The 113,028-nt window shown below is 68.4% G+C and carries 99 protein-coding genes, 1 tRNA gene and 3 pseudogenes (2 of these 103 running past the window's edge); 50 read left to right on the top strand and 53 right to left on the bottom strand.

Features of this window, described 5'->3' with window-relative positions; all coding sequences use genetic code 11:
* From ACZ5PO_RS03735 to obgE, 4 genes are all read right to left on the bottom strand, one after another.
* Positions 1–449, bottom strand: the 5' portion of a protein-coding gene (locus ACZ5PO_RS03735; RefSeq protein WP_464190401.1) for an SIMPL domain-containing protein. The gene continues 271 nt to the left of window position 1, outside the view; 449 of the gene's 720 nt are visible here — the first part of the coding sequence; its start codon is at positions 447–449; its stop codon lies off the left edge, out of view.
* Positions 446–1,687 carry a bifunctional glutamate N-acetyltransferase/amino-acid acetyltransferase ArgJ gene (gene argJ, locus ACZ5PO_RS03730; protein ID WP_464190399.1) on the bottom strand — a complete coding sequence of 414 codons (1,242 nt, stop codon included), beginning with the start codon at positions 1,685–1,687 and terminating at the stop codon, positions 446–448. Before argJ ends, ACZ5PO_RS03735 begins: the two co-directional genes overlap by 4 nt.
* Before the next feature lie 108 nt (positions 1,688–1,795).
* Positions 1,796–2,818 (bottom strand): peptidylprolyl isomerase, encoded by a 1,023-nt coding sequence (locus ACZ5PO_RS03725; protein ID WP_464190397.1) that lies wholly within the window; start codon positions 2,816–2,818, stop codon positions 1,796–1,798.
* Positions 2,819–2,996: 178 nt separating this feature from the next.
* Positions 2,997–4,031, bottom strand: coding sequence for a GTPase ObgE (gene obgE, locus ACZ5PO_RS03720; protein WP_464190395.1), 1,035 nt, complete (start codon positions 4,029–4,031; stop codon positions 2,997–2,999).
* A gap of 243 nt (positions 4,032–4,274) precedes the next feature.
* Here obgE and ACZ5PO_RS03715 point away from each other — a divergent pair, with 243 nt between their 5' ends.
* Positions 4,275–5,204: a DMT family transporter gene (locus ACZ5PO_RS03715; RefSeq protein ID WP_464190393.1), complete on the top strand. Its 930-nt coding sequence runs from the start codon at positions 4,275–4,277 to the stop codon at positions 5,202–5,204.
* A gap of 43 nt (positions 5,205–5,247) precedes the next feature.
* Here the strand turns inward: ACZ5PO_RS03715 and ACZ5PO_RS03710 are convergent, their stop codons facing one another.
* From ACZ5PO_RS03710 to phaR, 5 genes are all read right to left on the bottom strand, one after another.
* A complete protein-coding gene (locus ACZ5PO_RS03710; protein WP_464190391.1) occupies positions 5,248–5,904 on the bottom strand; it encodes a GNAT family N-acetyltransferase in 657 nt (218 codons plus the stop codon).
* Between the two features lie 188 nt (positions 5,905–6,092).
* On the bottom strand, positions 6,093–6,377 hold the full coding sequence (gene rpmA, locus ACZ5PO_RS03705) for a 50S ribosomal protein L27 (RefSeq protein ID WP_464190389.1): 285 nt from the start codon (positions 6,375–6,377) through the stop codon (positions 6,093–6,095).
* 33 nt (positions 6,378–6,410) lie between these two features.
* Positions 6,411–6,719, bottom strand: coding sequence for a 50S ribosomal protein L21 (rplU, locus tag ACZ5PO_RS03700; protein ID WP_464190387.1), 309 nt, complete (start codon positions 6,717–6,719; stop codon positions 6,411–6,413).
* 210 nt (positions 6,720–6,929) lie between these two features.
* Positions 6,930–7,424: a class I SAM-dependent methyltransferase gene (locus ACZ5PO_RS03695; protein WP_464190385.1), complete on the bottom strand. Its 495-nt coding sequence runs from the start codon at positions 7,422–7,424 to the stop codon at positions 6,930–6,932.
* Positions 7,425–7,450: 26 nt separating this feature from the next.
* Positions 7,451–8,017, bottom strand: a complete 567-nt coding sequence (gene phaR / locus ACZ5PO_RS03690) for a polyhydroxyalkanoate synthesis repressor PhaR (protein WP_464190383.1) — start codon at positions 8,015–8,017, stop codon at positions 7,451–7,453.
* Positions 8,018–8,290: 273 nt separating this feature from the next.
* Between phaR and ACZ5PO_RS03685 the strand changes: the two genes are divergently transcribed.
* The 3 genes from ACZ5PO_RS03685 (at position 8,291) to yddG (ending at position 11,521) form a co-directional block, all read left to right on the top strand.
* Entirely contained in the window at positions 8,291–9,469 is a 1,179-nt protein-coding gene (locus tag ACZ5PO_RS03685; RefSeq protein WP_464190381.1) for an acetyl-CoA C-acetyltransferase, read from the top strand.
* A 338-nt stretch (positions 9,470–9,807) separates the two neighbouring features.
* Positions 9,808–10,536 (top strand): acetoacetyl-CoA reductase, encoded by a 729-nt coding sequence (phbB, locus tag ACZ5PO_RS03680; protein WP_464190379.1) that lies wholly within the window; start codon positions 9,808–9,810, stop codon positions 10,534–10,536.
* Between the two features lie 109 nt (positions 10,537–10,645).
* The gene (gene yddG / locus ACZ5PO_RS03675) at positions 10,646–11,521 is read left to right on the top strand and encodes an aromatic amino acid exporter YddG (protein WP_464190377.1); all 876 of its coding nucleotides are present in this window, start codon (positions 10,646–10,648) and stop codon (positions 11,519–11,521) included.
* Here yddG and ACZ5PO_RS03670 read toward each other — a convergent pair.
* Positions 11,510–11,977 carry a cupin domain-containing protein gene (locus tag ACZ5PO_RS03670; RefSeq protein ID WP_464190375.1) on the bottom strand — a complete coding sequence of 156 codons (468 nt, stop codon included), beginning with the start codon at positions 11,975–11,977 and terminating at the stop codon, positions 11,510–11,512. The genes yddG and ACZ5PO_RS03670 overlap by 12 nt on opposite strands.
* Positions 11,978–12,051: 74 nt before the next feature.
* Positions 12,052–12,819: a hydroxyacylglutathione hydrolase gene (gloB, locus tag ACZ5PO_RS03665; RefSeq protein WP_464190373.1), complete on the bottom strand. Its 768-nt coding sequence runs from the start codon at positions 12,817–12,819 to the stop codon at positions 12,052–12,054.
* Between the two features lie 358 nt (positions 12,820–13,177).
* On the opposite strand from gloB, the gene ACZ5PO_RS03660 reads away from it, so the two are divergent.
* On the top strand, positions 13,178–13,921 hold the full coding sequence (locus ACZ5PO_RS03660; RefSeq protein WP_464190370.1) for a class I SAM-dependent methyltransferase: 744 nt from the start codon (positions 13,178–13,180) through the stop codon (positions 13,919–13,921).
* 38 nt (positions 13,922–13,959) lie between these two features.
* On the opposite strand, the gene ACZ5PO_RS03655 is transcribed toward ACZ5PO_RS03660, so the two are convergent.
* Positions 13,960–15,540 (bottom strand): acyltransferase family protein, encoded by a 1,581-nt coding sequence (locus ACZ5PO_RS03655; protein ID WP_464190368.1) that lies wholly within the window; start codon positions 15,538–15,540, stop codon positions 13,960–13,962.
* 207 nt (positions 15,541–15,747) lie between these two features.
* Between ACZ5PO_RS03655 and ACZ5PO_RS03650 the strand changes: the two genes are divergently transcribed.
* Positions 15,748–16,698: an acetyl-CoA carboxylase carboxyltransferase subunit alpha gene (locus tag ACZ5PO_RS03650; RefSeq protein WP_464190366.1), complete on the top strand. Its 951-nt coding sequence runs from the start codon at positions 15,748–15,750 to the stop codon at positions 16,696–16,698.
* A gap of 111 nt (positions 16,699–16,809) precedes the next feature.
* The gene (locus ACZ5PO_RS03645; RefSeq protein ID WP_464190364.1) at positions 16,810–18,282 is read left to right on the top strand and encodes a L,D-transpeptidase family protein; all 1,473 of its coding nucleotides are present in this window, start codon (positions 16,810–16,812) and stop codon (positions 18,280–18,282) included.
* An 80-nt stretch (positions 18,283–18,362) separates the two neighbouring features.
* Here the strand turns inward: ACZ5PO_RS03645 and ACZ5PO_RS03640 are convergent, their stop codons facing one another.
* The gene (locus ACZ5PO_RS03640; protein ID WP_464190362.1) at positions 18,363–19,466 is read right to left on the bottom strand and encodes an AI-2E family transporter; all 1,104 of its coding nucleotides are present in this window, start codon (positions 19,464–19,466) and stop codon (positions 18,363–18,365) included.
* A gap of 278 nt (positions 19,467–19,744) precedes the next feature.
* Between ACZ5PO_RS03640 and ACZ5PO_RS03635 the strand changes: the two genes are divergently transcribed.
* Entirely contained in the window at positions 19,745–20,866 is a 1,122-nt protein-coding gene (locus ACZ5PO_RS03635) for a transglycosylase SLT domain-containing protein (protein ID WP_464190359.1), read from the top strand.
* A 577-nt stretch (positions 20,867–21,443) separates the two neighbouring features.
* Positions 21,444–22,415 carry a TorF family putative porin gene (locus ACZ5PO_RS03630; RefSeq protein ID WP_464190357.1) on the top strand — a complete coding sequence of 324 codons (972 nt, stop codon included), beginning with the start codon at positions 21,444–21,446 and terminating at the stop codon, positions 22,413–22,415.
* 95 nt (positions 22,416–22,510) lie between these two features.
* On the opposite strand, the gene ACZ5PO_RS03625 is transcribed toward ACZ5PO_RS03630, so the two are convergent.
* From ACZ5PO_RS03625 to argH, 14 genes are all read right to left on the bottom strand, one after another.
* A complete protein-coding gene (locus tag ACZ5PO_RS03625) occupies positions 22,511–24,061 on the bottom strand; it encodes an FAD-binding oxidoreductase (RefSeq protein ID WP_464190354.1) in 1,551 nt (516 codons plus the stop codon).
* Positions 24,062–24,430: 369 nt separating this feature from the next.
* A complete protein-coding gene (gene secA / locus ACZ5PO_RS03620; RefSeq protein ID WP_464190352.1) occupies positions 24,431–27,247 on the bottom strand; it encodes a preprotein translocase subunit SecA in 2,817 nt (938 codons plus the stop codon).
* A 420-nt stretch (positions 27,248–27,667) separates the two neighbouring features.
* Positions 27,668–28,618, bottom strand: coding sequence for a ring-cleaving dioxygenase (locus ACZ5PO_RS03615; RefSeq protein WP_464190350.1), 951 nt, complete (start codon positions 28,616–28,618; stop codon positions 27,668–27,670).
* A gap of 173 nt (positions 28,619–28,791) precedes the next feature.
* Positions 28,792–29,361 carry an HNH endonuclease gene (locus ACZ5PO_RS03610; protein WP_464190348.1) on the bottom strand — a complete coding sequence of 190 codons (570 nt, stop codon included), beginning with the start codon at positions 29,359–29,361 and terminating at the stop codon, positions 28,792–28,794.
* Between the two features lie 348 nt (positions 29,362–29,709).
* The gene (locus tag ACZ5PO_RS03605; RefSeq protein WP_464190346.1) at positions 29,710–30,591 is read right to left on the bottom strand and encodes a 3-hydroxybutyryl-CoA dehydrogenase; all 882 of its coding nucleotides are present in this window, start codon (positions 30,589–30,591) and stop codon (positions 29,710–29,712) included.
* Positions 30,592–30,893: 302 nt separating this feature from the next.
* Positions 30,894–31,829, bottom strand: a complete 936-nt coding sequence (locus tag ACZ5PO_RS03600) for an electron transfer flavoprotein subunit alpha/FixB family protein (protein WP_464190344.1) — start codon at positions 31,827–31,829, stop codon at positions 30,894–30,896.
* A 1-nt stretch (position 31,830) separates the two neighbouring features.
* Positions 31,831–32,580, bottom strand: coding sequence for an electron transfer flavoprotein subunit beta/FixA family protein (locus ACZ5PO_RS03595; protein WP_464190342.1), 750 nt, complete (start codon positions 32,578–32,580; stop codon positions 31,831–31,833).
* 324 nt (positions 32,581–32,904) lie between these two features.
* Positions 32,905–33,480: a cob(I)yrinic acid a,c-diamide adenosyltransferase gene (locus ACZ5PO_RS03590; RefSeq protein ID WP_464190340.1), complete on the bottom strand. Its 576-nt coding sequence runs from the start codon at positions 33,478–33,480 to the stop codon at positions 32,905–32,907.
* Positions 33,481–33,618: 138 nt separating this feature from the next.
* Positions 33,619–34,164, bottom strand: coding sequence for an acyloxyacyl hydrolase (locus ACZ5PO_RS03585; RefSeq protein ID WP_464190338.1), 546 nt, complete (start codon positions 34,162–34,164; stop codon positions 33,619–33,621).
* A gap of 149 nt (positions 34,165–34,313) precedes the next feature.
* Positions 34,314–34,502: a twin transmembrane helix small protein gene (locus ACZ5PO_RS03580; RefSeq protein ID WP_188607247.1), complete on the bottom strand. Its 189-nt coding sequence runs from the start codon at positions 34,500–34,502 to the stop codon at positions 34,314–34,316.
* A 398-nt stretch (positions 34,503–34,900) separates the two neighbouring features.
* On the bottom strand, positions 34,901–37,498 hold the full coding sequence (locus ACZ5PO_RS03575) for a TIGR02302 family protein (protein WP_464190335.1): 2,598 nt from the start codon (positions 37,496–37,498) through the stop codon (positions 34,901–34,903).
* A 164-nt stretch (positions 37,499–37,662) separates the two neighbouring features.
* Positions 37,663–38,931 carry a diaminopimelate decarboxylase gene (gene lysA, locus ACZ5PO_RS03570; RefSeq protein WP_464196648.1) on the bottom strand — a complete coding sequence of 423 codons (1,269 nt, stop codon included), beginning with the start codon at positions 38,929–38,931 and terminating at the stop codon, positions 37,663–37,665.
* A 127-nt stretch (positions 38,932–39,058) separates the two neighbouring features.
* A complete protein-coding gene (gene lptM, locus ACZ5PO_RS03565) occupies positions 39,059–39,328 on the bottom strand; it encodes an LPS translocon maturation chaperone LptM (protein ID WP_464190332.1) in 270 nt (89 codons plus the stop codon).
* Between the two features lie 65 nt (positions 39,329–39,393).
* Entirely contained in the window at positions 39,394–40,818 is a 1,425-nt protein-coding gene (argH, locus tag ACZ5PO_RS03560; protein ID WP_464190330.1) for an argininosuccinate lyase, read from the bottom strand.
* A 21-nt stretch (positions 40,819–40,839) separates the two neighbouring features.
* On the opposite strand from argH, the gene tlpA reads away from it, so the two are divergent.
* Positions 40,840–41,475 (top strand): thiol:disulfide interchange protein TlpA, encoded by a 636-nt coding sequence (gene tlpA / locus ACZ5PO_RS03555; protein ID WP_464190328.1) that lies wholly within the window; start codon positions 40,840–40,842, stop codon positions 41,473–41,475.
* A gap of 57 nt (positions 41,476–41,532) precedes the next feature.
* Here the strand turns inward: tlpA and grxD are convergent, their stop codons facing one another.
* The 10 genes and pseudogenes from grxD to purC all read right to left on the bottom strand — a co-directional run bounded on the left by grxD (position 41,533) and on the right by purC (position 50,041).
* Entirely contained in the window at positions 41,533–41,868 is a 336-nt protein-coding gene (grxD, locus tag ACZ5PO_RS03550; RefSeq protein WP_464196646.1) for a Grx4 family monothiol glutaredoxin, read from the bottom strand.
* A gap of 63 nt (positions 41,869–41,931) precedes the next feature.
* Positions 41,932–42,117 (bottom strand): annotated as a pseudogene (locus ACZ5PO_RS03545) (BolA/IbaG family iron-sulfur metabolism protein); the annotation flags it as partial.
* Between the two features lie 126 nt (positions 42,118–42,243).
* Positions 42,244–44,469 (bottom strand): phosphoribosylformylglycinamidine synthase subunit PurL, encoded by a 2,226-nt coding sequence (purL, locus tag ACZ5PO_RS03540; RefSeq protein ID WP_464190325.1) that lies wholly within the window; start codon positions 44,467–44,469, stop codon positions 42,244–42,246.
* Positions 44,470–44,504: 35 nt separating this feature from the next.
* The gene (gene purQ / locus ACZ5PO_RS03535; protein ID WP_464190323.1) at positions 44,505–45,203 is read right to left on the bottom strand and encodes a phosphoribosylformylglycinamidine synthase subunit PurQ; all 699 of its coding nucleotides are present in this window, start codon (positions 45,201–45,203) and stop codon (positions 44,505–44,507) included.
* 18 nt (positions 45,204–45,221) lie between these two features.
* Positions 45,222–46,166: an alpha/beta hydrolase gene (locus ACZ5PO_RS03530; protein WP_464190321.1), complete on the bottom strand. Its 945-nt coding sequence runs from the start codon at positions 46,164–46,166 to the stop codon at positions 45,222–45,224.
* Positions 46,167–46,244: 78 nt separating this feature from the next.
* Positions 46,245–46,487 carry a phosphoribosylformylglycinamidine synthase subunit PurS gene (purS, locus tag ACZ5PO_RS03525; RefSeq protein ID WP_464190318.1) on the bottom strand — a complete coding sequence of 81 codons (243 nt, stop codon included), beginning with the start codon at positions 46,485–46,487 and terminating at the stop codon, positions 46,245–46,247.
* Positions 46,488–46,586: 99 nt separating this feature from the next.
* The gene (locus ACZ5PO_RS03520) at positions 46,587–47,891 is read right to left on the bottom strand and encodes a multidrug effflux MFS transporter (protein ID WP_464190316.1); all 1,305 of its coding nucleotides are present in this window, start codon (positions 47,889–47,891) and stop codon (positions 46,587–46,589) included.
* Between the two features lie 35 nt (positions 47,892–47,926).
* Positions 47,927–48,442 carry a disulfide bond formation protein B gene (locus tag ACZ5PO_RS03515; protein ID WP_464190314.1) on the bottom strand — a complete coding sequence of 172 codons (516 nt, stop codon included), beginning with the start codon at positions 48,440–48,442 and terminating at the stop codon, positions 47,927–47,929.
* Between the two features lie 13 nt (positions 48,443–48,455).
* Entirely contained in the window at positions 48,456–49,037 is a 582-nt protein-coding gene (locus ACZ5PO_RS03510) for a YqaA family protein (protein WP_464190311.1), read from the bottom strand.
* Positions 49,038–49,243: 206 nt separating this feature from the next.
* Positions 49,244–50,041, bottom strand: coding sequence for a phosphoribosylaminoimidazolesuccinocarboxamide synthase (gene purC / locus ACZ5PO_RS03505; protein WP_464190309.1), 798 nt, complete (start codon positions 50,039–50,041; stop codon positions 49,244–49,246).
* A 274-nt stretch (positions 50,042–50,315) separates the two neighbouring features.
* Here purC and ACZ5PO_RS03500 point away from each other — a divergent pair, with 274 nt between their 5' ends.
* Positions 50,316–50,636: a DUF1476 domain-containing protein gene (locus ACZ5PO_RS03500; protein ID WP_464190306.1), complete on the top strand. Its 321-nt coding sequence runs from the start codon at positions 50,316–50,318 to the stop codon at positions 50,634–50,636.
* 384 nt (positions 50,637–51,020) lie between these two features.
* On the opposite strand, the gene ACZ5PO_RS03495 is transcribed toward ACZ5PO_RS03500, so the two are convergent.
* Positions 51,021–51,617, bottom strand: a complete 597-nt coding sequence (locus ACZ5PO_RS03495) for a helix-turn-helix domain-containing protein (protein WP_464190304.1) — start codon at positions 51,615–51,617, stop codon at positions 51,021–51,023.
* Positions 51,618–51,747: 130 nt separating this feature from the next.
* On the opposite strand from ACZ5PO_RS03495, the gene ACZ5PO_RS03490 reads away from it, so the two are divergent.
* From ACZ5PO_RS03490 to ACZ5PO_RS03450, 9 genes are all read left to right on the top strand, one after another.
* Positions 51,748–53,766, top strand: coding sequence for a hydantoinase/oxoprolinase family protein (locus ACZ5PO_RS03490; RefSeq protein WP_464190302.1), 2,019 nt, complete (start codon positions 51,748–51,750; stop codon positions 53,764–53,766).
* Positions 53,767–53,789: 23 nt separating this feature from the next.
* Positions 53,790–55,460, top strand: coding sequence for a hydantoinase B/oxoprolinase family protein (locus ACZ5PO_RS03485; RefSeq protein ID WP_464190300.1), 1,671 nt, complete (start codon positions 53,790–53,792; stop codon positions 55,458–55,460).
* Positions 55,461–55,466: 6 nt separating this feature from the next.
* Positions 55,467–56,759: an NAD(P)/FAD-dependent oxidoreductase gene (locus ACZ5PO_RS03480; protein WP_464190298.1), complete on the top strand. Its 1,293-nt coding sequence runs from the start codon at positions 55,467–55,469 to the stop codon at positions 56,757–56,759.
* Positions 56,756–57,907 (top strand): NADH:flavin oxidoreductase/NADH oxidase, encoded by a 1,152-nt coding sequence (locus ACZ5PO_RS03475; protein ID WP_464190296.1) that lies wholly within the window; start codon positions 56,756–56,758, stop codon positions 57,905–57,907. Before ACZ5PO_RS03480 ends, ACZ5PO_RS03475 begins: the two co-directional genes overlap by 4 nt.
* 50 nt (positions 57,908–57,957) lie before the next feature.
* Positions 57,958–59,163 carry an ABC transporter substrate-binding protein gene (locus tag ACZ5PO_RS03470; protein ID WP_464190294.1) on the top strand — a complete coding sequence of 402 codons (1,206 nt, stop codon included), beginning with the start codon at positions 57,958–57,960 and terminating at the stop codon, positions 59,161–59,163.
* Between the two features lie 229 nt (positions 59,164–59,392).
* A complete protein-coding gene (locus ACZ5PO_RS03465) occupies positions 59,393–60,256 on the top strand; it encodes a branched-chain amino acid ABC transporter permease (protein ID WP_464190291.1) in 864 nt (287 codons plus the stop codon).
* Between the two features lie 2 nt (positions 60,257–60,258).
* A complete protein-coding gene (locus ACZ5PO_RS03460; RefSeq protein WP_464190289.1) occupies positions 60,259–61,206 on the top strand; it encodes a branched-chain amino acid ABC transporter permease in 948 nt (315 codons plus the stop codon).
* Positions 61,199–61,948 (top strand): ABC transporter ATP-binding protein, encoded by a 750-nt coding sequence (locus ACZ5PO_RS03455; RefSeq protein WP_464190287.1) that lies wholly within the window; start codon positions 61,199–61,201, stop codon positions 61,946–61,948. Before ACZ5PO_RS03460 ends, ACZ5PO_RS03455 begins: the two co-directional genes overlap by 8 nt.
* Positions 61,945–62,658 carry an ABC transporter ATP-binding protein gene (locus ACZ5PO_RS03450; protein WP_464190285.1) on the top strand — a complete coding sequence of 238 codons (714 nt, stop codon included), beginning with the start codon at positions 61,945–61,947 and terminating at the stop codon, positions 62,656–62,658. The genes ACZ5PO_RS03455 and ACZ5PO_RS03450 overlap by 4 nt, the downstream gene beginning before the upstream one ends.
* A 1-nt stretch (position 62,659) precedes the next feature.
* Here ACZ5PO_RS03450 and ACZ5PO_RS03445 read toward each other — a convergent pair whose 3' ends face one another.
* A complete protein-coding gene (locus ACZ5PO_RS03445) occupies positions 62,660–63,118 on the bottom strand; it encodes an Lrp/AsnC family transcriptional regulator (protein WP_464190283.1) in 459 nt (152 codons plus the stop codon).
* 152 nt (positions 63,119–63,270) lie between these two features.
* Here ACZ5PO_RS03445 and ACZ5PO_RS03440 point away from each other — a divergent pair, with 152 nt between their 5' ends.
* From ACZ5PO_RS03440 to ACZ5PO_RS03430, 3 genes are all read left to right on the top strand, one after another.
* Positions 63,271–66,792, top strand: a complete 3,522-nt coding sequence (locus ACZ5PO_RS03440) for an indolepyruvate ferredoxin oxidoreductase family protein (RefSeq protein WP_464190281.1) — start codon at positions 63,271–63,273, stop codon at positions 66,790–66,792.
* A gap of 922 nt (positions 66,793–67,714) precedes the next feature.
* Positions 67,715–68,914, top strand: a complete 1,200-nt coding sequence (locus ACZ5PO_RS03435; RefSeq protein ID WP_464190278.1) for an efflux RND transporter periplasmic adaptor subunit — start codon at positions 67,715–67,717, stop codon at positions 68,912–68,914.
* 11 nt (positions 68,915–68,925) lie between these two features.
* On the top strand, positions 68,926–72,105 hold the full coding sequence (locus ACZ5PO_RS03430; protein ID WP_464190276.1) for an efflux RND transporter permease subunit: 3,180 nt from the start codon (positions 68,926–68,928) through the stop codon (positions 72,103–72,105).
* Positions 72,106–72,147: 42 nt separating this feature from the next.
* Here the strand turns inward: ACZ5PO_RS03430 and ACZ5PO_RS03425 are convergent, their stop codons facing one another.
* Entirely contained in the window at positions 72,148–73,620 is a 1,473-nt protein-coding gene (locus tag ACZ5PO_RS03425; RefSeq protein ID WP_464190274.1) for an arylsulfatase B, read from the bottom strand.
* A gap of 92 nt (positions 73,621–73,712) precedes the next feature.
* Positions 73,713–74,765, bottom strand: a complete 1,053-nt coding sequence (locus ACZ5PO_RS03420; protein ID WP_464190272.1) for an AraC family transcriptional regulator — start codon at positions 74,763–74,765, stop codon at positions 73,713–73,715.
* Positions 74,766–74,999: 234 nt separating this feature from the next.
* On the opposite strand from ACZ5PO_RS03420, the gene ACZ5PO_RS03415 reads away from it, so the two are divergent.
* A tRNA-Leu gene (locus tag ACZ5PO_RS03415) sits at positions 75,000–75,084 on the top strand.
* Between the two features lie 136 nt (positions 75,085–75,220).
* Here the strand turns inward: ACZ5PO_RS03415 and ACZ5PO_RS03410 are convergent.
* Positions 75,221–76,204, bottom strand: coding sequence for an alpha/beta fold hydrolase (locus ACZ5PO_RS03410; RefSeq protein ID WP_464190270.1), 984 nt, complete (start codon positions 76,202–76,204; stop codon positions 75,221–75,223).
* 254 nt (positions 76,205–76,458) lie between these two features.
* Positions 76,459–77,376, bottom strand: a complete 918-nt coding sequence (locus tag ACZ5PO_RS03405) for an MBL fold metallo-hydrolase (RefSeq protein ID WP_464190268.1) — start codon at positions 77,374–77,376, stop codon at positions 76,459–76,461.
* A 306-nt stretch (positions 77,377–77,682) separates the two neighbouring features.
* Between ACZ5PO_RS03405 and ACZ5PO_RS03400 the strand changes: the two genes are divergently transcribed.
* The 6 genes and pseudogenes from ACZ5PO_RS03400 to ACZ5PO_RS03375 all read left to right on the top strand — a co-directional run bounded on the left by ACZ5PO_RS03400 (position 77,683) and on the right by ACZ5PO_RS03375 (position 84,880).
* On the top strand, positions 77,683–80,676 hold the full coding sequence (locus tag ACZ5PO_RS03400) for a PAS domain-containing protein (protein ID WP_464190265.1): 2,994 nt from the start codon (positions 77,683–77,685) through the stop codon (positions 80,674–80,676).
* Complete coding sequence (locus tag ACZ5PO_RS03395; protein WP_464190263.1) at positions 80,673–81,314, top strand: response regulator transcription factor; 642 nt, start codon at positions 80,673–80,675, stop codon at positions 81,312–81,314. Before ACZ5PO_RS03400 ends, ACZ5PO_RS03395 begins: the two co-directional genes overlap by 4 nt.
* 2 nt (positions 81,315–81,316) lie before the next feature.
* Complete coding sequence (locus ACZ5PO_RS03390) at positions 81,317–81,706, top strand: response regulator (RefSeq protein WP_464196644.1); 390 nt, start codon at positions 81,317–81,319, stop codon at positions 81,704–81,706.
* Entirely contained in the window at positions 81,696–82,400 is a 705-nt protein-coding gene (locus ACZ5PO_RS03385) for a response regulator transcription factor (protein ID WP_464196642.1), read from the top strand. The genes ACZ5PO_RS03390 and ACZ5PO_RS03385 overlap by 11 nt, the downstream gene beginning before the upstream one ends.
* 290 nt (positions 82,401–82,690) lie before the next feature.
* Positions 82,691–83,901: pseudogene (locus ACZ5PO_RS03380) on the top strand (NAD(P)/FAD-dependent oxidoreductase).
* Between the two features lie 232 nt (positions 83,902–84,133).
* Positions 84,134–84,880: an SDR family NAD(P)-dependent oxidoreductase gene (locus ACZ5PO_RS03375; protein WP_464190260.1), complete on the top strand. Its 747-nt coding sequence runs from the start codon at positions 84,134–84,136 to the stop codon at positions 84,878–84,880.
* A 218-nt stretch (positions 84,881–85,098) separates the two neighbouring features.
* On the opposite strand, the gene ACZ5PO_RS03370 is transcribed toward ACZ5PO_RS03375, so the two are convergent.
* Both ACZ5PO_RS03370 and aptA read right to left on the bottom strand, forming a co-directional pair.
* The gene (locus tag ACZ5PO_RS03370; RefSeq protein WP_464190258.1) at positions 85,099–86,346 is read right to left on the bottom strand and encodes a hypothetical protein; all 1,248 of its coding nucleotides are present in this window, start codon (positions 86,344–86,346) and stop codon (positions 85,099–85,101) included.
* 568 nt (positions 86,347–86,914) lie between these two features.
* Positions 86,915–88,243 carry an omega-aminotransferase AptA gene (aptA, locus tag ACZ5PO_RS03365; protein ID WP_464190256.1) on the bottom strand — a complete coding sequence of 443 codons (1,329 nt, stop codon included), beginning with the start codon at positions 88,241–88,243 and terminating at the stop codon, positions 86,915–86,917.
* Positions 88,244–88,386: 143 nt separating this feature from the next.
* Here aptA and ACZ5PO_RS03360 point away from each other — a divergent pair, with 143 nt between their 5' ends.
* Entirely contained in the window at positions 88,387–88,938 is a 552-nt protein-coding gene (locus ACZ5PO_RS03360) for a cupin domain-containing protein (RefSeq protein ID WP_464196640.1), read from the top strand.
* A gap of 84 nt (positions 88,939–89,022) precedes the next feature.
* Here the strand turns inward: ACZ5PO_RS03360 and ACZ5PO_RS03355 are convergent, their stop codons facing one another.
* A complete protein-coding gene (locus tag ACZ5PO_RS03355; RefSeq protein WP_464190253.1) occupies positions 89,023–90,354 on the bottom strand; it encodes a GGDEF domain-containing protein in 1,332 nt (443 codons plus the stop codon).
* Between the two features lie 413 nt (positions 90,355–90,767).
* Between ACZ5PO_RS03355 and ACZ5PO_RS03350 the strand changes: the two genes are divergently transcribed.
* Positions 90,768–92,243 carry an amidohydrolase gene (locus ACZ5PO_RS03350; RefSeq protein ID WP_464190251.1) on the top strand — a complete coding sequence of 492 codons (1,476 nt, stop codon included), beginning with the start codon at positions 90,768–90,770 and terminating at the stop codon, positions 92,241–92,243.
* Between the two features lie 72 nt (positions 92,244–92,315).
* The gene (locus tag ACZ5PO_RS03345; RefSeq protein WP_464190249.1) at positions 92,316–92,705 is read left to right on the top strand and encodes a potassium channel family protein; all 390 of its coding nucleotides are present in this window, start codon (positions 92,316–92,318) and stop codon (positions 92,703–92,705) included.
* Between the two features lie 156 nt (positions 92,706–92,861).
* On the opposite strand, the gene ACZ5PO_RS03340 is transcribed toward ACZ5PO_RS03345, so the two are convergent.
* On the bottom strand, positions 92,862–93,833 hold the full coding sequence (locus ACZ5PO_RS03340) for a LysR substrate-binding domain-containing protein (RefSeq protein WP_464190247.1): 972 nt from the start codon (positions 93,831–93,833) through the stop codon (positions 92,862–92,864).
* Between the two features lie 120 nt (positions 93,834–93,953).
* On the opposite strand from ACZ5PO_RS03340, the gene ACZ5PO_RS03335 reads away from it, so the two are divergent.
* From ACZ5PO_RS03335 to ACZ5PO_RS03305, 7 genes and pseudogenes are all read left to right on the top strand, one after another.
* A complete protein-coding gene (locus ACZ5PO_RS03335) occupies positions 93,954–94,781 on the top strand; it encodes an ABC transporter ATP-binding protein (protein WP_464190245.1) in 828 nt (275 codons plus the stop codon).
* Positions 94,778–95,077: pseudogene (locus ACZ5PO_RS03330) on the top strand (ATP-binding cassette domain-containing protein); the annotation flags it as partial. The gene ACZ5PO_RS03335 and the pseudogene ACZ5PO_RS03330, both read left to right, overlap by 4 nt.
* A 70-nt stretch (positions 95,078–95,147) precedes the next feature.
* Complete coding sequence (locus tag ACZ5PO_RS03325) at positions 95,148–95,507, top strand: ATP-binding cassette domain-containing protein (protein WP_464190243.1); 360 nt, start codon at positions 95,148–95,150, stop codon at positions 95,505–95,507.
* Between the two features lies 1 nt (position 95,508).
* Entirely contained in the window at positions 95,509–96,372 is an 864-nt protein-coding gene (locus ACZ5PO_RS03320) for a branched-chain amino acid ABC transporter permease (RefSeq protein ID WP_464190241.1), read from the top strand.
* A complete protein-coding gene (locus tag ACZ5PO_RS03315; protein WP_464190239.1) occupies positions 96,369–97,289 on the top strand; it encodes a branched-chain amino acid ABC transporter permease in 921 nt (306 codons plus the stop codon). Before ACZ5PO_RS03320 ends, ACZ5PO_RS03315 begins: the two co-directional genes overlap by 4 nt.
* 59 nt (positions 97,290–97,348) lie before the next feature.
* Positions 97,349–98,578, top strand: coding sequence for an ABC transporter substrate-binding protein (locus ACZ5PO_RS03310; RefSeq protein ID WP_464190238.1), 1,230 nt, complete (start codon positions 97,349–97,351; stop codon positions 98,576–98,578).
* A gap of 217 nt (positions 98,579–98,795) precedes the next feature.
* On the top strand, positions 98,796–100,127 hold the full coding sequence (locus tag ACZ5PO_RS03305) for an LLM class flavin-dependent oxidoreductase (RefSeq protein WP_464190236.1): 1,332 nt from the start codon (positions 98,796–98,798) through the stop codon (positions 100,125–100,127).
* Between the two features lie 109 nt (positions 100,128–100,236).
* On the opposite strand, the gene ACZ5PO_RS03300 is transcribed toward ACZ5PO_RS03305, so the two are convergent.
* From ACZ5PO_RS03300 to ACZ5PO_RS03290, 3 genes are all read right to left on the bottom strand, one after another.
* Positions 100,237–100,680 carry a PIN domain-containing protein gene (locus tag ACZ5PO_RS03300; protein ID WP_464190234.1) on the bottom strand — a complete coding sequence of 148 codons (444 nt, stop codon included), beginning with the start codon at positions 100,678–100,680 and terminating at the stop codon, positions 100,237–100,239.
* Entirely contained in the window at positions 100,677–100,928 is a 252-nt protein-coding gene (locus ACZ5PO_RS03295; RefSeq protein ID WP_464190232.1) for a type II toxin-antitoxin system Phd/YefM family antitoxin, read from the bottom strand. Before ACZ5PO_RS03295 ends, ACZ5PO_RS03300 begins: the two co-directional genes overlap by 4 nt.
* Positions 100,929–101,180: 252 nt before the next feature.
* Positions 101,181–101,498, bottom strand: coding sequence for a hypothetical protein (locus ACZ5PO_RS03290; protein ID WP_464190230.1), 318 nt, complete (start codon positions 101,496–101,498; stop codon positions 101,181–101,183).
* 40 nt (positions 101,499–101,538) lie between these two features.
* Between ACZ5PO_RS03290 and ACZ5PO_RS03285 the strand changes: the two genes are divergently transcribed.
* The 5 genes from ACZ5PO_RS03285 to ACZ5PO_RS03265 all read left to right on the top strand — a co-directional run bounded on the left by ACZ5PO_RS03285 (position 101,539) and on the right by ACZ5PO_RS03265 (position 105,317).
* Positions 101,539–101,856 (top strand): hypothetical protein, encoded by a 318-nt coding sequence (locus ACZ5PO_RS03285; RefSeq protein ID WP_464190228.1) that lies wholly within the window; start codon positions 101,539–101,541, stop codon positions 101,854–101,856.
* An 89-nt stretch (positions 101,857–101,945) separates the two neighbouring features.
* Positions 101,946–102,593: a nitroreductase family protein gene (locus ACZ5PO_RS03280; RefSeq protein WP_464190226.1), complete on the top strand. Its 648-nt coding sequence runs from the start codon at positions 101,946–101,948 to the stop codon at positions 102,591–102,593.
* A 279-nt stretch (positions 102,594–102,872) separates the two neighbouring features.
* On the top strand, positions 102,873–103,934 hold the full coding sequence (locus ACZ5PO_RS03275; protein WP_464190223.1) for a catalase family peroxidase: 1,062 nt from the start codon (positions 102,873–102,875) through the stop codon (positions 103,932–103,934).
* Complete coding sequence (locus tag ACZ5PO_RS03270; protein ID WP_464190221.1) at positions 103,931–104,494, top strand: cytochrome b; 564 nt, start codon at positions 103,931–103,933, stop codon at positions 104,492–104,494. Before ACZ5PO_RS03275 ends, ACZ5PO_RS03270 begins: the two co-directional genes overlap by 4 nt.
* A 130-nt stretch (positions 104,495–104,624) precedes the next feature.
* A complete protein-coding gene (locus tag ACZ5PO_RS03265) occupies positions 104,625–105,317 on the top strand; it encodes a DedA family protein (protein ID WP_464190219.1) in 693 nt (230 codons plus the stop codon).
* 55 nt (positions 105,318–105,372) lie between these two features.
* Here ACZ5PO_RS03265 and ACZ5PO_RS03260 read toward each other — a convergent pair whose 3' ends face one another.
* The 3 genes from ACZ5PO_RS03260 to ACZ5PO_RS03250 are packed head-to-tail and all read right to left on the bottom strand — an operon-like array spanning position 105,373 to position 107,973.
* Complete coding sequence (locus tag ACZ5PO_RS03260; protein WP_464190216.1) at positions 105,373–106,185, bottom strand: ABC transporter permease; 813 nt, start codon at positions 106,183–106,185, stop codon at positions 105,373–105,375.
* Positions 106,175–106,984 (bottom strand): ABC transporter ATP-binding protein, encoded by an 810-nt coding sequence (locus tag ACZ5PO_RS03255; protein WP_464190214.1) that lies wholly within the window; start codon positions 106,982–106,984, stop codon positions 106,175–106,177. Before ACZ5PO_RS03255 ends, ACZ5PO_RS03260 begins: the two co-directional genes overlap by 11 nt.
* A gap of 47 nt (positions 106,985–107,031) precedes the next feature.
* Positions 107,032–107,973 carry a helix-turn-helix transcriptional regulator gene (locus ACZ5PO_RS03250; protein WP_464190212.1) on the bottom strand — a complete coding sequence of 314 codons (942 nt, stop codon included), beginning with the start codon at positions 107,971–107,973 and terminating at the stop codon, positions 107,032–107,034.
* Between the two features lie 396 nt (positions 107,974–108,369).
* Between ACZ5PO_RS03250 and lpdA the strand changes: the two genes are divergently transcribed.
* The 5 genes from lpdA to ACZ5PO_RS03225 form a co-directional block, all read left to right on the top strand.
* The gene (lpdA, locus tag ACZ5PO_RS03245; RefSeq protein ID WP_464190209.1) at positions 108,370–109,770 is read left to right on the top strand and encodes a dihydrolipoyl dehydrogenase; all 1,401 of its coding nucleotides are present in this window, start codon (positions 108,370–108,372) and stop codon (positions 109,768–109,770) included.
* A 476-nt stretch (positions 109,771–110,246) separates the two neighbouring features.
* Complete coding sequence (locus tag ACZ5PO_RS03240; RefSeq protein WP_464190207.1) at positions 110,247–110,579, top strand: BufA1 family periplasmic bufferin-type metallophore; 333 nt, start codon at positions 110,247–110,249, stop codon at positions 110,577–110,579.
* A 74-nt stretch (positions 110,580–110,653) separates the two neighbouring features.
* Entirely contained in the window at positions 110,654–111,604 is a 951-nt protein-coding gene (gene bufB, locus ACZ5PO_RS03235; RefSeq protein ID WP_464190205.1) for an MNIO family bufferin maturase, read from the top strand.
* Positions 111,604–112,581, top strand: coding sequence for a hypothetical protein (locus ACZ5PO_RS03230; protein ID WP_464190203.1), 978 nt, complete (start codon positions 111,604–111,606; stop codon positions 112,579–112,581). The genes bufB and ACZ5PO_RS03230 overlap by 1 nt, the downstream gene beginning before the upstream one ends.
* Positions 112,553–113,028, top strand: partial view of an HvfC/BufC N-terminal domain-containing protein gene (locus ACZ5PO_RS03225; protein WP_464190201.1) — the 5' portion only. 439 nt of this gene lie beyond the right edge of the window; the window shows 476 of its 915 coding nt (coding positions 1–476); its start codon is at positions 112,553–112,555; its stop codon lies beyond the right edge, outside the window. The genes ACZ5PO_RS03230 and ACZ5PO_RS03225 overlap by 29 nt, the downstream gene beginning before the upstream one ends.

Raw genomic sequence — 113,028 nt, 5'->3', positions numbered from 1 at the left:
ATCCGGTTCGCCCCGTCGCCGACGACGTCGCTCAGCAGGCTGCCGAGCTTGCCGAGGTCGCGCACGCGCACGGTCACGGTGTTGGTGGCGATGAAGCCGTCGGGCTCCTGCGACACCATCCCCGAAGGATCCCGCTTGTTGCGCATGTTCTCGGAGAGATTGACGGTGCTGGTCTGGATGTCCTTGGGCTCGATGCCGGCGCGCTTGGCCACGTCGATGATCTTCTGCGCGTCGGCGGCGTTGGCTGCCAGCGCATCGCCCGCCTTGGGCGCCCGCGACGTCACGCCGAGCGACAGGCTCGCCACGTCGGGCACGACCTCGCGCGCGGCGTGGCCCTGGACGCGAATGACGCGATGCTCGCGCCGCGCCGGCTCCTGCGCGAGGGCCACGCCGGCTGCCGACAGCAAGCCGGCGAGCGCCAGCGTCGGCGCGAGAACGGACCTGATCATGAGCGGTAGTCTCCGTTGATGGTGACGTACTCTTTGGTCAGGTCGCATGTCCAAACCGTGGCCGAAGCGCGGCCGAGGCCGAGCTCGACGGTGATCGCGATCTCATCGCCGCGCATGTAGGCCGTCGTCTGCTCCTCGCTGTAGTCGGGGTCCCGCGCCCCCTGGCTGGCGACGCGAATGTCGCCGAAATAGATGGCCAGCTTGTCGCGGTCGGCCGGCTCGCCGGCCTTGCCGACGGCCATGACGACACGGCCCCAGTTGGCGTCCTCGCCGGCCACGGCGGTCTTCACCAGGGGCGAGTTGGCGATGGAGAAGGCGATGCGACGCGCCGAGCGCTCGGTGCCGGCGCCCTTGACGGTGACGGCGATGAACTTGCGGGCGCCTTCGCCGTCACGGGCGACCTGCTGGGCGAGGTCCAGCAGCAGGTCGTCCAGGGCAGCCCGGAACGGCGCCAGGCGCCGGTCGCCGGCGGTGCCGATGAGCGGTGCGCCCTGCGCCGCGGCGGCGCCGGTCGCAAACAGCAGCAGCGTGTCCGAGGTCGAGGTGTCGCCGTCGACGGTGACGCAATTGAACGACCGGTCCGTCCCCTTCTTCAGCAGCGACTGGAGCACGGGGGAGCTGATCGGCGCATCGGTGGCCACGAAGGACAGCATCGTCGCCATGTCGGGGGCGATCATGCCGGCGCCCTTGGCCATGCCGTTGATGACGACGTCGACGCCGCCCAGCGAGACCGTGCGGGTCGCCACCTTGGGAAAGGTGTCCGTGGTCATGATCGCCTTGGCCGCGTCGGTCCAGTGGTCGCCCGTCGCCCGTTGCGCGCAGGTGTCGAGCACGCCCTCGAACTTGTCCGCGTCCAGCGGCTCGCCGATGACGCCGGTGGACGCCAGGAACACCTGGCCTGGCCGGCAGGCGGCGGCCTTGGCCGCGAGCTTGGCCGTCAGCTCCACGGCCTTGCGCCCTTTCAGCCCGGTGAAGGCGTTGGCGTTGCCGGAATTGACCACGAGCGCCCGCGCCTCGCCGCCCGGCAGCTTGGCCCGGCACCAATCGACCGCCGCCGACGGGCATTTGGAGCGCGTCAACACGCCGGCGACGCTGGTGCCCCGGTCGAACAGCGCCAGCAGAACGTCGGTGCGCCCGGCATAGCGGATGCCGGCCGCCGCGGTGGCGAAGCGCACGCCTGCCACCGGCGGCATGGCGGGAATGGTCTTGGGGGCCAGGGGGGACACGCTTGGCGGCATGAGGCACTCCTTCGCCGCTGCGGCGGACGCCGCGACGGTCCTCTATGTGCTTGACGAATGTCGACCGTGAGCCCGGGGTGCGATCGGCCCGCAGCTCCGCGGGAGATGTTACTTTGGTGCGGGCGCGGGCGGGGCGGGCTCCGGTCCGTCCGCCTTGCCGCCGCGCTTGGCGGGGTCGGGCTTGACGGAGTCGGGCTTGGCGGAGTCGGCCTTGGGCAGCGCATCGAGGCGCTCGATCGTCGCCTTGGCGCGCAAGGTCAGGATCAGATCCTGCTGCGCCTTGCGCGAGACGTAGGCTTCCACTTCGTTCTTGACGTCGTCGAAGGTCGGCACCGGCTTGGTGCGGCGCTCCTCCACCTCGATGACGTGCCAGCCGAACGGGCTCTTGACCGGTTCGGAGACATCCCCCGGCTTCAGCTTGAAGGCCACCTCGGCAAACTCAGGCACCATCTGGTCTTTGGTGAACCAGCCGAGCTCGCCGCCGTCCTTGGCCGACCCCGGGTCCTTGGACAGCTCGGCGGCGACCTTCTTGAAGTCCTCGCCCGCCTTGATCTTGGCATAGGCCTGCTTGGCCAGGTCCTCGCTGTCCACCAGGATGTGGCGGGCTCGCACCTCTTCCTGCGGCTTCACGTCCTTGACGGTCTGCTCGTACATCTTGCGGGCCGCTTCCGGCGTCGCCGCCTTCTTGGCCTCCTGCGCCAGGTAGTCGTCGAGCAGCAGCTTGTTCCTGTTGTAGGCGAGCTTGCGGGCGAAGTCGGGGGTGTCGCCGACCTTGGCCGCGGCCGCGGCTTGAGAGCCGATGGTGAGGTCGATCAGATAGCTCAGCAGATAGTCGCGCTTCTGCTCCTCGGGGACGCGGGGCAGCCGGTCCGCCATATCCTCGGCGGCGATGTCGAGATCGCGCTGGGTGATCGGCGCGCCATTGACGCGCGCCAGCACCTTGTCCGGGTCAGCGGCCGCCTTGGTCTGAGGCGGCTGGCCGGCCTGAGGGGCCGCTGCCGCCTTGTCCGGCGTCGCCGCGGCAGGGGGCTTGGCGGGGGGCTGCTGAGCGGCCGGGCGGTGCGCCAGGCCCATAACCGCGGCCAGCGCCAGACACGAGAGCAAGGCTGCGCGGTAGCCGGGGTTCATCATGCAACATCTCGTCGATCAGGCGAGCCCACGGGCGCTCGCCGGGGCATGAGTGGCCGAACGCGCAGCGCTTGGCAAGCGCCACGATCGCCCGCCGAGCATCTCCGCCAACCGCAGTGGCTCCCTGCCACACGGGCTTGCCGCCCGCCCGGCCGCCGGATGCGCCGGTCGGCGGTGATCGTCACGGCTTCCAGGCGTCCGCCGGCTCGGTCTCGTCGGCGTCCCGGCGCGCGTCGCCGATGACCTGCAGCAGGCGCCGCAGCGCGGCGTCGACCCCCTCGCGCGAGGCCGACGACAGCAGCAGCGGCGGCTGGCCGGCGGCGGCCTCGAGCTGTGCGCAGCGCTCGTCCCTGGCCGCCTGGTCGAGGGCGTCGATCTTGGACAGGGCGACGATCTCGGGCTTCTCGGCCAGGCCGGCGCCGTAGGCGACGAGCTCGGCGCGGACGGTCTCGTAGGCGGATGCCACATCCTCGGCCGTACCATCGACGAGGTGCAGCAGCACGCGGCAGCGTTCGATGTGGCCGAGAAAGCGATCGCCCAACCCGAGGCCCTCGTGGGCTCCCTCGATCAGGCCGGGGATGTCGGCCAACACGAATTCGCGACCGGCGACGGCGACGACACCGAGCCCGGGGTGCAGCGTCGTGAACGGATAATCGGCGATCTTCGGCTTCGCCGCCGTGACGGTGGCGAGGAAGGTGGACTTGCCTGCGTTCGGCAGGCCGACCAGGCCGGCATCGGCGATGAGCTTCAGCCTGAGCCAGATCCACATGTCCTGGCCGGCGAGACCCGGATTGGCGCGGCGCGGCGCCTGGTTGGTCGAGGTCTTGAAGTGCGCGTTGCCGAAGCCGCCGTTGCCGCCCGCGGCCAGGCGCACACGCTCCCCCACGGACGTGAGGTCGGCGAGCAGGGTCTCGCCATCCTCGGCCAGCACCTCGGTCCCCGCCGGAACCTTGAGGACGACGTCGTCGCCCTTGCCGCCGGCGCGGTTGCGGCCCATGCCGTGCGTGCCGGGCCGGGCCTTGAAGTGCTGCTGGTAGCGGTAGTCGATCAGCGTGTTGAGCCCCTCCACGCACTCGACCCACACATCGCCGCCACGGCCACCGTCGCCGCCGTCCGGGCCGCCGAACTCGATGAACTTTTCCCGGCGGAACGAGACGCAGCCGGCGCCGCCGTCGCCGGAGCGGACATAGATCTTGGCCTGATCGAGGAATTTCATGACATTTCGTAAGTCTGCGGCAAAGCGCGTGCAAAGTGCCCCGCAGCGGCGAAGGGCGGCGAGGCTGGGATATTGTCCACAATCGTGCGGCTTGCTAGAGCGCTTCCTGGGCTGGTGGGCGACACCGGCCCGGGAAGAAGCGTCCCAAGCTCGAACCTGGACCTTGGTCCGATCGGATGTGCCATCCGGCCGGCACATGTGCCCAGTCTCGCGATCCTGCAAGCCTCATAATCCAGAAAAGCCATGGCAGTCCAATCGCCCGCGTCGACGTCCACTGCCGCCTCGCGGCGCTCAGGCCACGGCACCGGCATCCTGTTCATGCTGGCCGGCGTGTTCCTGTTCGCCATCAACGACGTGGCGGCGAAATGGCTGCTGGGCAGCTATGGCATCGGCCAGGTGATCCTGATCCGGACCTTCGTGGCCATGGCCATCCTTGCGCCGCCGCTCGTCCGCGGCGGCCTGGCGCCATGGCGGTCGGCGCCGAAGCCCGGCCTGCAGGTCGTGCGGGCGCTGTTCTCCACGCTCGAGATCGTCCTGTTCTACGCCGCCGTGATCTATCTGCCGGTGGCGGACGCAGTGACCTTCTATCTGGCGAGCCCGATCTACGTCACCATCCTGGCCGCCCTGCTGCTGGGCGAGAGAGGCGATCTCCTGCGCTGGCTCGCCGTCGCGGCGGGCTTCGTCGGCGTCGTGATCGCCATGGAGCCATCCCGCGCCAGCATCAGCTGGCCCGCGATCATCGTCATCCTGGGCAGCCTGATCTTCTCCGGCGTGATGATCCTGACCCGCTACCTGCGCGGTACGCCCGACCTGGTGCTGGTCACCGGCACGAACATCGGCCTGCTCCTCGCCGGCGCGCTGGCGCTGCCGTTCGGCGGCTGGGTCACGCCGCCGCCGGGCGACCTCCTGCTGCTCGGCGGCGTCGGCATCATCGCGCTCGCCGCGCACATGAGCGTCAACCGCTCGCTCAAGATCGCGCCGGCGTCCACGGTGGTGCCGTACCAGTACCTCCTCATCGTCTGGGCGGTGATCTTCGGCTACCTGGTGTTCGGCGATCCGCCGCGCCTGGCGACGCTGGCCGGCGCCGTCCTGATCATTGCCGCCGGGCTCGTGATCTTCGTGCGTGAGCAGCAGATCGACGGCCGCGAGGAGGCCCTGCCGCCGCCTCCGTGAGCGGCTCCAGGACCAGCGTCCACTTTTGGGCCCGATGCTCTAGCTAGCTGGTCACCAGGGCATGGGGGCGGAGGGCGTCCTCTGGCGTTTCATCCGCCCGCCCGTCCCGCGTGGCATGCCAGGCGCTGCGGGTGAGCCGCATGCGGTGCACCGGGAACAGGCCGCCGCGCGCGGGAAACAGCGACAGCGCCGTTCCGTAGGCCCGAAAACCCACCTTCTCGAGGACGCGGCGCGAGGCGCCGTTGGACGAGCGCGCCTCGGCGGTCACCGCGTGGGCGTCGGCGTGCGCGAAGGCCGTGTCGACCACGGCGCGCGCGGCCTCGGTCGCCAGGCCCCGGCCCCAATAGTCGCTCCCCAGCCAAAAGCCCAGAAAAGGCTCCACCGGCCCGTCGGTCGCGGCCGGCATGCCCGATTGCGAGCCGTGCAGGGCGATGGCGCCGAGCAGCTCGCGCGGCTTGCGCCGGCTGACGATGGCCAGGGTCAATCCAGTGCCGCCGGCGTTGGCGAGCCGGGACGCCAGGATGAACGCCGCAGCCGCGCCGGAGGGATAGGGATGGGGGATGAGGGCCGTCATCTCGGCGACGGCGCGATCGCCGGCCAGCCGCTCGATCGCCGGCCCGTCCGACAGACGCGGCCAGCGCAGCAGCAGCCGCTCGGTCGCGACGACGAAGCCGTCGTCGATGGTCTCGCGCGTGAACATGGGGTCCGCTCCAGGCGACGTGCAGGGTGCATCTAGCAACCCCCATGCCGCAAAATGACGAAAGGGAGATGGCACCCCATCTCCCTCGTCACGGACCGGTCCAAATCACTCACGACATGATCTGGGACGCTTCATCCGCCGGGCGCTGGGATGCCGGCGGACGCTTGCCTTTGTGCGAGCGCGCGCCGTTATTCGGCTGCCGTTTTGGCGACTGCGGCCGCCTCGGCCGATTCGATCGATACGATCGATCGGCCGAGCCTGGTGCCGAATCGGACCCGGCCTTCGGTCAGGGCGAACAGCGTATGGTCCTTGCCGATGCCGACGTTGACGCCGGGATGCACCTTGGTGCCGCGCTGGCGCACGATGATGTTGCCGGCAATGACGGCTTCGCCGCCGAACTTCTTGACGCCGAGTCGGCGGCCATCGGAATCGCGGCCGTTACGCGACGAGCCGCCTGCCTTTTTATGAGCCATCGAATGTCTCCGTTATGTGCTGGGGGCCGCGGCTCAGGCGCTGATGCCGGTGATGCGCACGACCGTGTGGTCCTGGCGGTGGCCGCGCTTGCGCTTGGAGTTCTGGCGGCGGCGCTTCTTGAAGGCGATCACCTTCTCGTCGCGCCCGTGCCGGACGATCTCGCCGGCGACCTTGGCGCCCGCGGCTGCCTGCGCGCCGACGGCGACGCTCTCGTCGCCCGCGAGCAACAGCACGTCGAAGGAGACCGCGTCGCCCGCCTCGCCGGCGAGCTTGGCGATGGTAATGGTGTCGTTGGCGGCAACGCGATACTGCTTGCCGCCGGTCTTGATGACTGCGAACATCGTTCTGGTCCGTGTTCTTCCCGGCCTCGAGCACACCTGATCAGGCGCTTGGCTCCGGCCGGCTTCTTGGCAGCCCGTTTCCGGTCTGGGATACCTGCATACGTTGACGCAGGCGCGAAAAACAACGGGCGCGGGTCTCCCCGCGCCTGAAGCGTGCCTTGTAGCCGCAGATGCCCGTGGCTGTCAATGATCGCCGTGCTCTGAGCGCTTCTAGGCGCCCACCCGGCGATAGAGATAATAGCGCCCGTTGTCCGCCTCGTTGGGCGTCGGCGCCGGCGCCAGGCCCTCGGCCGTGAGGTGCTGGTCGCTGATCACGACGCCGTCCGCCGCCAGCATCGGCACGATCAGCGGGCCGAGCCGGGCGGCCAGGCGGGCGTTGGCCTGCTCGTCGCCGGATCCCACGTCCGCGTGCACGAGGGCGGCCGGCGCTCCCAGGCGCGCCACGGCGCCGGGCATGGTCTCGGCGAAGTCGCCGATGATCAGGAACTCGGGCGCGGGCATGCACTGGGGATGGGCGGCAGGCGCGCGCTCGAACACGTAGATGGGCCGTTCGGGCAGGATCTGGCGCAAATGGTCGTAGCTGCGCCCATTGCCGAGCCCCAGCTCGACGGCGGGGCCGGGCACGGCGGCGATGAGGGCTGCCGCGCGCTCGAGGCAGGCCCGCTGCGCCACCAGCCGGCGGATGAAGCTGTCGAGACGGGACACGGGCGCTCGCGTGTGGTGGGTGGGGCTCAGGGCTTGTTGGCGAGCTTGTCCAGGCGTGCCTGCATGTCCGTCACCTGCCGCTTGAGCTCCGTCAGCTCGGCGTCGCCGGGCGGCGTGCTCGGCGGCTCGGCTCCGGGCGTGAACGGCACGAACATGCGCAGGGCCTCCTGAAACACCGTCATGTTGGCGCGGGCCTGATCCTGCAGCGCCTGGAAGGCGGCCGCCGGACCGAACGTCTTGGACAGTTGCTCGCGGAACTTCGCCTGGTCCTTGGCCAGGTTCTCGATCGAGAATTCGAGATAGCTCGGCACCAGCGCCTGCAGGCTGTCACCGTAGAAGCGGATGAGCTGCCGCAAAAAGGTGACCGGCAGCAGGTTCTGCTGCCCGACCTTGCTCTCTTCCTCGAAAATGATCTGTGTCAGCACGGAGCGGGTGATATCTTCGCCGGTCTTGGCATCGTAGACGAGGAAGTCGTCACCGGCGCGCACCATCTTGGCGAGGTCCTCGAGCGTGACGTATGTGCTCGTACCCGTATGATAAAGTCGCCGATTGGCGTACTTCTTGATCGTCGTCGGCTGCTTCTCGTTGGCCATGGCGCTCCTGCTGGGGAAGGCGGCACCGTGTGGGTTGCCTCGGATCGCGGATGGGACCCGCTGCCGAACGATAGGGCTTCTGCTGCTGTTTGGAAAATATTATTGTTCAATGGAGAGGCATTTCGTGCGGCCAGCCGCACCGCCTTGCGCTAGATCATTGATTAGGCCTTCGGCCCGCGGCAACTTCGGCTGGACAGATGCTCCGTCGTTTTGCAAAGGGGCGGAGGCATAACCAACTCTGGTCCGGGACCAGGGATCGAGAGGAATGCACCCATGGCTGCTTCGGACATTGTGATCGTCAGCGCCGCGCGCACCGCGGTCGGTGCCTTCAACGGCGCCTTTGCGTCGACCCCCGCGCACGAGCTCGGCGCCACGGCCATCAAGGCGGCGCTGGCGCGCGCCAAGGTCGAGGCCAGCGAGGTGGACGAGGTCATCCTGGGCCAGGTGCTGACGGCGGCGCAGGGGCAGAACCCGGCCCGCCAGGCGGCGATACAGGCGGGCGTGCCGGTCGAGAAGACGGCGTGGGGCCTCAACCAGGTGTGTGGCTCGGGGCTGCGCACGGTCGCCATCGGCATGCAGCAGATCGCCAACGGCGATGCCTCGGTCATCGTCGCCGGCGGCCAGGAATCCATGTCGCTGTCGCCCCACGCCCACCACATGCGGGCCGGCACCAAGATGGGCGGCGTCGAGTTCATCGACACCATGATCAAGGACGGGCTGTGGGACGCGTTCCACGGCTATCACATGGGCAATACCGCAGAGAATGTCGCCCAGAAGTGGCAGATCTCGCGCGAGGCCCAGGATGCTTTTGCGGTGGCTTCGCAGAACAAGGCGGAGGCCGCCAGGAAAGCCGGCAAGTTCAAGGATGAGATCGCGCCGGTAACCATCGCGTCGCGCAAGGGCGACATCATTGTCGATACCGACGAATACATTCGCGACGGCGCCACCATCGATCAGGTTGCCAAGCTGCGCCCCGCCTTTACCAAGGACGGCACCGTCACGGCCGCCAACGCGTCCGGCATCAACGACGGCGCCGCGGCGCTCGTCCTGATGACCGCGGCCGAGGCGGAGAAGCGCGGCCTCACCCCGCTCGCGCGCATCGCCTCCTGGGCGACGGCCGGCGTCGAGCCGGCGGTCATGGGCTCGGGCCCGATCCCGGCTGCCCGCAAGGCGCTCGAGAAGGCCGGCTGGAAGGTGCAGGACCTCGACCTGGTCGAGGCCAACGAGGCCTTCGCCGCCCAGGCGCTGGCGGTGAACAAGGACGTCGGCTGGGATCCGGCGATCGTCAACGTCAATGGTGGCGCCATCGCCATCGGCCATCCCATCGGCGCCTCCGGCGCCCGCATTCTGGTGACGCTGCTCCACGAGATGCAGCGCCGCGACGCCAAGAAAGGGCTGGCCACCCTGTGCATCGGCGGCGGCATGGGCATCGCCCTCACCGTCGCGCGCTAACGCTTGGAGCATGTCGATCCGATCAGCTGACAGCAGCTGATCGGGACATGCTCTGGAGCATCGGCCCCGAAGCGGACACCGGTTTTGGGACGCGGCCGATGCTGAGACGAGACGCCGGAGCGGCAGCCCCGATTCGGTCGGATCGTCCGCCGTTCCCGCGTCGATGCGGTGCAGCGCCGATAGCCGCCGAGCCGGCGGAAATCGGTGGGCATTATTACAATGTAGCACTTGCGGTTTCGGAATTGTTGCGTCAGTAACCATGTTGCTGGCGCATATGTCGGCTGTCTCTAGCTTGGAGGCCGGCGTGGCGCCGGCCATCGATAATTCCAGGAGGAACAATGTCTCGGGTAGCGGTGGTCACGGGTGGAACGCGCGGCATCGGCGCGGCGATCTCGAAGGGGCTCAAGGCGGCCGGCTATGAGGTCGCTGCCGTCTACGCGGGCAACGACGAAGCGGCCAAGGCGCTCAAGGCGGACGTCCAATGCCACACCTATAAGTGGGACGTGTCCGACCCGAAGGCCTGTGCCGACGGGCTGGCTCAGGTCGCCAAGGATCTCGGCCCGGTCGACGTCCTCGTCAACAACGCCGGCATCACCAAGGACGGCATGTTCCATCGCATGTCGTTCGAGCAATGGTCGGCGGTGCTGCACACCAACCTCGACTCCATGTTCTGCATGACCCGACCGGTGATCGAGGGCATGCGCGAGCGGGGCTTCGGCCGCATCATCAACATTTCGTCGATCAACGGCCAGAAGGGCCAGATGGGCCAGACCAACTACTCGGCCGCCAAGTCGGGCGTGATCGGCTTCACCAAGGCGTTGGCACAGGAGAACGCCAACAAGGGCATCACGGTGAACTGCATCTGCCCGGGCTACATCGACACCGACATGGTGGCGGCGGTGCCGGAAGAGGCGCTGAAGAAGATCATCGCCACCATCCCCACGGGCCGGCTCGGCAAGGCCCAGGAGGTCGCCGACCTCGTCGTGTTCCTGGCCTCCGACAGCGCCGCCTTCTTCACCGGCGCCGTGCATACGATGAACGGCGGCCAGTACATCGCCAACGGCTGATCGCCGCGTTATCGATCGCTTGTCGCGCGGGTGGATCGTCCCGGTCCGCCCGCGTCGCATGATGGCGTCCTGACGCGCCGGCGCATGGTGGGATGGAACTGAGTTGCCGATGGCGGGTCCTGCCGCGACAGCCATAGGCTCGGGCGCGATCCTGTTGTGGTCGCTGCTCGGCCTGCTGACCGCCGCCTCCGGGGCCGTGCCGCCATTCCAGCTTGCCGCCATGACCTTCCTGGTCGGCGGCCTCGTCGGTGCCTCGACCTGGCCGTTCAGGCCCGGGGCGGTGTCGAGCCTGCGTCAGGACTGGCGTGTCTGGGCGCTCGGCGTCGGCGGCCTCTTCGGCTATCACGCGCTCTACTTCGCGGCACTGCGCCGCGCCCCACCGGCGGAAGCCGGGCTCGTCAACTATCTCTGGCCGTTGCTCATCGTCCTGTTTTCCGCGGCCTTGCCGGGCGAACGGCTCAAGCCGGCGCACCTCGCAGGGGCGCTCATGGGCTTTGCCGGCGTGGTCGTGCTGATCGCCGGCCGGGCATCGCTGACGCTCGCGCCGGAACACGCCTGGGGCTACGGCTTCGCCTTCGTGGCGGCTTTCGTGTGGGCCGGCTACTCGGTCCTGTCGCGGCGCTTCGGCCATGTGCCGAGCGATGTGGTGGCGGGGTTCTGCCTGCTCACCGCGGCCTTGAGCGCCCTGTGCCACATCGCCTTCGAGACGACCGTCTGGCCGCAGACGGCGGGCCAGTGGCTGGCCGTCCTGGCCCTCGGCGTCGGGCCGGTCGGCGCGGCGTTCTATCTCTGGGACACCGGCGTCAAGCGCGGCGACATCCGGCTCCTCGGCGTCGTCTCCTATGCGGCGCCGGTGCTGTCGACGCTGATCCTGGTGGCGGCGGGCTATGCCGAGCCGACGCTCGCGCTGGGCGCCGCCTGCGCGCTGATCGTCGCGGGTGCCCTCGTCGCCACATGGCGAGGCGCCGGGCGATCAGCCGGCTGAGGGCCGCGGCGTCGGGCGCCAGTCCGGCGGGGCGAGCTCGAAGGTCTCGAAGATGAACCCGGGGGTCACCGTGCAGCCGACCAGCGTCCAGGCGCCGAGGCTCACGGCGGTCTGCCACCAGCCCGGCGGGACCACGAACTGTGGCCGCTGGCCCGCGGCCAGGACCGGGCCGAGATGACGCGCCGACGCATCGTGGCCGTTGGGCGACACCGTCAGCACCAGCGGCGCGCCGGCGTACCAGTGCCAGATCTCGGTCGCGTCGATACGATGCCAGGCGGACACGTCGCCGGCACCGAGCAGGTAGTAGATGGCCGTCGAGAGCGCACGGCCGGCGCCGTCCGTGCGCTCGTCCCGGTAGGTCTCGCGATAGAAGCCGCCTTCGGGATGTGGCACGAGCGCGAGCGCGCGTACGACCTCGCGCTCGCCGAGCTCCTCCATGCGACCGATGTCGACCATGATCCGGCCCCCCCGCCCCGGAGAGCAACTTCGCCGTCGGCTACGTCAATCCCGATCGCGGAGCGCTCCAGGCTTCAGAAGTTGTTCTTCCATTGGCGGAGCGCCGCGAACACCGCGACCGGATCGCTACCGTCGAGCTTGACGGCGCGGGCGAGCTCGGGGCGGTCGGCGCGGAGGAACGGATTGGTCGCCTTCTCGTCCTGAAGGCGCGACGGAATGGTGAGCTGGCCGTCGGCGCGCTGGCCCTCGACGACGGCGGCGCGGAGCCTGAGGGCCTGGTTGTCCGGATCGGCGGCGAGGGCGAACTTGGCGTTGGCCAGGGTGTATTCGTGGCCGCAGAAGACCAGCGTGTCGTCGGGCAGGGCGGCGAGCTTCTGCAGCGAGTGCCACATGTCCATCGGCGTGCCTTCGAGGACACGGCCGCAGCCGAGCGCGAACAGCGTGTCGCCGGCAAACAAAGCCCTTGCCCCGTCGAAGTGATAGGCGATGTGGCCCGCCGTATGGCCGGGGGTGAAGATGACGCTGGAGGCGAGCGTGCCGACCATGACGCGGTCGCCCTCGTGCACCAGAAGGTCGGCCTGGGGCACGAACTCGGCTTCCCGGGCGGGGGCGACGACACGGGCGCCGAAGCGCTCCTTCAGGGGCCCCACGGCGGCGACGTGATCAGCATGCTTGTGGGTGACGAGAATGTCGGTGAGCGTCCAGCCGGTCTCGTCCAAGGCCGCCAGGATCGGCCCTTCCTCAGGCGCGTCGATGCTGGCGCAGGCGCCGGTCGTCTTGTCGCGCATGAGCACGCCGATATTGTCCGACAGGCAGGTGAAGACGTGGAATTCCGCGGTCATGGTGCTGCGCTCGCGTTGCCAGAGCACGTCCCCGATCAGATGTGCGCATCTGATCGGGGACGTGCTTCGGGTTTTTGAAACCGGGGCGCTTCGCCACCCAATCGCGAAGCGCTCCTGGCGCCCGCCTGATACCTGGACCGGTGGCCATGCTCCGTCAACACGGTCCTGCCCGATTTGCCCGCCCGATTTGCCGAACTCCGCCGCGCCGGCGCCGACGGCATTTCCGGTCGGATGTCGTCGGCGGATCGGTTAGAACGGTTCCGACTCCGGGTGCTGCCCCGCCGCGATCGACGCGGCCCGATGGGGGATGCGCTGCACTGCAGGCGCCGGCGGTGAAAGACCTGAAGCGAGGACCAGCATGCCCGTCGATGTCGTCGACCTGCGCAGTTTCTACAGTAGCGCCCTGGGCGGCGTCGCGCGCCAGCTGCTCGGGCGCGCGGTGACCCGGGCCTGGCCGTCGGCGGCCCATCTGCGCGTGCTCGGCCTCGGCTATGCGACGCCCTACCTGCCGCTGCTCGCCGGCGAGACGGAGCGCGTCGCGGCCTACATGCCGGCGACGCAAGGCGTGGTAAACTGGCCGTCGTCCGGGCTGTCGGCCTCGGCGCTGGTGGACCCGACCATGCTGCCGCTGGCCGACGCGTCCTACGACCGGGTGCTGCTGGTGCACGCGCTCGAGCACAGCGAGGCCCCGGCCGAGGTGCTGGCCGAGATCTGGCGCATCCTGACGCCGGGCGGGCGCCTGCTCGCCATCGTGCCGAACCGCCGCGGCCCATGGGCCCGCATGGACAGCACGCCCTTCGGCCACGGCCAGCCCTACAGTCGCTCGCAGCTGAAGGCGCTGATGCGGCAGACACTGTTCTCGCCGGAATTGTGGCTGGACGCCCTCTACGTGCCGCCCTCGGACGCGCGGCTCGTGCTGCGCTCGGCCTGGGCCTGGGAGCAGGCGGGCACGCGGCTGGCCCTGCCGTTCGCCGGCGTGCACGTGGTCGATGCCACCAAGCAGCTCTACCGGCCGATCACCGTGCGGGCCGCCAAGCCGGCGCTGCGGCTCCAGCCGGCCCTGCTGCCGTCGGCCGGCGCCACCATGTCGCCCGGGCGCTAGAGGCGCGGCACGGTCGGGTGCGCTCATCCGACAGCCTGCTAGGGCTCGCGATAGGGCACGACCCAGGCCTTGCCGCGCACGTCGGCCGCGACCACGACCGGCCGGCTGTCGCCGGCGCACGGGCGCCGCTGCTCGCTCGCCAGGGTGAAGCCGATACGCACCTTGCGCAGGCCCGGCATGCCGAGGGTCTCGGCCAGCGCCGGCTTGAGCCGGAGCCGCCTGGCCCAGGCGATCTGCCGTCCGTCGCAGAAGACGGCGATGAACGTCGTTACCTTCGGCGCCTGCCGATCGAGGGCCCAGCCGGCGATGGCGAGGCGCCCGTCGGGCAGCGCCGCGACCTGCTCGACCTCGCCCGCCGGGGCCTCGAAGCCGATGCCCTTCGCGCCGATGGCGGCGGTCAGGGCGGCGGCGTCCGTGGCCGGTCCGAGGCCGGCGAGTGCAGCGCCAGCCGCTGCCGTTTCCCGGCTCTCGATGAGGTTGACGGCGCTGCCGTAGCTGGCGATGGCGGCGAAGACGGCGACGTAAGCCCAGACGGCGATCCGGGCGCGCCCGAGGGACAACTGGTCGGCCCAGCGCTTGAGCCGCCGGTAGAGCCCGACGTCGAGCCGGCCGACGGCGAGGCCGACGGCGACGGCGAGCGCCGATGCCGCCGCCCAGGCGGGCTGGAGTGGCACGGCCTCCGGCAGCCAGCGATAGACGCCAACCATTACCGGCACGTGCACCAGATAGATGGCGTAGCTCGCGTCGCCGAGCTTCAGCATGGCCTGCTGGACGGCTTGCGGCAGCGCCTCCACCCGCCACGACAGGGCCGAGGCGATGAGCGCCGCCGAGGTGACGCCGGCGATGATCCGGTTCTCGGCCAGGTCGAAATAGCCGGAGACCGCGAGGGCGGCGAGCGGGGTGAGGGCCACCGGCCAGGGCACGCGCACATGCTTGATCAGCGCCGGCACCAGCAGGCCGCAGGCGAACGCGGCATTGGCCGCGTTGAACGGCAGCAGATAGAGCGGCGGCGTCAACGTGGCCACATCGGCGCGCGGCAGTAGCCAGAGGGCGACGGCGACGATGGCGAGCCACCCGAGCGCGATCGGCACCAGCGCGTGCGCCGCCCCCGCCCAGATGACCAGGAACAGGAAGACGTAGAACGTCACCTCGAACAGCAGGGTCCACTCGATCCCGAGCGTGTAGCTGGCCTGGCCGATGGGAATGAGCGTGCTGGCCAGCAGGCGCGGCGTGTAGGTGTCGCCGATGATGAGCGGCGACAGGACGCAGAAGGCGGCCGCGCAGATGAAATAGATCGGATAGATCCGCGTCAGGCGATGGAGCAGGAAGCGCTCCGGCTGCGTCCGCTCCGCCAGCCGCGCCATCAGGAAGCCGGACAGCGCGAAGAAGATGGCGACGCCGTGCAGCGCCAGCCGGCCGTCGAAGAAGCCTTGCAGCTCGGGGCCTTGGCGGTGCTCGATGAGATAATGGCCGGCGTGATAGAAGACGACCATCAGCGCCGCCAGGGCGCGTAGGTACTGGAGCGCGTCGACCCTCGCGAGCTTGCCGGCGGCAGGCTTGGGCTGGCCCGCGCGGCGGCGGGCGGAGGCGGCGGGCGAGGCGGGGGAGGGGCGGTCCATCGCGGCGGCAGTTACAGGGGTGGACGGCCCCTTGTCCACGCCCGCGGCACCGCGACGGTCCGTTTGCCCGTCGATCCGTGCCCGGCCCGGCTTGACTCGGCTGCCGCCGCCAGCCAGTTCATGGGCAGCAGCGGCCCCATTTAGGGCGCTTTCCCGACGGATGGATGCCGCTATCCCGCGGGCGAGGCCCGGCAACACGGCCCAATCATGCGCAGCTATCTCGATTTCGAAAAGCCCGTCGCCGAGCTCGAGGCGAAGATCGACGAACTCCGGGCGGTGTCCGAGGGAGGGGTCGCGGTCGAGCTCGACGAGGAGATCGCCCGCCTGGAGGCCCGTGCCGACAAGGCCCTGAGCGAGGTCTACGCGACGCTGACGCCGTGGCAGAAGACCATGGTGGCGCGCCATCCGAGCCGGCCGCACTTCAGCGACTATTGTGCCGAGCTGATCAGCGAGATGACGCCGCTGGCCGGCGACCGTGTCTTCGGCGAGGACGAGGCGATCGTCGGCGGCTTCGGCCGCTTTCGCGGCGAGCCCGTCTGCGTCATCGGCCAGGAGAAGGGCTCGACCACCGAAACCCGGCTGCGCCATAACTTCGGCATGGCCCGGCCGGAAGGCTACCGCAAGGCCGTCCGCCTGATGGAGATGGCCGATCGCTTCGGGCTGCCGGTGATCTGCTTCGTCGACACCGCCGGCGCCTATCCGGGCATCGGCGCGGAGGAGCGCGGGCAGGCCGAGGCGATTGCCCGGTCGACCGATGCCTCGCTGGGGCTCGGCGTGCCGAACGTTGCGGTCGTCATCGGCGAGGGCGGCTCGGGCGGCGCCGTCGCCATCGCCGCGGCGAACCGCGTGCTGATGCTCGAGCATGCGATCTACACGGTCGCCTCGCCGGAGGCATCGGCGTCGATCCTGTGGCGTGATTCGGGCCGCGCTCAGGACGCGGCGACCAACATGAAGATCACGGCGCAGGATCTGCTGCGCTTCGGCATCATCGACGGCATCATCGCCGAGCCGCCCGGCGGCGCCCATCGCGATCCGCAGACCGCCATCGGCGCGACCGGCCGGGCCGTAGCGGCCGCCCTGCAGGAGTTCGCCGGCCGCTCGGCGGACGACATCCGTCGGCAACGGGAGACCAAGTTCCTGGCCATCGGCCGCAAATGACGGCAGCGGCGGCCGAGCTAGGCATTTCCGTAAGGGGATGATAACTATGGGCGCATTATCGACTGGCAAATGTTGGCCGAAAGCCCCCATCCTGCGTCGATGGACGTGTCAATGCTGAAGTCGCTCAACCGGTTCGTGCTCATCGCCGCCGCGGCGCTCGCGCTGGCCGCGTGCCAGGGCGATGGTCGTCTCGGGAACGCCAGGGCCTATGCCCCGATCCCGATGAAGCTCGTCAAGCTGATGACCGAGAAGGGGATGTCGCCGGCCGATCCCATCCTCATCCGCTCCTACAAGAAGGAAGCGGAGGTCGAGATCTGGAAGCGCGACAACAAGGGCGAGTATGCCCTGCTCAAGACCTATCCGATCTGCCGCTGGTCCGGACAGCTGGGGCCGAAGGTGCGCGAAGGCGACCGTCAGGTGCCGGAAGGCTTCTATGCGATCACGCCGGCGCAGATGAACCCCAACTCCAACTTCTACCTGTCGTTCGACGTGGGCTTCCCGAACGCCTTCGACCGGGCCAACGGCCGCAGCGGCTCGTATCTGATGGTGCATGGGGCGTGCTCGTCGCGCGGCTGCTTCTCGATGACCGACGAGCAGATCGCCGAGATCTACGCCGTCGGCCGTGAGGCCTTCGCCGGCGGCCAGCGCTCGTTCCAGTTCCAGTCCTATCCGTTCCGGATGACGGCCGATAACCTCGCCAAGCACCGCAACGATCCCAATATCTCGTTCTGGCGCAACCTGAAGGAAGGCTCGGACGCCTTCGAGGTGACCAAGCAGGAGCCTGCCGTCGGCGTCTGCAACAAGCGCTACGTCTTCGATGCACGTCCCGCCGGCGGTGGCAGGCTGGATCCCGCCGCCTCGTGCCCGCCGCTGACTGTGGATCCGAACGTCGCCGATGCGGTGAAGAAGAAGGAGCACCAGGACGACCAGCAGGTCGCCGAGCTCGTCTCGAAGGGTACGCGGGCGATCAAGCTCGTCTATGACGACGGCGGCCAGCATCCCTCGTTCCGCGCCACCGCGTATGCATCCAGCAGCCAGGAAGGCTCGGTCTTCGCCCAGGGCCCCAGCGGGCCGTCCTACGGTGAGGTGAGCCGGCCGGAGGCGCTGGCGCGTGGTCCGCAGGAGATCGCGCAGGATGATGCGCCGGCGGGCCGCCGCGCTCCGACGGCCGTCGCGGCCGTGACCCCGAAGCCCGAGGCCGAGCCTGAAGCCGCGCCGCCGACGGCGGTCGCCGCCCGTCCGGCATCCGCGCCGGCCGTGGCGAAGGCGCAGGGCGGCCGGGAGCCGACCACCGAAGCGGTGACGCAGCTCGCCAAATCCGAGGCGAAGGACCGGCCGGCCGACACGGCCACCGTCACCAGCCTCGTTCCGCCGGAGACGACGGGCAGCACCGCGTCGGTCGCGACATCCTTCGTCAAGCGGGCGCTGTCGCTCGAAGGCTTGCTGGCCTCGAAGAAGAAGGACGACGCAGCCGCGGCTGCGCAGGATGCACCGGAGCAGGCCAATCGTTCTGATAGCCGCGCCTCGGCCTCCGGCGCGCAGCAGGCAGGCAGCGTGATGTACTACGCACCGCCGGGCCGCTGAACGAAAGCCGCCGCTCCAGTCCGGTGCCACGCGGGGGCGCTTCCATCCGCTCGAATGCCCCCATCCGATCGGGACAAGCCTTAGCCCGGCAGCTCGATCTCGTCGCGGGGGAACAGGTGCTCCACGACGACGATGCCGACCACGAGCAGCGGGATGGCCATGAAGGCGCCCGCCGGCCCCCACACCCACGCCCAAAAAGCCAGTGACAGGAAGACGACGAACGGATTGAGCGTCAGCCGGCGCCCGATGATGCTCGGCGTGATGATCTGGCCCTCGGCCGCGTGCAGCACGAGAAACACCAGCGCGGGCAGGAGCGACGGCAGCAACGTCTGAAACGTGATGACGCCGACGCCCAGCAGCACCACCGCCATCAGCATCGGTCCGACGAACGGAATGTAGTTGAGGATGCAGGCGAGCAGCCCCCACAAGGCGGCGTTGGGCACGTCCAGGGCCCACAGGGCGGCGGCGGTCGCGGCGCCGAGGACGATGTTGATGACGGTCACCGTCGCCAGGTAGCGGGCGAGCTGGTGCTCGATGTCGCGCTGGATGCGCAGCATGGTCAGCCGCGCCTCCCGCGTCATGAAGGCGACGACCAGGCGGCGCTTCAGCTGCGCGCGCCCGGCCACGAAGAACAGCAGCGCGCCGAGGAACAGGAAGAACTGGCTCAGCGCGGGCGTGGCGATAGCCAGCACGCTTTCCAGCAAGGAGGATCGACCGACGTCGACCGCGATGGCTGCTTTGTCGCCGGTGCCCATGATCGAGTTGACGGATTCCTGCACCGACCGCAGCGCCCGGATCGGCTCCTGCAAGGCGGCGAAGCGATCGCGCAGCAGCCCGCTGATTTCGGGCGCTCGGCCGATCCAGCTCGACAGCGGGGCCGAGAACATCGAGATCGCGCCGTAGACCAGGAGCAGGAGGGCTCCGACGATCAGAAAGGCGCTGGCGAAGGGCGGCACCTTGTGCTCGGCGAGCCGCTCGACGAAGACGCCCACCATGGTGCCGATGAGAATGGCGGCGACGACGGGCACGGCGACCGCGCGGGTGTAGATCAGCGTCGCGCCGACCAGGATCACGAAGATGCCCAGGACGGCGAAGCGCTCGGCGTTGCGCCAGATCCGCCTGCCGTCGGGCTCGTGCATCTCGCCGGCTCCGGTGGCCGCCGCCGCGCCCGCGCTGGCAACCATGGTCGGCACGGACGCCGCGGCCGGGCGGGAACGTCGCAATGACACGCGCAAGCTCACGCCTCCCGTGAAGGTTGGCAATCGGCGGAGCCGGCCTGCTCCGAGCGGGCGACCGGCGTTGCGCGATGGAAACGCCGAGCCCTTCAAAGCGTTCCGGAGCGGGTTCCGTGCGTCTCGGCTATTTCGCCGCTGGTCGTCTGCTGCTATCGAAGGTCAATCGCCCTTCGGCGGCCACGAGCAGGCCGGGTACACGCCTGCCGTGCAGACGCGGAGATACGACGATGCGTTTGGCTTGCGTGATCGTGGCCGGCTTCGTAGCCGGCGCGGCGGCCGCAGAGCCGGCTGCCGGGCCCTCGGCGGCAGCGAGCCTCCCCGCGTCGATTGCACCGCTGGACGCACCTCCTGCGGCTCCGCTGTCTCCTGCCGCCGCGCTCGCCATCCCCGCACCGGTCGGCAGGCCGGCGGCGCTCGCCCCACCTACCGGGCTCGCCGGCCGCATCTCCGGCAGCCACGATGCGGCGGGCAGCATGTCGCCACAGGATGATGGTCTGACGGCCAAGCTCCGCGAGGCCACCGCGGTGTCGCCGAAGCTCGCGGATCGGCTGGGCGAGCAGGCGGGCGCCGGAGCGCCGGCAACCGACGAGCCCCGCCCGGCGCCGGAGGGAGGCGAGAGCAAGGCGGCGGCGAAGCCCGACGGCAATGGGGGCGACAGCGCGGGGCCGAAGCCGGCGGTGCCCCGGCCGGTCACATCGGCGGACCGAGCCGCGCTGCGCATCAAGGTCCGAACCCAGGCGCTGAAGCTGGGCCTGCCGCCGCAGATCGCCGACGCTGTCGCGGAGGTCGAAAGCGGCTACAATTCGTCGGCGGTCGGCGGCGCCGGCGAAGTGGGCCTGATGCAGGTCCTGCCGTCGACCGCGCGCATGCTGGGGTTCTCGGGCACCGATGCCGAGCTCGCTCAGGCGGAGAACAGCATCCGTTACGGCGTGACCTATCTCGCCCGGGCCTGGCAGCTCGCGAGCCGGGATGTCTGCACGACGGTGATGAAGTACCGGGCCGGGCACGGCGAAACCCGCTTCTCGGTCCGCTCGGTGGATTATTGCCGACGGGTGCGCGCGGTGCTCGCCTCGCAAGGCTACCCGGTGACCGGCGAGCTTCCGGAAGCGACCTTCGGTGAGCCGGCCGCCGCCGGCGCGCAGGTCTTTCCGGTGCCGCGGGCCGGCGTGGGCGGCAGGCCGCGCGGGATTGTCCGGCGCGGTGCGCCGGCCATGCAGGCGGCGCGCGACAAGGGCGGCCGGGTGGTGGCGGGCCGGCGGCGGAGCCGGATCGATTGGGCGGCGGCCGACCAGCGCATGCGCGCGATCACCAACAAGGTGTCGGCGGCGACGCTGCTCATCGCGCGCTAGAGCATTTCCGTCATTGGACGGGATCATCCAATGACGGAGAAATGCCCATAACCTTTTGAATTTGGAGCGCTTCTCTTGCGATTGGGTGATTCCACCCAATCGCAAGGCGCTCAGCCAGCGAGTGTCGGGGCTTCATCGGCGCTCGTGGCGCGTAGCGCTCCGGAGCGGCGGACCTGCCCATTCCGGTGGAATGCCCGGCGCGCCCGCCACCGAATCGTCAAGCACGCGCGGATGCTCTCCCCAGTTGCGCGATTCGCGCGGGTCGGCCGAGTTCCGGCAGGTCGAGCCGGTGCCTTACTGTTTCATTTGAGTTGAAATTCATAAACTAGAATAAAGTCGTCTCCGGCCCAAGGACGTCGTTTGCGTCCGCATACACGCCTTCGTTGCTCTGAGGTCGGTCGACCCTGGATTTGCCAGCTCGGTCCAACATGTGACCTTCAAGCCACAGATTGGAATAGACCTCAGGTTGAGGGCTTTTTTGCCTATTTGGTGGGCAAATTGCTTAAATATATGAATTGCTAATACGCCCAATTCGCTGATCTTGACACCATAAGATCGACACGCTTGAGGGCCTGGCATGTTCAAAAGAAGACAAATTTGGGGTTGCTTCACTGCTATTGCCGGCGCGACGCTGCTGGCGGGCAATGTCGCGGCAGCGGATCTGGTGGCTCCTGCGCCGGCCCCGGCGACCCCTGATGTTCCTTTCGATCTCGCCTTCGGCGTGAAGGGCACCACGAACTACATCTTCCGTGGCATTTCGCAGTCGAACAACAAGCCGGTGATCCAGGGCTATGCGGAAGCCCAGTTCTTCAACAACTGGCTGTACGCAGGTTTCTTCTACTCGAAGGTCGATCTGCCGACCCAGCCATCGTGCGAGTGCGACTTCTCTGCCGGTATCCGGCCCAAGTTCGGCCCCCTGGCGTTCGACTTCGGCTACATTCTGTACGGCTATCCGGGTGAGCGTCGTCTGATCAACCCGAACATCACGACCTATACGAACTTCGTCACCGGCGACACGTTCGACGCGTTCGGCTATCTGACGCCGAAGAACACCGACTTCGGCGAGGTGCACGGCGCCGTTACCTACAACGCGCACGACACCTACATCGTCGGCGCCGGCGTCTACTACGCCTGGAACTGGCTGGGCACGGGCGCTCCGGCCACCTACGTCAACGCCACCGCCAAGTACAACGTGCCGGAAGGCTTCCTGGGCTTCATGCCGTCGGGCTTCTCGGTCTCGGGCGAGCTCGGCTACTACGACCTGGGCTACGTCAACCAGCGGCTGACCCAGACGACTTACGGCACTCCGGTCAAGCTCAAGAGCTACACCACGTGGAACGTCGGTGCGGCCTACACCTACAAGAACTTGACTCTGGACCTGCGGTACTACGACACCAATCTCAACAAGGCCGACTGCTTCCTGAACACTGGCGACCCGGCGGGCTACGCCAACACGACGGGCAAGTCGAAGTGGTGCGGCGCGGCCTTCGTCGCGACCCTCTCCGCCGACTTCACCCTCTCGGGCCTGAAGGACCTGCTGCCGAAGTAGGCGGCGGCCGAAGCGCCGCGGGCGATGCCCCGCGGCGACGTGTCGAGATCTGAGCAATCGAGCGGCGACCTACGGGTCGCCGCTTTTTTGCACATTCAACGACGCTCGAAGCCGTCCTCGCTCCAGCCTTCGCTGCCGACGCCGTGCCTGACGAAGAACAAGCCGTCGGGATCATAGCGTTCCTTGACCGAGAGCAGACGCTGGTAATTCCTGCCCCAATAGGCGTGCTGCCAGTTCTGCTGAAAATAGCTGCTCTCCGCCACATAGGATCCGCCGTCGGGAGCGACTTTACGCAGCTCCGTCATCGCGAGCCCGATGCGCCGTGCATCTCGCCGCGCTTTGGCGACATCCGGCTCGTGGCCGGGAAGCCCGCTGAAGGCAGGCGGACCTTCGCTCGCGACAATGGCCAGCATGAACGCCTGCGTCACTTGCGGATTGATCGGCGTGTCCAGCGCCACCTCGATGACCTCGGGCAAAGCGCCGGCCAACCCTTTCTGGAAATGCATCTCCACGGTCCAATGGCCACTCGCGGCGACGAGTGCATCGGTGAGCGCCGCCTGCCGCTCCGGCCGCAGCAGCTCAGCGGGCAGCCATAGCGACTCGAAGTCGTGGATGACGTGCCCGGCCTCGGCGAGATTCGCCGCCCAGAAGACATTCGCGGCCGGCGCGTCAGGACGGTCGTCGTGGAGGATCGCGCCGGGAAGGTATTTCTCGAGCATGGCGCCGTCCCAACGATAGCGCCCGGGACCGGCGAAGATGGCGGGCTCGGTCGCCGTGAGATCCGTCTGCTCGCGGATCCAGGCAAGGAACGGCCGCCAGATATCGGCCGCCTCCGCCTGCTCGAGCCCTTGGAAGTTCATCGAGATGTCCAACCGCTGGCCGGGCCTAGCGCGCGCCAGCTCGCCCCAATGAGGATTGCACAGGCGGCTCGCAAAGAAGGCGACGAAATTCGCGATAAGCCGGCGATAGGCGTCATCGGAATGGGCCTGGATCGTGGTCGAGACCATGCCGAAGCGCGCCGGCAAGTCCCAGGTGCGCAAGGTCAGCCGCGTGATCACCCCAAAGCTGCCGCCCCCGCCGCCTTTCAGCGCCCAGTAGAGCTCGGGATCGCGCCAGGCATTCACGGTTCGTATGGCACCGTCGGCAGTGACGATCTCCGCTTCCAGGAGGGACGCGCCCGCCGTGCCGAAGCGCTTGGAGTGGGTGCCGAAGCCGCCGCCTTGCACCAGCCCGGCGACGCCGACCGTGCCGCATCCGCCGCCTTGAACGTAGCGCCCCGCGCCCGAGGTCACCGCCTCATAGACATGCATCCATATGGCGCCGGCGCCGACCGTCACGGCCGGGGTGGGCTCGGCGTTCCCATTCGCGCCGCTTGGAGCAAAGGCGTCATGCACGCTGATGTCGTTCAGCGCGCGCGTCCAGATCAAAAGGGAGTCCGCGGCGTTGGAGGCGCCGAGATAGGAATGTCCGCCGCCTTTGACCACCAGGCGCAGCTCGTTCCGGCGAGCGAAATTGACCGCGGCGGCGACATGGGCGGCGCTCTGCGCTTTGACGGCATAGACGCTTGGCTGGCTTGTCCAGGCGCCGATCCAGCCGCAGGTCTGCGTGAGCGCCGGGCTGTCCCCCACGAAGTAGGGATTCTTCAACGCGCGGAAGAGCTCCTGACAGGCGTCCCCTTCCGGCGCGACCCGACATGGCGCGGTCGCAGGCTCCAGCGCGATGAGATTGCCGTCCACGCCCCGCCTGAGCCCATCCCAATCCTGGGCGCTCGGCCATTCGGGATCGCCGGGGCGAAGGCGGCGCTCCCTGGCGGCAGTCTCGGCCCAGCTCAATTCCGCGCCGCCGCCCGATAGCAGGAATGGAGCGGCGGCCAAGTATTGAAGGAGAGACCTCCGTTTCATGAGAGGGCCCCAACTTTTCGAAGCTGGACCGCTTCGCCGCGACTGGGCGAGCCCACCTCATCGCGCAGCGCTCTGCTCGGGCCCGGCGGACGCCCGGGCTCGCCGGGCGTCGCGTCAGGCCAGGCGGCCGTGGCAGTGCTTGTATTTCTTGCCCGAGCCGCAGGGGCAGGGATCGTTGCGGCCGACCTTGCCCCAGGTGGCGGGATCGCGTGCGTCCCGCTCCTTCGCAGGGGGGCGCTGCAACGTCGCCAGCTCTTCGGGCATGGCGCCGAGGCCGGTGCTGATGAAGCTCGTCTGCTCCGCGCTCATTTCGTCGAAGCCCGTCTGCGGATCGAGGTGGTGGCCCACCATCGGCGGCAGCTGCTGCTCCGCCGGCTGCTCGAACATCACCTCGACGCGCATGAGCTGAGCGGTGACCTGTTCGCGCAGGTTGCCGATCAGCCCGTCGAAGAGCTGGAAGGCCTCCGACTTGTACTCGTTCAGGGGGTCGCGCTGGGCATAGCCGCGCCAGCCGATGACCTGGCGCAGGTGGTCGAGCGTCACCAGGTGCTCGCGCCAGAGGTGGTCCAAGGTCTGAAGCAGGACCTGCTTCTCGATGTAGGTCATGATCTCGGGCGAGTTCTTCTCGACCCGGACGGCATAGGCTTCGTCGGCGGCCTTGCGCAGGCGGTCGCGGATCTCCTCGTCGGCGATGCCCTCTTCCTGCGCCCACGCGGCAACGGGGACGTCGAGGTTGAGCTGCCGCTGGACGTCCTCGGCGAGCCCCGCCACGTCCCACTGTTCCGGATAGGCGTCCGGCGGGATGCCCTGGGCGACGGTGTCGTCGACGGTGCCGCGGCGCATCTCGTCGATGGTCTCGCGCACGTTCTCGGCGGCCATGAACTCCCGCCGCTGCTCGAACACCACCTTGCGCTGGTCGTTCATGACGTTGTCGTACTTGAGGATGTTCTTGCGGGTATCGAAGTTGCGCGCCTCGACCTTACCCTGCGCCTTCTCGATGGCCTTGTTGATCCAGGGGTGGACGATGGCTTCGTCTTCCTGGAGGCCCAGGCGCTGCAGCATGCCGTCCATCCGCTCGGAGCCGAAGATGCGCATCAGCTCGTCTTGCAGCGACAGGAAGAACTTAGAGCGGCCGGGGTCGCCCTGGCGGCCTGAACGGCCGCGCAGCTGGTTGTCGATGCGCCGACTCTCGTGGCGCTCGGTGCCGAGCACGTAGAGGCCGCCGGCGGCGAGCGCCCGCTGCTTCAGTTCGGCCACCTCGGCACGGATGGCGGCCGCCTTCGCGTCGTGCTCCTCGCCCTCGGGCACGCCGTCGAGCTCCTGGCGGATGCGCATGTCGGCGTTGCCGCCGAGCTGAATGTCGGTGCCGCGGCCGGCCATGTTGGTGGCGATGGTGATGGCGCCGGGCACGCCCGCCTGGGCGACGATGAACGCCTCCTGCTCATGGAAGCGGGCATTCAGCACGGCAAAGTGCTTGGACGCCTTGCCGGAGCGGGCGGCCTTGAACAGCGGATCCAGCGCATCGGGACTGCCGAAGTCGATCTGCTTCAGGCCACTCTGCTTGAGAAAGTCGGCCAGGTACTCGGATCTCTCGATCGACGTGGTGCCGACCAGCACCGGCTGGCCCTTCTCCTGTGCCTCGGCAATCTCGCGGGCGATCGCCTTGAACTTCTCGGGCACCGTCCGATACACCTCGTCGTCCTCGTCGAGGCGCTTGACCGGGACGTTGGTGGGGATCTCCACCACTTCGAGGTTGTAGATGTCCATGAGCTCGTCGGCCTCGGTCGCCGCCGTGCCGGTCATGCCGGCGAGCTTGCCGTAGAGGCGGAAATAGTTCTGGAAGGTGATCGAGGCGAGGGTCTGGTTCTCCGGCTGGACCTGCACGTGCTCCTTGGCCTCGAGCGCCTGGTGCAGCCCTTCCGAATAGCGCCGGCCCGGCATCATGCGGCCGGTGAACTCGTCGATGATCACCACCTCGCCGTTGCGAACGATATAGTCCTTGTCCAGCGTGAACAGCGTATGGGCGCGCAGGCCCTGGTTGACGTGGTGGACCAGCGTCGCGTTGACGGCGTCGTACAGCGACCCCTCCTCCAGCAGGCCCGCCTGCTGCAGCAGCTCCTCGATGCGCTCGTTGCCCTGCTCGGTGAGCGACACCGTCCGCTGCTTCTCGTCGAGGTCGTAGTCCGTCTTGGTGAGCTGCGGAATGAGCTTGTCGATCTCGTTGTACAGGTCGGAGCGGTCGTCCAGCGGCCCGGAAATGATCAGCGGCGTGCGGGCTTCGTCGATCAGGATCGAGTCCACCTCGTCGACGACGGCGAAGGCGTGCCCGCGCTGGACCATCTGCGCGATCTCGTACTTCATGTTGTCGCGGAGATAGTCGAAGCCGAACTCGTTGTTGGTGCCGTAGGTGATGTCGCAGGCGTAGGCGTTCCGGCGCTCGTCGTCGTCGAGGCCATGCACGATGACGCCGACGTTGAGCCCGAGGAAGCCGTAGACGCGCCCCATCCACTCGGAGTCGCGGCGCGCCAGGTAGTCGTTCACCGTGACGTTGTGCACGCCCTTGCCGGCGAGCGCATTGAGATAGGTCGGCAGCGTCGCGACCAGGGTCTTGCCTTCGCCGGTCTTCATCTCGGCGATGGCGCCCTCGTGCAGCACCATGCCGCCGATGAGCTGCACGTCGAAGTGGCGCTGGCCCAGCACGCGCTTGGCCGCCTCGCGGACGGTGGCGAAGGCGGGCTCGAGGATGTCGTCGAGGGTTTTGCCGGCGGCGAGCTCGGCCCGGAAGGCATCGGTGCGCGCCCGCAGCTGCGCATCGCTCAGCGCCGCGAGCTCCGCCTCGAGGCCGTTGATCCGCTGCACCCGGGGCGCATACGACTTGAGCCGGCGGTCGTTGACGGAGCCGAAGATTTTTTTCGCGAGAGCGCCGAACATGAAGGGCCTTTCGGACGGATCCGGGAGCGCACGCCTCCGCGGGGAAGGCGGCTCGGCGGCGCCGAACCCGGGCAAAACCTGCTGTTCCGGCCTCGATGCCCGTTCCCATCCGGGGCGTGCACGAAGCCGGCAAGAGCCTCCGCTGCGATGGGAAACGGAGGCGCGGACGGAGCCGAGCGCGAGCGCGCCGCCCCAGACCCGCCAAATGGGTCTAGAACGTCCTTCTGTCAACGATTTCCGGCACCAATGAGGCCCGCTCCGCTGCGACGGCGCGGCGGCGGAGCGGACACCCTGCGTCTGGAGCATGCCCCGATCCGAAGGGGCGTCCGATCGGAGAGACGGGCTCCGGCTTGCTCGAATCCGGAGCGCCTCGTCTGCGGTCGGGCGAGGCGGCCCGACCGCAAGGCGCCGACTTGTGGCTCAGGCTGTCGTCAGCGGCTTCAGGCCGGCCTCGATCTCGGCCCGACGCCCCTCCAGGAAGGGCGGCAGGGCGAGCCGCTCGCCGAGCTTGTCCGCCGGCTCGTCGGTGGCAAATCCCGGCCCGTCGGTGGCGATCTCGAACAGGATGCCGTTGGGCTCGCGGAAATAGAGGCTCTGGAAGTAGAAGCGATCGATCTCGCCGCTGTTGGGCACGCGCAAAGCCTTCAGCCGTTCCGTCCAGGCGTGGTACTGCGCCACGTCCGGCGTCCGGAAGGCCACGTGATGCACGGCGCCGGCGCCCTGGACGCTGCGCGACAGGTCCGGACGCTCCACCGCATGGAGCTCGGCCGCCGGGCCGCCGGCGCCCATCTCGTAGACCCGCACTTGGCCGAGCGCGTGGTCGTCGTAACTGCGCGCCAGGCGCATTCCCATGACCCCCGTCAGCACCGGATCGAGCGCGTCCAGGCTGGCGACGCAGAGCGTCACCGGGCCCAGGCCACGGATCTGGTAGGGCAACGGCACCGGGCTGCGGTCCCAGGGGTGGGCCTCGCCCGCGCCGCCGTCGTCGATCAGCGCCAGCCGCTGTCCCTCAGGGTCCTCGAAGTCGAGCGTGGCGCGCCCGTCGCGGACGGCTACGGCGGTGTGCGCGACGCCGAGCTCGGTGAAACGGCGCTGCCAGAAGCCGAGCGCCTCGGCGCTGGCGACGCGCAACGCGGTGCGCACCACGCTGTTGCTGCCGCGGCGTTCGGGCGGCACCGGCCATTCGAAGAAGGTCAGGTCGCTGCCGGGCGAAGCCGCCTCGTCGGCATAGAACAGGTGATAGGCGCTGACGTCGTCCTGATTGACCGTGCGCTTGACCAGGCGCATGCCGAGCACGCCCGTGTAGAAGGCATGATTGCCGGCCGCGTTGGCGGAGACCGCGGTGACGTGATGGAGACCGGTGAGCTGCATGTGCGTTGCCCTTTCACAAGACGGGGCTGATATGACGCACACTTAGGCAGGTGACCCCGTGCATGGAAGCGCTGGCCGCGCCAGATGCGCCTTGCATCCATGCAAGCTCGATCGGTGCCTCCACGCGCCAGGAGCCTGGGCGAGCCCGGCCAGGGCGCCCGGGTGCGACGCGATCAGGGCTCCAGCTCGGTGTCCCAGTAGAGGTAGTCCATCCAGCTGTCGTGCAGGTAGTTCGGCGGGAAATGGCGACCGTTCTGGTGCAGGTCATGGACGCTCGGCTGGAACGGCAAGGCCGCCGGCACCATGCCGATCTCCCTCGGCAGGTAGTCGCTCTTCCTCAGGTTGCAGCACGAGCAGGCCGTCACCACGTTGTCCCAGGTCGTCTGGCCGCCCTTGGAGCGGGGGATCAGGTGATCGAAGGTCAAATCCTCCCGGCTGCCGCAGTACTGGCAGGTGAAGCGATCGCGCAGGAACACGTTGAAGCGGGTGAACGCCGGTTGTCGCGAGGGCTTGACGTAGGTCTTGAGCGATACGACCGATGGAAGCCTCATCTCGAAGCTGGGGCTTCTGACCAGCGTGTCGTAGTAGGAGATGATGTTCACGCGATCGAGGAAAACGGCCTTGATGGCGTCCTGCCAGCTCCACAGCGAGAGCGGGTAGTAGCTCAGCGGCCGGTAGTCCGCATTGAGCACCAGGGCGGGGCACGCCTCCGGTGACGCGGGAAGGGGCACGTGCACCGTCACTCAGCCACCTCCAGTCGCAGGAGCAGCGGCCGATCCGCAGCGAATCGCCGTCCGCTCGCTAACTACCGTGTTCGAGCATGACCCGAGCCAGGCATGAGGCTAACCGCGGGACGTACCCGTAGAGTGCCTTCCGGTCGGGTGAGCCAGTCGGTTGGATCATCCGATCGGAAATGCTCCGGCTGACGCGACGACAGTCACGTCAGCGGCCGCACAAGAGGCGCGAATCTCTTGCGCGTCAATAGACTACATGGGGTGTGACGGCGTTGTGAACCTCGCCGGCGCGGACCGGCAGCACGGGCCAGACACTTGCGAGGCAAAGGCTTCGCGGGCCGGCGGCGGCGACTGCGCTCAGCGCGTCGGCAGCGGCTTTTCGCCGCGATAATCGTAGAAACCGCGCCGGGTCTTGCGGCCGAGCCAGCCGGCCTCGACGTATTTCACCAACAGTGGGCAGGGGCGGTATTTGGAATCGGCGAGCCCTTCGTGCAGCACCTGCATGACCGAGAGACAGACGTCGAGGCCGATGAAATCGGCGAGCTGCAGCGGCCCCATGGGATGGTTGGCGCCGAGCCGCATGGCGTTGTCGATGGAATCGACCGAGCCCACCCCCTCGTAGAGGGTGTAGATCGCCTCGTTGATCATCGGCAGCAGGATGCGGTTGACGATGAAGGCCGGGAAGTCCTCGGCAACCGTGATGGTCTTGTTGAGCTGGCGAATGAAGGTCTTGGCGACCTCGAACGTGACATCTTCGGTGGCGATGCCGCGGATCAGCTCGACCAGCTGCATCATCGGCACCGGGTTCATGAAGTGCATGCCGATGAAGCGCTCGGGCCGGTCGGTCGACGCCGCCAGCCGCGTGATCGAGATCGACGAGGTGTTCGAGCCGACGATCGTCTCGGGCCGCAGCAGCGGGCAGAGCGCGGCGAAGATCTTGCGCTTGACCTCTTCGTTTTCGGTCGCGGCCTCGATGACGAGGTCGCAATCGACGAAATCGGCGTAGTCGTAGGTCGGCGTGATGCGGTCGAGCGCGGCACGGCGATCCTCCTCCGGCAGCTGGCCCCGCGCCACCTGGCGCGCCAGATTGCCGTTGATCGTCGCCAGCGCCGAATTGATCCGATCCTCGGTCAGGTCATTGAGGCGCACGGCAAAGCCTGAGACGGCGCAGACATGGGCGATGCCGTTGCCCATCTGACCCGCGCCGATGATGCCTACTTTCCTGATTTCGCTCGCCATCGCTTCGCCATCCGGGCCGTTGCCGTCACTGCCGCCCTCTCGACGGGAGGGGCCGGCGCCATCGCCGCACTGCGTGCAACCTTGCTTAACGTATCGATCACATCGGACATTTGGTAGACGCTCGACGCGCCGATGCGTTCATTCTGCCGTGACCGGCGGTCGCGCTCCTCGCCAGGTCGCCCCGCGAGGGGATCGACGACGACCGGAGGGCGGCACGGGCGGCCCTATACAGCAACAGGTTGATATAACTGGTCCCAAAAAAGCCGAAGGCGGACCGTTGCCCGGTCCGCCTTCGGCGTGTCCTACTTGTCCAGCGCCGCCGCCAGTTCCGGCAGGATGGCAAACAGGTCGCCGACCAGGCCGTAGTCGGCAACCTGGAAGATCGGCGCCTCCTCGTCCTTGTTGATGGCGACGATGACCTTGCTGTCCTTCATGCCGGCGAGGTGCTGGATGGCGCCGGAGATGCCCACCGCGATGTAGAGCTGGGGCGCCACCACCTTGCCCGTCTGGCCGACCTGCCAGTCGTTGGGGGCGAAGCCTGCATCGACCGCCGCCCGCGACGCGCCCATGGCCGCGCCGAGCTTGTCGGCGACCGGCTCGATGTACTTGGTGAAGTTCTCGGACGAGGCGAGCGCCCGGCCGCCCGAGATGATGATCTTGGCGGAGGCGAGCTCCGGCCGGTCGGATTTCGACAGCTCTTCGCCCTTGAACACCGACAGGCCCGGATCGGCGGCCGCGGCGACCTCCTCGACCGGCGCCGAGCCGCCCTGGCCGGCCGCCTGGAAGGCCGAGGTGCGCACCGTCAGCACCTTCTTGCCGTCGCCCGACTGCACGGTCTGGATGGCGTTGCCGGCGTAGATCGGCCGCTCGAAGGTGTCAGGCGAATCGACCTTGGTGACCTCGGAGATCTGCATGACATCGAGCAGGGCGGCGACGCGGGGCGTCACGTTCTTGCCCGTCGATGTGGCCGGCGCGACGATCGCATCGTAGGAGCCGGCGAGCGACACGATCAGCGCCGCCAGCGGCTCGGCCAGGCCGTGCTCGTAGGCCGCGCTCTCCGCAAGGAGCACCTTCTCCACGCCGTCGAGCTTGGCGGCGGCGTCCGCGGCCGCCCGGCTCCCCGCGCCGGCGACCAGCACGTGCACGGGAGCACCCAGCGCCTTGGCCGCCGTCAGCGCCTTGCCGGTGGCGTCGTTCAGGGCGGATCCGCTGTGTTCAGCGAGCAGTAGGGTCGTCATCTCAGATCACTCCTGCCTCGTTGCGCAGCTTCTGCACCAGCTCTTCGACCGAGGCGACCTTGACGCCGCCCTGCCGCTTCGGCGGCTCGACGGTCTTCAGCACCTTGAGGCGCGGCGCGATGTCGACGCCGAGCGTCTCCGGCGCGGTCTCGTCCAGCGGCTTCTTCTTCGCCTTCATGATGTTGGGCAGCGAGGCGTAGCGCGGCTCGTTGAGGCGCAGGTCGGTGGTGACGATGGCCGGCAGCTTGAGCGAAATGCTCTGCAGGCCGCCGTCCACCTCGCGGGTCACGGCCAGGCTGTCGCCGTCGACCTCGATCTTCGAGGCGAAGGTGCCCTGGGACCAGCCGAGCAGCGCGGCCAGCATCTGGCCCGTCTGGTTGCTGTCGTCGTCGATCGCCTGCTTGCCCAGGATGACCAGGGCCGGGTTCTCGTTGGCCACGACCTTCGCCAGCAGCTTGGCCACGGCGAGCGGCTCCACGGCGCTGTCGGTCTTCACCAGGATGCCGCGGTCGGCGCCCATGGCGAGGGCGGTGCGGATGGTTTCGGCGCATTGGGCCGGCCCGATCGAGACGGCGACGATCTCGGTCGCCTTGCCCTTCTCCTTCAGCCGGATCGCCTCTTCGATGGCGATCTCGTCGAAGGGATTCATCGACATTTTAACGTTGGCGAGCTCGACGCCGGAGCCGTCCTGCTTCACGCGGATCTTGACGTTGTAGTCGACGACCCGCTTCACGGGCACGAGTATCTTCATACGGGCATCCCTTCGCGCATAAATTCGTGCAAGAGCCAACCGCTCATCCGCTGCTGTCGCCCGAGAGCCGTGCAGCCGAAAAGTCAGCTGAACGCTTGCTCGTCCTGCGACGTGGCGTCCGTTCAGGCACCTGTCGCCTGGACCACGCTCCGGCGCATCGAAAGGATGATGAGAGCCTGTCTCTTGAAGGGCCGGAACCTAGCGCGCCGACGCGCCATGTCAACGGCAGGCGCCGCCGCGGCGAGGCCGGGCAACGGATTTGTCTGCGCGGCGCGCCGAAACGGGGCGGAGCGCCCATCGGGGCGCGGTCGGCAGCCGCGCCCCTCAGCGGTTCTGGCCGGGCACCCAGAGCACGTCGGAGCGCCCGTTGCCGTTGGCGGCGCGCGCCGCCACGAAGAGGAAGTCCGACAGGCGATTGAGGTACTTGACGGCGGTGGGCGAGACCACCTCGCCGGGCTGATCGGCAAGCGCGACGACGAGGCGCTCGGCGCGGCGGCAGACGGTGCGGGCGACGTGCAGCGCGGCGGCGGCCGGCGAGCCGCCCGGCAACACGAACGACCGCAGCGGCTCGATCGGCCCGTTGAGCGTGTCGATCTCGGTCTCGAGCCGCAGCACCTGGCTGTCGAGCACGCGCAGCGGCTCGTGCTTCATCGGCTTGTCGGTCTCGGGGGTCGCGAGATCGGCACCCAGGTCGAAGAGGTCGTTCTGGATGCGGCCGAGCATGGCGTCGAGGTCGCTGCCGGCGGTGTGGAGGCGAGCCATCCCGACGGCCGCGTTGGTCTCGTCGACGGTGCCGTAGGCCTCGACGCGCAGGTCGTGCTTCTTGCGTCGCTCGCCGTTGGCGAGGCCGGTCGTGCCCGCATCGCCGGTCCTGGTGTAGATGCGGTTCAACGCGACCATCGCGGCCTCCTTGCGGGCATGCTCGAGCGCGTCCGCCGTTCGGATGCGTTGCCCGGGCGGACATGTGCCCGCGCAGAGATAGACCCGGATCGCGCCCGAAGCGCAAGTCGGCGCGGGGGGCAGGGCCGGTGCGATCGGTCAGAAGTGGTAGGCCAGCTGCGCGCCGACGTTGGTGAGCCCACGGTTGCTGGAGCACAGGCCGGCGTTCGACATGTGCTCGACCATGGCCATGACGCTCCAATGGACGTCGAAGCGATAGCCCACCGCCGCGCTCTCGCGGAACAGCGGGGAGCAGCCGAGCGAATCATGGTGCGGGGGCACCGGGGTCGAGGTGTCGCCGTTGTGGATCGCCCCGCCGAAGGTCGCCTCGACGAAGAACTGGGGCGAGATGTCGTAGGTCCAGGCCAGCGCCGCGTAGCCGAAGCTGGTCCGGCCCCCGGTGTTCCAGCTGCCGCCGATCATCGGACGGGGAAGCAAGACGTCGACGATCGGGTCGGCGGAGCGGAACGGCTTGGCGAAGACGACGGCGCCGGTGACGTTGCCGGTGCCTTGTTCAGGCCCTCCGGGGTCCTGCGCCGAGCCGCCGAAGCGCAGCTCGCTCACGAAGCTTGGCGTCGGATCGTGCACCGTCGTGATGTCGATGCGTGAGAGGTCGGCTGCTTGCGCTGGCGCAGAGAATGCCACTAGCAGAATCACTGCTGGGAACGATCGAGCCATGCGGACACGAAAACCGTATTGGTTGACGCTGCGTCAACCATAGACGGCTCTCTGGCGAATGACCACCGTATAGTTGTGTCAAGCTCAAGCTTCTAGTGAATCGGCTCCGTTCGCGGTCAGGTGCCGCGCCACCACAGCACCGCCATGATGATGATGACGGCGAGGAACTGCAGCTGCACGCGCATGCGCATCAGCTTCTGCGAGCGCTCGGCGCTGCCGCCCTGCATCATGTTGACGAGGCCCATGATGAGCACCACGGCGACGGCGGCGACGGCGATGCCGACGATCCAGTTCGATCCGCTCATGCCCCACTCCTGTCGGCTGATCACGCTTGCGGCCCGCACGCTGCGCCGCGCACCCTAGAGCGCTTCGCGCTCGGGTGGAATCACCCGATCGGAGAGAAGCGCTTCCGGGCGACGGCGCCGGACCGCGCGCGCCGCCGTCTCGGGTGCAAATCCATCACTAGACTTAGGAATTTCGGGCCGACCGGAGTCGGTATCAAGGGCGTCTGGAGCATCGGAGCCATACACAAAAGCGAGGTCCGAGCGCGGCCGGGACCCGTGCTCAAGACAGAGCGACGGCAACCCCGATCAGGGCCGCGCACCTAGAATGGGATGATGTCCCTTCGGGCGTCGCCGCTCCAGGCTGTCGTCTCGAGCACGATCTTTCCAAGAGCCCCGCGGCAGCCCCTCGCGATCACGCGCTATCGCGGCCTGAGCAGGCGCTCGAGGTAGTCGAGCTCCTCGCGGGGGCGGTCCGGCTCGCCCAGGCGACGGCGCAGCTCCTCCAGGATGCGCCGGGCCCGGGCCACGGTGGCGTCGGCGGCGTTGGGAATCTTGACGCGGCCGTCGACCCAATCGCGTCCTCGTGTCGGTCGCCCCAGCGGATCGGTGTCCTCGGCGCCTTGGGCGCGGCCCTCCGGGCGTCCCGGCTCGCCGTCCTGGCCGTCGGCCTGTTCGCTGCCGTTGCCCTGCTGCTGCATCTGCTGCGCCAGGCCCTGGGCGCCGCGGCGCATCGCCTCCAGGGCGCGCCCTTGCGAATCGACTGCGTCGCCGGCCTCGCCGCGCCCGAGCGCGCCTTCCGCGTCGCCCATCTCGCGCTCGGCATCCTCGAGCCCCTGTTCGCTCTCCATGCCGAGGCCCTTGAGCCGATTCTGCAGCTCCTCGAGGCGTTGGCGCAGGGCCTGCTGGCGGCGCCCCAGCTCCTCCTGCGACTGCCCCTGGTCGCCTTCGCCCATCTGCTGCTGGCCGCCCCGCTCGCCGGGCGCGCGGCGTTGACCGCCGCGCTGGCCGTCGTCGCCGCGGCGCTGCTGCTGTTGCTGGCCGCGGCCGTTCTGCGAGCGCTGCTGGCCGTTGCGATAGGTTTCGTCGCGCAGGCCCTGCTGATCGCGCATCAGGTTGTCCAGCTCGTCGAACGAGCGGTTGAGCTCGCGCGCCAGCGGGTTCGGCTGCCGCCCGGGCTGAGCCGTGCGCAGGTTCTCCAGGATGTTGCGCAGCTCCTCGAGCAGCCGCTGCGCCTCGGCCGTGGCACCCTGCCGCGACAGCTCCTCGATACGGTTCAGCATGTTCCGGAGGTCGTCGGGCGTGACCGTGCGGGCGTTGGGGTCGCTGCGCTGGTTCTGAGCCTGGTCGCGGTTCTGCATCTGCCGCTGGGCGAACTCGCTGACGAAGCGATCGAGCGCGCGGCGCAACTCGTCGGTGAGCCGCCGCATCTCGTCCTCGGGGGCGCCGCGCTCCAGCCCCTGGCGCACCGCCTCCTGCGCGGCGCGCAAGGCCTTCTCGGCGTCGGACAGATCGCCGTCCTCGATCTGCAGCGCCATCTCCCACAGGAAGTCGGCGACCTCCAGCAGGTCCGGATCGGTCTTGGCCTGGCGCAACTGGTCGGCGGCGAAGTTGAGGCCGAGATAGATGCCGGGTTCCGGCGTGAACAGCTCCGGCGCGATCAGCAGCGCATCGAGCGCCGTCTGCACCCGGCGGCGCTGGTCGGGCTCGATGATCAGGTCGCGGCGCTGTTCGACCAGGGCGCGGGCGAGCGGCTTGGAGAAGGGCCGTTGCGGCAGGGTGATGGTCGTGGTCTCGCTGGTCCCCATCTGGCCGGCTTCATCGCGGGCGACGAGGGTGAGCTTGACCCGGGCGCCGGCCCAGGGGCTGTCCGACAGGTCGACCGTCGTCTTGGTCTCGCCGTCGCCGCTCGGATCGCTCGGCAGGCTGAGCGGCAGCTTGGGGGGCTCGACCAGGGTGCGGCCGGCATGGCCGTCGGCGCGTTCCACCACGCCTTCGGCCGAGGCGAGCCCGTAGTCGTCCTTGGCGGTGTAGGTGATCGTCAAGGAGCCGCGGGCATTGGCCTGCGGCTGGCCGACCAGCGCGATCTGCGGCGGCGTATCGGGAATCGCCTGCACCGTCAGGCTGCCGCTCGCCGGCCCGGCGCGTACGGAGACGTCGGCGCCGCCGATAACGGTGAAGCGATGCTCGCTGAGGTGCGGCCCCGCCGGCTGGCTGCCGGTCTTCGCCGGTTGAAGCTCCTTGAGTCCGTCCCCTGCGGTGACCGTGAGCGGGCTGCGGCCAGCGGCGCGCAGCACGAGCGTGCTGTTCACCGGCACGCGCACCGGTGCCGGCTGGGCGTTCTTGAAATCGAGGATCAGCGGCGGAAGCCGGGTGTAGAGCGGCGGGTCGATCCAGCCGTCGATGCGCACGTCCGCGGTGGCGCTGGGCAGGCCGCGCCAGTCGAAGGCGGATGCGAGCCGGCTCATCAGCTCGGGGCCGGCGACGAAGGCGCTGGCGGCCAGGGCGACGATGGCAAGGCCGCGCAAGGCGTAGGGGTCCCGCCGCGCCATCTGCGGCGCAGGCGGAGCGACCGTGAGCCCGGCCAGGCTTTCGGCGGCGCGGCTCTGGTGCAGCGCCCAGAGCGCCTTGGCGGCGGGATCGCCGTTGCCGAGCGCGAGCTTGTCCTCCACCGCGGTTGCCGGCCGGTGGGTGGCGGTCGCCGACCGGTCGAGCCGCGACAGCGCGTCGCGGCGCGCCGGCAACCGCAGCCGCAGCAGGGGGACGAGCGAAGCCAGGAGGGCAAGGCCGAACACGCCGCAGCCGATGGCCCGGCCGAGTGGCGGCAGATCGACCCAGACCCCGAGCCAGGCGAGCGTCACGAAGCAGCAGAGCGCGCCGACCGGCAGCCAGACGGCAGGCCATGCCCGCTCCCACAGCAGCGCGAGGCGTGACCGCTCGATCAGACGGTCCAGTTTCGATCGCTCGCGCCGCGGCTCCGGGGGCGGGCGCAAGGCCGCTTGCTGCGGCACGTTGCTCATCCAGTTCTCCTGGCCGCGCCACGTCGGCGCGCGTCAGTCCGCTCGTCCGGTCTCTGCAAGAAACCTGCCGACGCCTCGTCCGCCCCCGCGCTTCAAGTTAGCATGCGCAAACGAACTTGCTAGGGCGCCCCGGGCCTGTGTCGCAGGCGAAACGAATGGGCGCCTCAGCTCAGCCAGGGTGGCTGGCGATCAAGGCCGATCAATGTCTCGACCGTGACGCGGGGCCGCACGATTGCGTGGTCCGCACCCTTCACCAGGACCTCGGGCACGAGGGGTCGTGTGTTGTAGGTGTTGGACTGGACCGCGCCATAGGCGCCCGCGGTCATCACCGCGATCAGGTCGCCGCTGGCCAGCTGCGGCAGATGCCGGTCCAGCGCCAGATAGTCGCCGGTCTCGCAGACCGGGCCGACCACGTCCGCCACCATGACCGGCGCATCGGGCGCATGCGCGACCACCGGCAGGATATCGTGGTGGGCATCGTAGAGCGTGGGCCGGATCAGGTCGTTCATCGCCGCGTCGACGATGAGGAAGGTCTTGCCCTCGCCGTGCTTGAGGTAGAGCACGCGGGCCACCAGGATGCCGGCGTTGCCGACGATCAGCCGGCCGGGCTCGAACACCAGCTCGAGGCCGAGATCGCGGGTCGTGCGCTTGATGATGTCGGCGTACTCGGCGGGGAGCGGCGGCGGCTCGTTGTCGAGCTTGTAGGGCACGCCCAGGCCGCCGCCGAAGTCGATGTGGCGCAGCCGGTGGCCCGCCGCCATCAGCTCCCGCGCCAGCTCGGTCAGCCGCCGGGCCGAATCCTCGAACGGCTTGAGATCGACGATCTGGCTGCCGATGTGCATGTCGACGCCGATCGTCTCGATGCCGGGAAGGGCGGCGGCGCGGGCATAGACCGCGGCGGCGCGCGAGATCGGAATGCCGAACTTGTTGTCGAAGCGCCCGGTCGAGATCTTCGCGTGGGTTCCCGCATCGACGTCCGGATTGATGCGGACCGAGACGGGCGCGCGGCGGCCCATCCCGGCCGCCACCTCGGACAGCGCCTCCAGCTCCGGCTCGGATTCCACGTTGAAGCAGAGGATGTCGGCGTGGAGGGCTGCGGCCATCTCCTCGCGCGTCTTGCCGACGCCGGAAAAGACGATGCGCCGGCCCGGCACGCCCGCCGCCAGCGCGCGGCCCAGCTCGCCCCCCGAGACGATGTCCATGCCCGCGCCGAGGCGGGCGAGGGTGGCGAGCACCGCCTGGTTGGAGTTGGCCTTCACCGCGTAGCAGACCAGCGACGGCACGTCGGCGAAGGCTTCGGCGAACACCCGGTAGTGCCGCTCCAGGGTGGCGCTGGCGTAGCAATAGAAGGGCGTGCCGACCTCGTCGGCTAGGTGGCGAAGGTCGACGTCCTCGGCGTGCAGAACGCCGCCACGATATTCGAAATGGCGCATGCGGTGCGGGAGCGGAACGCCTCCGTTCCGCTCCATCTCCTCGTGGATGGATGGGTCCTTGAGGATGGGTAGCCGGGTCGCGGCCGGCTACCCATCCATTCAGGAGCAGCTTATCAGGGCCGAGCCGTCAGAGCAGTGAATCGAGAATGAATGGCTCTTTCGGGATGGTGTAGCCCTTGGGCTTCTTCTTCGCCCCGGTGATGGCGGGCGTCGGCACGATCGTATCAGGTTCGTCGTCATCCGACTGGCTGTCGGCCTTCTGCGCCTCGGTCTGCTTGGGCGCCGAAGGGTCCGGCGGCGGCTGCAGCGCGCCGCGCCGGCCGCAGGCAGCCAAGGCCAAAGCCATCACCGCGGTGACGACGACAACGCGCAACAGCGCGGAAGGGGGAGCGGACAAGGGGGGCGATCCTCACGAAGCGGGCGGCACTATAACCGAAAGATCCGGGGACGGAATCGCAAAGCTCAGGCGCCGCCGCCCGTCCCGCCGGGGCCTGCCGGGGGAGCCTCGGGGCCGAGCGCCGAGAGCCAGCGCCGGGCTTCGCGCTCGACGTTGGCGGGCGCCGTGCCGCCATAGCTGGTGCGGCTTTCCACCGAGCGGTCGACGCCCAGGACGCCGAACACGTCGGTGGTGATGCGGGGCTCCACAGCCTGCATCTGGGCCAGAGTCAGCTCCTCCAGCCCGATCCGGCCTTCGGCGGCGATGCCGACGAGGCGGCCGGTGACATGGTGCGCCTCGCGGAAGGGCAGGCCCAGCGTCCGCACCAGCCAGTCGGCCAGGTCGGTCGCCGTCGCATAGCCGCTGCCGGCGGCCCGGCGCATGGCCTCCAGGTCGGGCGTCAGGTCGTTCACCATGCCGGTCATGGCCGCCAGGCAGAGCGATAGCGTGTGCAGGGCGTCGAAGGTGCCTTCCTTGTCCTCCTGCATGTCCTTGGAATAGGTCAGCGGCAGGCCCTTCATCACGATCAGCAGCGCCGCGAGCGCGCCGACCACGCGGCCGGCCTTGCCGCGCACCAGCTCTGCCGCGTCCGGGTTGCGCTTCTGCGGCATGATCGACGAGCCGGTGGAGAACGCGTCGGATAGCCGCACGAAGCCGAACTGCGGTGTCGCCCACAGCACGATCTCCTCAGCGAAGCGCGACAGGTGCACGGCGCAGATCGAGGCGGCCGCCAGCGTCTCCAGGGCGAAGTCGCGGTCGGAGACCGAATCGAGCGAGTTGGCGGTCGGCCGGTCGAAGCCCAGCGCCGCCGCCGTGTGGGCGCGGTCGATGGGGAAGGAGGTGCCGGCGAGCGCCGCGGCGCCGAGTGGGCATTCGTTCATACGGCGCCGGGCATCGACCAGCCGGCCGCGGTCGCGGCCGAACATCTCGACGTAGGCGAGCAGGTGATGGCCGAGCGTCACCGGCTGGGCCGACTGCAGGTGGGTGAAGCCGGGCATCACGGCGGCGGCGAACTCCAGCGCCCGCCCGGCCAGTGCCCGCTGCAGATCGGCGAGCTGGACATCGAGCGCATCGACGGTGTCGCGCACCCACAGCCGCATGTCGGTCGCCACCTGGTCGTTGCGCGAGCGCGCGGTGTGCAGGCGGCCGGCGGCCGGGCCGATGCGCTGGGCGAGCTCGGCCTCCACGTTCATGTGGATGTCTTCCAGCGCCCGCGACACCGTGAAGCGTCCGGCGTCGATGTCGGCGGCGATGGCGCGCAGCCCGGCTGCGATCGCGGCCCCGTCGGCGTCCGAGACGATGCCGGTCGCCGCCAGCATGTCCACGTGCGCCAACGAGCCGCGCACGTCCTGCGGGCCCAGCCTCTTGTCGAATTCGATCGAGGCGTTGATCTCTTCCATGATTGCGGCGGGCGCAGTCGAGAACCGCCCGCCCCACATCTTGTTGCTCATGCTGCTCTCGATTTCGGTCTCATGACCCTGTCCATCCGCCGCCACGCCCCCTTGCTCATCGCTGTCGCAGCGTTCGCGGCCGCGGCCGGCGCCGCAGCCCTATATTGGCACGCGTCGTCCCGCAACGTGGCGGAGGCGCAATGCGGCCGCTGGGATGCGGCACCGGTCGATGCGCTCGCCAAGGGCGAGGTGGCCGGCGTGCAGGTGGCCCGTGCGCCTCAGCCGGCGCCGGCGGTCACCTTCCAGACGGCGAACGGCGCGGCGCGGACGGCCGGCGATTTCAACGGCCGCGTCATCCTGCTCAACCTGTGGGCGACGTGGTGCGTGCCGTGCCGCAAGGAAATGCCGGCGCTCGACGCGCTGCAGGCCGCCCTCGGCGGCCCGGACTTCGAGGTCGTGGCCGTCAACATGGACAGCCGTGATCCGGCCAAGCCCAGGCAATGGCTGACCGACAACAACATCTCGAACCTGGTGTATTACGCCGATCCGCAAGGCAAGGTGTTCCAGGCCCTGCGCAGCGCCGACCGGGCCTCGGGCCTGCCGACGACGCTAATCGTCAACCGCAAGGGATGCGTCGTCGCCAACCTGGACGGCCCGGCCGAATGGGCGTCAGCGGACGCCCAGGCCCTGCTGCGCGCGGTGCTGCAGCAGAAGTGAACGGGTGATCCCGAGAAGGCGGATGGCTGGGCTTGACCCCGGCCATCCGGCCATTCGTCACGCCACCTGGCGGACGGCTATGCCGTTCTCGGTGAAATGGTTCTGCAGCTCGCCCGCCTGGAACATCTCGCGGATGATATCGCAGCCGCCGATGAACTCGCCCTTGACATAGAGCTGAGGAATCGTCGGCCAATTGCTGTAGGTCTTGATACCCTGTCGCACGGCGTCGTCGGCCAGCACGTTCACGCCCTTGTAGGGCACGCCCAGGTAGTCGAGGATCTGCACCACCTGGCCCGAGAAACCGCACTGCGGGAACTGCGGCGTTCCCTTCATGAACAGCACGACGTCGTTGGACTTCACTTCGTTGTCGATCAAGGCGTGAGCGTCAGTCATTGAAAGTCCTCCATTCGCGCGGTCAAGGCGCGCGTAGGTCCCGCTAATCTTGGGGGCGGATGTCGTTAATGCAAGCGCATGCAGTACCCCGCCCATGTTGCCGCGCAGGGCCTGGTACACCATCTGGTGCTGCTGCACCCGGCTCTTGCCCTTGAACGACGGCGACACCACCGTCGCGGCGTAGTGGTCCCCGTCGCCGGCGAGATCGTGGATCTCGACCGTGGCGTCCGGGATCGCCTGGCGGATCATCTCCTCGATTTCGCGCGCCTGCATCGCCATCGTCCGATCCCCGCTCCTGTGCCTTTGCTCCATCGCCTGCACTGAATATAGGTTCGCGGACGCTCGACCGCACGGGCGGCGCCGTCGCTTTACCCGTCAGGCGGCGGTGAGATGCCCCTGGCCAGCCATATAGGCCGGCAGCCAAGATTCGTGCCCCTCTTCGAGCTCGGCCAACGATAGGGGCGGCTCGCCCGGCAGCGCAAGCGCGGTGCCGCCGGTGGCGCCCAGCCGGCGGATAGGCACGTTGGCCAGCGCCGCTTCGGCGACGATCGCTTCCATGACGTCGGGGGCGGCGGCGATCACGTACCGGGCCTGGTCCTCGCCGAACAGGAAGGCATGGGCGGCAAGGCCCTCCGGCAGCGGCTCGAGGGTGGCGCCGACACCGCCGGCGAGCGCCATCTCGGCGAGCGCCACGGCGAGGCCGCCGTCGGAGCAATCATGCACGGTGGTGAGCCGGCCCGCCCGAATCAGGCCACGCACGAAGTCGCCGTTGCGGCGCTCGACGGCGAGGTCGACCGGTGGCGGGGCGCCCTCCTCGCGGCCGCAGACGTCGCGCAGATAGCAGGACTGCCCGAGCCAGCCCGCGGTGTCGCCCACCAGCGCGATGAGGTCGCCGGAGCGCCGGAAGCCGATGGTGGCGTGCACCGAGACGTCGTCCACCACGCCGACGCCGCCGATCGTCGGGGTCGGCAGGATCGAGCGCCCCTGCGTCTCGTTGTAGAGCGAGACGTTGCCGGAGACGACGGGGAAGTCGAGGGCGCGGCAGGCCTCGCCGATGCCGCGCAGGCAGCCGACGAGCTGGCCCATGATCTCGGGCTTCTCCGGGTTGCCGAAGTTCAGGTTGTCGGTGATGGCGAGCGGCAGGCCGCCGACGGCCGTGATGTTGCGCCAAGCCTCCGCCACCGCCTGCCGACCGCCCTCGACCGGGTCGGCCTCGCAGTAGCGCGGGGTGACGTCGGTGGTCAGCGCCACGCCTTTGGGGCCGTCCTCGATGCGCACGATGGCCGCGTCGCCGCCCGGCGTCTGCACCGTGTTGCCGAGGATCAGGTGATCGTACTGCTCCCACACCCAGCGCTTGGAGGTAAGGTCCGGCGAGCCGATGAGCTTCAGCAGCGCCTCCCGGTTCGCCATCGGCGCCGGGACGTCGGCGGGGGCGAGGACGAGCGCGAAGGTGTTGGACAGGTAGGGACGGTCGTAGAGCGGGGCCTCGTCGCCCAGCTCCTTGATGGGCAGGTCGGCGACCACCTCGCCGGCGTGCTTCACGACGAAGCGCAGCGTGTCGGTGGTGCGGCCGACCACGGCGAAGTCGAGGCCCCATTTGCGGAAGATCGCCTCCGCCTGATCGCGCTTCTCGGGCTTGAGCACCATGAGCATGCGCTCCTGGCTTTCCGAGAGCATCATCTCGTAGGCGCTCATGCCCTCCTCGCGGCAGGGCACGGCGTCGAGGTCGAGCTCGATGCCGAGATTGCCCTTGGCGCCCATCTCCACCGCCGAGCAGGTGAGGCCGGCCGCCCCCATGTCCTGGATGGCGATGACCGCGCCGGAGTCCATCAGCTCCAGGCAGGCTTCCAGCAGCAGCTTCTCGGCGAACGGGTCGCCGACCTGGACGGTGGGCCGCTTCTCCTCGGAGTTCTGGTCGAACTCGGCCGAGGCCATGGTGGCGCCGTGGATGCCGTCGCGACCGGTCTTGGAGCCGAGGTAGACGATCGGGTTGCCGACGCCGGTGGCGGTTGCGTAGAAGATCCGGTCGCTGCGCACCAGGCCGACGGCCATGGCGTTGACCAGGATGTTGCCGTCGTAGCGGGTGTGGAAGCCGACCGAGCCGCCGACCGTCGGCACGCCGAAGGAATTGCCGTAGCCGCCGATGCCGGCGACCACGCCGGAGACCAGATGGCGGGTGCGCGGGTGGTCGGGCGAGCCGAAGCGCAGGGCGTTGAGCGCGGCGATCGGCCGGGCGCCCATGGTGAAGACGTCGCGCAGGATACCGCCGACGCCGGTCGTCGCGCCCTGGTAGGGCTCGATGAACGAGGGGTGGTTGTGGCTCTCCATCTTGAAGGCGATGGCGTCGCCGTCACCGATGTCGATGATGCCGGCGTTCTCGCCGGGCCCCTGGATCACCCACGGCGCCTGGGTGGGCAGGTTGCGCAGGTGGAGGCGCGACGACTTGTAGGAACAGTGCTCGTTCCACATGGCCGAGACGATGCCGAGCTCGGTGATCGTCGGCTCGCGGCCGATGAGCGCCAGGAAGCGCTCGTACTCGTCCGGCTTGAGACCGTGCTCGGCGACCAGCTCGGGGGTGATCTTGGGGGCGTTCGCGATCATCGCTTTCGTCGTCATGGAGCAAGCGGGGTGTCGGTTCAGGCGGCGCGGCGCGCGTCTGCGAGGCTTTCGAACAGGCCGCGCCCGTCGGTGCCGCCGACGAGGTCGTCGATCAGGTTCTCCGGGTGCGGCATCAGGCCGAGCACGTTGCCGCCCTCCGAGTAGATGCCGGCAATGGCGTTGACCGAGCCGTTGCAGTTGGACGCCGGCGTCAGGTCGCCCGCCGCATCGCTGTAGCGGAAGGCGACGCGCCCGTCGCTCTCCAGACGGCGGATGGTGTCGGTGTCGGCCGCATAGCTGCCCTCGCCGTGGGCCACGCACACGTCGATGACCTGGCCCTGGCGATAGCGGCCGGTGAAGGCGGTATCGTTGCGCTCGACGCGCAGGTGCTGGCGGCGGCAGACGAAACGCAGCTGGGCGTTGCGCATCAGCACGCCGGGCAGCAGCTGCGACTCGCACAGGATCTGGAAGCCGTTGCAGATGCCCAGCACCAGGCCGCCGCGGGCGGCGTGGGCGCGCACCGCGTCCATGATCGGGGCGCGGGCGGCGATGGCGCCGCAGCGCAGGTAGTCGCCGTAGCTGAAGCCGCCGGGCAGCACCACCAGGTCCGTGCCCCGCGGCAGCTCGTGCTCGCCGTGCCAGAGCATGGCCGGCGCGGAGCCGGCCACGGCCTTCAGCGCGCGCGCGACGTCCCGCTCGCGGTTGGATCCGGGGAAGATGACGACGGCCGATTTCATCGGGTGCTCCGGCGACCCTCAGGTCTGTGCTAGGGCGCGGGCGAGTGCCAGGCCCATGATGTCCAAGGCGGTCTCGGCGGCGCGGACGACCTTCGACATGGTGATGAAGCCATGCATCTGGTCACTCATGTGCAGATACGCCACCCGCACGCCGGCCTTTTCCAGGGTGGCGGCGTACGCGCGGCCCTCGTCGACCAGCGGATCGTAGCCGGCGGTGAGCACGAAGGCCGGCGGCAGGCCGTCGAAGCGCGGCGCCTTGAGCGGCGAAGCCCACCAATGGCCGACGTCGCCCGTCTCGCCCATGTAGTGGCGGGCGAACCAGCGCGCCGTCGAGCCTTCCAGCGGGAAGCCGGCGAGCGGCAGCTCGTGCGAGGGGTGGCGCATGGCCATGTCGGCGGCCGGATAGATCAGCAGCTGGAAGGCGAGCGCCGGCAGGTCACCGTCGCGGGCCATGTGCGCCATGACGGCGGCGAGGTTGCCGCCGGCGCTGTCGCCGCCGACGGCGAGGCGGTCCGTGTCGATGTGCAGGTCCGCCGCGGCGGCGGCCACGTGGCGGACGGCGGCGGCGCAATCCTCGACCGCGGCCGGGAAGACGTGCTCCGGCGCCAGGCGGTAGTCGACGGAGACCACGGCGCAGGCGGCGGCGTTGGCGAGCTTGCGGCAGACATAGTCATGCGTGTCGCGGTCGCCGATCACCCAGCCGCCGCCGTGCATGAAGACGAGGCACGGCAGCTCCATGCCGGGACGGGTGCCGATGCCGCGGTAGTGGCGGAGCGGAATGGGGCCGCGCGGGCCGGGGGCCTCCAGCTCCTCGACGAGGGCGACCTCGGGCGGCTCGGGCGTCAGCGCCCGGCGGGAATTGAGGTAGGTCTGCCGCGCCTCGGCGGGCGCCAGTGCCGTGATCGGCGGCCGGCCTGCGGCCTTGATCAGATCGAGGACGGTCTGCGCGTCGGGGTCGAGCATGGCGTGCCTCTCAATCGTCGGATGGGGCGGCTGCCGGGGCTGCCCGGACGGGCCGTCGGGGCAGGAGCCCGGACCACATCAGCCTACGAGTTCGATGCGGTAGTTCTCGATCACCGTGTTGGCCAGCAGCTTCTCGCAGGCCTCCTTCAGGGCCGCTTCCGCCTCGCCGGCCTGGCCGTGGCTCAGCTCGATGTCGAACACCTTGCCCTGGCGGACGCCGGCCACGCCGGCGATGCCGAGCGAGGCGAGGGCGCCTTCGATCGCCTTGCCCTGCGGATCGAGCACGCCGTTCTTGAGGGTGACGGTCACGCGGGCCTTCATGGGGCGCTCCGGGCTGGTTCTCTCGAACTGGTTCTCTTGGAATCGTTCCGCATTACCCGCTCTCGGCCCGGCCGGCAACGGCAACGACGGCAAAGCGGCTCAGGCGCGGCGGGCCTGGCGGGCGGCGGTGACCGTTTCGATCTCGGCTCCGCCGGCGCCGACGATGCCGACGGGGTCGACGGCCACCTCGATATCCTCCGGCTCGATGGCCGGGTCGAGCCCGGCGGCCTGGTCCGGGCCGCGCACCAGCGTGAAATAGACGACGACGGCGACGGCCGCCATCACCGCCATGATGATGGTGAGCGCCTCGAACGGGTCGGTGAACAGCAGCGCCGCCACGGCGGTGCCCACCAGCCCGCCGCCGATCTGCATGAAGCCGGTCAGGGCGGACGCTGCCCCGGCGATATGCGGGAAGGGGGCCAGCGCGCCCGCCGCGGTGCCGGGCATGATGAAGGCGTTGCCGAAGGCCCACAGCGCCACAGGCCCCATCACGCTGACGAACGACGGCGGCCAGATGTGCAGCCCGATGCCGAAGCCGAGGCCCGCGATCGCGACCATGGCCAGGCCGAGGGGGATGAGGCGCATGGCGTCGACGCGTCGCAGCATGATGCCGGCGATGGTCGCCCCGGTCATGTACGAGCCGGTCTGCGCCAGCATGCCGAGGCCGAACTGGGTCGGCGTCAGCCCCACCCGCTCGATCATGACGAAGGGCAGCATGGCGGCCAGCGTGTAGAGGCCGCCCGGCGAGATCGCCATGAGCAGCGAGGCGCCCAGGAATCGCCGGTCGCCGAGCAGCGTGCGGTAGCTGGCGATGACGTGGCGGGGCCTGGCCAGCGCCCGGTTCATGTGGCGGTTGGTCTCCGGCGTCAGGAAGCCGACCAGGATCATCACGACGAGGCCGTAGAGCACCATCAGGAAGAAGATCGACTGCCAGCCGACGGTCGCCAGGATGAGGCCGCCGAGCGAGGGCGAGATGGCGGGGCCGACCGCCAGCATGATGCCGATCAGGTTCATGATGCGGGCCGACTGCTGGCCCGAGTACTGGTCGCGCACCATGGCGCGGGAGGTAGCGATGCCGGCGGCGGCGCCGATGCCCTGCAGCGCGCGGCCGGCGAGCAGCCAGTCGAGGGTCGGAGAGCAGGCGGCGACGATGCTGCCGAGCAGGTAGATGGCGAAGAACCCCACGCCGACCGGCCGGCGGCCGTAGGCGTCCGACAGCGGGCCGCAGACGAGCTGGGCGAAGGCGAAGCCGCAGAAATACACCGTCAGGGTGAGCTTGATCGCGGCCGGCGTGGTGTCGAAGGCGTGCACCATGGCCGGCAATGCCGGCGTATAGAGCGACAGGCTGATCGGCCCGAGCATGACCACCATCGCCCCGGTGCCGGCGGTGCGCATGACGCTCATGGGTCGTGCAGGGGCGGTCGTCCGCCAGAAGGCTGTCACCGTGGCCGGCCCTGCGGGGGCACCGAGCGGCTCGCGCCGAACCAGGCGACGGCGGCCAGAATGAGCGACACCACCGCGTTCCAGCCCGCCATCGACAGGCCGAGGAAGCGCCAGGCGGCGTCGGTGCAGCTCACCACGCGCAGATTGTTGAGCTGCTTCATGAAATCGTTGACGGAGCCGGCCTGGTCGAGCGCGCCGGAGCAGCCCGCCGGGCCGGCCCACCACTTCCACTCCACGCCGGCGTGGTGGATGCCGAGGCCCGTGCTCACCAGGAAGACCAGCGCCAGCAGCACGAGCGCGACCTTGCGCGCCCGCGAACTCGTCTGGGGCAGACCGGCGCCGATAAGCGCCAGCGGAATACCTATGTAGTAAGGGAGGCGCTGATAGTAGCAGAGCTGGCATGGCTGGTAGCCCAGCCCATACTGAAACACGAACACGGCGGCGATGGTCGCGACAGCCCCTGCGCCCACCAGCATGGCTGCGGTCCGGGGGATGTCCAAAGGCGTGCTCACGCGACGACGATCCTCAAAACGCGAGCTTGGCGAGCCCGAAGCCGACCACCACGAAGCCCAGCACGAGCCCGATGACGAGGCCGAAATGCCGTTCCAACAGCCGCCGGATCGGCTCGGCAAAGTAGTGCATCGCGCCGGCGACCAAGGCGAAGCGGATGCCCCGGGTGATCAGCGACAGCACGACGAACCAGAACAGGCTGTAGCCGGCGAAGCCGGAGGCGATGGTCACCAGCTTGTACGGGATCGGCGTCACGCCCTTGATCAGGATGATCCAGTGTCCGTATTCCGCGTAGGAATGCCGGAACGCCTCCATGCTGTCGGATAGCCCATACGCCTGGATGAGCCAATGGCCCAGGGAATCGAACAGCAATGCGCCGATCGCATAGCCGAGCAGGCCGCCGAGGACCGAGGCGACGGTGCAGACGGCGGCATAGAACCAGGCCTTGTCGGGCCGCGACAGCGCCATCGGCACCAGCATGATGTCTGGCGGGATGGGGAAGAACGAGCTCTCGGCGAACGAGACGGCGGCCAGCGCCCACGTGGCGCCCGGCTTGCCTGCCAGGCTCAGCACCCAGTCATAGAGGCGTCGAAACATCGCTTGCCCGCTGTCGGCGCAAGGATCGGAGGTGTCGAGACGGCGCCGGTGTCGATAGCTCTATACGCATCACCCGGGCCGGCCGAAAGCCGAAAGGCCCCTGTCACGGTGCCGCTGACGCCGACGTGAACGGCGGGCGCCGGGCGGCGCAACGAAAAAGGCCCGGCACAGCCGGGCCTTGCAGACGCGACGGTGCCCGACGGCTGTTAAGGCTGAACCAGCCTGGGGCCGCCGGCGGCCGGGTTCTCGTTCTCGCCGAGGATGCCGAGGCGGCGCGCCACCTCCGAATAGGCCTCGATCAGCCCGCCGAGATCGCGGCGGAAGCGGTCCTTGTCGAGCTTGTCGGAGGACTTGATGTCCCACAGGCGGCAGGAATCCGGCGAGATCTCGTCGGCGACGACGATGCGCATCATGTCACCTTCCCAGAGCCGCCCGGTCTCCATCTTGAAGTCCACGAGGCGGATGCCGGCGCCCAGGAACAGGCCGGACAGGAAGTCGTTGACGCGGATGGCGAGCGCCATGATGTCGTCGATTTCCTGCGGGTTCGCCCAGCCGAACGCCGTGATGTGCTCTTCCGAGACCATCGGATCGTTCAGGGCGTCGTTCTTGTAGTAGAACTCGATGATCGAGCGGGGCAGCTGCGTGCCCTCCTCGATGCCGAGGCGCTGCGACAGCGAGCCCGCCGCGACGTTGCGCACCACCACCTCGAGCGGGATGATCTCGACCTCGCGAATCAGCTGTTCGCGCATGTTGAGCCGCTTGATGAAGTGCGTCGGCACGCCGATGTCGTTCAGGTTCTGAAAGACATATTCGGAGATGCGGTTGTTGAGGACGCCTTTGCCGTCGATGACCTCATGCTTCTTGGCATTGAAGGCGGTAGCATCGTCCTTGAAGTGTTGGATCAACGTGCCTGGCTCGGGGCCCTCATAGAGCACTTTCGCCTTGCCTTCGTAGATACGACGGCGACGGTTCATCGGCGTATACCGTGTTTTCAGGAAATCCATGGGTTGCCGTGGTTCCTTAGAGGTCAAGTCCGCGGCTAGCGGGCTTTCGGCGGCTAGGCCACCCGCACGAGCAACCTAGCTGATCGGGGGGCGAAGCACAATGTGGGGTGTGGGGGCACCCGATTCACCCCGGCCGCGACGATGGGTACCGGACTGCGGCCGCCGAAGCCGGGCGACCACAATCGGAGCGACCAATCGGCGCGACCACACTGGTCTTCATCGGCGCCGGCCTCTATATCGCTCGATGCCGAACACAGAGGGAGAAGGCGGTGCCATGACGACGTTCGACAAGCGCGAGGAGGGCTTCGAGCGCAAGTTCGCTCTGGACGAGGAACTGCGGTTCAAGGCGATGGCGCGCCGCAACCGGATGCTCGGTGAGTGGGCCGCACAGAAGCTCGGCAAGACCGGCACCGAGGCCGCCGAATACGCCAAGGCGGTGGTCATGGCCGATTTCGAGGAAGCCGGGGACGACGACGTGTTCCGGAAGGTGCGCAAGGATTTCGATGCCGCCGGCGTAGCTCAGTCCGACCATCAGATCCGCCGCACCATGGACGAGCTCATGGCCCAGGCCGTGCTCGACGTGCAGGCCAAGTAAGCCGGACGCCTCACGGCGCGCTGGCGCGAAGCACGCCTCGCGCGCTGGGAGTGCGGCGGACGCGGCGGCGGTCGCGCTCGGCTGGACAGGGGCTGTTCTGCTGTCGTCGAGGTGGTTGGAGCCGAGCCGACCCCCACCAGTCGCTTCCGCTTCGCCCAAGGGCGCTGCGCGTTCCTGATTCAAAAACAGGAGCATGTCCGAGGACATGCTCTCGACAGCCTCCCCACACAGGGGGAGGCCGTTGGGCAGGCCGCCTGCCAAGTTCTGAAAGCTTGGCAAGTGAGGCTCCTCCCTCACCCCGCGGCGACGCTGTGGCGGGGCGGTCCCGCTCGGGTTACGCTTTCAAGTTAGTGGCCGCCGCGACGGCCGCATCAGGGCGCTGGCTCAATAGATCGCCGGCGTGACCACCCAGATCAGGTCGACCGTCTGATCGCCCACGCACCAGAAGCGGTGCATCTGGGTCGCCGAGAAGGCGAACGAGTCGCCCGTCTCCAGAATATATTCCGTCCCGTCCACCTCGAGGCCCAGCGTGCCGGCGAGCACCGTGCCGCACTTGGTGCCGGCCGGGTTGTTGTAGGGCTCGCCCGAGGCGCCGCCCGGGCGGATGACGATGCGGATCATCTGGATGCCGGGCACCGCATCCGGCGACAGCAGTTCCTTGCGCATCCCCTTGGGGCCGAGATCCATGGCGCGGCGGGCGGAGGACCGCACGACCACGTCGTCGTGCTCGCCCTCCGCCAGGTCGAACAGCCAGCCGATGGGCATGGCCAGCGCCGCACAAATTTGGCGCAAGGATTTCAGCGAGGGCGTGGTGACGCCGCGCTCGATCTGGCTGAGCAGGCCGACCGAGATCTCCGCCTGCTCGGCCACCTCCTGCAACGATAGCCCTTTGATCAGCCGGCGCATCCGGAGCTTGCGGCCCATGTCGTCCGGCCGCTCGGGCGCCGTTGCGTCGGGGGCTATGCGCGCTTGTTTCGCCATCGGCTCGGGGTCCCGGCGCTGCCGTCGTGATTGGCAGCCGTGCTAAAATTCTTTGCTCATAGTTTTAGCCTAATTGCAATTTGATCCTACAGATGCCTATGATCGAGTCCACAACGATGTGGAGACTTGAATGCGCGTCGGGATCGAAGTGGGAGGCACGTTCACGGACTTGGTGGCCGTCGACGGCGGCCGGGTCGAGGTGGTGAAGGTGCCGAGCACGCCCGCGGCACCGGAGATCGGCGCCTTCGGCTCGCTCGAGGCGGCCGGCATCGCCGCCGCCGGCGTGACCGATCTGGTGCACGGCTCGACCGTGGCCACGAACGCGATTCTGGAGCGCAAGGGCGCGCCAATCGCCTTTTTGACCACGCGGGGCTTCCGCGACATCCTCTTCTTCCAGCGCCACGATCGCCGCAACATCTACGATCTCAGGTACGCCAAGCCGGCGCCGCCGGTGCGCCGCAAGGACTGCTTCGAGGTGTCGGAGCGGGTGGACGGAGCGGGGGAGGTGATCCTGCCGCTCGACGAGGCGGAGGTGCGTGCCACCCTCATCCCGCAGCTCGCCGAGGGCGGCTACCAGGCGCTGGCGATCTGCCTCCTGTCCGCCTACATCGCGCCGGCGCACGAGCTGCGGCTGAAGGCGCTGATCGGCGCCGCCCTGCCGCACCTGCGCATCGCCTGCTCGCACGAGGTGGCGCAGGAGTTCCGCGAGTTCGAGCGCGCCTCGACGACGGTGCTGTCGGCCTACGTGCAGCCGGTGATCGACGGCTATCTCGATCGCTTCGAGGCGACGCTGGCGAATGCCGGCTTCAAGGGCGGTTTTTCCGTCATGCAGTCCAACGGCGGCCGCCTGCCCGCGGTCGCCATGCGGCGCAACTCCATCACCGCGCTGTTCAGCGGCCCCGCGGCCGGCGTCGTCGGCGCCATTCGCCAGGCGGAGCGTTCGGCGCGCCGCAACCTGATCACCTTCGACATGGGCGGAACCTCCACCGACGTCTGCCTCGTGGTGGACGGGGCCCCGGCCATCGCGCCGGAGACTGAGGTCGACGGCCTGCCGATCCGCACGCCGGTGCTCGATATCGTGACCGTCGGCGCCGGCGGCGGCTCGCTGGTGTGGATCGACGACGGCGGCATGCTCCGCGTCGGTCCGCGCAGCGCCGGCGCCTCGCCCGGTCCCGCCTGCTACGGCCGTGGTGGCACCCAGCCGACCGTCACCGATGCTCATCTGATCCGCGGCACCATCCGGGCCGACGCTTTCCTCGGCGGCACCATGAAGCTCGACGTCGAGCGCGCCCACGCCGCCTTCGAAGAGGTGGCGGGCAAGCTCGGCGTCAGCGTGCGCGAAGCGGCGGCGGCGGCCATCCGGCTTGCCGTCGCCAACATCGTGCGGGCCGTGCAACTGGTATCGACCGAACGGGGGCGCGATCCGCGCGACTACGCGCTGCTGCCCTTCGGCGGCGCAGGGCCACTGCTGGCGGCCGAGATCGCCGAGGAGCTGGGCATCGCCGAGATCCTGGTGCCGCCCAATCCCGGCGTCATCTCGGCGCTCGGGCTGCTGTCGGCCGACTACGTGCGGGTGGCCGGCGTCACGCGACGCTCTCCCCTGGGCGAGGAGGCGCCCGGCCTGCTGCGTGAGGAGTTCGCCCGCTTCCGCAGCCAGGCGGAAACCGAGTTCCGCAGCCTCGGCCTCGACGGCGAGCTCGCCTTCGACCTGACGGCGGACATGCGCTTCGTCGGGCAGGCCTTCGAGATCCCGGTCGAGATCGATCCCGGCCGTCTGGCCGGCCTGCGGCCATCGGACCTCGCCGACGACTTCGCCGCCGCCCACCGGCGCATCTATTTCCATGGCGGCGAGCCGGGCCGGCGCGTCGAGATCGTCGGCCTGCGCTTCGGCGTCCGCCGCCCGCTGGATGCGCTGCCCGAGTTCCGCGAGCGCCCGGCCCGCGTGCCGCACGCCGGCGAGACGGAGATCTGGACGGCACAGGGCGCCGTGAAGGCGCGGCTGGTCGATGCCGCGTCCCTCGATCCCTCGACCGCGATCGACGGGCCGACCCTGGTCGAAGGCTACAGCTCCACGCTCTGGGTGCCGCCGGCCTGGCGGGCCCGGCGGGACGAAGCCGGCAACATCATCATGCAGCGCATCAGCGCCTGAGCGGCATCGGGAAGACGATCCCCATGACAATAGATCCCGTCGACTACGCCATCATCAGCCAGTCCCTGATCGCGGCGGCGCGCGAGATGGGCGCCAAGCTGGTCCGCTCCGCCTACTCCACCGTGCTGCGCGAGGCGCGGGACGGCTCGGCGGCGTTGCTCGACGCCGACGGCAACACCATCGCCCAGGCCGAGCTCATCCCCATGCAGCTCGGCACCATCGGCCGGGTGTTCCAGCCGTGCGCCGCCCGCTATCCGGCCGACACGCTGGAGGAGGGCGACTTCTTCGTCATCAACGATCCCTACTCCGGCGGCCAGCACCTCCAGGACGTGTTCTTCTTCCACCCGATCTTCTTCGAGGGGCGGGTGCTCGGCTTTTCCGCATCGGTCGCCCATCACCTCGATATCTCCGGCGGCGATCCCGGCCTCAACACCGCGGCGGTGGACGTCTATTCGGAAGGGCTGATCATCCCGCCGATCAAGCTCAACATGGCGCGGGACTGGCATGGCGGCTCCTTCGAGCGCCTGCTCAGGGCCAACGTGCGCGTGCCGCACCAGACCATGGGCGACTTCGACGCCCAGATCGCGGCGAACGCCATCGGTGCTGCGCGCATCGTCGAGCTCGCCCAGCGCTACGGGGCCGAGAAGCTGACCGCCGTGATGGGCATGCTGCTCGACTATTCCGAGGCGCGCATGCGCGCCGCCATCGGCCAGATTCCGCCGGGCGTCTACGTCGGCGAGGATGCGGTGGACGATGATGGCCTGTCGGAGACGCCGCTGCCGGTGCGGGCCACCGTGACGGTCGAGGGCGACGCCATCGCCATCGATTTTGCCGGCACGGCCCCGCAGGTGCGCCGCAACCTGAACGCGCCCTTCGCCGCGACCGTCTCCGCGGCGCTGTCCTGCGTGAAGGCGGCGCTGACCAGCCCGGACATCCCCTTCAACGCCGGCGCGGCGCGCCCGATCACGGTGACGGCCCCCAAGGGCTGCCTGCTCAACCCGCACCACCCCGCGCCGGTCCGGGCCCGCATGGAGGCGTGCTTCCGTGCCTGGAACGCGGTGATGAAGGCGCTGGCCCAGGCGGTGCCGGACAAGGTCATCGCCTGCGGCTACGACACCACGACCGTCGGCGTGCTCTCACGCCTGGGGCCGGGTGGCTGGTCGGTCTACCTGGAGATTTTTGGTGGCGGCTCGGGCGCGGCCGTCGACGCGGACGGCTGCGATGCGGTCGACAGCCCGCTGTCGAACTGCTCGAACACGCCGGTCGAAGCGCTCGACCAGGATTTCCCGTTCTTCCGCGTCGTCGAGTACGCCATGCGGGCCGACAGCTGCGGCGCCGGCGCCGCCAGGGGCGGGCTCGGTTTCGTGCGCCGCTACGAGATCCTGACCGACGGCGTGCGGCTGTCGCTCTATTCCGACCGCTTCCGTCGTCCGCCGGACGGGCTGTTCGGCGGCCGCAGCGGCCAGACCGGCTTCTGCGAGGTGCTGCGCCAGGGCCGCACCATCAGCCTCAAGTCCAAGGACGCCATCGACCTGGAAAAGGGCGACATCGTCACCTTGGCGGTGGGCGGGGGCGGCGGCTACGGCGACCCTGCCGCGCGGCCGCTCGAGAAGATCCGGCGCGACCTGGAGGACGGCATCATCTCGCCCGGCGCGGCGGACGCCTGGTCGCAGCACAAGATCGCAGCGGAATAGCCGGCCGTGTCCTCGTCCGCCGCAAGTTTCGAGCGCTCGCTCTGGTCGGCCACGGCGGCCGAGCCGGCGCTCGGCGCCGATGCCTCGCCGCTCGCCGGCGCCGTCGATGTGGCCGTGGTCGGCGGCGGCATCACCGGCTGCTCGGCCGCGCTGGCGGCGGCGGAGGCCGGCGCTTCGGTGGCGCTCTTCGAGGCGCGCCAGATCGGCTGGGGCGCCTCGGGTCGCAACGGCGGCCAGGTCATCCCCGGCCTCAAGTATGACCCCTCCGAGCTGCGGAGCATGTTCGGCGACGCGGCCGGCAGCGCCCTGGCCGAGGCCGCCGGTAGCGCTGCCGACCTGGTGTTCGAGCTGATCGCGCGCCATGCCATCCAGTGCGCGCCGCAGCGTGGCGGCTGGCTGCAGGCGGCTCCTTCGCAGACGGCGCTGGCGCGCGTGCAGGCCCGCGCCCGCGAGTGGATGGCGCTGGGGGCGCCGGTGGAACTGCTGGATGCCGATGCCGTCGCGCGGCTCACCGGGGCGCGCGCCTATGTCGGCGGCTGGATCGATCGGCGGGCCGGCATCGTCAATCCGCTCGCCTACGTGCGTGGCCTGGCGCGGGCCGCGCAGGGGCAGGGGACTGCGATCCGCCAGGGCGCGCCGGTCACCGGCCTCCGCCGCGGGGCCGACGGCTGGCAGATCACGACCGCATCCGGCAACCTCACCGCGAAATCGCTCATCGTCGGCACCGACGGCTACACCGACGCGCTCGTCCCCGGCCTGGCGCAGACGGTTCTGGCGGTGCAGAGCGCGCTGATCGCCACCGAGCCGCTGCCGGCCGAGCTCCGGCAGTCGATCATGCCGGGCGGCATCTGCTGCTCCGAGACGCGGCGCCTCGCCTTCTACTTCCGGCAGTCGCCGGACGGGCGCCTGGTGTTCGGCGGGCGCGGCGCAGTCGGCGACGCCGAGCAGCAGCTGTTCACCGACGCGCTGGTCGCCGCCATGCATCGCACCTTCCCGGAGGTGCGCGGGGCCGCCATCGCCTATCAGTGGTCCGGCCAGGTGTCCCTCACCCTGGATGGCATCCCCCACGTGCACGAGCCGGAACCGGGGCTGTTCATCGGCCTCGGCTACAACGGCCGCGGCGTGGCCATGGCCACCGTGATGGGCCGCTGGCTCGCGGGCCTGGCGTTGCGAGGCGAGCGTCCGCCGCTGCCGCTGACGCCGATCTCGCCCATTGCCTGGCACGGGCTGCGGCGGCCGGCCATCGCGCTGGGCGTCGGCTGGGCCTGGCTTCGCGACCGCATGGGGCTTGCCGCATGAGCGATGCGCCGCACTTGTTCTCCCCGCTGAGGCTCAGGGGCGTCACGCTCGCCAATCGCGTCGTCGTGTCGCCGATGCAGCAGTACGCGGCCGGAGCCGACGGCCTGCCCACGGCGTTTCACCGGCAGCACTACGGCCGGCTTGCCCTGGGCGGCGCCGGGCTGGTCATCACCGAGGCGCTGGCCGTGTCGCCGGAAGGGCGGGTCACCTCGGCCGATCTCGGGCTGTGGAGCGACGATCAGATCGGCCCGCTCGCCGCCATCGTCGAGGAGATGGCCGGCTTCGGCGCGGTGCCCGGGACCCAGCTCATCCACGCCGGGCGCAAGGGCAGCGTCTCGCGCCCGTGGCAGGGCTATGCGCCGCTGGATGCGGCGGCGGCCGCGCGCGGCGACCCGCCGTGGACGACGCTCGCGCCGAGCGCGCTGCCCGCCAATCCCGGCTGGCACGTGCCTGCGGCCCTCACCGCCGACGACATCGCCCGCCTCGTCGAGGCCTACGCTCGCGCGGCAGTGCGCGCCGCGCGCGCCGGCTTCCAGGTGCTGGATATCCACGCCGCCCACGGCTACCTGATCCACACCTTCCTCTCGCCGCTGTCGAACCAGCGCAACGACGACTGGGGCGGCGACTTCGCCGGCCGCGTGCGCTTGCTGCTCCAGGTGGTGGAGGCGGTGCGCAGCGCCTGGCCGTCCGAGCGGCCGCTGCTGGTGCGCCTCTCCTGCGTCGACGACCAACCCGGCGGCTGGACATTGGACGAATCCGTCGCCCTGTCCCGCCTGCTGGCGCAGGCCGGCGTCGACGTCATCGACTGCTCCTCCGGCGGCCTGGGCGAACGCACGACGACCAGGATGGTCCGGCGGCCGGAGGGCTATCAGGTGCCCTTCGCCGCCCGCATCCGTGCCGAGGCGCAGGTGCCGACCATTGCCGTCGGGCTCATCACCACGCCGGCGTTCGCCGACACGGTGGTGCGCGACGGCCGCGCCGATCTCGTCGCCATCGGCCGGGAGGCGCTGAACAACCCCCATTGGCCGCTGCACGCGGCGCGGGCGCTGGGGCAGGATCCGGATTTCGCCCGCTGGCCGAGCTCGTGGGGCTGGTGGCTCGACAAGCGCGCCCGAGCCGCCGCGGCGGCGGCCGAGGGTGGCGCCTGACGACACGACGACCATGACAACAGAGAACAATGTGGGAGAGGGGTGAACAGATGATCGAACGCCGACGCTTCCTGACCGGCGCCTCAGCGGCTGCGGCCGTGCTGGCGGCGCCGCCGCTCATCCGCCGCGCCAACGCGCAGAGCGCGCTCGACGTGGCGGCGGTCTATTCTCTCTCCGGCACCTTCGCCAATGTCGGCTCGGCGCTGAACGACGGCAGCAAGTGGGCGGTCGAGGCCTACGGCTCGGCTGGCGGCAACAAGCTCAATTACGTGCTGCTCGACGACCGGGGCGACGCCGGCGAAGCGGTGCGCAAGGTGCAGGAGGCGATGACCCAGCGCGGCATCAAGCACGTCATCGGCTGCACCAACTCGGCCATTGCGCTCGCCGTGCAGAAGGAGGTGCACGCCCGCGGCGGCATCTATGTCAACGAGGCGGGCGCCGACGAGGTCACCGGCAAGGACTGCAACAAATCGTCGTTCCGCTGGCCGGTCGCCTGCTACAGCGCCGTCAACTCCACCGTTCGCCCGCTCATCGACAAGTTCCCGGACGCCAAGCGCTGGTACACCATCACCGGCCAGTACGTGTTCGGTGACAGCCTGCTCAGCAATTGCAAGCAGGTGTTCCAGGAGAAGGGCATCCAGCACGTCGGCAACAGCTACCACTCGCTGTCTGACCGGGAATACTCCGGCTATATAGCGACCGCGCTGTCCGCCCAGCCCGACGTGCTCGCCATCTGCAACTTCGGCAACCAGACCGTCGACGTCATCCGCCAGGCGGTCAGCTATGGCATGAAGCGCAACACCAAGATCCTGGCGGTGTGGTCGACCGGCCTCGACCAGTACCAGGCGCTCGGGCCGGAGAACTGCGACGGCGTCTACTTCGGCTGCAACTTCTGGCACGGCGTCGACACGCCCGGCGGCCGAAAGGTGGCCGAGGTCGTCAAGCAGAAGACCGGCGACGTGCCCAACTACCTGCACGCCTGCGGCTATGCAGTCGCCCAGGTGCTGATCGAGGGCATCAACAAGGCGGGCTCCACCGACGTGCCCAAGATCATCGGCGCGCTGGAGGGCCTGAGCTACGAGGGGCCGACCGGCACCGAGACGGTCCGGCCGCAGGACCATCAGGTGCTCAAGGATTATTACCTCATGCTCGGCAAGGCGAAGAGCGCCATGAAGGACAAGAACGACTTCGCCGAGGTGATCACCGCGACCAAGGCCTTCCTGCCGCCGGACAAGACCGGCTGCACGATGAGCTGATGGGCGCCTCCCTCTGCGGGGAATAGGGCGAGGCGCGACAGCTCCTCCGGCGTCATGGCCGGGCTTGACCCGGCCGTCCATCCACTCAGGAACACGACGCGCAGCCAGGCCCGTCGGATTCGTTTGATTGAACGATGGATGGCCGGCTCAAGCCCGGCCATGACGCCCTGGGGCCATCGGATCAATCCTGACGATCGCTTTCCATGCACCAGCGAGATCACTCAGCCTGATGTCGACCCAGCTGCTGCTCTTCCAGGTCCTGAACGGGCTTGGCATCGGGATGATCTACTTCCTCCTGTCGGTCGGCCTGACGCTGATCTTCGGGCTGATGCGGTTCGTCAACTTCGCCCATGGGGCGTTCTACCTGGCGGCCGCCTACATCGCCTACGCCATCTCGCTCGCCTTCGGCAGCATCTGGTGGGCGCTCCTCGTCGGGCCTCTCGCCATCGCCGTCCTGGCGCTCGTCATCGAGCGGCTGCTGCTGCGCCATACCTACGCCATGCCGCACGAGGCGCAGATCCTCATCACCTTCGCCGTGGCGCTGCTGTTCCAGGAGATCGTGATCCTCATCTTCGATCCGCTGGCCAAGAGCGTGCCGGTGCCGGCCTCGCTCTCCGGCATCGTGTTCCTGGGCCCCTACGTCTATCCTGCCTACCGGCTCGCGGTGGTGGCCGCCGCGGCGATCGTCGCCGTCGTGCTCTGGCTCGTGGTGGAGCGCACCAAGTTCGGCGCCACGCTGCGGGCGGGCTCGGAGAACGCGGAGATGGTGGGGCTGCTCGGCATCAACGTGGACCGGGTGTTCATGGCGGCCTTCGCGCTGGGCGGGGCGCTCGCCGGGCTCGCCGGCGTGCTGGCCGCGCCGCTGCGCGGCGCAGAGCCGTTCATGAGCACGGAGGCGCTGGGCATCGCCTTCGTCGTCGTCGTGGTCGGCGGCCTCGGCACCCTCACCGGCGCCCTCGTCGGCGGGCTGCTGATCGGCCTGGTCCAGTCGATCATGAGCACGCTCTGGCCGGAGGGGGCGCAGCTGATGATCTATGCCGCCATGGCGCTGGTGCTGCTCGTGCGCCCCACCGGCCTGTTCGGGCGCTTCTGACCATGGCTGCACGCTTTCCCAACATCGCCACGCTGCTGGTCATCGCCGCCCTCGTCGTCATGCCGTTCGTGATGCACACGACGCTGGCGACGCAGATCGTCATCTTCGCCACGGGAACACTGTCGGTCACGCTGCTGCTCGGCGCCGTGGGGCTGCTGTCGTTCGGCCAGGGGCTCTTCGTCGGCCTCGGCGCCTACGCCTGCGCCATCCTGCTGCGCGACCACCAGGTGGGCCCGCTGGCGGGCCTGGTCGTGGCGATGCTCGCCGGCGCCCTCCTGGCCCTGGTGCTCGGCGCCCTGATCGTGCGGCGGCGCGGCGTCTACTTCGTCATGCTGACGCTGGCCTTCGCCCAGATGGGCTACTTCGCCATGCTCGCCTTCAAGGGCGTGACCGGGGGCGAGAACGGGCTGACCGGCCTGCCGCGCGCCTTCACGGTGCTCGGCCTGCCGATCCAGAGCCCGCTGTCGTTCTATGTCCTGACCACTGCGGCCTTCCTGATCGCCTTCCTGCTGGTGCAGCGCCTGATCGCCTCGCCGCTCGGCAGCGTGCTCGCCGCGATCCGCGAGAACGAGGGCCGCTCGGAGGCGCTGGGCTATCCGGTCGCCCGCTACAAGCTCGTCGCCTTCGCCCTCGCCGGCGCCATCGCGGGCCTGGCGGGCGGCCTGCACGCCATCTTCCTCGGCTTCGTCCCGCCGAGCGACATCGAGCTGGAGATGAGCCAGCGCCTGCTCATCATGTCGATCATCGGCGGCGTCGGCTCGCCCGCCGGCGCGCTCGCCGGCTCGGCGTTCTACACCTTGGTCTCGGAGGCGCTCTCCGAGATCTGGGCGCGCTGGCTGGCGCTCATCGCGCTGCTGCTGATCGCCATCGTGCTGTTCCTGCCGGGCGGGCTGTGGAGCATCGGGCGGCTCGTCACCGGGCGCGCCGACAGGAACGCCGGCCATGGCTGAGTATCTTCTCGAGGCTGACGACATCGGCGTGCGCTTCGGCGACTTCCAGGCCCTCGCCGGGGTCTCGATCGCCGTCGAGCCTCGCACCATCCATGCCCTGATCGGCCCCAACGGCGCCGGCAAGACGACGCTGTTCAACGCGCTGACCGGCGTGCGGCGCCCCAACTCCGGGCGCATCATGTTCGCCAGCCACGACGTCACGCGCGCCCCGGCGCACCGCCGGGTCCGCTACGGCATGGCCCGCTCGTTCCAGGTCACCAACCTCTATCCGGCGCTGACCGTGGCGGAGAACGTCCGTCTCGCCGTACAAGCGCGCCACGAGGGCGAGGGCTGGGTGTTCTGGCGGGCTCCGGAGCGGTCGGATATCGCCGGCGAGGTCCAGGAAATCCTCGATCGGGTCGGCATCGGCGACCGGGCCGGCACGCGGGCCGGCGACCTGTCGCACGGCGCCCAGCGCTCCCTGGAGATCGGCATGGCGCTCGCCGGCCAGCCCCAGCTCATCTGCCTCGACGAGCCGCTCGCCGGCATGGGCATCGACGACGTGCACCGCACCAAGGAGCTCATCGTCAGGCTGCGCGAGGCCATGGCCGTGCTGCTCATCGAGCACAACATGAGCGTCGTGCTCAGCATCTCCGACCGCGTCACGGTCATGGCCCAGGGGGCCAAGATCGCCGAGGGCTCGCCCGAGCGGGTGCGCAACGACCCGGCCGTAAGGACGGCCTATCTGGGAAGCGCGGCATGAGCACCGATCCGCTGCTCCATGTCCGCGGCCTCAACGGCTGGTACGGCAAGAGCCATATCCTCCAGGGCGTTGACCTCTCGATCGGGGAGGGCGAGCTGCTGGCGCTGCTGGGCCGCAATGGAGCCGGCAAAACGACGACTATGCGCGCGCTCATGGGCCTGCTCAGCCGTACCGAAGGCGAGCTGCGCTTCGCCGGCGAGCCGATCCTCGGCCTGCCGTCCTACACGATCGCGCAGCGCGGTCTCGCACTGGTGCCCGAGAACCGCGGCATCTTCGGCGCGCTGACCGTCGAGGAGAACCTGAAGCTTGCCGCCAAGCGCAATTCGCCCTGGGGCGTCGAGCGCATCTGGACGATGTTTCCCGCCCTGGCCGCCCGCCGGCGGACGCCGGGCGGCAAGTTGTCGGGCGGCGAGCAGCAGATGCTCGCCATCGGCCGCGCGCTGGTCACCGGCCCGCGGCTGCTGCTGCTCGACGAGCCGACCGAGGGGCTCGCGCCGGTGATCGTGGCGCAACTGGTCGAGATCCTGCGCGAGCTGAAGGCCGCGGGCCTGAGCATGCTGCTGGTGGAGCAGAGCCTGGAGACGTGCATGGCGGTGGCCGACCGCTTCCAGATCCTCGACGGCGGCACCATCGTCTGGGAGGGCAGCGGCGAGGCGCTGCTCGCCGCCGAGGAGGTCCGCTCCCGCCACCTCACCCTCGAGCACGCCTGATTCAGATCGGAAGCTGGCTCTGGTGCTTGATGACCTTGAGCACCAGGTTGGTGCGCACGTGCGCGATGCCGGGGAGCCGGAACAGGAACTCTTCGAGGAACACGTTGTAGGCGTCCTTGTCCCGGCAGACCACGCGCAGGTGATAGTCCGCCTCGCCGGTCGTGGCGAAGCACTCCAGCACCTCCGGTCGCTCGACGATGCGGGCGATGAAGCCCGAGACCGGCGCGCTTTCGTGGCGAACCAAGGTCACATGCACGATGGCGGCAAAGCTGAGACCCGCCTTCTCCGCGTCGAGCAGCGCCGGATAGGCCGCGATGACGCCGGCGTCCTCCAGCGCCTTGACCCGGCGCCAGCAGGCGGACGCGGAGAGGCCGGCCCGCTCGGCAAGCTCCTGATTGGAGATCCTGGCGTCCTCCTGGAGGAGCCGGAGCACGCGCTTGTCGGCCTCGCTGAGGTCCATCGAGCTCTCCCTCCGGCGTTGGCCAATTATTCCACTGGGGAGGAATTCGGCGGAAGTACCTACCGAAGCTAAACCCAGAATTGGACATTCTGGAGAAATTATCCAGCGGCGCGGGCGTATTATCCGTTGGGACGACGCAGAGGGAGGGAGCGATGCTCCAGATCCTCAGACGAACGCCCGACATGGGCTACACGCTCGAAGACCGCTACACGAAGGACCGCGGCCGCGTCTTCCTAACGGGCACCCAGGCGCTGGTGCGCGCGGTGCTCGATCAGGCGCGGCGCGACCGTGCGGCCGGCCAGCAGACGGCGGGCTTCGTCTCGGGCTATCGCGGCTCGCCGCTCGCCGGCGTCGACCTCGAGCTCTGGCGCGCCAAGGCCCTGCTCGACCAGCATCGCGTCGCCTTCCTGCCGGCGGTCAACGAGGATCTGGCCGCGACGGCCGTGCTGGGCTCGCAGCAGGTCGAGACCAACCCGGACCGTGAGGTGGAGGGCGTATTCGGCCTCTGGTACGGCAAAGGGCCCGGCGTCGACCGCGCCGGCGATGCCTTGAAGCACGGCAACGCCTACGGCTCGTCGCCGCACGGCGGCGTGCTCGTGGTGGCGGGCGACGACCACGGCTGCGTGTCCTCGTCGATGCCCCACCAGTCCGATGTGGCCTTCATGGCCTGGTTCATGCCCACGCTGAACCCGGCCTCGGTCGCCGAGTATCTCACCTTCGCCGAGTACGGCTACGCCTTGTCCCGCTTTTCAGGCATGTGGGTCGGCTTCAAGGCCATCTCGGAGACGGTAGAAGCCGGGGCCTCGGTCGAGCTGCCGGCGCCGCGCGTCTTTCAGATCCCCGATTTCCACGTGCCCCCGGGCGGCCTGCACTATCGCTGGCCCGATCTGCCGGGCCCGCAGATCGAGGAGCGGATGGAGGCGAAGAAGCATGCGGTCCTCGCCTTCGCCGACGCCAACCCGATCGACCGGCACGTCTACGTCGTGCCGGGGGCGACCTATGGCATCGTCACCACCGGCAAGGCCCATCTCGATCTGATGGAGGCGCTGCGGCTGCTCGGCCTCGACGAGGCGGCGTGCCGGCGCATCGGCATCGACATCTACAAGGTGGGCATGGTGTGGCCGCTGGCGCGCCGCGACGCGCTGGACTTCGTCAAGGAGAAGCATGAAGTCCTGGTGATCGAGGAGAAGCGCGGCATCATCGAAAGCCAGCTCAAGGAATACTTTTACGACTATCCGGGCCACAAGCCGCGCGCCATGGTCGGCAAGCGTGACGAGGAGGGCCATCGGCTCATCCCCTGGACCGGGGAGCTGACGCCGCGGCTGCTGGCGCCCGTCGTGGCCAAACGGCTGGATGCGATGTTCCCGGGGCTTGGCCTGTCGGACAAAGCCGCGGCGCTCGCGCCCGACGCCGACCGGCTGATCCAGGTTCCGGGTGCGACCCGCACGCCCTACTTTTGCTCCGGCTGCCCGCACAACACCTCGACCAAGGTGCCGGAGGGATCGAAGGCGCTCGCCGGCATCGGCTGCCACGTCATGGCGACCTGGATGGACCGCGAAACCACGTCGCTGATCCAGATGGGCGGCGAAGGGGTCAACTGGGTCGCCTCGTCACTCTTCACCGGCCGCGACCACATCTTCCAGAATCTCGGCGACGGCACCTACTACCACTCGGGCTCCCTGGCGATCCGCCAGGCGGTCGCCGCCAAGACCAACATCACCTACAAGATCCTCTACAACGACGCGGTAGCGATGACCGGCGGTCAGCCGCTCGATGGGCCGATCAGCGTGCAGGCCATCGCCCATTCGATGCGCGCGGAGGGCGTCGAGCGTATCGCGCTCGTCTCAGACGACCCCAGCAAGTTCATGGCGTCGGACTTCCCGCGCGGCGTGACGATCAGCCATCGGCGCGACCTGGATCCCGTGCAGCGCGAGCTGCGCGAAGTGCCCGGCGTGTCCGTCCTGATCTACGAGCAGACCTGCGCCACCGAGAAGCGGCGGCGGCGCAAGCGCGGCACCCTGGAGGACCCCAAGCGCTTCGCCTTCATCAACGATCTCGTCTGCGAAGGCTGCGGCGATTGCTCGGTCGAATCGAACTGCCTGAGCGTAGAGCCGAAGGAGACGCCCTACGGCCGCAAGCGCCAGATCAACCTGTCGAGCTGCAACAAGGATTTTTCCTGCCTGAACGGGTTCTGCCCCAGCTTCGTCACCGTCGAGGGCGCGACGCGCCGGCGCAATACGGCTGTGGCGAGGGATCTTGCGGCGCTGGCGACGCAGCTTCCCCAGCCGGTGCTGCCGACGCTCGAGAGCGCCTATGACCTGCTCGTCACCGGCGTGGGCGGCACCGGGGTGATCACGGTGGGCTCGCTAATCACCATGGCGGCGCATCTGGAGGGCAACGGCGCGTCGGTGCTCGACTTCACGGGCTTTGCCCAAAAATTCGGGCCGGTGCTGAGCTATGTCCGGCTGGGCGCAGAGCCCGAGGCGATCCACCAGGTGCGGATCGACCAGGGTGCTGCGGACGCGCTCATCGGCTGCGATCTCGTCGTGTCATCGTCGCCAAAGGCCTCGACCGCCTACAGGCGCGGCACGCGCGCCATCGTGAACACCGCCGAGATGCCGACGGGCGACGTGGTGCGCTCGCGCGATGCCGACCTGGCCGCCGGCGCCCGCCTCAGGGCCATTGGCCGCGTCGTCGGCGAAGCCAACCTCGCGACGTTCAACGCCAACGAGCTGGCGGAAAGGCTCTTCGCCGACACGGTCTTCGCCAACATGATCATGCTGGGTTTCGCCTGGCAGTCGGGACTGGTGCCGGTCTCGCTGGATGCCTTGATGCGGGCGATCGAGCTCAACGGCGTGCAGGTGGAAAAGAATCGCGAGGCCTTCGCGGCCGGCCGTCTGGCCCAGGCAAGGCCGGAGTTCGCGGCACCGGCCCCCGAGGCGGTACCGCCGGCCGAGACGCTGGACGGGCTGATCGCCCGTCGCGTGGACTTCCTCACCGCCTATCAGGATGCAGCGTGGGCAGCGCGTTTCCGCGAGCGGATCCAGCAGGTGCGCGACGCGGAGCGGCCTTACCGGTCCGAGGTGCTGACCGAGGCCGTGGCGCGATCCCTATTCAAGCTGATGTCCTACAAGGACGAGTACGAGGTGGCCCGCCTGCACATGGAGACCGGCTTCCTGGACGAGCTGCGCCGCCGGTTCGACGGGCCCTACAAGGTCCACTATCATCTGGCGCCGCCGCTGCTGCCGCTCGGGCGGGACGCCCGGGGCCGGCCGCGCAAGCGTGCGTTCGGCCCCTGGATCCAGCTGCCCTTCCGGCTGCTCGCGCGTCTGAAGACGCTGCGCGGCACGGCGTTCGACGTCTTCGGCTACACCGCCGAGCGGCGCATGGAGCGCGCGCTGATCGATTGGTACGAAGGGCTGATCGACACGATGCTCGCCCGTCTGCGCGCCGAGCCGCCACAAGCATTGCTGGCGCTGGCCCGGGCGCCCATGGAGATCCGCGGCTACGGCCCGGTCAAAGCGAGCGCGGTCCAGAAGGTGCTGGCCGAGGTGGCGGCCCTGCTGAACAGGACGTCGCCCCCCGACAAGCCCGACGCTCAGTTGCCAAGCGCGATGCGCGACGCGGCCCCTTCGCCGCAAGTGCGCGCCCAGGAGGAAGCACATCTGCATTGACCTGGGGGGCGTGACGCAGCCGCGCCTGTGACTGCCGCCAGCGGCTGAGCCATGATGGTAAGCTTTCATCCTGCGAGGGCAGAAGCGGTTGGACCACCCCCCACCCTACCCACCACTTCGTGGGGGGAGGAGCATTTGCTTGCAGCGTTGGGAGAGTAAGCGAGCCGGCAAAACGACAGGCCCCCCCTTGCGGGGAGGCCGTCCCGTGCGAAGCGGAAGGGACTGGTGGGGGGACGCTCCCACCGCCGCGACGCTGGCAGAACCTGCGCCGTCGATATGTGTGCATTCGATAGCCCTCCCATGGAAGGGTACGGCAGCGGTGGATGTCCTGCCCGCCCACTCGAAACGACGAGCCCGGCACGCCTGCGGACATGAAGTGTAACAAATCGTGCCGAGAGCCGGCCGTGTGACACTTCGATACAAATCCCACGGCCGGACGCGGAATATTGGCGACATTTGACCCGTATGGTGCCGTTCGGTGGGTCCCGCTGCGGGATGCACCAAGCACTCGCCTGCGTGCCGACGTACGACGGCGGCCAAGACGACAAGCTCGATGAGCGGGGACAACACCACGTGACACGGATCGAGCCGGGAGGATGTCCCGATCGGGCGACGCTCCCTCGGGTAGAAGCGGTTCAACTCTTTGATTCTGGAGCGCTTCTTGCGATTGGGTGAGTCCACCCAAGCGCGAATCGCTCCAGGCGCTACGGCCCCGATCGACGTTCGGATCCGTTGCTGCGCCGGCAAACGCCCCCACCCTGCCGTGCAGTGGCGGAAGGCGAGGTCGGCTCTGGCGTCCCACAGCCCATCGTGACGCCGGCCGGCCTCGCCTACCCCAATCTCTCGTCGCCATCATCGCGGCCTCCTTGGAGCCGCCCGAGACCCCGGCGGCCGTCGGCGCCGCAACGACGGAAGCTCGCCCATGCCTCGTCCCATTCGTCTCCTGGCAGGGAGCGCGCTCCTTCTCGCCGCAGCCGCGGCAGCGACCGGCGCCGTCCGGCTGACGCCGGCTGCCATGCCGCCGCAGGCGCATGCGCAGGCCGGCCCGGCGGCGCCTCCCACCGTCAAGGTCGCACGCCCCGAGACGCGTGAAATCGTCGAGCGGCGCGAGTTCGCCGGCCGCTTCGAGCCCAGCGCCACTGTCGAGATCCGCGCGCGCGCGGCCGGCCATCTCGCGTCCATCGCCTTCGCCGACGGTGCGGTTGTCGAGAAGGGCCAGCTGCTCTTCACCATCGACCCACGTCCTTACCGCGCGGTGCTGGAGGAAGCCCGCGCCCAGCTTGCCGGCGCAGCCGCGCAGATCGAGCTCGCCGACCTCGAGCTCGACCGCGCCCAACGGCTCGTCGCGTCCCATGCCGCCTCCCAGGCGACCCTCGACCAGCGCCGCCAGCAGAAGAAGGCGGCCGACGCTGCCCATGCGCTGGCGAAGGCCGCCGTGTCGCGTGCCGAGATCGATCTCGGCTTCACCGAGGTGCGCGCGCCCTTCGCCGGCCGGATCTCCAATCGCCGCCTGGATATCGGCGCGCTGGTGAGCGACGGCGCCATGCTGACCACGCTCGTCGCGCTCGATCCGCTCTACTTCGTGTTCGACATGAGCGAGCAGGATCTGCTCGCCTATCGGCAGGCGGCCGACAGCGGTGCGGTCCCGGTGCTGCACGGGCGGCCGATCCCGGTCGACCTGCGCGGGCAGGCTGACCGCGACTGGCCGCACAAGGGCACGATCAACTTCGTCGACAACCGCCTCGAGGCCGGGGCGGGCACCATCCGCGTCCGCGCCGTCATCGCGAACCCCAGGGGGCTCACGCCGGGGCAGTTCGGTCGCGTCCGCCTGCCGTTCTCGGGCGCCTACGAGGCGACCCTGGTGCCGGAGACGGCGCTCATCACCGACCAGGCGGAGCGTGCGGTGCTCACCGTCGCCGCCGACGGGACGGTCCGGTCCGCCAAGGTGGATCTCGGGCCGCGCCACGCCGGGGGAATGCGCATCGTTCGTGGCGGCATCGGACCGGATGACCGCATCATCGTGAGCGGCCTGCTGCGGGCGCGGCCCGGACAGAAGGTGACGGTGCAGGAGGCCGAGCTCGAACCGCGCTCGGCCGCGCTCGGCGCCGGCCAGGCCGACTGAAGGCCGATCCGATGCGCCTCGCCCATGTCTGCATCGACCGGCCGATCTTCGCGGCCGTGATGTCGATCCTCATCGTGCTGATCGGCCTCGCCGGCTACGTCACCCTGCCGCTCGCCCAATATCCGCAGATCGCGCCGCCCACGGTCGTGGTCAACGCGCAATATCCGGGCGCGTCGGCGGAGGTCGTCAGCCATACGGTGGCGACGCCCATCGAGCAGGAGATCAACGGCGTCGAGAGCATGCTCTACATGTCCTCGCAGGCGACCGGAGACGGCCAGCTCTCGATCACCGTCACCTTTGCGCTCGGCACCAATATCGACGACGCCCAAGTGCTCGTGCAGAACCGGGTAGCCATCGCCGAGCCGCGCCTGCCCGAGGACGTGCGCCGCCTCGGCGTGACCGTGCGCAAGACGTCGCCGGACATCCTGCTGGTCGTCCAGCTGTTCTCGCCCGACAACTCGCGTGACCAGCTCTATCTCGCCAACTACGCGACACTCAGGATCCGCGACGCGCTGCTGCGCGTGCCCGGCGTCGGGGACGTGCGCATGCCGGCCACACGCGACTATGCGATGGTCGTCTGGCTCGATCCCGACCGCGTCGCCGCCCGCAACCTGACGGCGGGCGACGTCGTGGCGGCGCTGCGCGCCCAGAACGTGCAGGTCGCCGCTGGCGTGGTGAACCAGCCGCCGGTGCCGACGACCGGCGCCTTCCAGCTCAACGTGGAGGCCCTGGGGCGCCTGTCGGAGCCGGCGCAGTTCGAGAACATCATCGTGCGCACCGACACGGACGGCCGGGTCACGCGGGTGCGCGACGTCGCCCGCGTCGAGCTGACGGCCCAGAGCTATCGCGCCGGAGCCAATTTCGACGGCCGGCCGTCCCAACCGATCCAGGTGTTCCAGCAGCCGGGCTCCAACGCCCTCGACACCGCCGAACGCGTGGCCGAGGAGATGCGCCGCCTCGCCGAGCGCCTGCCGGCCGGCGTCGCCTACGACATTCCCTTCAATCCGACGCTGTTCATCGAAGAGTCGGTGAAGGAGGTCTACAAGACCCTCGCCGAGGCGGTGGTCCTCGTGGTCGTGGTCGTCATCCTGTTCCTGCAGACGTGGCGGGCGGCCATCATTCCCATTCTCGCCATCCCGATCTCGCTCATCGGCACGTTCGCGGTGATGGCGGCGCTCGGCTATTCGTTGAACAACCTGTCCCTGCTCGGCCTCGTCTTGGCCATCGGCATCGTCGTCGACGATGCCATCGTCGTGGTCGAGAATATCGAGCGGCATCTGCGCGGCGGCCTGACACCGCGGGAGGCGGCCCACCGGTCCATGGACGAGATCTCCGGCGCGCTGATCGCCATCGCGCTGGTGCTGTCGGCGGTGTTCATTCCGGCGGCGATGGTGTCGGGCATCACCGGCCAGTTCTTCCGGCAGTTCGCCGTGGTCATCGCGACGTCGACGGTGATCTCGGCCTTCGTGTCGCTGACGCTGAGCCCCGCCCTCGGCGCGCTGCTGCTGAAGCCGCACGAGCCGCACGGTCACCGCCGTCGCGGCCCGTTCGGCTGGGTGCAGCGCGGCTTCGCCGCGTTCAACGGGGCGTTCGACCGCCTGTCGCTGGGCTATGGCGGGATGACGCGGCGCCTGCTCCGCCTCGGCACGCTCGCGCTCGTTCCCTACGCCGGCCTGCTGGCGCTCGCCGCCTATCAGCTCGAGCGTGTGCCGCGCGGCTTCATTCCCGAGCTGGACCAGGGCTATTTCATCACCTCGGTGCAACTGCCGCCGGGCGCGGCCCTGGCGCGCACCGAGGCCATCGTGACGGAGCTGTCCAAGCGCCTGATGGAGGTGGACGGCGTCGCCCACGTCGTCGCCGTCGCCGGGCAGGACGGCGCCACCTTCACCACCGCCTCGAACAGCGGCGTGGCCTTCGTCATCCTGGAACCCTTCGCCCGGCGCGCGGCGGCCGATCGCAGCCTCGAGGCCGTCATGGCGGAGGTGCCGCGCCTGGCGGCCGACCTCACCGAGGCGCGCCTCATCCCGATCAAGCCGCCCTCGGTGCGCGGCATGGGCAATGCCGGCGGCTTCAAGATGATGGTCCAGGACCGCAACGGCACGACGCCGGCCGACCTCGAGGCCGTGCTCGCCGGGGTCGTGGACGCCGCCGCGCGGCATCCGGAGCTGGCGCGCGTCTTCACGCCGTTCAACACGACGACCCCGAAGCTCTTCGCCGACATCGACCGCGTGAAGGCGGAGATGCTCGGCGTGCCGGCCGGCCGCGTCTTCGAGGCGCTCGAGGTCTATCTCGGCTCGTCCTACGTCAACGACTTCAATTTCCTCGGCCGCACCTTCCAGGTGCGGGCCCAGGCGGACGGGGCGTTCCGGCAGGATCCGGCCGTCATCGCCGGCTTCAAGACGCGGAGCGAAACCGGCGCCATGGTGCCGCTCAGCTCAGTGGCCACGTTCGAGGAGCGGGTCGGCCCCTATCGGGTGCCGCGCTACAACCTCGCGGCGGCCGGCGAGGTGCAGGGCGCGGCGGCGCCGGGCACGTCGACCGGCACGGCGCTCGACCGCATGGAGCAGATCGCCGCGCAGGTGCTGCCCGAAGGCTACAGCTTCGAGTGGACGGAGATCGCCCTCCAGGAACGGCTCGCCGGCAGCTCCGGGCTGATCGTCTTCGCCGCCTCGATCGTCTTCGTCTTCCTGCTGCTGGCGGCGCAGTACGAGAGCTGGACGCTGCCGTTGTCGGTCATGCTGATCGTGCCGATGTGCCTGCTGGCCGCCGTCACCGGCCTGCTCGTCATGGCGTTGGATCTCAACATCCTCGCTCAGATCGGCCTTGTCGTGCTGATCGGCCTCGCCGCCAAGAACGCCATCCTGATCGTCGAGTTCGCCCGGCAGCGCGAGGAGGAGGGCCTCGGCCCCGCCGAGGCCGCCACGGAGGCGGCCCGTGTGCGGCTGCGGCCGATCATCATGACGTCGCTCGCCTTCATTCTCGGCGTCGTGCCGCTCGTGCTTGCGCAAGGCGCTGGCGCCGAGCTGCGCCAGGTGCTCGGCGTCTCGGTGTTCGCAGGGATGCTTGGCGTGACGGTGTTCGGCCTCGTGTTCACGCCGCCGTTCTACGTGCTCTGCCGGCGGCTCGGCGATGTCCGCCTCGGCAGAATCTCCGAAGTCCGCCCAACGGGCGGCCTCGACAATTCTGCATGATTCAAGAGATCTGGTGAGGGACGGGCCGGATGCCGCCGGCGATCAATCGTCCTCCAGCCCCATCTCGTAGAGCGCCGCGCCGGGCGTCGCGAGCGGCGCCGCAAGGGTCGCCTTCAACGCCGCGCCATAGAACAGGGGCGGAGCCATGGTGCGGGCGAGCGCGACCACGCGCTGCTGGAGCTCGGCGACCTTGTCCGGGTGTTGTGCCGAGACGTCGGTGGTCTCCGAAGGGTCGGCGTCGAGGTCGAACAGCTCGACCTTGGGCGGCAGCACGGCGTGCCAGTACAGCTTCCACTTGCCGTCGCGCACGGCGCCTTGCGTCGGCTCGACGTTGTAGACCATATCCCCGCGCCCCGTGTGACCCATGGCCAGCGCCGGCCAGACGTCGACGCCGTCCAGCGGCTTCGATCGGTCGAGGCTCGCGCCGGCCAGCCTGGCGAGGGTCGGCAGCATGTCGACGACGTGCATCGCCCCCTTCGCTTCCCCGGCCTGGATGCGCGCCGGCCAGTTAGCGAGCGCGACGACGCGGGTGCCGCCCTCGTAGAGCGTGCCCTTGCCGTCGCGATAGGGCGTGTTATTGGCGGGAAGACTGCCGGTGACGGCCCCTTCGCCGGCAAACATCTTGTTGCGGGTGCCGCCATTGTCGCTGTGGAACACGATGAGGGTGTTTTCGCGCATGCCGCGGGCCTCGAGCGCGCCCACCACCTTGCCGATCTGCTCGTCCATGGCGGTGATCATCGCCGCATAGGCCCGGCGCGACGGGTCTTCGACATGCGCGTACATGTCGAGGTAGCGCTGCGGCGCCTGATAGGGCGTGTGCGGCGCGGTGAAGGCGAGATAGAGCAACAGCGGCGTCTGCGGATCGTGGCCGCCGATCAGCCGCACGGCGTCGGTACCGAACAACTCGGTGTCGTAGCCGTCTTCCTTCACGAGAGCGTTGCCACGATACCAGTCGGTGACGCCGTGGGCCTCATGCTTGAAGTGGTCGATCTCGCCGACCAGCGGGCCGTAAAAGGAGTCGAAGCCGCGCTGGCGCGGCCAGAATTTCTGATCGGCGTGGCCGAGATGCCATTTGCCGATCAGCGCGGTGCGGTAGCCGGCTTCCTTCAGCACCTGCGGCAGCAGGATCTCGTCGGTGGCGAGGCCATAGCTTGCGCCGGAGGGGATGACGCCGGTCTGCAGCCCGTAGCGCAGCGGATAGCGCCCGGTCAGCAGGGCCGCACGGGTCGGCGTGCACATGGGCTGGACGTAGAACTGATCGAGCTTCGCCCCTCCGGCGGCGAGGCTGTCCAGGTTGGGCGTCCGGATGTCCGATCCGCGGAATCCGACATCGGCGAAGCCCAGATCGTCCGCGACGATGTAGAGGATGTGGGGGCGCGGCGCGTCCGCCGCCCGTGCGCCCGGTGCCGGCAGCGAGAGCCCGGCCACGGTGGCCAGGACGCCGGCGCCGCCGGCCAGCACATCGCGCCGGCTCGGCCCCGCCGCCTTGCCCGGAATTTGATTCAGGTCGCTCATGAGCTTCTCTGCCCGCGGAGTTCGTGTCGCGTTTCGGCTTAGCCTTAGCGAACCGGCGCTGCGGCGCTCAATTGCCATTTGGCGCCAGCCCATCAGCCGGACGTGCCCGCGCCAGCCTCTTGGAGCTTCCTGCGAAAGGCGAGCGGCGCCACGCCTTCCCATCGCCGGAACGCTCGCACGAAATGGGCCGGGTCGCCGTAGCCGAGCGCCCGTGCCACCGACCCGACCGGGCGGACGGTATCGGCAAGGTGCAGCCGCGCCTGCGCATGCCGCCAGCCGTCGACGAGCGCCTCGAAGGAGGTGTCGAGCCCGGCCAGGCGCCGCTGGAGGCTACGCGGAGCCAGGCCGAGGCTGCGGGAGGCATCGACCAGCGACAGCGTGCCCGCCAGCGCCGCGCTCTCGAAGATGCGGCCCAGCCCCGCGAGTAGGGTCGCGTCGTCGAGCCGCACCGCGTCCGCGGCGAGCGCCGGCGTGTCGCCCGCCATCGGGGGAACGGCCGCGCCGAACACTGCGCCGAGCACTTGGCTCGGCCGGTCGAGCCACGCGGCATCGAAGGTGATCTCCACTCCGCCGCCGGCGCCGAACGAAACGCCTGCACCAAGCTTGTCCTCATAGATCCGTGCCGGGGCCGGGGCCCGGTGCGGCAGGCTCACATGGAGCGGGGCGCTCTCGCATCCGGTGATCGCCCGCAGCGCCGCCACCGAGAAGGCGGCGACACCCTCGTTCAACACGCGCGCGTGATCGGGATCGCTGTCGGCGAGCACGTGGCGCCAGCGTACCATCCCGCCGGCCTGGTCGAGCGTTATGCGCACGCCGCCTTGGAGGCCCGGCATGTGGCGGGCCTGGGCGGACAGGCATTCGCCGAGCGTGCGCCCGGCGAACAGCGCCCGCCCGGTGAGGCCGAGCCGCGCAGGGTCGGCCGCGGCCGCCAGATCGAGCCCGATCGTCGGCTCGCCCGCCCGACGCGCCACCTCCTGAAGCAGGGTGCAGATCTGAGCCCGCGTGACGATCCGCTCGGGCGGAGGCAGGACGTCTTCGGCGATCCCGGCCCGCGCCAGCAGCGGCGGCAGCGCGACGCCGCGCTGCTCGGCGACGTCCGGGAGCATATGCACCAGCGCCAGGCTGGCGGGGTGGCGATCCCACATGCGGTGATGTCCCCGTCGCGACCGCTTCCCCGATGGTGGCGCAACCCAATCATACGCGCCGACAAAGATGAAGAGCAGCGCCATTTCGAGCCTACGGCGGCGGCGATGCGACATGAAGCGCCCCGCGCGTGCTGTCGCGGGCATTGGCCACAATCCGATATGAGCGGCAACCGCGACGGCGACGCCCGCGGTCCATTGACCCGGCGCTCGCTCTGGCTAATATCCGCCGCGTTTGCCCCTGTGGCGGAATTGGTAGACGCGCTCGACTCAAAATCGAGTTCCGCAAGGAGTGCTGGTTCGATCCCGGCCAGGGGCACCATTCCCGACACGCCAGTGCGCTCGTCCGGTTCCCACCGGACCGCACAGCTGCACGCCGAGTACGCGGAAATAGGGCGATCCAGACGATGGCCTCTCCGGAAGGAGCACCGGAGAGGCCATATCTTCGTTCGACCAGACTATACCCGGATGAAGTCGAGCAGATCGGCGTTGAACTGATCCCGATGAGTGGCCGTCAGGCCATGCGGCGCGCCAGGATAGTAAATTTCCTTGGCGCCCTTGATGAGCCGCGCTGATTTCCGGGCCGAATCCTTTACCGGCACGATCTGATCATCCTCGCCGTGCAGGACCAGCGTCGGAACGTCGAATTTCTTCAGGTCCTCGCTGAAATCCGTCTCCGAGAAGGCCTTGACGCACTCGTAGGCGTTCAGCGCTCCGGCCTGCATGCTCCAGAGCCAGAACTGGTCGAGCGTCCCCTGGGACACCGGGGCGCCGGGACGGTTCGCGCCGTAGAAGGCCACCGCGAGCTCCTTGTAGTACTGTGAGCGGTCGCCGGCGACGCCGGCGCGAATGCCATCGAACACCGCCATGGGCAGCCCCTCGGGATTGGCGGGGGTCTTCAGCATGATCGGCGGCACGGCGGCGACGAGAACAGCCTTCTTCACCCGCCCGGTGCCGTGCCGGCCGATATAGCGGGCGACCTCGCCGCCGCCGGTGGAATGGCCCACCATCGTCGCGTCCTTGAGGTCGAGGGCGTTGATCACCTCGGCCAGATCGTCGGCATAACCGTCCATGTCGTTGCGCGTCGCCGCCTGGCTGGAGCGGCCGTGGCCGCGTCGGTCGACCGCCACGCAGCGATAGCCGTTCCTGGCCAGGAACAGCATCTGGCCGTCCCAGGCGTCGGCATTCAGCGGCCAGCCATGGGAGAACGTCACGACGGGGCCGGAGCCCCAGTCCTTGTAGTAGATCTCGGTGCCATCCTTGGTGGTGATCGTACCCATCGTCTTGCGTCCTTCTCGGTTCGGGGTGGTGTGGGAGACCGGCCGGCGGGCCGGGGTGGCTTCGGCCGTTGGCATCATCAGGGCGACGGCGGCGGCGCCACCGCCGAGCAGGACGGTGCGCCGCGTGGAATCCGCGGACGGAGGTCTGGGGGCCCGTGTCATGGTGTCTTGTCCTGGCTTGGCTGATGGTCCACCGCGCCGGATGCCCGCCGACATTGGGCAGCGGCGCAGCCTCGCGGTCGCGGAAGCGAGGCCTCCGCGGCGCTGTTCGACAGGCGTGTGCTGGGAAGTTGGCCGTCAGGCCGCGCTTGTCCGTGCGATCGGCGGACGAGTCGCGCCGACCGGCAACAGAGATGATGGCGCCGAGTTCCCGGGCCTGAGTACGCGCCCTGGTTCGGCTCTCACCTAGCAAGCGGTCAGTAGTCCCAGAAGACCGGGACCCAGCGGAAGGCGTCGCCGTCGACCGCCACCCGGCCAACGGACGGGAACGGTAGGTGAGTGGCCACCAACTGTTCGCCGGTCGTCGCCAGCTCCGTCAAAAGACGGACCCGAACCCGGGCCGCCTCCTCAGGATCGTGTTCGAAGCCGTTGTACCAGTCGGGGTGATCGAACCCGACCGCGAACACGGCGTCGCCGGCGAACGTCAGCCGGTCGCCGCCGGATGCCAGGCGGACCACGCTGTGTCCCGGGGTGTGGCCACCGGTGCGACGGACGACCACCCCCGGCGCCACCTCGTGCTCCTCATCGAACGGGCGCAGATGGTTGCGGTACTCTTTCGCGAACCGCTTGGCGGCGGACCGAAGCGCGTCCGGGAACCCCGGCGGCATGTCGACGTGGGTAAAGTCGGGCGATTCCCAGAACATGATCTCGGCGGCCGCCACGTGGATTCGCAGGTCCGGACGCAGCCGGTCTTTCACCCCGTCGACGAGCAGCCCGCCGACATGGTCCATGTGCATGTGGGTCAGCACCACGTCGGTCACGGACGCCAGATCGATGCCGGCGGCCTCCAGTCGCCTGACCAGCTGCCCGGCCCGCGGCAAGTTCAAGTCCGGGTCCAACCCCAGTCCAGCGTCGATGAGTATGGTCTGATTGCCGCTATGGACCACGACCACGTTCAGCGCCCAGTCGAAAGCGTCCGGCGGCAGGAACATGTCGCTTAGCCAGGCCCCCCGCACGGCCGGGTCGGCGTTGTGTCCCAACATTTTGGTTGGAAGTGGCAGCACCCCGTCGCTGACCACCAGCACGTCGATGTCGCCGACACGCACCGCGTAGCGCGACGGAACCAACTCTTCGGGTCTCGTTCGACCGGGGTGTGAAGTGGTGTCCAAGCTCATGTTTCTCTCCTGCTGACCGCCGCCTTCCACACGGCATGGACGACGCTATGTTGGGCGTTGCGCCCTCGATACCGTGCCAAGGGATAGGTCCGGCTAGCGCGTCGCTAGCGGCCACTCGTCTCCAGTGTGAGCGACCGGCTCCAGGCGGCTCAGGAGCGGAAGCGCGCTTGTCCCATCCGGGACATGGCGTCCAGCGAGACTGTCGCGATCATGGATTTCCATGACGTGCAGTCCGGCCGCCGCGCGATTACGGTCCAAAGACTGTTCGCAGGCGCGGCCTAGATTGAGACGCTGGACGAAGAGCGGATGAATCCCGTGACGCCCTTTGTCCGACAGGAGTGGCCGATCATGATAGCTGCGCTTCCCCGGCCTCACCTGGCCCTGGCGACGATGGCCACCCTCGTCGGTCTTACGGCTTGCTGGCTGACCGCCGCTCCGTTCGGCCTGCTGGCCCCCGTCGCCGGCCTCTATCTCCATGCGCGCGGCCGAGCGGTCGCCCTTCTCAATGCGGCATTGGGCATCGCGTTCGTCGGGGCGGTATTGGCAGCGTGCTTCCATACCGGCGGCTTGCGTGAACTTGCATGGCTATGGGCGGCCGTCCTTGCCGTCGCGCTCTGCATCGGAGCGATCGTCGCCGCCGGCATGTCGGCGTCACGCGGCGGCGATGGAGCACGCACTGCGATCCGGAGCTCAACGACGGACGGAGCGGCCTCGCATGCCGGCAAGCGGCGCGAGGACGCAACCGGCGCCATTGGAGACGATAAAGCCGCGGCCGACGCGGCGTCTTCCCTGAGCCTCGTCCATCCGGACGACCGGGACGCGGCGGCTCATGCGGCCGCCCGCGCCTTTTGGACGGGCGTCCCTCAGGTCACACGAGATCGGCGGCTCCAGCCCGACGGCACTTATCGCTGGACCGAGACGCGCTCGGAGCCCGGGTACAGCGTCAGCGTCGACATCGACGATCTGGTGACGGAGAGAGCGCCGCCACCAATGGCGGCGTCGAGCCCGCTCGACGAAAGCGAAGCCGATGTCATGCGGTCGGCGAAGGTCGTCGAAAGCTTGTTCGGTAACGGATGGGCGTTCGATGCTGCCGGACGGTGGATCTACCTGCACCCGTTCGCCCAGAACTCACTCGGCGTGACGCTGGAGGATCTGAATGCTTCGCTGAAGGAGGGCGATACCGCCTGGAAGCGGTTGCTGCACCCGGACGACTATGACCGGATCGCCGCCACATGGCGCCACTGCCTGCGGACCGGCGATCATTTCAATGTCGAGTTTCGTTTTCGGCGTGCGAACGGCGTCTATGTCTGGGCACGGACCGCGGCGCGGCCATCGCGCGACAGCCGGGGCCATATCACGGGATGGTTCGGCATCGCGCTCGACATCGACGTCTACAAGAAGACCGTAGCGACGTTGCGCGACCGGGAGCGGGAGCTCTCCCAGCTCGTGGACATGGTCCCGAGCCATCTCTGGCGGCTCACGCCGGAAGGCGAGCCCCTCTTCTTCAACAGGCGCATGATCGATTTCCTCGGCCTGGACGTGGCGGATATGGACAAGCCAGGCATGAGCCGGCTGGAGGGGTTGCTGGAGACCATCCACCCGGACGATGTGGCGGGATTCAGGGAGGCGCTCGACCATTGCCTCGCGACCGGCGACGGGTTCGACTTGCGGTACCGTCTGCGCCGAACCGACGGCGCTTACCGCTGGATGTCGAGCCGCGCCGAGCCGATGCGCGACCAGGCCGGACACATCGTCCAGTGGTACGGCCTCTGTCACGACATAGATGATCAGATGCACGCCGAGGCGGCGCTTCGGCGCAGCGAGCGGCAGCTTCAGCAGCTGATCGATGCCGTGCCCGCCCTGATCTGGAGCACGACGCCCGAAGGAACACCATCCTACGTCAGCAAGCGGTTCACGGACGTGACCGGCGCCACCCTGAAGGATATCACCGCGCCCGACGCGTTGCCGTCCCCGACCGTGATCCATCCGGAGGACAGAGACGCGGCGCGGCAAGCCGTGAGCCACTCGTTCACGACGGGCGCCCCCTATGTCCAGAGATATCGCCAGCTCCGCGCCGATGGCAGCTATCGTTGGACCGAAACCCGCGCGGAACCGCTGCGCGACGATACCGGCGCCATCCTCCAATGGTACGGCGTGAGCGTCGACATCGACGATCTCGTCGCTGCCCAGGAGGCGTTGCGGCGAAGCGAGCGGGAACTCCAGCAGCTGATCGACGCCTTGCCGGTCCACATCTGGAGTTGGACGCCCACGGGCAAGCTCGCCTACGTCAACAAGCGATACCTGGACCATCTCGGCCTCTCGCAAGGCAACTTCGACGATTTCGCGAGAGTGATACAGAGTCTAGTTCATCCGGAAGACGGTGCCGAGGTGCAGCGCGCCGCAGCGAACTGCCTCAAGACCGGCGACGCCTTCATGATGCGCTATCGTCGGCGCAGCATGGATGGCGGCTATCGCTGGATGGAGGGCAGATCCGAACCTTTGCGTGATCAGGACGGAACGATCGTGCGTTGGTATCACGTAACGATCGACGTCGATGATGCCGTGCGCGCCCAGGAGGAGTTGCGCCTCGCCTACGACAATCTCGCACACCAGAGCCAGGCGGCCAGCCTTGCCGAGCTCTCCGCTTCGATCGCACACGAGGTGAACCAGCCGCTGGCGGCGATCGTCGCCAACTCTCACGCGTGCCAGCGCTGGCTCAAGGCGGCAACCCCGAACATCGAGCGGGCCCAGAAGACGGTGGAGCGCATCATCCGCGACGCCAATTCGGCAGCAGATGTCGTCAGCCGTATCCGCGCCCTGTTCAAGCGATCCGTGGAGACACGCGGCCACACGTCGTTCGAGAGCGTCGTCGCAGAAACGCGCGAGCTCTTGGCCGATGAAGTATTGCGGCGGCGCGTCCGCATGGATGTCGATGTCGAGAAAGACCTTCCGCCCGTCACGCTGGATCGCGTCCAGATCCAGCAGGTCCTGATCAATCTCATCCGCAACGGCATGGATGCGATGGACTCCATCGCGGGCGACAAGATCCTTGAGATGCGCGTACGGCGAGTTGGGGAGGTGGTCCAGACCGAAATCAGGGATCGTGGCCGAGGTATTGCGTTTCCCCAGAGGATATTCGAGCCGTTCTTCACGACGAAAGAGCATGGGATGGGCATGGGCCTGTCGATCTGCCGTTCGATTGTCGAGTCGCACGGCGGACGATTGTGGGCGGAGACGAACGAGCCGCGCGGAGCGGCCTTCGTCTTCACTTTGCCGGCTGAAGTGAAAATGGCGCCATGACGACGAATGATTGCATCGTCTTCATCGTGGACGACGACGAGCGCATCCGCGAGGCGCTCGAGGAACTCCTCGCGTCCCACGGCGTGCGCGCCGTCGCGTTCGGATCGGCCGGCGACTATGTGTGCGCAGACAAGCCGGACCTGCCGGCATGCCTGATCCTCGATGTCGAGCTGCCGGACATTAACGGCCTCGAGCTGCAGAAGCAGATCGCGCAAGGCGACCACCCGCCGATCGTCTTCATAACCGGGCATGGCGACATCCCGTCATCGGTCCGGGCGATCAAGCACGGCGCCGTCGACTTCCTGACCAAGCCCGTCAGCGATGCGGATCTCATGGCCGCGATCGATGCGGCGATCCAGCAGGACCGGAAGACGAGGTCGGAGCGCGCCGAACGCGGCGCGTGGCGGCAACGCTATCTCGATCTGACGCCGCGCGAGCGCGAAGTGTTTCCGCTCGTGGTGAGCGGTCTTCTCAACAAGCAGGCGGCCGCCGAGCTGGGGATCAGCGAGGTCACGCTGCAAATCCATAGAAGGAACGTGATGCAGAAAATGGCAGCAGCGTCGCTCGCCGATCTCGTACGTATTGCGGAGCGCCTGGACATACCGATCACTCATTCGCGCCGAGCGGGAAGGACGTGAGCGTGAGCGAGAGAAGGTCAGTCGTGGCGATCGTCGATGACGATGCGAGACTGCTCGAGTCGCTCGAGGATCTTCTCGAGTCCGCCGGTTATGCGGCGCGCAGCTTCCCGTCGGCCGAATCCTTGCTGATCGACGGGCTGTCGGGCGTGGACGTGCTCATCACCGACGTTGGAATGCCCGGCCTGGACGGCTTCGAACTGCGCGACCTGGCGACAAGGGCGCGTCCGGGCCTGCCGGTGTTCCTGATCACCGGTCGCCATGAGATTGCGGATCAGGGGCGAGCCGCCGGCATCAGCGGCTTCTTCCACAAGCCCTTCGATGCCCAGGCCCTGCTTGCGGCCGTCAGCGACGCATTGCGCGATCGAAAAGGAGAAGCTGACCGTGAGAAGTGATCAATCGCTCCTGCCGGGATCGGCATCGCTGTCGAAACAGCGGAGCAGAGATGTGGGCCAGCCACTCGTCGTCATCGTGGATGACGACGAAGCCGTTCGGGAGGCGCTGATGGATCTGATCCAATCGGCGGGGTTCCGGTCGGCCTGCTTCGCCTCGATCCATGAACTGCTCGACGCCGACGTGCTGGACAGTCCCGGCTGCTTGATCCTCGACGTGCGCATGCCCGGAACGAGCGGTCTCGACCTGCAGCGCCATCTGATCCAGAACGCCAATCCCAAGCCGATCATCTTCCTCACTGGGCACGGCGATATTCCGATGACGGTCCAGGCGATGAAGGCCGGCGCGGTGGACTTCCTGACCAAGCCGGTCCGGGATCAGACCTTGCTCGATGCCGTCATCGCGGCGATCGGGATCGATGCCGCGCGCCGGGCGCAGGCCCAGATCGCCCAACGCAATACCGACCGCTTCAGGCGGTTGACACCGCGCGAACGCGAGGTTCTGTCCGAATTGGCGCGCGGGCGGGTCAACAAGCAGATCGCCTTCGATCTCGGCATCCGCGAGGTGACGGTCAAGCTGCATCGCAGCAACGTCATGCGCAAAATGGAGGTGACGTCGATCGGCGAATTGATCCGGGCCTGGGAGACGCTGCCCGTGTCGATACGCGAGCCTCTCATGATGCAGCGCGTGGCGTAGGCCGGCCGATACCCGTCGAAAATCCCTCGCACACTGATGGGCCCCATGCTCGGCGGCGGCGACAGCGCGCCTACGGTCCAGCGTCGGTGCGATCCGTCTGCCCGTCGACGACCGCGATAGCGTCGACTGTGATGGCCCGCGAATGCCCAGGCCGACCTGGCATTTGGAGACAAAGACCTATCCTGCGGCACAGTATAGGGGCCGCGACCGAGCACGTAATCATCCGGGCATTCGGGAATGCCGGCGCCGTCCTGGCGAGGCGTCCAGCATCGACAAGGATGGAGCTCGCGATGCAGAAGAGGCTTGTGATCATCGGCGCCGGCTTTGCCGGCATGTATGCCGCGCTCTCGTCGGCGCGCCTGCGCGCCGAGAAGAGCGTCTCCGCCGAGGAGCTCGAGATCGTGTTGGTGTCTCCGGAGCCGCGGCTGGTGGTCCGCCCTCGTCTCTATGAGCCCAACCCGGAGACGCTGACGGCCCCGCTCGGCGATGTCCTCAAGGCGATCGACGTCGCCTATGTGCAGGGCCAGGTCGAGGCGGTCGACACGCGCGGCCAGTCGATCGAAATTGCCGGACCCGAGGGTAAGCGCCGGACGATGACCTACGATCGGCTGGTGCTCGCCACCGGCAGCTGCCTGTTCCGGCCGCCCATTCGGGCCTGGCGGAGCATGGGTTCAGCGTCGATCAGCTCGACGATGCGATCAAGCTCGATCGCCAACTTCAGGCCCTCGCGCACCGGCCTGCATCTGCCGCGCGCGATACGGTCGTCGTGGTGGGAGGCGGCTTCACCGGGATCGAGGCGGCGACGGAGATGCCGGCACGGCTGCGCAAGATCGACGGGGCCGCCCAGAAGATGCGGATCGTCCTCGTCGAGCGCAATTCGGAGATCGTCCCCGACATGGGCCCGGAGCCGCGCCCGATCGTCGAACGGGCCCTGCGCGAGCTCGGGATCGAAACGCGCCTCGGTGTTGGCGTCACGGCGCTCGACCCGTCCGGCGTCACGCTATCCACCGGCGAGCGCATCGAGAGCGAAACCGTCATCTGGGCAGCCGGCATCCGCGCCGCGCCCCTGACGGAGCAGCTTCCGGCGGAGCGCGACAGGTCCGGCCGGCTCGTGGTCGACCGCGAGTTGCGCGTCCCCGGCGTCGCCAGCGTCTTTGCGACGGGCGACGCAGCCAGGGCCGCCTGCGACGACCTCGGCAACTACGCTCTTATGTCGTGCCAACACGCCACAAGGCTCGGCGCCTTTGCCGGCAACAACGCGGCGGCCGAGCTGCTCGGCGTGCCGACGCGCCTCTATCATCAGGAAGCCTACGTGACGTGCCTGGACCTGGGCGAGGCCGGCGCTGTCTTCACGCGCGGCTGGGACCGGAAGGTGGAACTGACGGGCACCGAGGCGAAAGCATACAAGAAGGAGATCAATACTGTCTGGATCTACCCGCCGCGCGCCGAGCGCGCCGCCGCGCTCGCGTCGGCCGACCCCGAGCAGGTGACGAGCCTGTAGGGCATGATCCCAAAAAGTGGACACCGAGTTTCTGGATAAAATCATGCTCAAATAAAGACTTAGAGCGGGATGATGATTGGACGATAATCATCTCGCTCCAAGGTGTCCTCGATCATCCGGCGAGCGAAGAGTTCGGCTGCCATAGGTCAGCCATAGCCCGCTGCGCTTGGAATAATACTGCGAACGATCTGATCAGGTTCGCGCCAAACGGATCATGCAAGGTAGATCTGCGATGATGCTGAAAGATAAAGTGGCGATCGTGACTGGAGGCGGGGCGGGTATCGGTCTTGCCGTCGCACAGGCGCTGACGGCAAGCGGCGCGAAGGTCCTCATTACCGGCCGCCGTCTCGCCGCGATCGAGGCCGCGGCCGCGACCCACTCGGCCATCGAGGGGTTTGTCGCCGATGCCAGCAGTGCAGCCGCTGCCGAAGCGACGGTGGAGAAGGCGATCGAGCGTTTGGGGCAACTCGACATCCTCATCAACAATGCCGGGGCCGGGCAGCCGGAACCGCTGGCTGCTGCCTCGCTTGAAAGGATCGAAGCCGTCTACAGGACGAATGTCTTCGGGCCGACGCTGCTGGCCAAGGCGGCGCTGCCGCACTTGCGAGCGACCAAAGGATCGATCGTCAATCTCTCGAGCACGCTTGCGCGCAAACCGATCGCCGGCTTCTCTGCCTATGCGGCCAGCAAGGCCGCGTTGGAGCATTTGACGCGCATTTGGGCGCTGGAGCTTGCGCCGCACGGCGTCCGGGTCAACGCCGTCGCGGCGGGGCCGGTCGAGACCGATTTCCTCCGGGATCGCATGGGCTTTTCGGCCGATGAAATCGCGGCGATCAAGGCCCAGGAAATCGAGATGATCCCTTTGCATCGGCGCGGGGTTCCGCATGACGTCGCTCGCTGGGTCGTCGCTCTCGCCACTCCTGATGCCGACTGGATCACCGGGCAAATCCTCGGTGTCGATGGCGGCTTCGGCCTGTGAGGCGTCGCGGCCGTTCCCGCGCTCCCGGACTGCCTCGGAACTCGGGCGACGCCCCTTGTGAGCTCGATATGGCCATCGCCGCGAGGAGTTTGACTTTCGCCGCCTAGGAGAAAGCTTGACCATCCCCACTCAGGTCGGCTTCTCCATTCCGGGTGCTCCAGGCCGCCATGCCGTCGTCAAGGATCTTGCTACGCGCTGGAAGCCCATCGCGGCCTTCGTTATTTTGCCCCGCTAACGAAGCTTGAGAAGATATGGCTCACGTTCAGCTTCTTTGCGGGCATGAGAAGGTTGCCGGCGGGATCCTTGACTGCCCGAGTGTCGTGGCAACTGAAGCAATTTACGAAGCTATTCTGCGTGAAGGACTCCATCGCCAGACCTGAGAGGCCGTCTTCGCCAGCAACGGGCGCCGCAGGGTCATCCGTCGTCATGCCCGAGGGATTCGCGATCCGTTTGTTCACCGCGAACGTTTCGGGTTTATCCAGCCAGATGGCGCCTACAAGGCGATAATGTCTTCGCTTGTCATCGGGGGCTACACGGTCGAACAGCGCCTGCACGGACTTGTTGAGATCCGTGATGTCCGAGTCCTCGCTATCGTCTTTGGTGTCCGTTGTCTTGGATGTTGGAAAATAGCGATAGATGGACGTCTGCCGCGGCGCGACGCCGACGAGAAATCGCTGGGACGCCGCGTCGAACGTGGACGCCATGATGGTTTCATCAATCGCCGTGTTCGCCGCGGAGGCCAGAGTTCCGCTCCTGTACAGCGTGAAGTTCTGGGCGCTGATCGGTCCATCGACCCCGTTTGGCAACCCGGCGTCTGGCGACGGGGGAGCGCCGGCCAGCGGGGCCAGATCGCCGTCGCCCTTGCCGTCCACATGTTCGAACGTCGCCCAGACGAATTCGGGGTGGCCGTCGACGACGAAGGCGACGTGGATCGCGAGCAATGCGACCTCGGCCTCCCGGGGCGGCGTAGCCTCGTCAATCTCGACCCTGCCGGCGACCACCTTCAATTGCGGTACCAGGGTGCGCGCCGTGACGTAGTTGCTGGGAACCGCCCCGCCTTCGATGATCTGCCAAGCGGATTTCAGCTCGACGATGCCTTTGGGAAAGGCAAGCTCCGGATCCGCGTTCTGCAAGGCCGCCCTGGTCGTCAGCCCATTGGCGCGAACGAACGTCTCGAAGGCGCGGTTCATGTGAATCGCGTAGAATATCGGCCGTCCATTCTGATCGATCAGCAGTCTGCCGAGGCCGGCCTGCCGCACACCGGCATTGATGGTGCTCGGGCCGACCTGTCCTGCGAGGGCGCTGGAGGAATCATTCGATCCCGTGAAGGCGCGCAGCGACAGCGAGAGCAGGTTGCTACCTTGAAGCGCAATCCTCCGAGAGCTTATCGGGCCGAAGACGTCGGCGATGGTCGGATAGGACAGGAAAGCCGCTTTGCCGTCGATCGTCGGCTGCATGATGGACAAGAATGCGTGCCAGGCTCGCGAATAGAAGGCGCAGTCGGATGCGGGATGCGGCGAGGGGCGGCTGAAGTCGGGGGGCGGTGTGGTCGGCAACCATCCAGGCACCGCATCGCATGCGGCGTGGGCTGGAGGAGTGTTCACGAGACCCACACCTAACGAAAATGCGAGAAGAACGAATAGCCGCAGCTCGAACCAACGCCTCTGCATAGGCTAGGCCTCAATCCCGGCGCTCCCGCAACAATAGCACGCGGTTTGATATCCACAACGCGACGCTCGTGGAACTGAGCGATTGACGCGTTTGTTTGACACATCGCTCGCATCGGCCACGCCCAGGCATTCAACAGGGTGGGGCCGGACGCCGGCTCATCCTTCGAGGTCCACGCTGGCCTGGAGCATGTCCCGATCAGATGGATTCATCTGATCGGGCCGACATGCTCCAAGTCTTTCATCTGGAGCGCTTCTCTTGCGATTGGGCGAGCCCACCCAATCGCGAAGCACTCTAAGTCTTTGTCTTGTGCATGATCTTATCTAAAAGAACAGGTGTCCACGTTTTGGGATCATGCTCCAGCGATCAGGCGGCGCGCCCCAGGGCGTCCGCCAAGGTTGCGACGATGGTGTCGACGTGCGCCCGCTCGGCGATCAACGGCGGCGAGAAGGCGATGATATCGCCGGTGACGCGGATCAGCAGGCCCTTTTCGAAGCAGTCGACGAAGACGTCGTAGGCGCGGCTGCCGGGGGCCCCGGCGCGCGGCGCCAGCTCGATGCCGGCGATCAGCCCGATGGTGCGGATGTCGACCACGTGCCTCGCCTCGCGCAGGCTGTGCATGGCGTCCTGCCAGTAGCTGGAGAGCTCGCCGGCGCGGGTCAGCAGACCCTCCTCCTCGTAGATGTCGAGGGTGGCGATGCCGGCGGCGCAGGCGACCGGATGGCCCGAATAGGTGTAGCCGTGGAAGAGCTCGATGGCGTTGACCGGGCCGGTCATCAGGGCGTCGTGGACGGCGCGGCTGGCGAAGACGGCGCCCATGGGCACGGTTCCGTTGGTCAGCCCCTTCGCCGTCGTCACCAGATCCGGCGTCACGCCGAAGACGTCGGTCGCGAACGGCGCGCCCAGCCGGCCGAAGCCGGTGATCACCTCGTCGAAGATGAGCAGGATGCCGTGCTGGGTGCAGAGGGCGCGCAGCCGCTCCAGATAGCCCTTCGGCGGCACCAGCACGCCGGTCGAGCCGGCCACGGGCTCGACGATGACCGCGGCAATGGTCTCGGCGCCGTGCAGGGCGACCAGCCGCTCGAGGTCGTCGGCGAGCTCGGCGCCGTGCTCGGGCTGGCCGCGCGTGAAGGCGTTGCGGGCGAGGTCGTGCGTGTGGCGCAGGTGGTCGACACCGGGCAACTGGGCGGCGAAGGTGCGCCGGTTGCTGACGATGCCGCCGACCGAGATGCCGCCGAAACCGACCCCGTGGTAGCCGCGCTCGCGCCCGATCAGGCGGGTGCGGGTGCCCTGGCCGATGGCCCGCTGGTAGGCCAGGGCGATCTTGAGGGCGGTATCGACCGACTCCGAGCCCGAGCCGGTGAAGAAGACGCGATCGAGACCGCCCGGAGCGATGCGGGCGAGCCGCTCGGCGAAGGCGAATGCCGTCGGATGCCCCATCTGGAACGACGGTGCGTAGTCGAGCGTGGCGAGCTGCCGTGCGACCGCCTCGGCGATGGCCCGGCGCCCATGGCCGGCGTTCACGCACCAGAGGCCGGCGGTGCCGTCGAGCACCTGGCGGCCATCGTCGGCGGTGTAGTGCATGCCTTCCGCCGCGACCAGGAGACGGGGCGTCGCCTTGAACTGTCGGTTCGCAGTGAACGGCATCCAATAGGCGTCGAGACTGGGCGAATTGCTTCTGGCTGCGGCTTGCATAAGTCTATCTCCGAGAGGGTCGAATAAAGACCAGATCGAGCTGCGAGGCACAAGCCATTTACTTGAGGCTCACTAAGCGTTTGACTTTGCTGCGATGGGCCTCGTAGTGTTGTTCGATACGCAACATGTCAAACGAGTCGGCCATGGACAACGGGGATGTGGGGGCGCGGCTGCGCTATGTGCGGAGCCGGCATGGTCTCTCGCAGCGGGCCCTCGCCAAGCGGGCCGGCGTGGTGAACTCGACGATTTCCCTGATCGAATCGGGACAGATGAACCCGTCGGTGGGGGCGCTCAAGCGCATTCTCGACGCCATCCCCATCGGGCTCGCCGAGTTCTTCTCGCTCGAGCCGGAGCGCCGACAGAGGATCTTCTACGCCAGCGCCGAGCTCGTCGAGATCGGCAAGGGCGGCATCTCGTATCGCCAGGTCGGCAATGACCTCTCCGGCAAGTCGCTGCAATTGCTGAAGGAGCGCTACGAGCCCGGAGCCGACACCGGACGCGTGCCCCTGGTCCACGCCGGCGAGGAGAGCGGCATCGTGCTGAGCGGACGGCTGGAGGTGACCGTCGATGACGAGCGCCGCATCCTCGGCCCCGGCGACGCCTATTCCTTCCGCAGCGAGCGGCCGCATCGCTTCCGCTGTGTCGGGCGCGACCCCTGCGAGGTGATCAGCGCCTGCACGCCGCCCACGTTCTGAGCGGCATTCCGCGGTGCACGCCCACGCCGAGCTCGAGCCCCACAGCGGTATCGGCGTCCGGTCCCGCCGCCGCATTCACGGGACTCATGCCTCATGCAGCGAAACTGCCGCGGACGCCGTGAAAACCCTGTTCCGCCCGCGCGCTTTCGCCTCGTAGAGCGCCGCATCCGCCCGCATGAGCAACTCGCGGAAGTCCTCGGCGTGCACCGGAAAGGTGGCGATGCCGATGCTGATCGTGATCGGCCGGTCCAGGCCGGGGTGGGAGGTGTTCGCCACGGCGGTCCGGATACGTTCGGCCAGCGTCACGGCGCCCGCGGGCGCTTCGCCGCAGAGCAGCGCGAATTCCTCGCCGCCGTAGCGGAACAGTTCGTCCGCCTCCCGCTTGGCGCGGGTGATCGTGGCGGCCACCTCCCGGATCACCTTGTCGCCGTGCGGGTGACCGTGCTCGTCGTTGATCGCCTTGAAATGGTCGATGTCGATCATCGTCAGGCTCATCGGCCGCCCGGACCGTGCGGCCGCCTTCAGCATGAGCGGGCCCTTCTCCTCGAATTGCCCGCGGTCGTGGAGGCCGGTCAGCGTGTCCTTGCCGACCTGCTCGACGAGCTGTTCGTAGCGGTGGCGGTAGGTCAGGCGATCGAACACGTCGCCGGCGTCATGCGGCGGGGCGCGCAGCGCGCTGCCCTCGACGAATCGCAGATAGAACGTCAGCATGACGCTGAAGAAGGCGGCGGCGCCCATTTTGGCGATCCATCCTCCATAGAAGGCCGATTCGGGCACCCCCGACAGGAGGTGCAGGCCCACATAGAAGAAGATTTGATCGAAGCTGAGCACGATGGCCAGGCTGACGAAAATCCGGCCCGGTATGTTGGTCACCACCGCGGCCAGCCGTTCGTAAATGACCACCAGCGCAATCAGGTCGATGAAGAGGAGAACGGTGCCCCAGACCATGAGCAGGCCGATCTGGTCGAGGAAGCGCAGATCCGGATTGTAGCCGGGCAGGCTTGCCGGATCGCTGTGGAAGCGCAGGATCAGCACCAGCGCAACCATGAGGATGTTACCGACCAGCAGGCCGTAGATGGGCTGGCGCATGCTCTCGGCATCCTCCTTGATGTAGAGCAGCAGGAAGGACGCGAGCTTGCCCGTGAACATGACGGTCGAGCCCGGTGAGATCAGCCCGAACGGCAGCTCGATGAAGAACACGGCCGCGAGATACGTCTCGAGGAAGTGCATCGTGCCGAGAAAGCAGAAGAAGACTCCGATGCCGGTCGTTCGTCTCTTGTAAAAGATGATCGCCATGGCGACAAAGTAGACGATCGCTTGCGCGACAAGCACGGTTAAGCCGCTCATTCCGTCAATAGGCTCCCTGCCGCCGATCCAGACTCGGCTTATTAACCTCGTGCCGGCGCCCGCGTCCACTTCGACGCTGGCGTCGCTCCGCCGTCACTGAAAACGCTCCATGCGCCGATATCCCGGCCTCGGGCGGGCCGTGGACGGGGCTTGGATGCCTGCGGGCCCCGCAGCGGCGATCCGCCCCAGCGGGCAGTACGCGATGGCTGTCGCGACGGAGCGGGATCGGAGAGGACACGGCTGCTCCACAAAGGACCGCAAAACCGCCGGAAAATGAAAAGCCTGCGGACTTCGGATAGTCGGGCCGCAGCGGTTGCGTATGCATGATCGCATCGATCATGCGGATCGCGCATGGAGACGGCGGACCGGCTTGCCGGCAGCCTCGCACAGCGAGACGGCCCAGGTGAGAATTGGATGCGAGGTCGGGCTCCTCGCGTCGTCGGCGCGGGCGCGTCGCCGGTCTCTTGCTTGGGGGGGCGGGCATGTTCAAGGTCGGTTCGAAATATCAGCATCTGATCTGCGACGTGGGCTGCTCGTGCCAGGCGCAGGATGCCGAGGCCTGGCGCGGCGTGCTGTCCCGACGAGGCTTCTTCGCGGCTGCCGCGGCGCCCGCCATCGCTGCGGCCGTGCCCGTTGCCTTCGCCTCCGCGGCCGCCGCCGACACGCAGCCCCCGAGGTCGAGCAAGGTCTCGCCCGCCCTCTCACAAAAGGTCTCCGCCGCGATCGACGCCGACAAGGATCGACTGGTCACCATCTTCAAGGATATCCACCAGAACCCGGAGCTCGGCTTCATGGAGGTCCGCACGGCGGGCATCGTCGCCAAGGAGCTTCGCTCCCTCGGCTACGAGGTGAAGACCGGCATCGGCCAGACCGGCGTCGTCGGCATCCTGCGTAACGGAGCGGGCCCGATCGTCATGTACCGCGCGGACATGGACGCCAATGCGGTGGAGGAGGCGAGCGGCTTTGCCTATGCCAGCAAGGTCCGCGTCAAGCGCCCTGACGGCATCGAGGTGCCTGTCGCGCACATGTGCGGCCACGATGCCCATGTGACCTGGATGCTGGGCCTGGCCAAGGCCATGGCCGCCCTCAAGGGCGAGTGGAGCGGCACCCTCGTCCTCGTCGGCCAGCCTGCCGAGGAGCCGATCACCGGCGCCGCCGCCATGGTGGACGACGGCCTCTACACCAGGCACGGCGTTCCCAAGCCCGACTATTTCATCGCCCTGCACACGGCGCCGGTCCCCACCGGCGTGATGGCGGCGCGTGGTGGAACGCTCATGGCAGGGACGGACCAGATCGACGTCACCTTCCACGGCGTCGGCGGCCACGGCTCGATGCCGCAGATGACCAAGGACCCGGTCGTCATGGCGGCGATGGCGGTGGCGGAATACCAGATCATCATCTCGCGGGTCATCAGCCCGCAGGAGACGGCCGTCTTGACGGTCGGCTCCATCCAGGCCGGGACGGACAACAACGTGATCCCGGAAAGCGCGCTGGTGAAGCTCAACCTCAGATTCTTCAAGCCGGAGGTCCGCGAGAAGATGATCGCCGGCATCCGTGCCATCAGCAACGGCATCGCGACCACCTACGGGATGCCGGCCGACAAGATGCCGACCATCACCATGAAGGGCGGATCGACGCCGCTCGTGAACGACGGCGCCCTGGCGGACCGCATCAGCGTTCCGCTGAAGTCGCTGCTCGGCGAAAAGCAGGTGGTCACCGAGTTCCCGCCGGCGACGGGCTCCGAGGACGCGCATCTGCTGGTCAGCCCGTACAAGGACGTCCCCATTGCCTACATGGCGGTGGGCATCGCCGATCCCGTGCTGTTCGCGGAGAGCTTCAAGGTGGACGGCAGCTTCCCCTTCTCGTCGCACAATCCGAACTTCAAGGTGGACCTGAACGCGATCCCGCTCGGCGCCAAGATCGGCACGACATCGGTGTTGGAGATCCTCGCGAGCTGACGCCCGGGCACGGCTGCAGCACGGCGCGTGGGGCTGCGGCCGCGCCGATCGAGGATATCGACGGAGACCGTCATGGTTTCGCTCTGCGTTTCGCTGCTCCGGCTCGTGGTCGGGATCGCCCGCGGCGTCCTTGATCCGGAGTTCCGGGCGATGCTGCTGGCGCTCCTTCTCATCGTGCTCGGCGGCACCCTCTTCTACCGGCAGGCGGAGGCCTGGAGCTGGCTCGACGCCGCCTATTTCTCGCTGATGACGCTCGTCACCATCGCGCCGCCGGGGCTTGCGCCCACGTCGGACCTCTCGAAGCTCTTCACCATGATCTATGTCCTCGCCGGCTTCGGGGTGATGATCGGCTTCGTCACCCGCCTCGCCCTCCACATCGCCAAGGTGCCGCCCGTCTCGCCGAACGCTCCCGCGCAGGGCGAGCCCGTCGGCTGCGCATCGGTTCGGCACCCGTCCAGCTGATGGCGCTGCACGGCGGGCGGGCCGTTCCCTTTGCCGGTCCGCGTCGACGCCAGGCCTCCGTGGAGCGTTGATCGAGCGCTTCGCCATGGGGTGGAACACCCACTTGTATGAGAAGCGCTCCAGCCCGGCCGGTGCGACCGGGCGGTGAGCCGGCCGTCAGCCGTGAAGCGCAGTTGCGACATGGTTGGCGCTTGCCGCTGCATCCGCGCCGCCGAGCGTGCTCACGGATCGAACGTCTTCGAGGGCGGCATCCGATGCGTCGCAGCGGCGCACATGCTGCTCGATATGGCTGGCGAAATGAGCGGCCGCGTCGGAAAGCCCACGGCGTCGGCGCCACAGCATGAGATCGACGGTCGGCAGGGGCGGCAGCCCGCAGTCGGGCGCCAGCCGGACGAGCCCACGCGCATGCACGGATTCGGCCAGCACGATGACGGCCGCGTCGGCAAGCGCCATGGCCTGCAGGCCGGCGATGCTCTCCGAGACGCAGGCGACCCGCCATCTTATGCCGGTCTCGTTGAGCCGCATGAGCGCGAGATCGCGGTAGAGATTGCCCTCCGGCAGGAGCGCCAGCGGCACCGGATCGCGCCGATGCGCGTCGCCGTCCTCCGCGCCGAGCCAGACCAGCGCTTCCTCGCGCAGATGGACGGCGTCGCCATCCTTCGGCATGACGCCGGGCATGCGGGTGGCGATCGCCACGTCGACGAGGCCCGCATCCATGTCGGCGGCGAGCTGCCGCGTGAGATTGCAGCGGACCGACACCTCCACGCGCGGATAGGCCGCCCGGAAGCTGGCCAGCGTCGCCGGCAACAGGAACGCTGCATAAAGGTCCGGGCAGCCGAGCGTCACGCGCCCTTCGATCTCATCGGACGCGAGTTTCAGCTTGGCCTCGTCGTGCATGCGCAGCACGGCGCGCCCGTAGGGCAGCAGCATTTCGCCATAGGGCGTGAGCCGCAGCTGCCGAAGGCTGCCCTCGAAGAGCGGCCGGCCCGCCGCTTCTTCCAGCCGACGCAGCTGCAGGCTGATCGCAGGTTGAGTGCGGCGCAGCAGCTTTGCAACGCGTGTAACGCTGCGTTCTTCGACGAGCAGGACGAATGTCCGAAGCAGTGCGATCTCAAGCGGCCGAAGCATGAAACATAAGTATCACTCATTTTCGACCAAAGCATTATAAATTTGCGTAGAAGAAAACTTCGGACATAGAATGGCCGATGCATGAATACAGAATAACATATAGGCTGATGCACATCTTATATGCGCCTGCTGCATGGTGTTTGTGCGAGGTGCAACTTGTCGGCCGGTGCCGGAATGGGTAACGGCGGCGCCTGTCTCGAAGTGCGCGACATCACCAAGCGTTACGGCGGGCTGGTGGCTCTCGATCGCTGCAGCCTCGCGATCGAGGCCGGCCGTATCACCGGCCTGATCGGGCCGAACGGCGCCGGCAAGACGACGCTGCTGAACGTCATGACCGGCCTGATTCGCCCGGACGAGGGGACCGTGCTGCTCCGCGGTGCCGACATCACCTCGCTCGCCGCGCATCGCTTCGCCGCGCACGGGGTGGCCCGCACGTTCCAGATCGTTCGCGAGCTCGGCAGCCTCACCGTGTTCGAAAACCTGCTGCTCGCCCCGCGCCGCCAGCTCGGCGAAGGGCTGCTGGCCGGCCTGTTCGATCGCCGCCGATGGTGGGCGCAGGAAAGCGAGAATGCCGGGCGCGCGCGCCAGCTGCTGGAGCGTGTGGGCCTGTGGCGGCTCGCCGACCAGCCGTCGGCGGCGCTCTCCGGCGGACAGAAGAAGCTTCTGGACATCGCGCGCGCCCTGCTGATCGAGCCGAGTCTGATCCTGCTCGATGAGCCGGGGGCCGGCGTAGCGCCGCCGATCAAGCTGGAGATGATCCGCCTGGTCCGGGAGCTGAGGGCGGAGGGCGTGTCGTTCGCCATCGTCGAGCACGACATGCACCTGATCGCCGAGCTGTGCGACCGGGTGCACGTGATGGCGGAGGGCCGGCTGCTGGTCTCCGGCTCCTTCGCCGAGGTGTCGCAGGACCCCCGTGTGGTCGAGGCCTACCTCGGGATGGCGGCATGAGCGGGCGCGACATCATTCCGGCGCTCTCGGTCCAGGGGCTGCGCGCCGGCTACGGCCGCGGCGGCGACATCGTGCGTGGCATCGATCTGCACCAGGATCCCGAAACCATCGTTGCCGTCATCGGGCCGAACGGCTCGGGCAAGTCCAGCTTCGTCAAGACGTTGGCCGGCCTCCTGGACGTGCGCGCCGGAACGGTCCGCATCACCGGCCGGGACGTGACGCGGCAGGCGCCGGCGCGCCGCGTCGCGGCCGGGCTCGCCTACGTACCGCAGGAGGCGAACGTCTTTCCCAGCCTCACCATCGGCGAGAACCTGAAGCTCGCGACCGAATTCCTGCGCGGGCGTCTGTCCGGAGCAGCGCGAGCGGGTGCTCGCGCTCTTCCCGGAGATCGCCGCCCGGCTGCGGACGCGGGCGGGCGATCTGTCCGGCGGGCAGCGCCAGATGCTGGCCTTCGCCAGCGCGCTGCTGGCGAACCCGGAGGTGCTCCTGCTCGACGAGCCGTCGGCGGGGTTGTCGCCCAAGATCGTCGACCAGACGATGGAGGCGATCGTCCGCGTGCGGGAGGCGGGCATCACGGTGCTTCTCGTCGAGCAGAACGTGGCGGCGGCGCTGCGGATCGCCGACGAGGCCGTCGTCCTCGTCGCCGGCCGGCTCAGCCTGCGGGCGCGGGCCGACGAGATCCGCATGGCCGACCTCGGCGAGCTGTTCTTCGCGAAGGTCGCCTGACATGGCCGCGCAACTGTTCTTCAACGGCCTCGTCACCGGCCTCCTGCTGGCCCTGCCGGCCCTGGCGCTCACCCTCATCTTCGGCGTGCTGAAGTTCGCGAACTTCGCTGTCGGGGCGATGCTGACGCTCGGCGCCTACGCGGCATGGGTGGCCAATACCCAGCTCGGCCTGGCGCTGAGCGTCTCGGCGGCGATCGCCGCATGTACCGTGGCGGTCGCCGGCGTGCTCGCCGACCAGCTGGTCTTCGAACGGCTGCGGCAGCGCGGCTCGATCTCGCTGCTGGTCGCCTCCATGGGCGTCTCGCTGATCATCGAGAATGTCTGCCGGTTCTCCTTCGGCAATGCCAGCCGCGGCTTCGACGCGCCCCTGTCCCGCCCGATCCGCTGGAGCGGCATTCGCATCAACCAGGAGCAGATCACCACGGCCGTGACGGTCTGCGTCTGCCTCGTGCTCGTGCACGTGCTGCTGCGCCATTCCCCGCTCGGCCGGGCCATGCGCGCCGTCGCCGACAACGCGTCCCTTGCCGCCACGCGCGGCGTCGACAGGCGGCATATCGCCCGGCTCACCTGGGCGCTGGTCGGCGTGCTCATCGGTCTCGCCAGCGTGCTCGCCGGCCTCGACCGGGCGATCGATCCGCTCATCGGCTGGAACTACCAGATCCCGATCTTCGCGGCTGCCATCCTGGGCGGGCTCGGCTCGCCCGTCGGCGCCGTGGCGGGGGCGCTGGTGATCGGCGTGGCGGAGGAAATGTCCGCGCTCGTCATTCCCACGAACTACCGGCAGGTCGTGAGCTTCGGGGTGATCCTCGCACTGCTGTTGTTCCGCTCCAACGGCCTGCTCGGCGCCAAGGCGGCTCGCAAATGATCCCGTACATCATCACCATCGCGATATTCGTCATCGTCGCCGCGCTCGTCGGCCTCGCGCTGAACCTGCAGTGGGGCCTCGCCGGCCTGGTCAATTTCGGCGTCGTCGGCTTCGTGGCGATCGGCGCCTACGCGACCGCGCTGACCGCCCCTTCGATCGGCTGGTTTGCGGCGATGGTGCTGGCCGGCGTCCTGTCGGCCGCGCTCAGCGCGGGGCTCGCGCTGTTGTCGATCCGCCTCGAGGAGAATTATCTCGCCATCGTCACCATCGGCTTCGGCGAGGTGGTCCGTCTGGTCATCCTCAACGAGGGCTGGCTGACCAACGGCGCGCTCGGCATCGCTGACATTCCCCGGCCGCTCGCGGGTCTGGGCGAGGCAATCGGCGGTGATCTCGTCTTCGTCGGCTTCGCCGTCGTCGTGCTGGCCGTGGTCTTCGTCGTCCTGGAAGGCTGGACGCGCGCGCCCTTCGGCAGGGCGCTCAGGGCGATCCGCGACGACGCCACCATCGCAGCGGCGCTCGGCAAGCCGGTGTTCGCACTGCGCCTGCGCGCCTTCGTCATCGGCGGAGCTATCATGGGCGTCGCCGGTGCGCTGCACGCCTTCTACCTGACCTACATCGATCCCAGCCAGTTCACCCCCCTCGTCACGTCCTATGCGTTCATGGCGGTGATCGCCGGGGGGCGCGGCTCGAACGTCGGCCTCCTGGTCGGGGCCGGATCCATCATGGCGTTGCTGGAAGGCACGCGCTTCCTCAAGGATCTCGTCCCGGTCATCGACGGCGTGCAGCTCTCGGCCCTGAGGCTGGGCCTGATCGGTCTCGGCATCATCCTGCTGCTGATTCTGCGTCCGCAGGGACTGGTGCCGGAATCGCGCCGCCGCGCCGGCGACTTCTTTCCCGACGTCGCGGGGCGGCAATGATCGCGAGTGAACGCCCGACGTCGAACTCACGCATCCCAGCACGGAAAAGGATTGCCTAGATGACTGACCCTTCTGTGTCCTTGAGCCGCCGCTCCGTCCTGGCCGGGCTCGGCTCGCTGCCTCTCGGCATGGCGCTCGGCACGCCCGCCGGGGCGCAGTCGGCCGACGTGCCAATCGGCATGGTGCTGCCGTTTTCCGGCGCGACCGGCGCTTACGGCCCGGCTATGAAGCAGGCGGCCGAGCTGGTCGTCTCCAAGGTGAATGCCGCGGGCGGCATTCTCGGCGGCCGGCGGGTGAAGCTGTTCATCGAGGATTCCGAGACCAGCGCGACCGCCAGCGTCACGGCCAGCAAGAAGCTGCTCGAGGTCAACAAGGTGGAGATGGTCGGCGGCTTCTGGGGGAGCCCGGAGGCGCTCGCCGCCAAGCCGGTGATCCTGGCCGCCGACAAGGTGCAGATGCTGTCCTGCGCCGCGAACGCCGTCACCGAGGGCGAGACCAAAGGGTTGATCTACCGCCTGCAGGCGAAGAGCACCCAATGGGGCCCTGCCGGTGCGAAGGTGATGGAAAAGATCGGCGCGAGGAAGGTCGCGATCCTGGCGCAGCAGAATCCTTTCGTCGTCGCCATGATCGAGCCTTTCAAGGCTGAGATGAAGAAGCTGGGCGGCGACGTCATGGACGTCGTCATGTACAACCCGGACCAGGCCTCGTACCGGGCCGAGGTCGAGAAGGTCTTCGCGCCCGAATACGATGCCGTCTTCTGCCTGCCGCTGCTGACCGATTTCGTCTCGATATCCAAGGAAATCTATCGCGGCGGCTTCAAATCGAAGGTGCTGGCGCTCGGCACCGGTGCGGACGCGGAGGGAAAATTCCTTCAATCGGTCGGCCCCGACGTGGCCGAAGGCATCTACCATCTTCAGCCGTCGCCCCCGCTCGACAGCCCGTCCTACGCCAGGTTCGTGAAGGACATGGGCGCGCCGGAGGGCACGGTCTTTCTGTTTGCCGGCAATGCGTGGGACCAGGTCTGCATCGCCGTGCTGGCGATGGAGCACGCCAAGACGCAAGAGGCGGCGGTGTGGACGAAATCCGTGCGCGAGGTGTGCAATCCGCCCGGCGAGCCCGTCGACGACATCGTCGAAGCGCTGAAGATGGTGCGCGAAGGCCGAGCCATCAACTTCAACGGCGCGGGCTGCACCTGCGACTTCGACGCGGCGGGCGACTCGCTCAACCGGTCCTTCTACGTCCAGCTCATTAAGGGCGGGAAGAACACGCCGTTCGGCGTCGTCAGCTGAACGGCGCCCTCGACTGACCCGATAACCGGTATCTGCAACGTGCGCGGCCGCGTGGCCGCCCACGCTAGAGCATTTCGCCATTGGATGGATCCATCCAATGGCAGAGAAATGCTCATAGTCTTTTGAATCGAGAGCGCTTTCTTGCGATTGGGTGAGTCCACCCAATCGCAAAGCGCTCTAGGGAGGCGCGCGCCCTTGGTGGCCCGCGAAGCGTGACATGACGAACCCCAGACACATGCACCTGTGCGGCTTCATGGTGGCGGGCCCGGTGGTCCACAGCCACGCGATCTGGCGCAACCCCGCCCACGAGACGCCGTTTCTCAGCCTTCCCCATTATGCGTCCATCGCCCGGACGCTGGAGCGGGGCCTATTCGACTTCGTCTTCTTCGCCGACCGGCTCGCCATCTCCGACCGTTACGGCGACAGCCATGAGATCGGCATAAGGCTCGGCGACCAGGACGCGACCCGCATGGATCCGGTGCCGATCCTCGGCGCCATGGCGGCGGTCACCTCGCACCTCGGCCTCGGCGCGACACGCTCGACCACCTATGACGCCCCCTTCAACATCGCCCGGGAGTTCGCGACGCTGGACCACCTGTCCGGCGGGCGGGCCGCGTGGAACGTCGTCACGTCCATGAACGACAGCGAGGCGCTCAACTTCGGGCTCTCGTCCCATCTCGGCCACGACGAGCGCTACGACCGCGCGGACGAGTTCCTGGAGGTGGCGTTCAAGCTGTGGGACAGCTGGGATGCGGACGCGCTGGTGCTCGACCGCGAACGAGGGATCTATGCCGATCCCGCCAAAGTCCACTACCCCAACCATGCCGGCAGCTGGTTCCGTTCGCGCGGCCCGCTCAACATCCCGCGCAGCCCGCAGGGACGTCCCGTGATCATTCAGGCGGGGTCGTCGGGCCGCGGCAAGGCCTTCGCGGCCAAATGGTCGGAGGTGATCTTCGCGCTGCAGCCGAGCCTTGCCCGCATGTCCGCCTTCAAGGCCGACGTTGCGAGCGCATTGGAAGGGGCAGGGCGCGCGCCGGACGCGGCCAAGGTCATGATGGCGATCATGCCGTTCATCGGCGCGACGCGCGCCGAGGCGGAGGCGAAGCGGGATCTGCACGACAGCCTCGTCGATCCGCGCGTCGGGCTGTCCACGCTCGCGGCCCACGCCAACGCCGATTTCGGATCGCTGCCGCTCGAGGCGACGATCGACGAGATCGCCGACACCGGCAGTCAGGGAAATCTCGCGGCGCTGCGTTCGATCGCGGCGGGCGGTTCGATGACGATCGCGGAGGCGGGGCGGATCTACGGCCGTGGCATCATGTGTCCGCGTGCAGTCGGCACCGCGCAGGACGTGGCGGAGGAGCTCATCGCCATCATCGATTCCGGTGTGGCCGATGGCTTTGTCATCTCGCCCGCCTTCCTGCCGGACACGTTCGAGGACTTCGTCGACGGCGTGGTGCCCGTCCTGCAGGCCAGCGGCCGGCTGCGCTCCTCCTACGGGCCGGGCTCGCTTCGCGACCGCTTGATGGGGGAGGGCGGTCGGGCGTGATCGACGGGCCCGCCGCACGACGAAGTCGGAGGGCGGGGACGGGGAGCCGGCGGCGGTCCGAGCCCGGCGTGCTCGTGACCATGGCTCCGATCGGCGCGAGCGGCTACGGTCATCCGGTGGGCAATTGCTTCAGCGGATTGATGTGCGGCACGCCGAGCGGTGCGAAGTGGCGCTCGTTGGCGGTGAGGATCGTGAGGCCGCGAGCCGCGGCCGTCGCCGCGATGGCGATGTCCTCGAAGCCGGGATCGTGCGCCCGCGCCCGGTCGAGGATGGCCCCGGCCTGGCGCGCTTCCTCGATGCCGAAGGCGAGGATGCGCCCGACATAGAGGTGCTCGACGGCGGCGAGCCAGAGGCGCAGTTGCTCGCCCTTCGTCGTCGCGCCGATCCCGACAGCGCGGGCGATGCCGGCCTCGATCTCGGCGACAGTCACGGTCGAGATATAGAGACGCTCTCCATTCTCACGCACCCATGCCGCGAAGGCTTCCGGACCGACCTGGCGCTTGGCGGGCGCGTCGGCCGAGACGATGTTGGTATCGAGCAGATACGAGATCAAAAGCCGGTGTCGCGCAGGGCGCGGGCGGGCTTGCGGGATCGCTTGGGAATGTCGCCGGGCGCGCCGGGGAAGGAGAGCAGCAGGTCGGCGAAGCTCGGCACCTTGGAGACACGCTCCCATTCGTCGAAGGAGACGAGGACTGCTTCCTTGCGTCCGTGGCGGGTGATGACGGTCGGCTCGCCGGCGACAGCGCGGTCGACCACGGCGGAAAGGGTTGCCTTCGCGTCCTTGAGCTGGAGCTCCTTCATCGCAGTGCCTCTCATATGACCACCGATGGTCATATATTGCGGTCCGAGGGAAAGGCAAGCGAGCAGCCAAGGAACTGGCCGATGCGTGTGATCGTCAACGGCACTGCTATGAGCGAAAGCCCTTTCAGCCGACGGCCAGCATCGGCAAAGGTCAGCGCTGAAGCGCCCGGGCAGAAATCCCCGGAGGCTCCGCATGGTTCGAGAGATGCAGCCGCTCTATCGCGAGCAATGGGGCGCCAGTTTCGAATTGTTCTATTTATTCAATTCATACAACATCTTGCCGACAGGTCGCTTTGAGCCTATCTGTCCGCGCAGGCGAGGGGAGTTCGATCGTCGCGAGGCTTCGATATGGACCGAATTTCTGAGCGGGATGTCGTCTCTGCAATCGGCGCGGCGGATGAGCTGATCGTCCGCGAAACGCTCCGCACCGAGGCGAGCCTCCTCGAGTTTCGGCGCGCGCTGGCCCTCGTCGCCGGCGCCGCCGACGGGGCGACAGCCGAGCATCGCAGGCTGACGCCGCGCATGCGGCGCCTGGTCGATCTTCTCAGCGTTGCGGTCGACAATCCGCAATCTCGGCAAATCGCAATCGACGCATGGGAGGCTAGGCATCGTGCCGCATGAGCTTGAGCTTGATGACAAGGCCGACATCGCGCGCGGTGACCTGCGCCAGGCGATCATGACCGCGTTCTGCCGTGCCCTGCACGGTTCGCGGTTGCCGCCGATCGGCGTGATGGTGCTGGCCGCCGAGGCGCTCGGCTCGATCTACCGGGACGTGGCCGACGCTCATCGCGGCGACGCGGCGTGCACCTGCGGCTGGCATCCCATCCTCGACGCGGATGTCGAACAGCTGCAGGCCGCCCTGGCGGCGGCGGCAAGGCCCGCATCCGTGCCCGACCTTCGATCGATAGAGATCGCCGGCCGGGCATGAAAGCGATGGATGACGATGCGCCGCGTCCGACACCGCGCCGGGCCTCCGCATCGTGCGCTCGCCCGCGCCTTTCAGCGTAAGGGGATGATATGACCGTCCACTCCGCCGCGCGGGCCGAACCCCCGCTGTCTGCTGCCAGGAGCGAGCTGCTGTCGCTGCTGGAGGCGCGTCGCTCGGTGGCTCTGACCTGGCTGGGCGAGCCGGGGCCGAGCGAGACGGAGCTTCGCCGCATCCTGACGATCGCTGCGCGCGTGCCGGATCACGGCGCGCTGGAGCCGTGGCGGTTCATCGTGATCGACGGCAAGGCGCGAAGCATCGCAAGTGAGCGATTGGCCACGCTGTACGCCGCGGAGAACCGGGACATGGAGGCGGGGCAGCGCGAGAGGATCGCAGCGCTCGTATCAAAGGGATTGACCCACGCACCGGTAGTCGTCGTCGTGGTCAGCCGCACTGATCCGAATGCGCGTATTCCGGCCTGGGAGCAGGATCTGTCGGCGGGGGCCGTCTGCATGAACCTGCTGACGGCAGCGCATGCCATGGGCTTCGGCGCGAACTGGCTGACCGGCTGGGCGGCCTTCAGCGCCGGTGCCGGCCGCGTTCTCGGGCTCACCGAAGGGGAGAAGGTCGCCGGCGTCATCCATGTAGGCTCGGCGAAGGAAACGCCGTCCGATCGCAAGCGTCCCGATGTCGAAGCGCTCACGACAAAATGGGCGGCCGACGATCCGGCGAGCTCCTAGGGGCAGCTCCGCCGCCCGCCCCATCCCGGCTCGTGGCCCGACGCGCCGGAGCCGACTTGCCGCCGCAACCGTCCGGCTTGGCAGCAAGCGCTTGAGCTGCCGCGGCTTTTTGGCTTGAGCCGCTCGCCACCATCGCCCCGGGGGGCGGCCAAGCACCATCATCGTGCCATTTCGAAAAGACTAGGGTAGATTCACAAGACCGGCAGCGGCGGCACGCGCTAGCGTCGCCCGCCGATTCCGCATGCGGAACAGGCCCGATACTCCCGTCGAGGGTGCCGAATGCCCGAGCCGTCTCAATCGCCGTCGCCACGCTCCTTCGGATCGCTGGGGCTGATCGCCGTCATCGTCGCCGCCGGTGCCGGCGCGTTCGCCTACACGGCAGGATGGCTCTCGCCCCAACGGCTGACCCCCACGAAGATCGTCGATTCGCTGGCTCCCCCCGGCGGCCCGGCGCTCGGCTATCGGCGCAACCACGCCAAGGGCATCTGCTTCACGGGTGTGTTCGAAGCGAACGGGAACGGCGCAGAGCTGTCGCGGGCGCAGGTGTTCACGCGCGGACAGCATCCGGCTCTCGGCCGCTTCAATCTCGGCACCCCCGATCCCGGCGCGCCGGACGCGACCGTGCGCGTGCGGGGCATGGGCCTGCAGCTCTCGACCGCGGACGGGGAGGTGTGGCGCACCGCGATGATCGATCCACCGTTCTTTCCGGTGGCCACGCCCCAGGCATTCTACGAGTTGCAGGAAGCGTTACGCAGCAAGGAGCCGGATGCGGTCAAGACGTTCGCCGCCCGGCATCCGGAGTTCGCGGCATTCGGGGATTGGGCCAAGAGCGCGCCCTGGACCGGCAGCTACGCGCAAGACGCATTCAACGGCCTCAACGCCTTCATCCTCGTCGACAGCTCCGGTGCCGGGCATCCGGTGCGATGGTCGCTCCTGCCACAGGCGCAGGTGGTCGCCATTACGGAGGACGAGCTCGCCAAGCTCGGCCCGAACCATCTCGAGCAGGAGATTGCGGAGCGGGTCGCCAAGGCGCCGCAACGCTGGACGATGGTGCTGACGATCGCCAATCCGGGTGATCCCACCGCCGATCCGAGCCAGGCGTGGCCGGCGGGACGGCGCACCGTCGACGTCGGAACCCTCGTCGTGCAGCAGATCGAGGCCGAGCGCGACGGCCCGTGCCGCGACATCAATTTCGATCCGACCATCCTGCCGACCGGCATCCGCGTGTCCGACGATCCGTTTCCGGCGGCACGATCGGCCGCCTATGCCAAGTCGTACGATCTGCGGACTTCGGAGACCAGGTACTATAACCAGCAGGCCACGGCGGGCATCCGGCAATGACCAATAGAGCCAAACGCTTCACCGTTCTTCAGCGCTCGTTACACTGGCTCATGGCCGTCTGCATTGTGTCGATGCTGTTCATCGGCGTCGGCATGGTATCGACCGTCATGCCCAAGTACGTTCCCCTCCTGGCGACCCACAAGACGCTCGGGATCGCCATTCTGCTGCTGGCGCTGATCCGCCTAGTCGTGCGCCTTCGCACCGGCGCGCCGGCGCTGCCGGCCGACCTGCCCGAGCCGATGAAGCTCGCGGCCCATCTGTCGCACTACGCCCTGTATGCGCTCATGATCGGCATGCCGCTGATCGGCTGGGCCATGATGTCGGCCGGCGCCTATCCGGTGGTGGTGTACGGGAGCATCCGGCTGCCGGCCATCCTGCCGCAGAGCAACGCCTTGCATACGCTGCTGTGGGGCGCGCATTTCTATCTCGCCTTCGCGTTCTTCGCCCTCATCCTGCTGCATGTCGCGGCGGCCTTGTTCCATGCCTTCGTCCGGCGGGACGGCGTGTTCGAGAGCATGGCGCCGGTGCCGTCCCGGAACGGGGTGGCCCCGGCCGAGTGATGGTCGGGGCGGGTGTCGATCGGCTCGGCAGCCCTGGATCACGACCAGAGAGTTCGCTCGCCGCACTGTTTCGCGTGGCGGACGCTTGCTATGCCGAACCGGCGCGGGCGGGCGAAGGCGAGGTGTTGGTGTGGCAGGTCATTCGCAGCTGACTCCCTGGCTGCATGAGTACGTTCAGCACTACGGCGTGTGGGCTGTCTCGGTCGCCATCTTTCTCGATTCCCTGGGCTTGCCGGCGCCCGGCGAGATCATGCTGATCGCCGGGCTCGGCCTGGTGTCGCAGGGCCAGCTGGATCCGACGGCATTCTTCCTCGGCGCCTGGTCCGCCGCCGTTCTCGGCGACAACGTCGGCTATGTGATCGGGCGTGCCCTCGGGGCGGCGGCGATCGTGCGGTTCGGCGCCAGGGTGGGCGTCACCGCGGCACGCTACGCCTGGGCGGTCGACCGCTTCCGCCAATGGGGACCCATGGTCGTCGCCGCCGCGCGCTTCGTCGTGGTGCTGCGGCAGATCAACGGCCTCGTGGCGGGCAGCCTGCGCATGCCGTGGGCGGTGTTCGCCGCATTCAACGCCATCGGCGCGCTGCTGTGGGTCGGCTTCTGGGGAAGCCTGGTGCTCGCCGTCGGAGCGCACCTGCACGAGTTGAAGCGGCTCGCGCACCAGCCGCTGCTGCTCGGGGCCGCGGCGATCGTCGTGGCGCTCGGCGTGGGGGCCGCCATCTATATCCGCGGCCGCAGGGCCCATCCACGGGAGGCCGCGCCAGCGCGCCCTCAGGCTGGATCTGCCGACGGCGCGAGCTCGGAGGGAGCGAGCGGCGACCCCTGACGAAGGACGATCGACGAGCGTCGAAGCTATGAGCTTTCGCTTCGGAATGGAATCCTCACGCGGCCTGGTTCTCGGTTGCGCGTGGATCCGGCCGCAGGAGCAATTGCTGGGCGCTCGAAAACGAGCGCCGCCGCAGCAAGGCGATCGCCACGGCTCCGGAGATGCCCGAGGCAGCCAGTATCATTGCGACGATGATGAATTGGTAGATGCCGGCATAAAGCGGGCTCGCGCCCGAAACCATCATTCCTGCCATCACGCCCGGGATCCAGACCAGTCCGAGGGACTTCAGCATGTCGAGGCGCGGCAGCAGGCTGGCGTAGACCGCCGTCTGCACGTAGGGCGACACCGTGTTGTCCGATGTGGCGCCCAGGCAGAGCGCGGCCTCGATCTGTCCGACGTGCGCCACGACGTCGGACTTGAATCGCTCCATCGCCTGGGCACAGGCGTTCATGCTGTTGGCGATGATCATGCTTCCCACCGGGACGAGGACGGCGATCTGGGTGTCGAGCGCCTGGATCGCGACCATGACGAGGATCACCGCTCCGGAGCCGGCGCCGATCGCCAGAAACGCCATCTCCAAGGTCCCGCGTACCTCGGGAAGCCGGCGCGACGCCGTCCAGGCCGCGGCGCACATCATGGCCACGAGGATGGCGATGCCGACCGGCAAGCTGCCCTTCAGCAGGAGGCCGAGGACGACGCCGACAAGGGCCATCTGGAGAAGGCCGCGGGCGAGCGAGACCGTGGTCTCCCGGCCGACGCGGACGCCGAAATGGCGGCACAGCGCGATGACGGCCAGGCACACCAGGATCGCCGCTCCCGCCTGGAGGAGGCCGAGCGTCACCTGGCTGTCGAGCATCTCAGTGAGCATCGAGGATCTCCTTCGTGCTGCCGACGGCGATCAGGCGACCGCGCTCCATGTACATCGTGCGCTGCGCCATCCTGGCGGCCTGAGCGCGGTTGTGCGTGACGATCACGCACGCCATGCCGCTGTCGCGGCCGACGGATAGAATGAGCTCCTCGATCGACCGCGTGCTGTCCTCGTCCAGTGCGGACGTCGGCTCGTCCAGGAGCAGAAGCTCGGGATCGTTGGCGAGCGTTCGCGCCAACGATACCCGCTGCGCCTCGCCCCCCGACAACGTCGACACGTCGCGCTCTTCGTATCCGGCCAATCCGACGCGGTGCAGCAGGCCGGCCATCTGCTCGGCCGAAAGGACGGCGCCGATCTGGCTAGGTCCGAAGCGGAGATTCGAGCCGACGGTGCCGGGGAAGAGATAGGCCGTCTGCAACACCATGCCGATGCGCCGCCGCAGGACGCGTGGCTCGATCTCGCGATAGTCGCGCTGCTTGAACAGCACCGTGCCGGCGGTTGGCTCGTCGAGGCGGTTCAACAGGCGCAGGAAGGATGACTTGCCGGCGCCGCTCGGCCCCACGATGGCGAGGACCTCGCCCCGCCGCACGCCGACGCTGACGCCGTCGACGAGAACATGGCCGGGCACCGCGCGCGACAGGCCGTGCGTCTCCAGGTCGATCTCGGGCGCGACGGCGGCGCGGCCATCGGCGGCCACGGCCATGGGGGAGCCCGCCGACGTGCCGCCGCGGTCGCTGCGCTCGCCGTCCGATATCGGGCTGGCCGGGGCGCCCCCCGAGGTATCCTGCTCTGTCGTCATCGCATCAGCTCCCGCTGGGCAAGATGAGCGGTCGAGAGGTTGACGCCTCAGTCCGCCTGCCGGCTCATCGCTCGCCATTGGCCCGGCGTCTCGCCGATGAAGCGCTTGAACACGGTCGTAAAATGGGCCTGCGTCTGGAACCCGACGCTCAGCGCGACGGCCACGATCGGCTCCGCCGTGTCGGCCAGCAGGCTCATGGCTCGCTCGACCCGCCGGCGCAGGACATATTCGTGCGGGCGCAGCCCCGTGGCCGCGCGGAATTGGGCCGCGAAGTACATTCTGCTGAGCCCGGCGACGGTCGCCAGGTCGGTCAGGGTGATCGGCTCGCCGATGTGGTCGTCCACATACGCCGTGACGCGCTTCAGCCGCCATTTCAGCAGCGCGTTGACTGCTGCTTCCTCGGCCCCGCCGGCCGCCTCGATGCCGTTCAGACGCAGCCGCCGCCCGGCCAGCGCGAGGCGGATGGCATCGGCACAGATCCTCTCAGGCGAGCGCTCCGGAGCGGCCGCGTCGAGCTCGTCGCGCAGCTGGTCAAGCATGGGGTCCGCCAGCAAGTGCTCGGCGGTGAGCCGCCCCGGCCCTAACGTGCCGGCGTTCGCTCCATGCGAGAGAGGGCGGCGCTTTGCGGCGACGGCGACCACGATATCGACGTCAGGCAATTCGATCCGAACGATCGACCCGTCGCGGAAGCCCGCGGGCGTTGCCGATGGGCTTGGCGCTCGTACACCGACATTCGGATGGATCGCCATTGGTCTGCCCCTCTCGGAACCGCGTCGTATTGCGGCAGCTTTCTGCCAGCCCTTGATGGGTCGCGATAACCCACACGTTGGTATGTGTTGTCCCAATAAGCTGTCAGATCGCAAATAGAGATGTATCGCGGCGGGCAGGCATGGATTGTAGCGAATGTCATTCCGTCGGCCAAATAAAATCATGCAACTCGGGCCGCTTTCATTTTTATTTGTGTCGATACTGCGAAAATAGCTATCCATATCCTGGCATCGTCGGCAGACGCATCTGGCCGATGCGTCGTCGACAGCGGTCGGACGATACAGCCGTCGGCGAGCCCGTCATGTGCGGCGGGGGGGCAGCCGACCAGGAAAACTGACGGCGTGCAACCCGGCATGACCGTCAGGCTACCCGCAGGGTCACCGGCAACATCGCCGCACACGGGCCAACTGCGCAGATCGTCGCCGCACGCGTCAACCTTCAACCAGCGACGGCACGAAGCTTCAATTCCCGTGCCCAGCGGTCGGCTAGTCTCAACACGCCGTCTTGTCGCGACCGCGGCGCCCCGATCGACCGCGACATCATCACAGTATCCATGGTGATCCCTGAACTCGGGGATGGAACCGCGACAGGCACGACCGCCGAATGAGGCCAGCACCATGAATCGATACGACGTCATCGTCATCGGCAGCGGGCCGGCAGGCTACAACACGGCCATTCGGGCTGCGCAACTGGGCCTGCGAACGGCCTGCGTCGAGCGGACGTCAAGGGTCGGCGGCGCGGGCGTCAATACCGGATGCTTTCCGTCACGAATACTTCTTCACGCCTCCGAGATCTACGCGGCCGCGCGGAACGGAGAATATGCCGCGCTGGGGGTCGAGGGCGTGGCGACGCTGAACCTCGCCCGCATGATGGGACACAAGGCGTCCGTGGTGGACTTGATGTCGGGGAGCATTCAATCGCTTCTTCACCAACACCGGGTGACGCTGCATCACGGCGAAGCGCGACTGGCCGGTCCCGGAAGGGTCGGGATAACCGGGACCGACGGTGCGGAATTCATCCTGATCGGAGATCACATCGTGATCGCCACCGGTTCGGAGCCCATTCCGTTTCCAGCCGCAGACTTCGACCATGACCGCATCCTTGATTCCGCCGAGGCGCTGTGTCTCGACCGCGTTCCCCGGCACTTGGCCGTCGTCGGCGGCGGCGCGACCGGCATCGAGATCGGCTCGATCTGGCAGCGCCTTGGTGCACGCGTCACAGTGATCGAACGCTGCGGCCGGATCTGCCCTTGGCTTGATGATGAAGTGGCGACCTCGCTCGAGCACGCCCTGCGGCAACAGGGGATGGACATCGAGCTGTCGGCGGAGGTCATGGCGCTGGAGCCGCACGGCGACGGTGTTCGCCTCCGGTTGCAACGGCCGGGTGGAGGTGACGAACGATGGCTCGACGCGGAGGCGGTTCTCGTCGCCATCGGCCGGCGTCCCGCCCTGACCGGCCTCGCCCTTGAAAGCGTGGGGCTGCGGGCCGATGCGCAAGGCACGCCGCCTCATGGCGGCCCATGCATGCCCGCCCCCGGTCTATGGCTCGTCGGCGATACCACCGGCGGGCAGATGCTTGCCCGCAAGGCCGAGGAGGAGGGAATCGCCTGTGCCGAGCAGATCGCCGGCCTGCCGGGATTCGTCGACTATTCATCCATGCCGAACGCGATCTTCACGACCCCGGAGGTCGCGATGATCGGACGGACCGAAGGGGAGCTCCGGGCGACGGGCACGACCTACACCGTCGGCCGCTTTCCGTTCGAAGCCAACCCGCGCGCCAGGATTCATGGTCACGCGCGCGGGTTCGTAAAGCTGCTCGTCGACGATCGCACCAACCTCGTGGCTGGCGCGCATCTCATCGGTCCGGGCGCGGCGGAACTGGTATCGGAAGTCGCGGTGGCCATGGACACATCGACGATCTGTGAGGATCTCGCGCGGATGTCCTTCGCCCATCCCACCCTTTCGGAAGCCCTGCGCCAGGCAGCCATGGCCGCCAGCGGATGGATGATGCACGGATAGGGCGCCTGGCGGCGGATCCATACAGTGGCGACGCCGGACGTGGCGCAACAATCGACCAAATCGGGCAAGTTGGAATGAGACGACCTGGCGCGGCGCGTGAAATCCTCGAGATTCAGGCGGCAGTGCAGGCGCATCCAGCCATTCGGCTCCCTGCGTTCGGCTCGCACGTGCCCCATCACTCAGGTGGCGACACGCCCGGAGCGAATCTTGGAAGCGATGGACCACCGGAGCGCTTCAATTCGCCATTGCAGCAATTCGAAGCCAACGGGCGCAAAATCGCTCAATCGCCCGCCCGGCCCATCCGCTAGTTTTCGATCGTGGCGGCGAGGGGCAGTCAGTGCAAGAAGCGCAAGAGCCCAAGGGGCTTCAATTGCCGCCAATGCCTTCGCCATCGTCAAGCATCGCCATTCGCGTCTGCCCAGGATTGCGGCTTGTCCATCGTCGCCCATCCCAGAGCTTCAAAGTTGGAGAACAGCATGTCCGACCGCACCATGTCCGCCTTCATAGCCGGTGCCTTTGCCGCCGCGCTGGGCGCTGTCGCCGTCTCGCCGGCGAGCGCACAGGAATTCACCGCGGCGCAGAAAAAGATCCAGGCCGAGCACACGGCTCAGGTCAAGGCCGGCAAGGTCGAGCCCTGCTTCGGCACCGCGCTGAAAGGACACAACGACTGCTACGCTGGCGCCGGAACGACCTGCGCCGGCACGAGCACCGTCGACTATCAGGGCAACGCCTTCAAGCTGGTACCGAAGGGCACCTGCACCACGATGTCCACGCCGAAGGGGCCGGGCAGCCTCTCCCCCAAGGCCTGAGGCACTCCCCAGCGGCCGGGCCCTCGGCCTGGCCGCACTCCGCCACTTCTGCTTCTTCGCGGTCAGGGCCCGGCATGCTCGATCCTCTTCCGGTCACGGGTGCTGCCAAAGCGCCCCCTCGCGCCGGGGTCGGCCTGAAGGCCGAACATTACCGGACCATTATCGGCACGCGTCCCGATATCGGCTTCTTCGAGATCCACGCCGAAAATTACATGGGCGCGGGAGGCCCCCCGCACCGGTACCTGTCCGCCGTGCGAGAGCTCTATCCTCTGTCGCTGCATGGCGTGGGGCTGTCGATCGGCGCGGACCGGCCCCTGGACACGGATCATCTGCGGCGCCTGAGGGAGCTGATCGCCCGCTATGCCCCGGTCCTGTTCTCCGAGCATCTCGCCTGGTCGAGCCATGACGTCGGCTTCCTCAACGATCTGCTGCCGGTGCCCTACACGGCTCAAACGTTGATCCGCGTCACCGATCATATTGACGAGGTTCAGGACAAGCTCGGCCGCCAGATGTTGCTCGAGAACCCTTCGACCTATCTTGCCTTTGCCGAGAGCACCTACTCCGAGATCGATTTCATCGCCGAAGTGGTGCGGCGGACGGGCTGCGGCCTGCTGCTCGACATCAGCAATGTTCAGGTCGCGTCGACCAACCAGCAGTGGGACCCGTTCGCCTACGTCGACGCCTATCCGCTTGCGGCCGTGCAGGAGATCCACCTCGCGGGCTTTGCTCCGGAAGCGGACGAAAAGGGACGGCCGCTGCTGATCGACACCCACGACCGCCCGGTCGACGAGGTCGTCTGGGATCTCTTCAGCCATGCGATCGGTCGAATCGGGCCTCTCCCGACGCTGATCGAGTGGGACGCCGACGTGCCGGCATGGCCGACGCTCAAGGCGGAAGCCGACCGTGCCGAGACCATTCTGCAGGCGAGCGCCCGTGCGGCTGCCAACGGGTTGCGGCACCACCAGCACGTGACCGTCGGCCAAGGCCGTGGGCCGCTCGATGGCTCGATGAAAGGAAGACGCTGATGGCCGCGCGCAAGGTGCTCGTCTACTACGCCTGGAGCCGCCCGGGTGAGATCGGGGCGCCGCTCGAGGTGATCGAGAACAGGTTCCCGACGCTCTTCGAAAGCCGCCGGATGGGCTACCCGAGATTCGAGGAGCTGGCCGATCCGGCTCGCTTCGACCAGAGCGTCGGCGGCTTCCTCGACCACATCATGAAGCGCAACTTTACCGCCTTCGTCGACCTCGCCGGCCTGTCGACCGGCCGGCCCGTCGCCGAAATCGAACGCGTCACCGACGACGGCGTCCTGACGCGGCTCGACGGGGCGCTTCTGGACGAGGTCGACACCGTCGTCGTCATCAGCTTCGATTCGTTTCGCACCGCCCAGGCGGCCGACGACGCGGAGGTCGAGGCCGTCCGTCGCTTTCTTGGAGATCCGGACCACCTCATCTTCGTCTGCCCACACCATGACATCGGCGACGCTCCCGATCTGCCGCACGACCAGCGATTGGAACGGCAGCTTGGAGACTTCCTCCACCACGGCGACAAGACGATCCCGCCCCAGCAGCAGTTCGGCGGGTTCGCGCGCTCCCTGCTCGCGGGCCTCGGCGTGCCGGTGGAGAATCGCTTCGGGCTTCGCCCCTTGGCTGACACGGACGGCTCGCCGTCGCCGATCGAGGTCGAGCCGGCCCTCGACCGGCTTCAGCTTCTCGCGGGCGTCGCCACCTTCAACCTGCATCCGCACCTCCCGCATTTCGAACGGATGGGCGACAGCCCGGTCAAGCTCGACGTGCTGGCCCGGCAGAAGATCGATCCGACGGCGCCACCGCATCCCTTCGCCCGCAGCCACGCCACCTTCGACGCCCTGCTTCAGTCGCGAGCCGACGCATTCGCGGGCAGCCTGCTCATCGGCGACGCGACGCTCTGGAGCTCGACGGCCGGAGGTGTCGACAGCCTGAGCCGGCTCTGGACCAATGTCGTCCAGCGTCCCCATCGCTCGTAGTCCTGCGATGCAGGATTGCAGCCCGTACCCGTCCAGTGCCCGGCGCGGCGCAGGGAGCGCTGAAGCTGGCGCCCTCACGGCGCCGCCACTCGCGCTTCGCCAGCGGGCATTTGCCGAAGCGATACTGGACCCGGCGCGTCCGGTTCCCCCCGGTCTCGTCGGGCCGGATGGCGAGCCGAGCGCCAGGCGATTTGCCGTCTACAGAAACAATGTCGTCGTCAGCCTCATCGAGGCCTTGAAGCATGCGTTTCCGGCGGTGCTCCGCATCGTCGGAAACGAATTCTTCTCGGCCATGGCGCGGCTCTACGTCGTGCGCCAGCCGCCGCCTTCGCCGATCATGCTCGGTTACGGCGCGAGCTTCCCCGATTTCGTTCGGACATTCGAGCCGGGGGCTGCGCTGCCCTATCTCTCCGACGTTGCACGCCTGGAACGGGCCTGGCTCGAGGC

The organism is Chelatococcus sp. KU-N122 (assembly GCF_055391085.1).
Note: the sequence above shows the minus strand (reverse complement) of the source record. Positions and strands in the feature narration are given on the sequence as shown.

What these genes read in the sequence shown, in the direction of transcription:
- ACZ5PO_RS03340 (WP_464190247.1), bottom strand. Translation starts at nt 93,833, where the DNA reads ATGCTTCGGCCGCTTGAGATCGCACTGCTTCGGACATTCGTCCTGCTC.
- ACZ5PO_RS03240 (WP_464190207.1), top strand. Translation starts at nt 110,247, where the DNA reads ATGTCCGACCGCACCATGTCCGCCTTCATAGCCGGTGCCTTTGCCGCC.
- lysA (WP_464196648.1), bottom strand. Translation starts at nt 38,931, where the DNA reads ATGCGCCATTTCGAATATCGTGGCGGCGTTCTGCACGCCGAGGACGTC.
- lpdA (WP_464190209.1), top strand. Translation starts at nt 108,370, where the DNA reads ATGAATCGATACGACGTCATCGTCATCGGCAGCGGGCCGGCAGGCTAC.
- ACZ5PO_RS03350 (WP_464190251.1), top strand. Translation starts at nt 90,768, where the DNA reads ATGTTCAAGGTCGGTTCGAAATATCAGCATCTGATCTGCGACGTGGGC.
- ACZ5PO_RS03635 (WP_464190359.1), top strand. Translation starts at nt 19,745, where the DNA reads ATGCGTTTGGCTTGCGTGATCGTGGCCGGCTTCGTAGCCGGCGCGGCG.
- phaR (WP_464190383.1), bottom strand. Translation starts at nt 8,017, where the DNA reads ATGGCCAACGAGAAGCAGCCGACGACGATCAAGAAGTACGCCAATCGG.
- ACZ5PO_RS03520 (WP_464190316.1), bottom strand. Translation starts at nt 47,891, where the DNA reads ATGAGCGTCATGCGCACCGCCGGCACCGGGGCGATGGTGGTCATGCTC.
- ACZ5PO_RS03600 (WP_464190344.1), bottom strand. Translation starts at nt 31,829, where the DNA reads ATGACGACCCTACTGCTCGCTGAACACAGCGGATCCGCCCTGAACGAC.
- purC (WP_464190309.1), bottom strand. Translation starts at nt 50,041, where the DNA reads ATGGATTTCCTGAAAACACGGTATACGCCGATGAACCGTCGCCGTCGT.
- ACZ5PO_RS03450 (WP_464190285.1), top strand. Translation starts at nt 61,945, where the DNA reads ATGAGCACCGATCCGCTGCTCCATGTCCGCGGCCTCAACGGCTGGTAC.
- ACZ5PO_RS03230 (WP_464190203.1), top strand. Translation starts at nt 111,604, where the DNA reads ATGGCCGCGCGCAAGGTGCTCGTCTACTACGCCTGGAGCCGCCCGGGT.
- ACZ5PO_RS03420 (WP_464190272.1), bottom strand. Translation starts at nt 74,765, where the DNA reads ATGTGGGATCGCCACCCCGCCAGCCTGGCGCTGGTGCATATGCTCCCG.
- ACZ5PO_RS03255 (WP_464190214.1), bottom strand. Translation starts at nt 106,984, where the DNA reads ATGACGACAGAGCAGGATACCTCGGGGGGCGCCCCGGCCAGCCCGATA.
- tlpA (WP_464190328.1), top strand. Translation starts at nt 40,840, where the DNA reads ATGACCCTGTCCATCCGCCGCCACGCCCCCTTGCTCATCGCTGTCGCA.
- ACZ5PO_RS03465 (WP_464190291.1), top strand. Translation starts at nt 59,393, where the DNA reads ATGTCGACCCAGCTGCTGCTCTTCCAGGTCCTGAACGGGCTTGGCATC.
- ACZ5PO_RS03305 (WP_464190236.1), top strand. Translation starts at nt 98,796, where the DNA reads ATGACGAACCCCAGACACATGCACCTGTGCGGCTTCATGGTGGCGGGC.
- purL (WP_464190325.1), bottom strand. Translation starts at nt 44,469, where the DNA reads ATGATCGCGAACGCCCCCAAGATCACCCCCGAGCTGGTCGCCGAGCAC.
- ACZ5PO_RS03530 (WP_464190321.1), bottom strand. Translation starts at nt 46,166, where the DNA reads ATGCTCGACCCCGACGCGCAGACCGTCCTCGATCTGATCAAGGCCGCA.
- ACZ5PO_RS03500 (WP_464190306.1), top strand. Translation starts at nt 50,316, where the DNA reads ATGACGACGTTCGACAAGCGCGAGGAGGGCTTCGAGCGCAAGTTCGCT.
- ACZ5PO_RS03495 (WP_464190304.1), bottom strand. Translation starts at nt 51,617, where the DNA reads ATGGCGAAACAAGCGCGCATAGCCCCCGACGCAACGGCGCCCGAGCGG.
- ACZ5PO_RS03655 (WP_464190368.1), bottom strand. Translation starts at nt 15,540, where the DNA reads ATGGACCGCCCCTCCCCCGCCTCGCCCGCCGCCTCCGCCCGCCGCCGC.
- ACZ5PO_RS03725 (WP_464190397.1), bottom strand. Translation starts at nt 2,818, where the DNA reads ATGATGAACCCCGGCTACCGCGCAGCCTTGCTCTCGTGTCTGGCGCTG.
- gloB (WP_464190373.1), bottom strand. Translation starts at nt 12,819, where the DNA reads ATGACCGCGGAATTCCACGTCTTCACCTGCCTGTCGGACAATATCGGC.
- ACZ5PO_RS03360 (WP_464196640.1), top strand. Translation starts at nt 88,387, where the DNA reads ATGGACAACGGGGATGTGGGGGCGCGGCTGCGCTATGTGCGGAGCCGG.
- ACZ5PO_RS03640 (WP_464190362.1), bottom strand. Translation starts at nt 19,466, where the DNA reads ATGGTTGCCAGCGCGGGCGCGGCGGCGGCCACCGGAGCCGGCGAGATG.
- ACZ5PO_RS03375 (WP_464190260.1), top strand. Translation starts at nt 84,134, where the DNA reads ATGATGCTGAAAGATAAAGTGGCGATCGTGACTGGAGGCGGGGCGGGT.
- ACZ5PO_RS03475 (WP_464190296.1), top strand. Translation starts at nt 56,756, where the DNA reads ATGAGCGATGCGCCGCACTTGTTCTCCCCGCTGAGGCTCAGGGGCGTC.
- ACZ5PO_RS03410 (WP_464190270.1), bottom strand. Translation starts at nt 76,204, where the DNA reads ATGACACGGGCCCCCAGACCTCCGTCCGCGGATTCCACGCGGCGCACC.
- ACZ5PO_RS03455 (WP_464190287.1), top strand. Translation starts at nt 61,199, where the DNA reads ATGGCTGAGTATCTTCTCGAGGCTGACGACATCGGCGTGCGCTTCGGC.
- ACZ5PO_RS03260 (WP_464190216.1), bottom strand. Translation starts at nt 106,185, where the DNA reads ATGCTCACTGAGATGCTCGACAGCCAGGTGACGCTCGGCCTCCTCCAG.
- rpmA (WP_464190389.1), bottom strand. Translation starts at nt 6,377, where the DNA reads ATGGCTCATAAAAAGGCAGGCGGCTCGTCGCGTAACGGCCGCGATTCC.
- phbB (WP_464190379.1), top strand. Translation starts at nt 9,808, where the DNA reads ATGTCTCGGGTAGCGGTGGTCACGGGTGGAACGCGCGGCATCGGCGCG.
- bufB (WP_464190205.1), top strand. Translation starts at nt 110,654, where the DNA reads ATGCTCGATCCTCTTCCGGTCACGGGTGCTGCCAAAGCGCCCCCTCGC.
- ACZ5PO_RS03440 (WP_464190281.1), top strand. Translation starts at nt 63,271, where the DNA reads ATGCTCCAGATCCTCAGACGAACGCCCGACATGGGCTACACGCTCGAA.
- ACZ5PO_RS03430 (WP_464190276.1), top strand. Translation starts at nt 68,926, where the DNA reads ATGCGCCTCGCCCATGTCTGCATCGACCGGCCGATCTTCGCGGCCGTG.
- ACZ5PO_RS03400 (WP_464190265.1), top strand. Translation starts at nt 77,683, where the DNA reads ATGAATCCCGTGACGCCCTTTGTCCGACAGGAGTGGCCGATCATGATA.
- ACZ5PO_RS03435 (WP_464190278.1), top strand. Translation starts at nt 67,715, where the DNA reads ATGCCTCGTCCCATTCGTCTCCTGGCAGGGAGCGCGCTCCTTCTCGCC.
- secA (WP_464190352.1), bottom strand. Translation starts at nt 27,247, where the DNA reads ATGTTCGGCGCTCTCGCGAAAAAAATCTTCGGCTCCGTCAACGACCGC.
- ACZ5PO_RS03670 (WP_464190375.1), bottom strand. Translation starts at nt 11,977, where the DNA reads ATGGTCGACATCGGTCGCATGGAGGAGCTCGGCGAGCGCGAGGTCGTA.
- ACZ5PO_RS03605 (WP_464190346.1), bottom strand. Translation starts at nt 30,591, where the DNA reads ATGGCGAGCGAAATCAGGAAAGTAGGCATCATCGGCGCGGGTCAGATG.
- argH (WP_464190330.1), bottom strand. Translation starts at nt 40,818, where the DNA reads ATGAGCAACAAGATGTGGGGCGGGCGGTTCTCGACTGCGCCCGCCGCA.
- ACZ5PO_RS03395 (WP_464190263.1), top strand. Translation starts at nt 80,673, where the DNA reads ATGACGACGAATGATTGCATCGTCTTCATCGTGGACGACGACGAGCGC.
- ACZ5PO_RS03485 (WP_464190300.1), top strand. Translation starts at nt 53,790, where the DNA reads ATGACAATAGATCCCGTCGACTACGCCATCATCAGCCAGTCCCTGATC.
- ACZ5PO_RS03710 (WP_464190391.1), bottom strand. Translation starts at nt 5,904, where the DNA reads ATGTTCACGCGCGAGACCATCGACGACGGCTTCGTCGTCGCGACCGAG.
- ACZ5PO_RS03575 (WP_464190335.1), bottom strand. Translation starts at nt 37,498, where the DNA reads ATGAGCAACGTGCCGCAGCAAGCGGCCTTGCGCCCGCCCCCGGAGCCG.
- rplU (WP_464190387.1), bottom strand. Translation starts at nt 6,719, where the DNA reads ATGTTCGCAGTCATCAAGACCGGCGGCAAGCAGTATCGCGTTGCCGCC.
- ACZ5PO_RS03590 (WP_464190340.1), bottom strand. Translation starts at nt 33,480, where the DNA reads ATGGTCGCGTTGAACCGCATCTACACCAGGACCGGCGATGCGGGCACG.
- ACZ5PO_RS03660 (WP_464190370.1), top strand. Translation starts at nt 13,178, where the DNA reads ATGCCCGTCGATGTCGTCGACCTGCGCAGTTTCTACAGTAGCGCCCTG.
- ACZ5PO_RS03685 (WP_464190381.1), top strand. Translation starts at nt 8,291, where the DNA reads ATGGCTGCTTCGGACATTGTGATCGTCAGCGCCGCGCGCACCGCGGTC.
- ACZ5PO_RS03280 (WP_464190226.1), top strand. Translation starts at nt 101,946, where the DNA reads ATGACCGTCCACTCCGCCGCGCGGGCCGAACCCCCGCTGTCTGCTGCC.
- ACZ5PO_RS03405 (WP_464190268.1), bottom strand. Translation starts at nt 77,376, where the DNA reads ATGAGCTTGGACACCACTTCACACCCCGGTCGAACGAGACCCGAAGAG.
- ACZ5PO_RS03595 (WP_464190342.1), bottom strand. Translation starts at nt 32,580, where the DNA reads ATGAAGATACTCGTGCCCGTGAAGCGGGTCGTCGACTACAACGTCAAG.
- ACZ5PO_RS03320 (WP_464190241.1), top strand. Translation starts at nt 95,509, where the DNA reads ATGGCCGCGCAACTGTTCTTCAACGGCCTCGTCACCGGCCTCCTGCTG.
- purS (WP_464190318.1), bottom strand. Translation starts at nt 46,487, where the DNA reads ATGAAGGCCCGCGTGACCGTCACCCTCAAGAACGGCGTGCTCGATCCG.
- grxD (WP_464196646.1), bottom strand. Translation starts at nt 41,868, where the DNA reads ATGACTGACGCTCACGCCTTGATCGACAACGAAGTGAAGTCCAACGAC.
- ACZ5PO_RS03650 (WP_464190366.1), top strand. Translation starts at nt 15,748, where the DNA reads ATGCGCAGCTATCTCGATTTCGAAAAGCCCGTCGCCGAGCTCGAGGCG.
- ACZ5PO_RS03345 (WP_464190249.1), top strand. Translation starts at nt 92,316, where the DNA reads ATGGTTTCGCTCTGCGTTTCGCTGCTCCGGCTCGTGGTCGGGATCGCC.
- ACZ5PO_RS03425 (WP_464190274.1), bottom strand. Translation starts at nt 73,620, where the DNA reads ATGAGCGACCTGAATCAAATTCCGGGCAAGGCGGCGGGGCCGAGCCGG.
- ACZ5PO_RS03310 (WP_464190238.1), top strand. Translation starts at nt 97,349, where the DNA reads ATGACTGACCCTTCTGTGTCCTTGAGCCGCCGCTCCGTCCTGGCCGGG.
- ACZ5PO_RS03315 (WP_464190239.1), top strand. Translation starts at nt 96,369, where the DNA reads ATGATCCCGTACATCATCACCATCGCGATATTCGTCATCGTCGCCGCG.
- ACZ5PO_RS03470 (WP_464190294.1), top strand. Translation starts at nt 57,958, where the DNA reads ATGATCGAACGCCGACGCTTCCTGACCGGCGCCTCAGCGGCTGCGGCC.
- ACZ5PO_RS03335 (WP_464190245.1), top strand. Translation starts at nt 93,954, where the DNA reads ATGCGCCTGCTGCATGGTGTTTGTGCGAGGTGCAACTTGTCGGCCGGT.
- ACZ5PO_RS03510 (WP_464190311.1), bottom strand. Translation starts at nt 49,037, where the DNA reads ATGTTTCGACGCCTCTATGACTGGGTGCTGAGCCTGGCAGGCAAGCCG.
- ACZ5PO_RS03615 (WP_464190350.1), bottom strand. Translation starts at nt 28,618, where the DNA reads ATGCAGCTCACCGGTCTCCATCACGTCACCGCGGTCTCCGCCAACGCG.
- ACZ5PO_RS03275 (WP_464190223.1), top strand. Translation starts at nt 102,873, where the DNA reads ATGCCCGAGCCGTCTCAATCGCCGTCGCCACGCTCCTTCGGATCGCTG.
- argJ (WP_464190399.1), bottom strand. Translation starts at nt 1,687, where the DNA reads ATGCCGCCAAGCGTGTCCCCCCTGGCCCCCAAGACCATTCCCGCCATG.
- ACZ5PO_RS03270 (WP_464190221.1), top strand. Translation starts at nt 103,931, where the DNA reads ATGACCAATAGAGCCAAACGCTTCACCGTTCTTCAGCGCTCGTTACAC.
- ACZ5PO_RS03630 (WP_464190357.1), top strand. Translation starts at nt 21,444, where the DNA reads ATGTTCAAAAGAAGACAAATTTGGGGTTGCTTCACTGCTATTGCCGGC.
- purQ (WP_464190323.1), bottom strand. Translation starts at nt 45,203, where the DNA reads ATGAAATCGGCCGTCGTCATCTTCCCCGGATCCAACCGCGAGCGGGAC.
- ACZ5PO_RS03460 (WP_464190289.1), top strand. Translation starts at nt 60,259, where the DNA reads ATGGCTGCACGCTTTCCCAACATCGCCACGCTGCTGGTCATCGCCGCC.
- ACZ5PO_RS03490 (WP_464190302.1), top strand. Translation starts at nt 51,748, where the DNA reads ATGCGCGTCGGGATCGAAGTGGGAGGCACGTTCACGGACTTGGTGGCC.
- yddG (WP_464190377.1), top strand. Translation starts at nt 10,646, where the DNA reads ATGGCGGGTCCTGCCGCGACAGCCATAGGCTCGGGCGCGATCCTGTTG.
- obgE (WP_464190395.1), bottom strand. Translation starts at nt 4,031, where the DNA reads ATGAAATTCCTCGATCAGGCCAAGATCTATGTCCGCTCCGGCGACGGC.
- ACZ5PO_RS03580 (WP_188607247.1), bottom strand. Translation starts at nt 34,502, where the DNA reads ATGAGCGGATCGAACTGGATCGTCGGCATCGCCGTCGCCGCCGTCGCC.
- ACZ5PO_RS03645 (WP_464190364.1), top strand. Translation starts at nt 16,810, where the DNA reads ATGCTGAAGTCGCTCAACCGGTTCGTGCTCATCGCCGCCGCGGCGCTC.
- ACZ5PO_RS03295 (WP_464190232.1), bottom strand. Translation starts at nt 100,928, where the DNA reads ATGAAGGAGCTCCAGCTCAAGGACGCGAAGGCAACCCTTTCCGCCGTG.
- aptA (WP_464190256.1), bottom strand. Translation starts at nt 88,243, where the DNA reads ATGCAAGCCGCAGCCAGAAGCAATTCGCCCAGTCTCGACGCCTATTGG.
- ACZ5PO_RS03715 (WP_464190393.1), top strand. Translation starts at nt 4,275, where the DNA reads ATGGCAGTCCAATCGCCCGCGTCGACGTCCACTGCCGCCTCGCGGCGC.
- ACZ5PO_RS03445 (WP_464190283.1), bottom strand. Translation starts at nt 63,118, where the DNA reads ATGGACCTCAGCGAGGCCGACAAGCGCGTGCTCCGGCTCCTCCAGGAG.
- ACZ5PO_RS03250 (WP_464190212.1), bottom strand. Translation starts at nt 107,973, where the DNA reads ATGGATAGCTATTTTCGCAGTATCGACACAAATAAAAATGAAAGCGGC.